At 37.1% G+C, this 115343-nt stretch carries 128 protein-coding genes, 7 pseudogenes and 1 riboswitch (1 of these 136 running past the window's edge); of the genes and pseudogenes, 14 read left to right on the top strand and 121 right to left on the bottom strand.

Annotated features, from left to right (window positions below; translation table 11 throughout):
* From EUBELI_RS10390 to EUBELI_RS14835, 34 genes and pseudogenes are all read right to left on the bottom strand, one after another.
* Nucleotides 1-525 (bottom strand): flavodoxin family protein, encoded by a 525-nt coding sequence (locus EUBELI_RS10390; RefSeq protein ID WP_008119059.1) that lies wholly within the window; start codon nucleotides 523-525, stop codon nucleotides 1-3.
* Between the two features lie 278 nt (nucleotides 526-803).
* Complete coding sequence (locus tag EUBELI_RS14450) at nucleotides 804-986, bottom strand: hypothetical protein (RefSeq protein ID WP_012740284.1); 183 nt, start codon at nucleotides 984-986, stop codon at nucleotides 804-806.
* 168 nt (nucleotides 987-1154) lie between these two features.
* Nucleotides 1155-1655 carry a hypothetical protein gene (locus EUBELI_RS10405; RefSeq protein WP_041688886.1) on the bottom strand — a complete coding sequence of 167 codons (501 nt, stop codon included), beginning with the start codon at nucleotides 1653-1655 and terminating at the stop codon, nucleotides 1155-1157.
* Nucleotides 1656-1694: 39 nt separating this feature from the next.
* Nucleotides 1695-1841: a hypothetical protein gene (locus tag EUBELI_RS14455; RefSeq protein WP_165437552.1), complete on the bottom strand. Its 147-nt coding sequence runs from the start codon at nucleotides 1839-1841 to the stop codon at nucleotides 1695-1697.
* 186 nt (nucleotides 1842-2027) lie between these two features.
* On the bottom strand, nucleotides 2028-2153 hold the full coding sequence (locus tag EUBELI_RS14180; protein ID WP_242827283.1) for a DUF4885 domain-containing protein: 126 nt from the start codon (nucleotides 2151-2153) through the stop codon (nucleotides 2028-2030).
* A gap of 43 nt (nucleotides 2154-2196) precedes the next feature.
* Nucleotides 2197-2784, bottom strand: coding sequence for a hypothetical protein (locus EUBELI_RS10415; RefSeq protein ID WP_041689011.1), 588 nt, complete (start codon nucleotides 2782-2784; stop codon nucleotides 2197-2199).
* Between the two features lie 126 nt (nucleotides 2785-2910).
* Nucleotides 2911-3165: a hypothetical protein gene (locus EUBELI_RS10420; RefSeq protein ID WP_012740289.1), complete on the bottom strand. Its 255-nt coding sequence runs from the start codon at nucleotides 3163-3165 to the stop codon at nucleotides 2911-2913.
* Between the two features lie 333 nt (nucleotides 3166-3498).
* A pseudogene (locus EUBELI_RS14710) lies at nucleotides 3499-3726 on the bottom strand (DUF6040 family protein); the annotation flags it as partial.
* A gap of 158 nt (nucleotides 3727-3884) precedes the next feature.
* A complete protein-coding gene (locus EUBELI_RS10430) occupies nucleotides 3885-4490 on the bottom strand; it encodes a TetR/AcrR family transcriptional regulator (protein ID WP_041688887.1) in 606 nt (201 codons plus the stop codon).
* A gap of 28 nt (nucleotides 4491-4518) precedes the next feature.
* Entirely contained in the window at nucleotides 4519-4872 is a 354-nt protein-coding gene (locus EUBELI_RS10435; RefSeq protein ID WP_012740292.1) for a hypothetical protein, read from the bottom strand.
* Between the two features lie 221 nt (nucleotides 4873-5093).
* Nucleotides 5094-5687 (bottom strand): sugar O-acetyltransferase, encoded by a 594-nt coding sequence (locus EUBELI_RS13990; RefSeq protein WP_081458334.1) that lies wholly within the window; start codon nucleotides 5685-5687, stop codon nucleotides 5094-5096.
* 77 nt (nucleotides 5688-5764) lie between these two features.
* Nucleotides 5765-6121 (bottom strand): DUF2200 domain-containing protein, encoded by a 357-nt coding sequence (locus EUBELI_RS10445; RefSeq protein WP_041688889.1) that lies wholly within the window; start codon nucleotides 6119-6121, stop codon nucleotides 5765-5767.
* 61 nt (nucleotides 6122-6182) lie between these two features.
* Nucleotides 6183-6329, bottom strand: a pseudogene (locus EUBELI_RS14990) (alpha/beta fold hydrolase); the annotation flags it as partial.
* Between the two features lie 65 nt (nucleotides 6330-6394).
* Nucleotides 6395-6985, bottom strand: a complete 591-nt coding sequence (locus EUBELI_RS10450; RefSeq protein WP_012740295.1) for a nitroreductase family protein — start codon at nucleotides 6983-6985, stop codon at nucleotides 6395-6397.
* A 319-nt stretch (nucleotides 6986-7304) separates the two neighbouring features.
* Complete coding sequence (locus EUBELI_RS10455) at nucleotides 7305-7673, bottom strand: GNAT family N-acetyltransferase (protein ID WP_012740296.1); 369 nt, start codon at nucleotides 7671-7673, stop codon at nucleotides 7305-7307.
* A 125-nt stretch (nucleotides 7674-7798) separates the two neighbouring features.
* The gene (locus EUBELI_RS10460; protein ID WP_228003397.1) at nucleotides 7799-8758 is read right to left on the bottom strand and encodes a hypothetical protein; all 960 of its coding nucleotides are present in this window, start codon (nucleotides 8756-8758) and stop codon (nucleotides 7799-7801) included.
* A gap of 116 nt (nucleotides 8759-8874) precedes the next feature.
* Nucleotides 8875-9390, bottom strand: a complete 516-nt coding sequence (locus EUBELI_RS10465) for a helix-turn-helix domain-containing protein (RefSeq protein ID WP_041688890.1) — start codon at nucleotides 9388-9390, stop codon at nucleotides 8875-8877.
* Nucleotides 9391-9530: 140 nt separating this feature from the next.
* A complete protein-coding gene (locus tag EUBELI_RS10470) occupies nucleotides 9531-9974 on the bottom strand; it encodes a GNAT family N-acetyltransferase (protein ID WP_012740299.1) in 444 nt (147 codons plus the stop codon).
* 36 nt (nucleotides 9975-10010) lie between these two features.
* Nucleotides 10011-10487 (bottom strand): pyridoxamine 5'-phosphate oxidase family protein, encoded by a 477-nt coding sequence (locus tag EUBELI_RS10475; RefSeq protein ID WP_012740300.1) that lies wholly within the window; start codon nucleotides 10485-10487, stop codon nucleotides 10011-10013.
* A 164-nt stretch (nucleotides 10488-10651) separates the two neighbouring features.
* The gene (locus EUBELI_RS10480) at nucleotides 10652-10942 is read right to left on the bottom strand and encodes a GNAT family acetyltransferase (RefSeq protein ID WP_012740301.1); all 291 of its coding nucleotides are present in this window, start codon (nucleotides 10940-10942) and stop codon (nucleotides 10652-10654) included.
* A gap of 357 nt (nucleotides 10943-11299) precedes the next feature.
* Complete coding sequence (locus tag EUBELI_RS10485; protein WP_012740303.1) at nucleotides 11300-11698, bottom strand: bacteriohemerythrin; 399 nt, start codon at nucleotides 11696-11698, stop codon at nucleotides 11300-11302.
* 113 nt (nucleotides 11699-11811) lie between these two features.
* On the bottom strand, nucleotides 11812-13050 hold the full coding sequence (locus EUBELI_RS10490) for an HD-GYP domain-containing protein (RefSeq protein ID WP_012740304.1): 1239 nt from the start codon (nucleotides 13048-13050) through the stop codon (nucleotides 11812-11814).
* The gene (locus EUBELI_RS10495) at nucleotides 13051-13206 is read right to left on the bottom strand and encodes a rubredoxin (protein ID WP_012740305.1); all 156 of its coding nucleotides are present in this window, start codon (nucleotides 13204-13206) and stop codon (nucleotides 13051-13053) included.
* A 90-nt stretch (nucleotides 13207-13296) separates the two neighbouring features.
* Nucleotides 13297-13533, bottom strand: a pseudogene (locus EUBELI_RS10500) (desulfoferrodoxin family protein); the annotation flags it as partial.
* Between the two features lie 6 nt (nucleotides 13534-13539).
* Nucleotides 13540-14490 (bottom strand): L-lactate dehydrogenase, encoded by a 951-nt coding sequence (locus EUBELI_RS10505; protein ID WP_012740307.1) that lies wholly within the window; start codon nucleotides 14488-14490, stop codon nucleotides 13540-13542.
* 66 nt (nucleotides 14491-14556) lie between these two features.
* Nucleotides 14557-14964: a Fur family transcriptional regulator gene (locus tag EUBELI_RS10510; RefSeq protein ID WP_012740308.1), complete on the bottom strand. Its 408-nt coding sequence runs from the start codon at nucleotides 14962-14964 to the stop codon at nucleotides 14557-14559.
* Between the two features lie 128 nt (nucleotides 14965-15092).
* On the bottom strand, nucleotides 15093-15842 hold the full coding sequence (yaaA, locus tag EUBELI_RS10515; RefSeq protein WP_012740309.1) for a peroxide stress protein YaaA: 750 nt from the start codon (nucleotides 15840-15842) through the stop codon (nucleotides 15093-15095).
* Nucleotides 15842-16297 (bottom strand): thioredoxin-dependent thiol peroxidase, encoded by a 456-nt coding sequence (bcp, locus tag EUBELI_RS10520; protein ID WP_012740310.1) that lies wholly within the window; start codon nucleotides 16295-16297, stop codon nucleotides 15842-15844. Before bcp ends, yaaA begins: the two co-directional genes overlap by 1 nt.
* Nucleotides 16263-16421 (bottom strand): peptide deformylase, encoded by a 159-nt coding sequence (locus EUBELI_RS14460; RefSeq protein WP_012740311.1) that lies wholly within the window; start codon nucleotides 16419-16421, stop codon nucleotides 16263-16265. The genes bcp and EUBELI_RS14460 overlap by 35 nt, the downstream gene beginning before the upstream one ends.
* A 73-nt stretch (nucleotides 16422-16494) precedes the next feature.
* A complete protein-coding gene (locus EUBELI_RS10525) occupies nucleotides 16495-17394 on the bottom strand; it encodes a sensor histidine kinase (protein WP_012740312.1) in 900 nt (299 codons plus the stop codon).
* A 3-nt stretch (nucleotides 17395-17397) separates the two neighbouring features.
* Nucleotides 17398-18252, bottom strand: a complete 855-nt coding sequence (locus tag EUBELI_RS10530; protein ID WP_228003400.1) for an ABC transporter permease — start codon at nucleotides 18250-18252, stop codon at nucleotides 17398-17400.
* Nucleotide 18253: 1 nt separating this feature from the next.
* Nucleotides 18254-19171, bottom strand: a complete 918-nt coding sequence (locus tag EUBELI_RS10535; protein ID WP_041688891.1) for an ABC transporter ATP-binding protein — start codon at nucleotides 19169-19171, stop codon at nucleotides 18254-18256.
* A gap of 84 nt (nucleotides 19172-19255) precedes the next feature.
* Nucleotides 19256-20008: a response regulator transcription factor gene (locus tag EUBELI_RS10540; protein ID WP_041688892.1), complete on the bottom strand. Its 753-nt coding sequence runs from the start codon at nucleotides 20006-20008 to the stop codon at nucleotides 19256-19258.
* A gap of 375 nt (nucleotides 20009-20383) precedes the next feature.
* Nucleotides 20384-20515 carry a hypothetical protein gene (locus EUBELI_RS14835; RefSeq protein ID WP_012740316.1) on the bottom strand — a complete coding sequence of 44 codons (132 nt, stop codon included), beginning with the start codon at nucleotides 20513-20515 and terminating at the stop codon, nucleotides 20384-20386.
* A 126-nt stretch (nucleotides 20516-20641) separates the two neighbouring features.
* On the opposite strand from EUBELI_RS14835, the gene EUBELI_RS10545 reads away from it, so the two are divergent.
* Together EUBELI_RS10545 and EUBELI_RS10550 are read left to right on the top strand one after the other, a co-directional pair.
* Nucleotides 20642-21181: a S24 family peptidase gene (locus EUBELI_RS10545; RefSeq protein WP_012740317.1), complete on the top strand. Its 540-nt coding sequence runs from the start codon at nucleotides 20642-20644 to the stop codon at nucleotides 21179-21181.
* Between the two features lie 86 nt (nucleotides 21182-21267).
* A complete protein-coding gene (locus EUBELI_RS10550; RefSeq protein ID WP_004611564.1) occupies nucleotides 21268-21468 on the top strand; it encodes a helix-turn-helix transcriptional regulator in 201 nt (66 codons plus the stop codon).
* A gap of 135 nt (nucleotides 21469-21603) precedes the next feature.
* Here the strand turns inward: EUBELI_RS10550 and EUBELI_RS14000 are convergent, their stop codons facing one another.
* From EUBELI_RS14000 to EUBELI_RS10565, 4 genes are all read right to left on the bottom strand, one after another.
* Nucleotides 21604-21789 (bottom strand): prolipoprotein diacylglyceryl transferase family protein, encoded by a 186-nt coding sequence (locus EUBELI_RS14000; RefSeq protein WP_349180463.1) that lies wholly within the window; start codon nucleotides 21787-21789, stop codon nucleotides 21604-21606.
* A 339-nt stretch (nucleotides 21790-22128) separates the two neighbouring features.
* Nucleotides 22129-22434 (bottom strand): hypothetical protein, encoded by a 306-nt coding sequence (locus EUBELI_RS10555; RefSeq protein WP_041688893.1) that lies wholly within the window; start codon nucleotides 22432-22434, stop codon nucleotides 22129-22131.
* 16 nt (nucleotides 22435-22450) lie between these two features.
* On the bottom strand, nucleotides 22451-23014 hold the full coding sequence (locus tag EUBELI_RS10560; RefSeq protein ID WP_012740321.1) for a chromate transporter: 564 nt from the start codon (nucleotides 23012-23014) through the stop codon (nucleotides 22451-22453).
* On the bottom strand, nucleotides 23011-23622 hold the full coding sequence (locus EUBELI_RS10565) for a chromate transporter (protein ID WP_012740322.1): 612 nt from the start codon (nucleotides 23620-23622) through the stop codon (nucleotides 23011-23013). The genes EUBELI_RS10560 and EUBELI_RS10565 overlap by 4 nt, the downstream gene beginning before the upstream one ends.
* A 92-nt stretch (nucleotides 23623-23714) precedes the next feature.
* Between EUBELI_RS10565 and EUBELI_RS10570 the strand changes: the two genes are divergently transcribed.
* Entirely contained in the window at nucleotides 23715-24617 is a 903-nt protein-coding gene (locus EUBELI_RS10570; protein ID WP_012740323.1) for a LysR family transcriptional regulator, read from the top strand.
* 46 nt (nucleotides 24618-24663) lie between these two features.
* Here EUBELI_RS10570 and EUBELI_RS14715 read toward each other — a convergent pair.
* Nucleotides 24664-24770, bottom strand: a pseudogene (locus EUBELI_RS14715) (DUF6061 family protein); the annotation flags it as partial.
* Nucleotides 24771-24778: 8 nt separating this feature from the next.
* Between EUBELI_RS14715 and EUBELI_RS13760 the strand changes: the two are divergent.
* On the top strand, nucleotides 24779-25192 hold the full coding sequence (locus tag EUBELI_RS13760) for a helix-turn-helix domain-containing protein (protein ID WP_228003401.1): 414 nt from the start codon (nucleotides 24779-24781) through the stop codon (nucleotides 25190-25192).
* Nucleotides 25193-25466: 274 nt separating this feature from the next.
* Here the strand turns inward: EUBELI_RS13760 and EUBELI_RS10580 are convergent, their stop codons facing one another.
* From EUBELI_RS10580 to EUBELI_RS14995, 3 genes are all read right to left on the bottom strand, one after another.
* Nucleotides 25467-26420, bottom strand: a complete 954-nt coding sequence (locus tag EUBELI_RS10580) for an alpha/beta hydrolase (RefSeq protein WP_012740325.1) — start codon at nucleotides 26418-26420, stop codon at nucleotides 25467-25469.
* Nucleotides 26421-26422: 2 nt separating this feature from the next.
* Nucleotides 26423-26818 carry a hypothetical protein gene (locus EUBELI_RS10585; protein WP_012740326.1) on the bottom strand — a complete coding sequence of 132 codons (396 nt, stop codon included), beginning with the start codon at nucleotides 26816-26818 and terminating at the stop codon, nucleotides 26423-26425.
* A 345-nt stretch (nucleotides 26819-27163) separates the two neighbouring features.
* Nucleotides 27164-27235, bottom strand: coding sequence for a hypothetical protein (locus EUBELI_RS14995; RefSeq protein WP_408606603.1), 72 nt, complete (start codon nucleotides 27233-27235; stop codon nucleotides 27164-27166).
* Nucleotides 27236-27296: 61 nt separating this feature from the next.
* On the opposite strand from EUBELI_RS14995, the pseudogene EUBELI_RS15010 reads away from it, so the two are divergent.
* A pseudogene (locus EUBELI_RS15010) lies at nucleotides 27297-27618 on the top strand (IS5/IS1182 family transposase); the annotation flags it as partial.
* 308 nt (nucleotides 27619-27926) lie between these two features.
* Here EUBELI_RS15010 and thiD read toward each other — a convergent pair.
* The 6 genes and pseudogenes from thiD to EUBELI_RS10620 all read right to left on the bottom strand — a co-directional run.
* Nucleotides 27927-28280, bottom strand: a pseudogene (thiD, locus tag EUBELI_RS10595) (bifunctional hydroxymethylpyrimidine kinase/phosphomethylpyrimidine kinase); the annotation flags it as partial.
* On the bottom strand, nucleotides 28265-28564 hold the full coding sequence (locus EUBELI_RS10600) for a response regulator (RefSeq protein ID WP_012740330.1): 300 nt from the start codon (nucleotides 28562-28564) through the stop codon (nucleotides 28265-28267). The pseudogene thiD and the gene EUBELI_RS10600, both read right to left, overlap by 16 nt.
* 38 nt (nucleotides 28565-28602) lie before the next feature.
* The gene (locus EUBELI_RS10605; RefSeq protein WP_012740331.1) at nucleotides 28603-30048 is read right to left on the bottom strand and encodes an aminoacyl-histidine dipeptidase; all 1446 of its coding nucleotides are present in this window, start codon (nucleotides 30046-30048) and stop codon (nucleotides 28603-28605) included.
* Between the two features lie 46 nt (nucleotides 30049-30094).
* Nucleotides 30095-30460, bottom strand: coding sequence for a PqqD family protein (locus EUBELI_RS10610; protein ID WP_012740332.1), 366 nt, complete (start codon nucleotides 30458-30460; stop codon nucleotides 30095-30097).
* Between the two features lie 82 nt (nucleotides 30461-30542).
* Nucleotides 30543-32450: an OPT family oligopeptide transporter gene (locus tag EUBELI_RS10615; protein WP_012740333.1), complete on the bottom strand. Its 1908-nt coding sequence runs from the start codon at nucleotides 32448-32450 to the stop codon at nucleotides 30543-30545.
* A gap of 258 nt (nucleotides 32451-32708) precedes the next feature.
* Nucleotides 32709-32975: a hypothetical protein gene (locus EUBELI_RS10620; protein WP_012740334.1), complete on the bottom strand. Its 267-nt coding sequence runs from the start codon at nucleotides 32973-32975 to the stop codon at nucleotides 32709-32711.
* 522 nt (nucleotides 32976-33497) lie between these two features.
* Here EUBELI_RS10620 and EUBELI_RS13765 point away from each other — a divergent pair.
* A complete protein-coding gene (locus EUBELI_RS13765; protein WP_049777986.1) occupies nucleotides 33498-33947 on the top strand; it encodes a helix-turn-helix domain-containing protein in 450 nt (149 codons plus the stop codon).
* A 434-nt stretch (nucleotides 33948-34381) separates the two neighbouring features.
* On the opposite strand, the gene pflB is transcribed toward EUBELI_RS13765, so the two are convergent.
* From pflB to EUBELI_RS10680, 12 genes and pseudogenes are all read right to left on the bottom strand, one after another.
* Nucleotides 34382-36640 carry a formate C-acetyltransferase gene (gene pflB / locus EUBELI_RS10630; RefSeq protein WP_012740336.1) on the bottom strand — a complete coding sequence of 753 codons (2259 nt, stop codon included), beginning with the start codon at nucleotides 36638-36640 and terminating at the stop codon, nucleotides 34382-34384.
* 307 nt (nucleotides 36641-36947) lie between these two features.
* The gene (gene trxA, locus EUBELI_RS10635; protein WP_012740337.1) at nucleotides 36948-37259 is read right to left on the bottom strand and encodes a thioredoxin; all 312 of its coding nucleotides are present in this window, start codon (nucleotides 37257-37259) and stop codon (nucleotides 36948-36950) included.
* 28 nt (nucleotides 37260-37287) lie between these two features.
* Nucleotides 37288-37668, bottom strand: a complete 381-nt coding sequence (locus EUBELI_RS10640) for a DUF3783 domain-containing protein (protein WP_012740338.1) — start codon at nucleotides 37666-37668, stop codon at nucleotides 37288-37290.
* Nucleotides 37668-38471, bottom strand: coding sequence for a putative ABC transporter permease (locus EUBELI_RS10645; RefSeq protein ID WP_041688896.1), 804 nt, complete (start codon nucleotides 38469-38471; stop codon nucleotides 37668-37670). Before EUBELI_RS10645 ends, EUBELI_RS10640 begins: the two co-directional genes overlap by 1 nt.
* A gap of 49 nt (nucleotides 38472-38520) precedes the next feature.
* On the bottom strand, nucleotides 38521-38874 hold the full coding sequence (locus EUBELI_RS10650) for a LytTR family DNA-binding domain-containing protein (RefSeq protein ID WP_041688897.1): 354 nt from the start codon (nucleotides 38872-38874) through the stop codon (nucleotides 38521-38523).
* A gap of 123 nt (nucleotides 38875-38997) precedes the next feature.
* Nucleotides 38998-40341 (bottom strand): dihydroorotase, encoded by a 1344-nt coding sequence (locus EUBELI_RS14725; protein ID WP_049777997.1) that lies wholly within the window; start codon nucleotides 40339-40341, stop codon nucleotides 38998-39000.
* A 33-nt stretch (nucleotides 40342-40374) separates the two neighbouring features.
* Nucleotides 40375-41184 (bottom strand): annotated as a pseudogene (locus EUBELI_RS14730) (zinc ribbon domain-containing protein); the annotation flags it as partial.
* Between the two features lie 52 nt (nucleotides 41185-41236).
* Entirely contained in the window at nucleotides 41237-42187 is a 951-nt protein-coding gene (locus EUBELI_RS10660; RefSeq protein ID WP_012740342.1) for a DUF3878 family protein, read from the bottom strand.
* Between the two features lie 36 nt (nucleotides 42188-42223).
* Nucleotides 42224-42985 (bottom strand): TIGR03915 family putative DNA repair protein, encoded by a 762-nt coding sequence (locus EUBELI_RS10665; protein WP_041689028.1) that lies wholly within the window; start codon nucleotides 42983-42985, stop codon nucleotides 42224-42226.
* 41 nt (nucleotides 42986-43026) lie between these two features.
* On the bottom strand, nucleotides 43027-44466 hold the full coding sequence (locus EUBELI_RS10670) for a putative DNA modification/repair radical SAM protein (RefSeq protein WP_041688898.1): 1440 nt from the start codon (nucleotides 44464-44466) through the stop codon (nucleotides 43027-43029).
* A gap of 102 nt (nucleotides 44467-44568) precedes the next feature.
* On the bottom strand, nucleotides 44569-44904 hold the full coding sequence (locus tag EUBELI_RS10675; protein ID WP_012740345.1) for a helix-turn-helix domain-containing protein: 336 nt from the start codon (nucleotides 44902-44904) through the stop codon (nucleotides 44569-44571).
* A 7-nt stretch (nucleotides 44905-44911) separates the two neighbouring features.
* Nucleotides 44912-45613, bottom strand: coding sequence for a helix-turn-helix domain-containing protein (locus tag EUBELI_RS10680; RefSeq protein ID WP_012740346.1), 702 nt, complete (start codon nucleotides 45611-45613; stop codon nucleotides 44912-44914).
* A 312-nt stretch (nucleotides 45614-45925) separates the two neighbouring features.
* Here EUBELI_RS10680 and EUBELI_RS14020 point away from each other — a divergent pair, with 312 nt between their 5' ends.
* Together EUBELI_RS14020 and EUBELI_RS10685 are read left to right on the top strand one after the other, a co-directional pair.
* Nucleotides 45926-46075: an AgrD family cyclic lactone autoinducer peptide gene (locus EUBELI_RS14020; protein WP_012740347.1), complete on the top strand. Its 150-nt coding sequence runs from the start codon at nucleotides 45926-45928 to the stop codon at nucleotides 46073-46075.
* Nucleotides 46075-46653 carry an accessory gene regulator B family protein gene (locus EUBELI_RS10685; RefSeq protein WP_012740348.1) on the top strand — a complete coding sequence of 193 codons (579 nt, stop codon included), beginning with the start codon at nucleotides 46075-46077 and terminating at the stop codon, nucleotides 46651-46653. The genes EUBELI_RS14020 and EUBELI_RS10685 overlap by 1 nt, the downstream gene beginning before the upstream one ends.
* Before the next feature lie 22 nt (nucleotides 46654-46675).
* Here EUBELI_RS10685 and EUBELI_RS10690 read toward each other — a convergent pair whose 3' ends face one another.
* From EUBELI_RS10690 to EUBELI_RS10725, 8 genes are all read right to left on the bottom strand, one after another.
* The gene (locus tag EUBELI_RS10690) at nucleotides 46676-47989 is read right to left on the bottom strand and encodes a sensor histidine kinase (protein ID WP_012740349.1); all 1314 of its coding nucleotides are present in this window, start codon (nucleotides 47987-47989) and stop codon (nucleotides 46676-46678) included.
* A gap of 3 nt (nucleotides 47990-47992) precedes the next feature.
* The gene (locus EUBELI_RS10695) at nucleotides 47993-48703 is read right to left on the bottom strand and encodes a LytR/AlgR family response regulator transcription factor (protein ID WP_012740350.1); all 711 of its coding nucleotides are present in this window, start codon (nucleotides 48701-48703) and stop codon (nucleotides 47993-47995) included.
* Between the two features lie 40 nt (nucleotides 48704-48743).
* Nucleotides 48744-50711, bottom strand: a complete 1968-nt coding sequence (locus EUBELI_RS10700) for a hypothetical protein (protein WP_012740351.1) — start codon at nucleotides 50709-50711, stop codon at nucleotides 48744-48746.
* 20 nt (nucleotides 50712-50731) lie between these two features.
* Entirely contained in the window at nucleotides 50732-51985 is a 1254-nt protein-coding gene (locus EUBELI_RS10705; RefSeq protein ID WP_012740352.1) for a hypothetical protein, read from the bottom strand.
* A gap of 8 nt (nucleotides 51986-51993) precedes the next feature.
* Complete coding sequence (locus EUBELI_RS10710; protein WP_012740353.1) at nucleotides 51994-52692, bottom strand: hypothetical protein; 699 nt, start codon at nucleotides 52690-52692, stop codon at nucleotides 51994-51996.
* A gap of 70 nt (nucleotides 52693-52762) precedes the next feature.
* A complete protein-coding gene (locus EUBELI_RS10715) occupies nucleotides 52763-53164 on the bottom strand; it encodes a hypothetical protein (RefSeq protein ID WP_012740354.1) in 402 nt (133 codons plus the stop codon).
* A gap of 339 nt (nucleotides 53165-53503) precedes the next feature.
* Entirely contained in the window at nucleotides 53504-55354 is a 1851-nt protein-coding gene (locus tag EUBELI_RS10720; RefSeq protein WP_012740355.1) for an ABC transporter ATP-binding protein, read from the bottom strand.
* Nucleotides 55355-55359: 5 nt separating this feature from the next.
* Nucleotides 55360-57666 (bottom strand): ABC transporter ATP-binding protein, encoded by a 2307-nt coding sequence (locus EUBELI_RS10725; protein WP_041688899.1) that lies wholly within the window; start codon nucleotides 57664-57666, stop codon nucleotides 55360-55362.
* Nucleotides 57667-57916: 250 nt separating this feature from the next.
* Here EUBELI_RS10725 and EUBELI_RS10730 point away from each other — a divergent pair, with 250 nt between their 5' ends.
* Nucleotides 57917-58555, top strand: coding sequence for an ECF transporter S component (locus EUBELI_RS10730; protein WP_012740357.1), 639 nt, complete (start codon nucleotides 57917-57919; stop codon nucleotides 58553-58555).
* Nucleotides 58556-58605: 50 nt separating this feature from the next.
* The gene (locus EUBELI_RS10735; RefSeq protein WP_012740358.1) at nucleotides 58606-59634 is read left to right on the top strand and encodes a P1 family peptidase; all 1029 of its coding nucleotides are present in this window, start codon (nucleotides 58606-58608) and stop codon (nucleotides 59632-59634) included.
* Nucleotides 59635-59715: 81 nt separating this feature from the next.
* Here EUBELI_RS10735 and EUBELI_RS10740 read toward each other — a convergent pair whose 3' ends face one another.
* The 6 genes from EUBELI_RS10740 to EUBELI_RS10765 all read right to left on the bottom strand — a co-directional run bounded on the left by EUBELI_RS10740 (nucleotide 59716) and on the right by EUBELI_RS10765 (nucleotide 65440).
* Nucleotides 59716-61170 carry a PTS transporter subunit EIIC gene (locus tag EUBELI_RS10740; RefSeq protein WP_041688900.1) on the bottom strand — a complete coding sequence of 485 codons (1455 nt, stop codon included), beginning with the start codon at nucleotides 61168-61170 and terminating at the stop codon, nucleotides 59716-59718.
* 71 nt (nucleotides 61171-61241) lie between these two features.
* A complete protein-coding gene (locus EUBELI_RS10745; RefSeq protein WP_012740360.1) occupies nucleotides 61242-61721 on the bottom strand; it encodes a PTS sugar transporter subunit IIA in 480 nt (159 codons plus the stop codon).
* Nucleotides 61715-62848 (bottom strand): N-acetylglucosamine-6-phosphate deacetylase, encoded by a 1134-nt coding sequence (nagA, locus tag EUBELI_RS10750; RefSeq protein WP_012740361.1) that lies wholly within the window; start codon nucleotides 62846-62848, stop codon nucleotides 61715-61717. The genes EUBELI_RS10745 and nagA overlap by 7 nt, the downstream gene beginning before the upstream one ends.
* Before the next feature lie 36 nt (nucleotides 62849-62884).
* Nucleotides 62885-63613 carry a glucosamine-6-phosphate deaminase gene (gene nagB, locus EUBELI_RS10755; RefSeq protein WP_012740362.1) on the bottom strand — a complete coding sequence of 243 codons (729 nt, stop codon included), beginning with the start codon at nucleotides 63611-63613 and terminating at the stop codon, nucleotides 62885-62887.
* Between the two features lie 296 nt (nucleotides 63614-63909).
* The gene (locus EUBELI_RS10760) at nucleotides 63910-64722 is read right to left on the bottom strand and encodes a prolipoprotein diacylglyceryl transferase (RefSeq protein WP_041688901.1); all 813 of its coding nucleotides are present in this window, start codon (nucleotides 64720-64722) and stop codon (nucleotides 63910-63912) included.
* A 37-nt stretch (nucleotides 64723-64759) separates the two neighbouring features.
* Nucleotides 64760-65440: a YkgJ family cysteine cluster protein gene (locus EUBELI_RS10765; protein WP_012740365.1), complete on the bottom strand. Its 681-nt coding sequence runs from the start codon at nucleotides 65438-65440 to the stop codon at nucleotides 64760-64762.
* Nucleotides 65441-65629: 189 nt separating this feature from the next.
* On the opposite strand from EUBELI_RS10765, the gene EUBELI_RS10770 reads away from it, so the two are divergent.
* A complete protein-coding gene (locus EUBELI_RS10770; RefSeq protein WP_012740366.1) occupies nucleotides 65630-66637 on the top strand; it encodes a sugar kinase in 1008 nt (335 codons plus the stop codon).
* 68 nt (nucleotides 66638-66705) lie between these two features.
* Here the strand turns inward: EUBELI_RS10770 and EUBELI_RS10775 are convergent, their stop codons facing one another.
* The 29 genes from EUBELI_RS10775 to EUBELI_RS10910 all read right to left on the bottom strand — a co-directional run bounded on the left by EUBELI_RS10775 (nucleotide 66706) and on the right by EUBELI_RS10910 (nucleotide 93446).
* Entirely contained in the window at nucleotides 66706-67962 is a 1257-nt protein-coding gene (locus EUBELI_RS10775) for a sensor histidine kinase (RefSeq protein WP_012740367.1), read from the bottom strand.
* Nucleotides 67962-68684, bottom strand: coding sequence for a LytR/AlgR family response regulator transcription factor (locus EUBELI_RS10780; protein ID WP_012740368.1), 723 nt, complete (start codon nucleotides 68682-68684; stop codon nucleotides 67962-67964). Before EUBELI_RS10780 ends, EUBELI_RS10775 begins: the two co-directional genes overlap by 1 nt.
* 4 nt (nucleotides 68685-68688) lie before the next feature.
* A complete protein-coding gene (locus EUBELI_RS10785) occupies nucleotides 68689-69252 on the bottom strand; it encodes an accessory gene regulator B family protein (RefSeq protein ID WP_012740369.1) in 564 nt (187 codons plus the stop codon).
* Between the two features lie 10 nt (nucleotides 69253-69262).
* The gene (locus EUBELI_RS10790; RefSeq protein ID WP_041688902.1) at nucleotides 69263-69904 is read right to left on the bottom strand and encodes an ATP-binding cassette domain-containing protein; all 642 of its coding nucleotides are present in this window, start codon (nucleotides 69902-69904) and stop codon (nucleotides 69263-69265) included.
* Between the two features lie 15 nt (nucleotides 69905-69919).
* Nucleotides 69920-70747: a hypothetical protein gene (locus EUBELI_RS10795; RefSeq protein WP_012740371.1), complete on the bottom strand. Its 828-nt coding sequence runs from the start codon at nucleotides 70745-70747 to the stop codon at nucleotides 69920-69922.
* Between the two features lie 6 nt (nucleotides 70748-70753).
* Entirely contained in the window at nucleotides 70754-71524 is a 771-nt protein-coding gene (locus EUBELI_RS10800; protein ID WP_012740372.1) for a hypothetical protein, read from the bottom strand.
* A gap of 16 nt (nucleotides 71525-71540) precedes the next feature.
* A complete protein-coding gene (locus EUBELI_RS10805; protein WP_012740373.1) occupies nucleotides 71541-72101 on the bottom strand; it encodes a hypothetical protein in 561 nt (186 codons plus the stop codon).
* Nucleotides 72102-72110: 9 nt separating this feature from the next.
* Complete coding sequence (locus tag EUBELI_RS10810) at nucleotides 72111-72926, bottom strand: ABC transporter permease (RefSeq protein ID WP_012740374.1); 816 nt, start codon at nucleotides 72924-72926, stop codon at nucleotides 72111-72113.
* The gene (locus EUBELI_RS10815; RefSeq protein ID WP_148231384.1) at nucleotides 72923-73615 is read right to left on the bottom strand and encodes a hypothetical protein; all 693 of its coding nucleotides are present in this window, start codon (nucleotides 73613-73615) and stop codon (nucleotides 72923-72925) included. The genes EUBELI_RS10810 and EUBELI_RS10815 overlap by 4 nt, the downstream gene beginning before the upstream one ends.
* A gap of 301 nt (nucleotides 73616-73916) precedes the next feature.
* Nucleotides 73917-74141, bottom strand: coding sequence for a cyclic lactone autoinducer peptide (locus EUBELI_RS10820; RefSeq protein ID WP_012740377.1), 225 nt, complete (start codon nucleotides 74139-74141; stop codon nucleotides 73917-73919).
* 273 nt (nucleotides 74142-74414) lie between these two features.
* The gene (locus tag EUBELI_RS10825; protein ID WP_012740378.1) at nucleotides 74415-75536 is read right to left on the bottom strand and encodes a 5-methyltetrahydropteroyltriglutamate--homocysteine S-methyltransferase; all 1122 of its coding nucleotides are present in this window, start codon (nucleotides 75534-75536) and stop codon (nucleotides 74415-74417) included.
* Between the two features lie 93 nt (nucleotides 75537-75629).
* Nucleotides 75630-76856, bottom strand: a complete 1227-nt coding sequence (locus EUBELI_RS10830) for an HD-GYP domain-containing protein (RefSeq protein ID WP_012740379.1) — start codon at nucleotides 76854-76856, stop codon at nucleotides 75630-75632.
* 591 nt (nucleotides 76857-77447) lie between these two features.
* Nucleotides 77448-78089, bottom strand: a complete 642-nt coding sequence (locus tag EUBELI_RS10835; protein ID WP_012740380.1) for an HAD family hydrolase — start codon at nucleotides 78087-78089, stop codon at nucleotides 77448-77450.
* A gap of 41 nt (nucleotides 78090-78130) precedes the next feature.
* On the bottom strand, nucleotides 78131-78733 hold the full coding sequence (locus tag EUBELI_RS10840) for an HD domain-containing protein (RefSeq protein WP_012740381.1): 603 nt from the start codon (nucleotides 78731-78733) through the stop codon (nucleotides 78131-78133).
* An 88-nt stretch (nucleotides 78734-78821) separates the two neighbouring features.
* Nucleotides 78822-79733, bottom strand: coding sequence for an AraC family transcriptional regulator (locus EUBELI_RS10845; RefSeq protein WP_012740382.1), 912 nt, complete (start codon nucleotides 79731-79733; stop codon nucleotides 78822-78824).
* Nucleotides 79734-79806: 73 nt separating this feature from the next.
* The gene (locus tag EUBELI_RS10850) at nucleotides 79807-80388 is read right to left on the bottom strand and encodes a cyclophilin-like fold protein (RefSeq protein ID WP_012740383.1); all 582 of its coding nucleotides are present in this window, start codon (nucleotides 80386-80388) and stop codon (nucleotides 79807-79809) included.
* A gap of 2 nt (nucleotides 80389-80390) precedes the next feature.
* Entirely contained in the window at nucleotides 80391-80723 is a 333-nt protein-coding gene (locus EUBELI_RS10855; RefSeq protein ID WP_012740384.1) for a flavodoxin family protein, read from the bottom strand.
* A gap of 18 nt (nucleotides 80724-80741) precedes the next feature.
* Nucleotides 80742-81137, bottom strand: a complete 396-nt coding sequence (locus tag EUBELI_RS10860) for an arsenate reductase/protein-tyrosine-phosphatase family protein (protein WP_012740385.1) — start codon at nucleotides 81135-81137, stop codon at nucleotides 80742-80744.
* Nucleotides 81130-81684 carry a DUF5714 domain-containing protein gene (locus EUBELI_RS10865; RefSeq protein WP_012740386.1) on the bottom strand — a complete coding sequence of 185 codons (555 nt, stop codon included), beginning with the start codon at nucleotides 81682-81684 and terminating at the stop codon, nucleotides 81130-81132. Before EUBELI_RS10865 ends, EUBELI_RS10860 begins: the two co-directional genes overlap by 8 nt.
* Before the next feature lie 42 nt (nucleotides 81685-81726).
* The gene (locus EUBELI_RS10870) at nucleotides 81727-81999 is read right to left on the bottom strand and encodes an ArsR/SmtB family transcription factor (protein WP_012740387.1); all 273 of its coding nucleotides are present in this window, start codon (nucleotides 81997-81999) and stop codon (nucleotides 81727-81729) included.
* Between the two features lie 166 nt (nucleotides 82000-82165).
* Nucleotides 82166-82492 (bottom strand): type II toxin-antitoxin system death-on-curing family toxin, encoded by a 327-nt coding sequence (locus EUBELI_RS14470; protein ID WP_012740388.1) that lies wholly within the window; start codon nucleotides 82490-82492, stop codon nucleotides 82166-82168.
* Between the two features lie 12 nt (nucleotides 82493-82504).
* A complete protein-coding gene (gene rhuM, locus EUBELI_RS14735; protein WP_012740389.1) occupies nucleotides 82505-82966 on the bottom strand; it encodes a RhuM family protein in 462 nt (153 codons plus the stop codon).
* Nucleotides 82967-83028: 62 nt separating this feature from the next.
* Entirely contained in the window at nucleotides 83029-83478 is a 450-nt protein-coding gene (locus tag EUBELI_RS10880; protein WP_012740390.1) for a flavodoxin family protein, read from the bottom strand.
* Between the two features lie 133 nt (nucleotides 83479-83611).
* The gene (locus EUBELI_RS10885; RefSeq protein WP_012740391.1) at nucleotides 83612-84574 is read right to left on the bottom strand and encodes a Gfo/Idh/MocA family protein; all 963 of its coding nucleotides are present in this window, start codon (nucleotides 84572-84574) and stop codon (nucleotides 83612-83614) included.
* A gap of 204 nt (nucleotides 84575-84778) precedes the next feature.
* Nucleotides 84779-85246: a 6,7-dimethyl-8-ribityllumazine synthase gene (ribH, locus tag EUBELI_RS10890; protein WP_022097602.1), complete on the bottom strand. Its 468-nt coding sequence runs from the start codon at nucleotides 85244-85246 to the stop codon at nucleotides 84779-84781.
* 32 nt (nucleotides 85247-85278) lie between these two features.
* On the bottom strand, nucleotides 85279-86481 hold the full coding sequence (locus EUBELI_RS10895; RefSeq protein WP_012740393.1) for a bifunctional 3,4-dihydroxy-2-butanone-4-phosphate synthase/GTP cyclohydrolase II: 1203 nt from the start codon (nucleotides 86479-86481) through the stop codon (nucleotides 85279-85281).
* A gap of 30 nt (nucleotides 86482-86511) precedes the next feature.
* Nucleotides 86512-87156, bottom strand: coding sequence for a riboflavin synthase (ribE, locus tag EUBELI_RS10900; protein ID WP_012740394.1), 645 nt, complete (start codon nucleotides 87154-87156; stop codon nucleotides 86512-86514).
* On the bottom strand, nucleotides 87156-88277 hold the full coding sequence (gene ribD, locus EUBELI_RS10905; protein WP_012740395.1) for a bifunctional diaminohydroxyphosphoribosylaminopyrimidine deaminase/5-amino-6-(5-phosphoribosylamino)uracil reductase RibD: 1122 nt from the start codon (nucleotides 88275-88277) through the stop codon (nucleotides 87156-87158). Before ribD ends, ribE begins: the two co-directional genes overlap by 1 nt.
* Nucleotides 88278-88998: 721 nt before the next feature.
* A riboswitch (FMN riboswitch) is annotated at nucleotides 88999-89123 on the bottom strand.
* Between the two features lie 150 nt (nucleotides 89124-89273).
* Nucleotides 89274-93446, bottom strand: coding sequence for a MucBP domain-containing protein (locus EUBELI_RS10910; RefSeq protein ID WP_012740397.1), 4173 nt, complete (start codon nucleotides 93444-93446; stop codon nucleotides 89274-89276).
* Between the two features lie 364 nt (nucleotides 93447-93810).
* Here EUBELI_RS10910 and EUBELI_RS10915 point away from each other — a divergent pair, with 364 nt between their 5' ends.
* Nucleotides 93811-94302, top strand: coding sequence for a DUF2798 domain-containing protein (locus tag EUBELI_RS10915; protein WP_012740398.1), 492 nt, complete (start codon nucleotides 93811-93813; stop codon nucleotides 94300-94302).
* A gap of 108 nt (nucleotides 94303-94410) precedes the next feature.
* On the top strand, nucleotides 94411-95625 hold the full coding sequence (pepT, locus tag EUBELI_RS10920; RefSeq protein WP_012740399.1) for a peptidase T: 1215 nt from the start codon (nucleotides 94411-94413) through the stop codon (nucleotides 95623-95625).
* 82 nt (nucleotides 95626-95707) lie between these two features.
* On the opposite strand, the gene EUBELI_RS10925 is transcribed toward pepT, so the two are convergent.
* The 13 genes from EUBELI_RS10925 to EUBELI_RS13770 all read right to left on the bottom strand — a co-directional run bounded on the left by EUBELI_RS10925 (nucleotide 95708) and on the right by EUBELI_RS13770 (nucleotide 110859).
* On the bottom strand, nucleotides 95708-97867 hold the full coding sequence (locus tag EUBELI_RS10925) for a metallopeptidase domain-containing protein (RefSeq protein WP_012740400.1): 2160 nt from the start codon (nucleotides 97865-97867) through the stop codon (nucleotides 95708-95710).
* Nucleotides 97868-97965: 98 nt separating this feature from the next.
* A complete protein-coding gene (locus EUBELI_RS10930; RefSeq protein ID WP_012740401.1) occupies nucleotides 97966-98916 on the bottom strand; it encodes a DNA/RNA non-specific endonuclease in 951 nt (316 codons plus the stop codon).
* Between the two features lie 10 nt (nucleotides 98917-98926).
* Nucleotides 98927-99334 (bottom strand): hypothetical protein, encoded by a 408-nt coding sequence (locus EUBELI_RS10935; RefSeq protein ID WP_012740402.1) that lies wholly within the window; start codon nucleotides 99332-99334, stop codon nucleotides 98927-98929.
* Nucleotides 99335-99964: 630 nt separating this feature from the next.
* A complete protein-coding gene (locus EUBELI_RS10945; protein ID WP_012740404.1) occupies nucleotides 99965-100762 on the bottom strand; it encodes a GTP pyrophosphokinase in 798 nt (265 codons plus the stop codon).
* Between the two features lie 27 nt (nucleotides 100763-100789).
* Complete coding sequence (gene thrH, locus EUBELI_RS10950; protein ID WP_012740405.1) at nucleotides 100790-101389, bottom strand: bifunctional phosphoserine phosphatase/homoserine phosphotransferase ThrH; 600 nt, start codon at nucleotides 101387-101389, stop codon at nucleotides 100790-100792.
* A 76-nt stretch (nucleotides 101390-101465) separates the two neighbouring features.
* Nucleotides 101466-102629, bottom strand: a complete 1164-nt coding sequence (locus EUBELI_RS10955) for a MalY/PatB family protein (protein ID WP_041689034.1) — start codon at nucleotides 102627-102629, stop codon at nucleotides 101466-101468.
* A 29-nt stretch (nucleotides 102630-102658) separates the two neighbouring features.
* Nucleotides 102659-103504 (bottom strand): DUF3737 family protein, encoded by an 846-nt coding sequence (locus EUBELI_RS10960; RefSeq protein WP_041689035.1) that lies wholly within the window; start codon nucleotides 103502-103504, stop codon nucleotides 102659-102661.
* A gap of 67 nt (nucleotides 103505-103571) precedes the next feature.
* Entirely contained in the window at nucleotides 103572-104012 is a 441-nt protein-coding gene (sufU, locus tag EUBELI_RS10965) for a Fe-S cluster assembly sulfur transfer protein SufU (RefSeq protein WP_012740408.1), read from the bottom strand.
* Complete coding sequence (locus EUBELI_RS10970) at nucleotides 104002-105231, bottom strand: aminotransferase class V-fold PLP-dependent enzyme (protein ID WP_012740409.1); 1230 nt, start codon at nucleotides 105229-105231, stop codon at nucleotides 104002-104004. The genes sufU and EUBELI_RS10970 overlap by 11 nt, the downstream gene beginning before the upstream one ends.
* Nucleotides 105231-106301, bottom strand: coding sequence for a SufB/SufD family protein (locus tag EUBELI_RS10975; protein ID WP_012740410.1), 1071 nt, complete (start codon nucleotides 106299-106301; stop codon nucleotides 105231-105233). The genes EUBELI_RS10970 and EUBELI_RS10975 overlap by 1 nt, the downstream gene beginning before the upstream one ends.
* 24 nt (nucleotides 106302-106325) lie before the next feature.
* Entirely contained in the window at nucleotides 106326-107732 is a 1407-nt protein-coding gene (sufB, locus tag EUBELI_RS10980; RefSeq protein ID WP_012740411.1) for a Fe-S cluster assembly protein SufB, read from the bottom strand.
* 20 nt (nucleotides 107733-107752) lie between these two features.
* On the bottom strand, nucleotides 107753-108493 hold the full coding sequence (sufC, locus tag EUBELI_RS10985; protein WP_012740412.1) for a Fe-S cluster assembly ATPase SufC: 741 nt from the start codon (nucleotides 108491-108493) through the stop codon (nucleotides 107753-107755).
* Between the two features lie 173 nt (nucleotides 108494-108666).
* Nucleotides 108667-110859 carry a putative bifunctional diguanylate cyclase/phosphodiesterase gene (locus EUBELI_RS13770; protein ID WP_012740413.1) on the bottom strand — a complete coding sequence of 731 codons (2193 nt, stop codon included), beginning with the start codon at nucleotides 110857-110859 and terminating at the stop codon, nucleotides 108667-108669.
* Between the two features lie 159 nt (nucleotides 110860-111018).
* On the opposite strand from EUBELI_RS13770, the gene glpK reads away from it, so the two are divergent.
* Nucleotides 111019-112509: a glycerol kinase GlpK gene (gene glpK / locus EUBELI_RS10995; protein ID WP_012740414.1), complete on the top strand. Its 1491-nt coding sequence runs from the start codon at nucleotides 111019-111021 to the stop codon at nucleotides 112507-112509.
* A 134-nt stretch (nucleotides 112510-112643) separates the two neighbouring features.
* On the opposite strand, the gene queF is transcribed toward glpK, so the two are convergent.
* From queF to queD, 5 genes are all read right to left on the bottom strand, one after another.
* A complete protein-coding gene (gene queF / locus EUBELI_RS11000; RefSeq protein ID WP_012740415.1) occupies nucleotides 112644-113126 on the bottom strand; it encodes a preQ(1) synthase in 483 nt (160 codons plus the stop codon).
* Between the two features lie 15 nt (nucleotides 113127-113141).
* Complete coding sequence (gene queC, locus EUBELI_RS11005; protein WP_012740416.1) at nucleotides 113142-113825, bottom strand: 7-cyano-7-deazaguanine synthase QueC; 684 nt, start codon at nucleotides 113823-113825, stop codon at nucleotides 113142-113144.
* Between the two features lie 12 nt (nucleotides 113826-113837).
* A complete protein-coding gene (gene folE / locus EUBELI_RS11010) occupies nucleotides 113838-114410 on the bottom strand; it encodes a GTP cyclohydrolase I FolE (protein WP_041689039.1) in 573 nt (190 codons plus the stop codon).
* An 87-nt stretch (nucleotides 114411-114497) separates the two neighbouring features.
* The gene (gene queE / locus EUBELI_RS11015) at nucleotides 114498-115163 is read right to left on the bottom strand and encodes a putative 7-carboxy-7-deazaguanine synthase QueE (RefSeq protein ID WP_012740418.1); all 666 of its coding nucleotides are present in this window, start codon (nucleotides 115161-115163) and stop codon (nucleotides 114498-114500) included.
* A gap of 15 nt (nucleotides 115164-115178) precedes the next feature.
* On the bottom strand, nucleotides 115179-115343 hold the end of the coding sequence (gene queD / locus EUBELI_RS11020; protein ID WP_012740419.1) for a 6-carboxytetrahydropterin synthase QueD. 255 nt of this gene lie beyond the right edge of the window; only the last 165 of its 420 coding nucleotides appear in the window; its start codon lies off the right edge, out of view; the stop codon is at nucleotides 115179-115181.

A 115343-nucleotide genomic window follows, 5' to 3' on the forward strand; every position in this document is an offset into this window, starting at 1 on the left:
TTATAAATTTTTTCCGATCCCCTCAAGTTCGTTCATGGAATCCTTGTTTTTTTCAAGTTCATCTCTGGCTGTTGCGTAATATGATTTTTTGAAAAGCATATCCCATGAAAGATATTTTGCCATACAGTCAAACTGCTTATCAATCAGCTCATACTGGATACTGTCTACGGGAGAACCGCCTACAACAATCGTGCCAACTTTTTTATTTTTTAACTGCAATCCACGGCAGTAGCACTTATCAATGATAAGTTTCAATTGTGCTGACATTCCCCACCAATAAACTGGTGTAGCAAAAAGAATCATATCTGCGGCAGCAATTTTATCAATTGTAGGATTTGTATCATCCTTATCGACGCATCCCTTAGAGCATTGACAAACACCACATCCCTTGCATGGTGCAATGTTGAGTTTGTCAGGTTCAATGATTTCAATTTCATTCTTTTCTGATGCTCCTTTTATAAATGCATTGATTGCTGTCAGCGTGTTTCCTTTTCTGGCACTTCCATTAATGATTACAATTTTCATGCGTGTATCCTCCAACTTCCAATTGTTTTAATTCTTCTCAGTTCCACCTTCTTGCCCTTCGGACAAGAAGTATCCCCCGCTCAAAGAGCTCGGTCAATTCCGATTTGTTAAACTATCTATACAATACCGTATCTCTTTGGCTAATACAATAATTGCATCCCTGATATATACTTGTGCCTGGTCCACTTCGTCCAGTACATTACCTGAAAAATCACAGTTGATCAGTGCTTCCCTTGTAATAACATTGTTGATTGCTTTTCTTGCGGTGGGATCACTGGTCATTCCTCCTTTTGTGGTAAAAAATAGCACCTTAACCATTTGGCTACCTTATTAAGAGCAGTCTCAACTAACTTTCTTGCTGAATCACTGATTTGTATATCATCTTCCTGAACCAAAGCATGGGAACCATTTTCTTTTTTCTCAATATTTCTGCTTGTCATATTGGGATTGTTAATATACATATTACTCTAAATCTTCATAGTATCCTCCTAATCTACTGGATCATAATTGTAATTTGCCTGTACCCCACTTACCCTTCCAATGTGAATGGTACTATAACTCATATGTTATCTCCTAAATAATTTTATATATGTCTCATCATTGTCATTTTCCGTTTCTGTTCCAGTCAATTATAACTTTTCCAGTCTTTCCAGAAACGCAACATAGAATTCTCTTTCTTTCATACAAGCCCTCTGAACTTCTATGCTTTTCGGAACATATTCCAGTGGATGGTCTAAATTATACAGAGCCTGTTTCGTTGCCTGAATTGCAGAATCTGTTGTGTTTCCCAAAATGTCGATGTTATCCACATCGCCCTCACCATTCATCTGCTTATTCAGCCTTTGTACCATCATCTGTGATATATGGCTCAACATTCCGTTTTTCTTTATTCCCAGACCATTCGCATTTACTTCCTTCGCTGCTTCCATCCATGCATCTTTTACATCCTGCGGAGCATTCGAACCAATCATATCAAATGCTTTTTCGTTAAAATCCGTATCTTCCATATATGGATTTATACTCTTATTTTCCTGTTTAGCACGTTCTGTACTAAATTGAGGAATATCTTTCTGTCTGCGCCTGTTTTCATACGGCACACCATTCATGGAATAGTTAGAACTAATCTGCATATATCAATCCCCCCTTTTTTTTGAATTGCATTATTATCATTAGGCTTTCGCTTCAAAAACTGGTCTTTTTTCCAGATAATCCGGTAGTTCTTTTAATTCAGAATTCATACCATTCTTTACGGCGTTATATTCCTTCCAGTAAATGGAATAGAATTCATTTTTTCTTGTAAGTTCTGCCTGAGTCATTTCATACCCCCAGCCGGCACCGGTATTTGACAATACATTGACACCTTGACTCTGAATTTGAACACCATAACCACCTGATGTTAAAAAAGTGAAATTTAATGTTCCGCCTCCAACAGCTTGAAGTTTTAATAAAAAATTTTATTCAACCACTTCTTAAAGCGGTTCATACTTTCTGTCATCCATTGGTCACACTCTGGCTTCAAACATACTTTGGCTAACACCTTTCATCCACATATTCTGTGCTGCTCCATATCCTTTTTCCTGCCCTATATCATACAATCCACTGCTGTCAAAGCCTATTTTCAATACCAAATCATTTTTTCTTCCAGCCATTCTTATTTTAATCGCACGCTCTTTACGCTTTCATATCAAAATTGCCTTGTGACATTATATTTTCATTCATACCACCAGTTCTTTGTTCACTGTTTAATACTTTTCTTGCATCACAAAAAGCCTCATAATATGTCAATTTTAACGCCGAATGTACCTGTGACTCTGCTTTTGTTTCCTTTTCTTGCCAGCCTACTCCCTCTGTATATGTCAGAACTTCTTCACCACATTCGTTATATACATGAGCTGCTGATCCTGTTCCCTCTCCCTGAAACTCTGCCTCATATGGTATCCCGAACAAAATACAGAGCCATTTTTTATCAGCTTTTTCAACTTCTTTCATTGCGGACATATTGCCGGAATTCATTGATTGATTAAATTTTCCAATTAAGGCTGCCCTGTTCGGTGCCACTTTGCTTACTTCCATCTTACGCAAATTCATAAACGCATTTCCCATATATACGTTGTCCTGTGCATCTTTTTTTGCCAGTTCAACAATTTTCTCTTTTAAGGAATCCGTTAATTTCCATTTGTTTTTTTCAGAAGATTTAGAAACTTTTTTATCCGAAGTGCCCCATAATTTTGCTGTACTATAATTATTTGATACCTCCATTTTATAGTAACTCCTTTCTTCATTATTCATAGTTCTTCCAACTATGCTACCTGTTGGATTTCTCTCAGCATCAATATGATATGTAACTTTATTTGCAAATGTTTTGCTTCCAATTCCAACAACCATTTAATCTGATGTCATTCTCTCCATGATGGAATTACGTGCCGAATCATTAAAATGAACATATTCGTCAATCATGTCTGAAAATTCTTTATCTCCTTTTGTGATACCCAATACATCCTTTCCAAATGTTGCTGTGATTTTTTCTTGTCCGCATACCTTTTTACCTTCTGCATTCTGTTGGCTATAACGCGGATATATACTATATAAATTTTTCTGTCGGTCATAGATGGAACCAATCTGATTATTTAAAATGTTCATAGCCCACTTTCATTCCTTGCTTTTTTATCGGATAAAATCACTTGTTTTCCCAGTTCCATGTCATCAAACGACCATATTACGCACACAAAGACCATATTTTCACAAGATGACCACTGCCTTAGTAGAAGCTCTGTATCTCAAACTCTTTGAAATACAATGCTTCCCTGCATTTTCTATATCGTCATATTGATATTATTTTATTACTTTACTATCCAGCACCTCTTTGAAGTGACTGTCTCTATCAAAAAAGAAGCCAGCAGTTTATTTACTCACTACTGACTTCCTATACTATTCATTTTATTTACTTCGCTGCGTCTCAGACAAGTTTTCATTTTAAACATAACCTCTGTTTTCCCGCCAGCCTTTTACATACCACCTAATTCCAACATATACCAGTTGCACGAATAATAAGAGAAATAGCATATTGATTGGCAAAACTGTCTTTATCCAAACTCCAAAGTAGATTGCTATTTCCATGCTTATAAGTGTTGCCAGTATGATAATCATATCCCAACAGCACTTCTTATATAACCCTGCAATGTTCTGTATGAAAGTTACGATTGGCAGGCAATGCCTAAATAAAACTTTCCCTTATTTCCCTTGCGATTATCTCATAAGGGCAAAAATAAGGGAAAATACATATCATTTCACTAATGAATTGGCTGGAAAGCCTGTAAAATAGGGAAAGTTAGAAAGATATTTCGGCAAACTGGAAGTTATCAAACAGCGTTCATTGTTTCGCTTTGTGGCATTTTTACACACTGCTGAATCACACCTGTAACATACGTAATGGAATCGGTGCAGTCGTTCTTGAGCCATTCTGAGATAATTGCCATCAGTCCCCGAATATAAAAGGCCATGATATAAGGTCGATCTTGCTGTAGTACACCGTAGCGGTCGAGAATCGGCGTAAACACATGACGGAACATCCTATCATAGCTTTTATCCATCCCCAACACCGCCGCATTTTCTGTTGCTGTGCGGAACAGTCTCTTGTTGTTTTTAATGTAGCTGAGGTAAGGTGTTAAATAATCCGGCGTAATTAGATATAATTCATCCCTCGGGCAATTCCGCAACTTTGCAGAAAAGGCATCTGAATCTTTCTCCATGTAAGCAAGAAATTGCTCATTTATACGACTGATACTCTCCGAGAGCAAGTCTGACATCGTTTCATAGTGCAGATAGAAGGTGGAACGATTGACCCCTGCTACTTCACAGATTTCTTTGACTGTAATATACTCAAAATCCTTTTTTGCCAGAAGTGTCAGAAAGGCTTCGTCCATTCTGGCTGCAGTAGCATAATATCTGCTTTCTGATTTATTCAATCATTATCACCTTCTTTCGTGTTGCTGTTTACTTCTCGCTGATTTCTTTTGCCAATTCCATGATTTCAAAAGCGTATTTCTGCTTGCCCTGAGCCAGCATTTTTTTGTAGATGGGGTAATTAACGCCCATACCCAGCAGCCCGATAATGCCGACAATCACGCCGAAAACAAACATAGCAACACTACCGTTGCCGATAACCTTCATGGAAAGGCACATCCCAACACCAGCCACCATCGCAGTGATAATACCAAATGTGTAAGTAAAAACAGTTGCGGGAAGCTTGGCTTTTGCATCCAGCTTGCGAAGAGCAATCACCTTGGAGGTGTCCTTTAGTGCATATTCGTTTGCGAGTTGTTCTGCATAGATTTTATCTGTATTCATGGCTTGTTGCCTCCTTCATTTGATGGTTTTATTCTACCAGCAAAGAACGGGCAACGGAACAACACTGATGGCAGTTTGTGTTGAGTTCAAGAATTGTGCAAATACCGAGTTGTCGGTTTCAGTATACCATGCCTTCTCCCCACAGAAAAGCATGGCGAAAAACAAAAATGTCCCCGGAGGGCTTGTGCGTATGTTTTTCCAGCGTTTCCAATCTGAATTTCTCAGAACAGAATATCCTCCGGCTTGAACTTATCTTTTTCGGTAATGGGGCGGATCACCTTGCAGGGCACCCCCGCAGCGATGACGCCGGCGGGAATGTCATGAGTGACGACGCTTCCCGCCCCGATAACCGAGCCTGCCCCGATGGTAACGCCGCCGCAGACGGTGGAATTTGCACCGATCCAGACGTTTTCCTCCAGCGTAATGGGTGCCGAGGTGCCAATGCCGTGGCTGCGCTGCTCCGGGTCGATGGCATGACCGGAGCAGGCAAGGCATACACCGGGGGCAATAAAGGCACCTGCTCCGATGTTTACCGGAGAGGTATCCAGAATGACGCAGTTATAATTGATGACCGCCAAGCCGTGGGTATGGATATTGAAGCCATAGTCACAGTGGAAATCTGGCTCAATGCCGGTCATGGGAGAGCAGGTGCCCAGCAGGGTCTGCAGGATACTGCGCCGCTTTTCCTGTTCGTTAGGAGCGGTGCGGTTGTACTCCCAGCACAGTTGCTTTGCACGGTTCTGTTCCTCCGTGGGGGTGTTTTCATAGCCGCTGACGTAGGCGGCAGGGCGTTTCATAATATCCAGAGCGTTCATCGTGTTTGTCCTTTCCATACAGTGTTTTTCAAGGATTATACCACATTCTCTGTCGGTGTGTAATAGGCTGCTTTTCCTCATTTGTTTGTCCGCTTGATCTTCTCCATCGCTTTGCCCTTAGCCAGCTCATCCACCAGCTTGTCCAAATAGCGGATCTCCTTCATCAGCGGTTCTTCGATGCTCTCCAGCTTTACGTTGCAGATGCCGCCCTTTATGAGCACCCGGTCCGGATTGAGCTGCGGAGCATCTCGAAAGAAATCTCCATACAGCGTTCCATTCTGCACCGCAGCATCAATTTGCGGAACGCTGTAACCAGTCAGCCACCCAATAATTTCATCTACTTCTGCCTGCGTCCGCCCCTTGCGGGCTGCCTTTTCCACCAGCATAGGATATATTTTTGCAAATGGCATGGCATATACTTTTTCAGTTTCCATTTCTGTCCCTCCCTCAGGTGCGTCTATGTGCAATGTATAACGCTTCCGGACAAAAAAGAATGTGTGCTGGCGCATCCCAGATGATAACATTATACCTGTTCTCAAAATACGGAATCTGCTTATCAAACGATCGATGATCCGCAGCCAATCCCGGCAGAAAAACAAGAGTAATTGTATCCGGGTTTGATACGCTTGCTCAATAGTGAATCGTTCCTCAACGAGTTTGACAACTCTTTTCTTTCATCGGGCTTTCCTCCACAAATTCCGATTTACCTATCTGTACTCAACGATTTCTTCGAATGATTTCCTCGGTCTTTTGTCCGGAGCTTCGTCGGCAAAGCCAACCGCAACAATTCCTGTCAACTGGCTGTCTGTTCCGATAAAATCCATCAGCTCATTATAGGCAAAACAAGTATTTGCAATCCACAAAGTACCTAATCCACACCCTGTTGCTGTCAGAATCATATTTTCAATCGCTGCACCTATGGACAGCGAATCACATATTTCAACAATTCGCTTTTCATTTTCAATGCTTGCAAATGGAGTATGCTGATTGGTATTAAGCACTGCTATAAGGCATGGGACCTCCTGCATGATTCTGACTGTATTCTCAGCATCCGGTATGGCAAATGCCCATTCCGGCATAAGCTCATGAGTCGCTTTTTCTGAATTTATACCATGACGCATGACATCAACCAGTTTATCTTTTTCTTCCCCCTGATATACAATAAATTTCCAAGGCTGCCTGTTTTTAGCAGATGGTGCAAGGGAAGCACTGTATATGATCTCTTCAATTAACTTTCTTTCGATCTCATCTGGCTTATATTTTCTTATACTTCTTCTATTCTCAATTTCTCGTATCATAGATTTCTCTCTCCCTTAGAGCCTTGCCCTCAAGGCTCATTTTCTCCTATGATTTCCAACCTATCCATCCCAACATGACATTTCATGTGCCGTTTCCTATTATCTGATGATTTTTAAGTGCTGAAGCATTCATTATTACACAATAGGATTCACTGGCAACGGTCTGTGCTTTGCAGTATAATAATCGCAATCAATAATTTCACTATGTTCTGTTACCTCTCTGTCTCTTCTTCGCATACGTATCTTCCATAACCGGAATTTATTTATTCCATATCATTACAAATTCTTTTTCTCCTGTGTTGTCATCTACACTTCCGGATTAAATGCAAAAGTTCTCCCGTAGATAAAATTTTATTGCTTTCTCATTTCTCTGATAGACCCTTAATTTTAATGTGGATTTAACTTCCTTTGCATGATTTAACAGTTGTTTTCCAATTCCTTTTGACTGCATTGTTTCTTTTACAAAAATCCCCTCAATATAATCATCATTCAATCCAATAAATCCATCTATCTGCCTTGCACAGTCCTCTTCTTGCACGTATATTTCTGCATGAGGAAGCATTTCTCTTACCATGTCAAAGTTAATCCGCCAGTAACCAGACGATATGAAATTATGTGCACGAATATTCGTATCAAGCCATATCTGCATTACTGCGTCTATATCATCTTCATTGTATTGTCTTATCAATTTCTATCTCCTTAATTACCTGTTTTTCAGTTTGATAAACTGAAATTTTCAAGCGAATAGTGTTTCACACTCTTCTACTTCGAGAATTAATTGCTTTTTCATATCCTGTCATAAAACTCGCTATATTAAACAATTCCACCGTGCTTATATTGCTGTTCCCGAAGCTTATCCAACGATTTTGCTCCATCCGGGCTATACAAATCCAATAATTCCAAAAAATTACCAGACTCCTTACACCCATGCAATATCATACGCATACTATCCGCATCTTTACCGAATAACATACCCAACAGACTCATATCATACTGATTTTGACTATCACTTAATACTCCCTGCTGATGTAAATCCTCCATAAAACCATAAGAACGAACCTCGGTACCTATTCGCATCGCCACATTATATAAATCCGGATCAACAGTATGAAGATGATTTAGGTAGCGTGTCTCAATATTTCTATTGGGCGTGCCGCTCATCATCCAATTTGCTATATCTTCCAAAGATGCACCTATGGCAGCATCATCAATCAAATGCATCTGCCATCTTCCGCTTTCAGTCTTTGTAAAGGTATATTTTCCATCTTCCGAATACAATGTATTTGACCATGAGTTTTTTGGAGCCGCCTGGTCTCTGACAAGCACTTCAAATGCATCCATTGCAACTCTGTCTGGGATACACTTTTTCTCATCTGTTGGTAATTCCATTTTCCCCAATGCTACTGCAGTTTGCACTAGTTCATAATCCGATATGTTTTCTCCATGATAAAAATAAGAATTTTGTTCTTTCAATTTATCAAATGATGCCGGTAGTTTTACTTCTGCCAACTGTTCTTTGGAAACCTCAGTCCAATCTTCTTTTTTCTTACTACCTGCGGTCTGCATCTGCACTCTCGGACCGTTTGTAATCTTTGTACCATATTTTGCGTTTACCATATGTTCTGTTATTGTCACATGTGCAAACTGAAATAAACTCCTTTGGTTTCTTGTATTTCCGTAACCTTCAACTTTCACAGCATATGGAAATGATGACTTCGTATTCAAAACAGAGTAAGTACCTGTATAAAATGTATTTGCCGCTTGTATTCTCATAATATAACCTCCAATCCAAACAGACGCCATCCTTAGCTCATAATATTTATCGACATTTATTCATTTTTCTTTACAGAATGGAACGAAACCTGGAATTTTACAGTCTATTAGACTTTTTATTTACAGTTGTATTTTCGTTTCATTTCTCGTCTCGCCTTAATCTTTCCTAAAAGCCCAGAAAGATACATTGCAAGGACTATTAACATACCACAATCTAACCCAAGACCTGCACCTGCTACTCTTTCATAGACACTTCCAGGTGTATCTAGTCCTGTAAATTCAATAATCACGAACGCAATCATTCCTATTATTGCAATAACCGTAAGTACAAATAACCTTCCTTTAATTTTTTGATTAATTGTCTCTGTATAATCAGATAATTTCAATACTGTTTCTTTTACTTCTTCATTCATATTCTCGCTTTTCCTTTCTCCATCAATGATTTCAGGTATACTAACATCATAAAAATCAGCCAATTGAGCCAACAAACTAATATCAGGCATATTAGAACCTGTTTCCCATCTAGAAACCGTTCGGCCTGAAACTTTTATCTTTTCGGCAAGCTGTTCCTGTGTAATATCCTTTTCTTTCCTAAGTTCTTTTAAGAAACTTCCAATCTTTTTCTGATCCATACTGTTTCCTCCTTTCATTGACAGAGTAATATTATTCTACTAAACATAACACGACAAAAAGCGAGAAAATGCCGTATTTACGCTATTGGACAAATCTGTCTAGTATTACTTATATTGGCTTTAGCCCCAAAAACTTGAAATTATATATGTCTTTGCAAATATACCATATCTATTAGCTGTACACCGCCCTCATAAATTGGGTGGTCATAATTGTCAGTAAAGAAATTGGGAATCTTGTGAAAACGAACAAATCCACATTTTTCATAAAATGGTATTGTCAGTGGGCTGTCACCTGTTCCAACCTGCAAAATAGAATATTCATCTGCATATTGGCTGGCAATAAAGTCAATTAATGTTTTCCCATATCCCATTCCTTGATTTTCTGGATTGACTGCAATATTCTTGATTTCAAGTATTCCGTTACCTTCATCAGTAACAACACATTCAGCTTTTACATTATCGTCTTCAAGCACATACATAGTACCTTTTTCAATATAACGGTCAATCATATTCTCTTGTTCATCAGCTAATAATAATAATGATATAAATTGTTTTTTATTTTCGTTTACTTCTCGAATTATCATATCGTTTACTCTCTCAAACAGGAAGTTGCCTGAATATTATTTTTCGTTGACGAGTTTGCCTGTCATGTGTTCTATTTTTATGGCAAACAACTGTGTCCGTGATGCAGAACGTTCCATTTCTTCCTCAATCTCATCTGTAGTTGGATAATATTTTGCTGCTAGCTTTCTCAGTCGATCCTCAAAGATATTATTTTCTGTTACCGGCTTCACCTTTCCAAACACAACAACGCTTGTCGGATTCCATTCCCAATGACCTTCTTTTTTGAATCCCTGATTCCAAACAGTCAAGCAAACCTTATCGCATCTGTTCACTGCATCAGCCTTATGTCCTTCTTTTGCTCCATGAAAATAAATGATGTTGTCTGCCTCGTCATAATAGAAATTAATTGGTATTGTATATGGGTATCCTTCATCACCGATTACCGAAAACGCTGCCCTCTTCTCCTCCTTCAACACCTTTTTACATTCTTCTGTTGTTATCTGCTGCTTAAATCTTCTCATTTCTCTGAACATGTCAATCTCTCCTTACTTTATTATATTTTGCTAGGCGTTTGCGAAACGCCAAAAGCCGCATAAATACGGCATTTTTTTGTTGTTAAAATAAAATATCTCCTCAAGGTTTATGGTAAAATAGAGTTGCGAAAAACTATAAACCAATCCACCAAAAGGAGATATACCTATATGATAACACATAAGCAGCTCACTTTGGCAGAAGTCTGCTTATCAAATTCTTCTGCGTCCTGCTCATCTACAAGATAGCCTTCCGGTGTTGCATACTCTCCAGTAATCTCATCAAGATAACAAGGTACAAGCTCTTTACACAGAAAGAATGATGCATCTTCTCCCCCTGGCAATCCATGATAACGGATACCATACTCGCTTGCCTGCCTGAATCCACTCTTCCCATAAAAATCAATATTTCCTTCAAAGCATAATGCACCACAGCCTAGCTCTGCTGCCTTCTCCAATGAATAATCAAGCAGGATTTTTCCATATCCTTTCCGTTTATATTCGTTTTTCTTCTAAACGGATTACTATATTATTTTTCATAATCTGATTCTCCTTCACTTCAACTCTTGAACCAAGCTTTTTATAGCTGATACAAATCCATCTTTTACCTTGTCGCTTTCTACTCTCCAAAGTCATAGTGAGCAGTTGGTTTATTACCAAAGATACATCCTCTTACTGCCAGCACAAAGTTTCGATTAGCAAGCACTTGATGCGTTTCCTCTATGTATGCATATTGTCAAGTGTATGTGTCATATTTTATATTCAAAATAAAAAAGGCTGCTACTCTCTAAAAAATAACAGCCTTTCTTACTATATCAGCCTTTTGGAATTTGACCATCGACATACAGAATGTGATTAACTAACCACTCTGTGAGATATTTTAAAATCCCCATAATCTGTTCATCTTGATCTTCTACCTCATCATTGTGATGTTCCATAAATTCATCAAGTTTATGTATAAATTCCTGATGTTGAACTTTCTGTGTAAATATCTTCTTATAATTAATAGATTCCATATACTGCTCTTCATCACTAAAGTGTTTTACTGTATAATTTCGGAGATTTTCTAATATTATATTAATCCTATCATATTTATCCGGTGTAAACTCATCATGAAGCAGTTCATATGCCTCATCTGCATATTTAAATAACTGCTTGTGTTCTTCGTCTATCATATCTATACCGATATAATATTCTGGTTTCATTTCATACATAAATCAATCCTACTTTCAGTTTATTTGTTTTATGAACCTGTTACCTGTTCAATACTATTCATAATAGGCAAATGCATTTCTCATGAATTTCCTATATTTTCTCGTTTTTAATGTTAGATTCCACCAAAACATTCCCTAATTTTCTTGGAAATATCAGAATCAACAAAACCTTTCTGCGCCATGTCATCGAGCATCTCACACGTTTTTTCGTGCGATAAACCTTTCTTATATGGTCTGTCCTCGGTTAATGCCTGATAAATATCAATACATGCCATAATACGTTCCGGTTCATTTAATTCATCCGCAGTTTTCCCAAAAGGATAGCCTTTTCCATTTAATTTTTCATGATGGAAAGCTGCCCAGTCTCGTATTTCTTCAAAATCATTAACCTCTGATAATATAAGGTATGTATAGCCAGCATGATTCTTCATTTTTGAAAATTCATCATCCGTAAGCTTATCCGGTTTTTCCAAAATTTCATTGCCTACTGCCATCTTCCCAATATCATGCAGTGCACCAGCCAGATACATTTTTTGCACATTAATAGAATCATATCCGATATATTGAGCAAAAAAAGCTGCTTTTTCAGCCACTCCTATAGAATGTCTGCTTGTAAAAGAAGATTTATAATCTACAATCATTGCAAAAAAATCTGCGACATTTTTACACGTTTTCCAATCAAAAACCTGTTTTTGTCTTGGGATAATCTCCCATAGCTTCGTTTCAAAAGAACCATCACTTAAACACATAAAAGATTCGGAATGTGTGAATGCATGAAGAAAAGCATTCACACATTCTGAATCAAATAATCCGTCCCTATTTTTTAAAAGGTACTGACATATAAAATTCCAACTGTTATTTCCTATAATATCAATGGTATCTGCAAGATGAATAATCCTTGCAAACAATGGAATTTCATTCCACTTTTTTTGAAAAGGACCAGTTCCATCGGCATGTTCATGATGATACAAAATCACATTTGACACATCTGTTTTAAATGGAATTTTAGTAATATTTTTTTCACCATAAATACAATGAAGATTTGTTTTTTTCTCGGATAAATCTTTTTTACAATTAATGACGGAATCCTTTTTCAGTTCTTCCGAAATATATTGTGTCAAAGCATTATCATGCAGTAAAGCACACATGGCTAAATCTTGTAATTCATCACCTTCAATTTTCCAATATTCAGCCATGCATATACTTATATAAGCCACTCTTTTTCCATGTTTGTTTTTGATATTTACCAACTCTGCTTCTATACAGTCCAAAGCATAAGAACAGGCTCCTGCAAGTCCGATGATATCTATACTTAGTTCTTCTTTCATTGTTATAATCCTATCATAATACATTTATGCTTCTGAGAACTGGTCTTTTCCAACAGAGCATAACGGACATTCAAAATCTTCTGGAATATCCTCCCACTTTGTACCAGGTGCAATACCACCTTCTGGATAGCCCTTCTCCTCATCGTATTCCCATCCGCAAACATCACATACGTATTTCATTCGTTGTTCCTCCTTGTAAATATATTAATACACAGCCTATATTACTGTTATATTTGTGTTGTTCTGTAATCTTAATATGTATAAATGCTTTTAGCATTTCCATAATCCATGCAGGTTACAATATGCATATACTTCTTCTACCTGTTCACCATCGCAAAGACAAAAATCTGCTACCGGCTCCTGCCCTGGATTTAACTGTTTTCTGTATATTCCCTGGTTTGTATTTAATGTAATCCACTCAATGAAATGCTCTTCAAGCATTGGATGTTTTGTCTCTCCAACCACGACATGAACATGACTGCCTTCCACTGTATATACTTCCATGTGTAAAATTTATAATTCAATTGTCTCTATAATCTTTTTCAAAGAATCTGCGGATTCTTTAAGCTTTAGCGCTTCCTCACCACTTAAATTAATAGGTATATCAGACTCAATACCATCTGCACCTACAATAGCTGGCATACTTAACGATACTCCGTCAATATCATATACTCCATGAATCATGTGTGATACAGGAAGTATTGATTTTTCATCTCTCATAATCACTTCGCAAATTCTTTTTACAGACATTGCAATTCCATAATATGTAGCGTGCTTTTTGTTTATAATCTCATAAGCACTGTTCTTGACTGCTGTAGCTATTTCTGCCGTGTTTTCCTTGTGCTTGTAATGTCCTCGCATTTCACACATTTCACTTAATGGAACACCAGATACATTGGCTGATGACCATACTACTACTTCGCTGTCTCCATGCTCACCTACTATAAATGCATGAACACTCCTGCTGTCCACAGATAAATGCTCACCAAGCTTATATCTTAATCTTGCACTATCTAACACAGTACCCGATCCAATAACCCTGTTTTCTGGAAGTCCTGATAACTTTATGGCTACCTGAGTCAGGATATCTACCGGATTCGCAACTACAAGCATGATACCTGCAAAATTTCTCTTTGCTATTTCAGGAATAATTGACTTAAATATTGCTACATTTTTATTTACGAGATCAAGCCTTGTCTCTCCCGGCTTCTGTCCCGCTCCGGCAGATATGACAACAATTGCAGCATCAGCCACATCATCATAATCTCCGGCATATATTTTCATCGGACTCGCAAATGGAATACCATGACTGATATCCATCGCTTCTCCTTCTGCCTTGTTCTTATCTGCATCGATAAGGACAATCTCTGTAAACAAGCCACTCTGCATCAGAGCAAATACCGATGCAGAACCAACAAAGCCACAGCCTATCATTACTGCTTTTTTTGAATTAATAACTTTCATCTTCGTAATAATCTCATCTCCTTAATCAATATAAACAGTCCATAACTCAACTTATACATTGCTTTCCTATCCATACTTTTCCTCCTTTATCTTCTCCCTGCATTTCGGGCAAATGCCTTTAAATGAAATATCATAATCCACAAATTCAATTCCATGAGTGTTATGAATTCTTTCCAGCAAATCCGGTATTTGATCCATATCCACATCAAAAACTTCACCGCACTTTATACATCTTACATGGTAATGATTTTTCAATGTAAAATCAAATCGGTTCGGTCCATCCGGAACTTCAACCTTTCTTAATGCACCTTCCTCTACCAATATATCAAGATTTCTATATACAGTTCCTTTTCCAATTGTTGGATATGCTTCTTTTATAAATTCATACACTTCATTTGCCGTAACGTGTCTTCTCATTTCGTATACAGTATTTCTTACAAGATCTTTTTGAATGGTATTTCTCCTACTTGTCATTAGTTCTCCTTATTAGGATTAGTTCTTAATAAAGATTGTATATCACTATCATCCTGTTGTCAATAAAAAATAGTAATAATTCTCATTATTATAAAAGATGCCAAACTGAGCATCTTTTACCTGAATAACTATTTCATTTTACGTTCAAATACATATTCTGAATCTGAAGATAAATCAGACCTAAACAAATATCCGAGTCTGTCAAATTTCTGAATCTCCGCCGGATTTTCAATATTATTTTCCGCTATGAATCTGACCATTTCACCACGAGCCATCTTGGCATAGGTACCTTTTGTTACCAATTTATCTCCGGATAACTCACAAAATACAATCGTAATATATCTGTCCTGTGGTGTCAGATACTTTTCTATACATTTTGAGTATTCTTTTGATGCAAGATTAATGATAATCCTACTGTCATCGATTACTGAGCGGTATAACAATTCTCCCCAGTACTCATACATATTTTTTGCATCTCCAATTCCAACCTTTGCCTGCATTTCAAGACGATAAGGAGTCACACCATCCATTGGTTTTAAAATGCCATAAAACGCAGACAAGATTCTTAAATGATTTTGCAAATACTCAAACTGCTGGATTTCAAACACAGATGGTGCCATATATTGAAATGCAATCCCTTCATATGCTAAAACAGCCGGAGTAAGCCTGTTATAAAGATTCATATTTTCCAATCTGTTAAAGTTCTGCTCTGCAATCTTGTCATTACATTTCCAGATAGCTTTCAGTTCTTCTTTTGATTTGCTTTTCATCCAGTTTAATACTTCTGCTGTCTTATCAATATAGACAGGCAATTCAAGCGGTGCTAAGTTATCGGTATCTACAATCATCTTTTTTGCAGGTGATAAAATAATCTTCATTATGCCAATTCCTTAAGCATATTTTCAGGATCATCTGCCGCCTTGACTTTATCATTTGCCTTTATAATGATTCCCTGCTCATCAATAAGATATGTAGTTCTTACTACACCCATAGATACTTTTCCATAATTTTTCTTTTCTTTCCAGACATCATATGCTTCAATAACTTTACGATCCGGGTCTGCTAATAGCGTAAATGCCAGTCCGTATTTTTCTTCAAATCTCTTGTGAGACGCTACAGAGTCCTTGCTTACTCCGAGAATAACAGCTCCCTTCTCAGTAAACTGTGGATAACGCTCAGAAAAGCCACATGCCTGCTTCGTACATCCTGGCGTATTATCCTTTGGATAAAAATATAAGATCACTTTTTTTCCTGCATAATCGCTTAATTTATGCATTTCTCCGTTCTGATCCGGCAATTCAAAGTCCGGTGCTTTTTTCCCTACTTCTAACATATTTTATTCCTCCATTTGCTTTTAATGTATCTAGCAGGTCTGTAACAACCTGCTTGTCTGCTTCTGTTGCATCTATTGATTTCTGAGCGAGAAATAATGGATCCCGCATAATTTTTCTTACCATGTCATTGTCCTTCTTTTAAAAATTGTACTACTCGTTCCATGATGTAATCCTCCTGGTTTTCAGCCTATGCATGTTATACCACAAGCAAAACTTTTATCTCAATAATGAAATCATTCCCCTGTATTCTTGCACTTATATCTCCATTCATACGCCCCACAAGCTCTTTTGCAATAGATAACCCCAGTCCGGTTGAGGCTCTGCCTCTTGCCACATCTGCTTTATAAAAACGCTCGAACACATGGCTTAAGTCAATATTTTCAGGATGTTCCGTATAATTACTAATTTTAAGCAAGGCGTGATTGTCCTCACGGGTAAGCTTGATACTTATATTCTTTTCCCCATGATCAAGACCATTTTTTATGACATTCTGTATAACTCTCCTTAAGCCCTGCTTATTACCTGATATATACAGCATTTCCTCAGTAATACTAATATCCGGGCAGATGCCCTGCTTCTTCCATTCATCATAATAAGAAAATACAGCTTCTTTTAATATTCTGTTCATACAACAATCCGTAAGCTCCAGCTTATATGAATCATTTTTCAGCTTAGTGAATGTAAAAAGCTCCTCCAGCATTTCATTAAGGCTGTTAAGCCTTTCTCTGATTATATCAAGATATCTCCTCTGGTCATCTATATTGTCACATTCCTCTATAAGCTGGAAATACCCATCCAGCGATGTAAGCGGTGTCCTTATATCGTGTGAAAGATTAGTATATGTATCTGCAATCAGCTCTTCTTTTTTTCTGTACTCATTTCTTTCTTTTTTACGCAGGTCAAGAAGCTCATTCAATTTATCTGAAAGCTCACCTATTCCCCCCATATCTATTTCACGTTGAATCAGCTTGTTACTATCGTGTTCCATAAGAAACGACAACTGGCGGCAGATGTCCTTAATCTGCCGCTGGTATTTCCACATAATAAATGCCTGTATAATAATTATTACTGCTAATATTCCAATAATAATCCTCATTCTCTAAATATCCCTTTTCTGAAAAATATAACTGCTTAATGACAGCATTATAATAATAAATATAGCTGCCACACACATTGAACTAACAACATCCTCCCTGCCTGCATTCATAGGAAGCATTGCCATCCTTCCAGTTACTGTATACCTATATACATTGAAATTATGAAGTCCACTTCTATTAACTACATAATCTATAAAGGCATACACAATACTCATTATATTCATGGTAAGACATACCGACAAGGTCATGCTTATGACATTATTCTTAATTATAACTGCTATCGCCATACATATTAACACAAATGCATAATGAAGCGTAAGTTCCGTTAAGAAATAAGGTATAATCTCCTTCCAGTTACCCCACATCACACATTTAAACGCAAGCATATTCGCTGCTGCCTGGAATACAAATATCCCTGCAAAGGTAATTGCTGTAAATAAGGCAAGCGCAACTGCCCTTGAAACAATAAGCATACCCCTTTGTGACACCTGTCCACCAATATTCTTAATATAACCGCTCTTAATATCTGCTGTTGCAAACATAACCGCAAATATTACAAGAAAAAGTGCATAAAATTTCCCCTGTGCATTAGAAAAGAAAACATCCATTACCGTAACCTTCTTCCCTGGCTCCGTAGGTAATTCCACACTCATACCAATATTGACATTATCTGTATTCTGCTGCGAAAGCTGTTCCTTGTTGCTGTCATCTGCCTGTTGTTGCTCCCATTCCTTATTAACTGCATCATAATCTATTTTTGAAAGAAATGAGGTAAGCAGTGCTGATGCCAGCAATATAATCCATATTACATACATACTCTTTGTACGAAACATTCTGTATACATCCATCTTTATCATATTAAGCACGATTGTCACCCCCTGTAAGCCTTAAGAAATAATTCTCAAGTTCTTCACTTGTAATAGATATTCCCTTAACTGGAATTCCCGCCTTTGCAAGCTCCATGTTCAGGCTGGCACTTTCTCCCAGTCTTTCAAATATATGAATATGTTCTTTATCTATAACCTGATAGCTGTTAAAGCCCATATCATCAAGCACAGGAATAGCCTGCTTAGGATTATCAAGTGTAAGCTCTATGCGCTCACTGCATTTTTTCATAAGCTCTTCTCTTGTAAGCTCCTGCACAAGGCATCCATTATGAATAATGCCATAATCTGTGGCAAGCTTTGATAATTCCTCCAGGATATGACTTGAAATACATATTGTCATACCTCGCTCCTTTGCAAGCTTCTGGATAGTTTCACGCACCTCCACTATTCCCTGCGGATCAAGTCCGTTAATCGGCTCATCAAGAATAAGCAGGTCAGGCTCACCTACAAGTGCAAGAGCAATTCCTAAGCGCTGCTTCATTCCAAGCGAATAATGCTTTGTTTTCTTTTCTCCAACAGTATCAAGGCCCACTGTTTTTAACAGCTCTTCTATATATCCTTTTTTCTTAATCCCCGTAAGCTTACATTTAATGTTCAAATTGTCATATGCCGACATATTGCCATAAAGTCCGGGAGCTTCTATAAGACACCCTACTCTTGAACGTACCTTTTGTAAGTCCTTTCCCTTATACCCAAACATTTCTATTTCGCCATAAGACGGTGTTGACAGTCCGCTAATCATCTTAAGACAGGTCGTTTTACCGGCTCCGTTTCTTCCAATAAAGCCATATATCGCACCCTTTTTAATGTGCATATTTACATCATCAACCGCCCTGTGTCTGCCATACTGCTTAGTCAGATTACTTGTCTGCAATAATAATTCACTCAAAGCTTTTTCCTCCTTTTCTTAACTGCTCTTATCATAAAAAATAAATCCTAATCAATCGCAAATAAATAGTAAAAAAAGAGTAAATTATTCATGCAGGCGATATCCAATCCCCCATATTGTTTCTATATATTCATCAGGTGTAACGGTTTTTATTTTCTTCCTGATATTGCTTATATGCACATCCAGGGTCTTTGTTTCACCCATATATGGCTCATCCCACGCATATTCGAATATATCCTCCTTGCTAAACACCTGCTTCGGGTTTTTAAGCAGCAATTCCAGTATTGCAAATTCCTGTTTTGTAATCTTAGGAAGCACCCTGCCACCGATACTTACCTCAAAGGTAGAGCGTATAAGCACCATATCCCTGAACTCAAGCCTTCCGCTACCTTGTCCTTCCTGTATACCAGCCTTTGTTATCACTTCCGTTTCTGCTTCTGTTTCTGCCTCTGCTTCACTTTTTGTTTCTGCCTCTATATGACGAAGCTGCACCTGAATACGTGCCAATACCTCTCTAATCTCAAATGGCTTTGTTATATAATCATCTGCTCCATCTGTCAGCACTCCGATTTTATCATCTATACTATCCTTTGCAGTCAGCACAATCACCGGAAGCCTTCCCTGTTTTCTTATCTCTTTTAAAACCTCTTCACCACTTGCACCAGGCAGCATTAAGTCAAGCAGTACAAGCGTATAAGCCTTTTCTTTTATATCTAGAAGCAGCTTTGCCTCTGTTCCTGAAAATGCCTGTTCGCATGTATAACCTGCCTTCCTAAGTACCTCACAAAGAAGGTTATTAATATTTATATCATCCTCTACAATTAGTATATTAGGCATAATTTTTACTCCTGTCCGATATTGTTTTATCACTGATTCCCTGTTTAATCTATATCATAATATTAACATAAATCATATTGTTTCATAGTTTCTACATTTCGATATTCATGCTTCTCATAATATCCTATCAGCTTACCTTCATCTCTGAGTGCTACCATGTAAACATCTTTATTCTGTTTCGCGTTTATTTTTCACATTATAACATCTATCAAATTGATCCGCACTAAAAAAGGACGCAGAATCTCTCCCACGTCCTCAAGACTATCTGGCTTTATCTTCTCTCACCTTCGATACTTCCTTTATTTCATATCTATACGATATAAATTAAGTCTCTCCTGTTTCGTATATCTCCTTAATATAAAAATGCTATTTTATTTAGCGTTTACTTTTCTTCTCCTTATATGGTTCTGACAAATCAAGAAACTCTAACATATACATATCCCTAAGAACACCTGTCATATCTTTACTTTCGATTGCAGATGTGGCTTTTCCATTAGATAAAAGCAACCTCTCATAATATCCACTATCAATCTATCTCACCAGTTCTTTTGCCTTATATTTTTCCTTTGACGCAAGTTTTAGATAAAATTCTTTTTCTTCATAGCTTTTTGTTTTAGAAATAATATTACTAATATGTATGAAGCATATTTTGGAATGAATCCTGCTGATCCTTTCTCCTCACTTACTGATGAAGGCAGGGAAAAGGCTATGGATTATATCAATCTGCTCCACGCATCCGGAATGTATGAAAAGCAAACTGCTAAAATAATTCCATTCCGAAGCATTGATATTTTTGAAAATGCAGTATCAGCTGGAACCGGCAACTTCCTTGTAGATGGACCAAAAGAGACTGTACGAATAGATGAATCTCTTCTACCAGAAGATACTACTTTCGGTGTATGCATTAGTGGTGACAGTATGGAACCTGAATTCCACGATGGTCAGATTGCATGGGTATTACAACAGGAATCTGTTGCTAATGGAGAAATCGGCATCTTCGCTCTAAACGGAGAAGCCTATATTAAGAAGTTAAAAGACGATAAAGACGGAATTTTCCTTATCTCACTCAATGAAAAGTATGCACCTATCAAGGTTGGAGAAAATGACCGCTTAGACATATTTGGAAAAGTTCTTGGAAAATCTGATGCTTCTGCTATCACAGGACATTGCTGATAAAATTGCAAGTCCTTTTTATCGGACACATTATTTTGCATAATGACAATAAGAAAATATCTATAGAACTGAAAGAAGGGATTTTTATGGCGGTTACCAATAATATCAGAGAAATCCGGGAGCAGCGTGGCATTTACCAGGATGACCTTGCCGCTGCTATCGGATACAGCACCAAAACTGTCGGCAGGATAGAGCGTGGGGACAGTACCCCATCTGCCGAATTTATGCTGCGAATATCAAAGTACTTTAATATGCTGGTGGAAGATGTATTCCATGTAGAGGATTGAGCTGAGCTGGGGAGAACCCCTAGCTCAGTCTCTATTATGGTGGTATTATTATAACTTAACAGTGCTACTTTGTATTTGAATATCGTTTGCTAATAAATTCTATCATAATGGAGGATGAAAAATACAGCGGTTTTATCAGCGGATGTATCTTCCTGAATACACATTTTTTGTTTTGTCACGGCGCACAAAAAATACATAAAGTAAGATACCACCGCAAATCAAGAATAACGAAAGCACTTGTGATACTCTGATTCCGGAAATAATATAAAGGCTGTCCGTACGCAGTCCTTCAATCAAAAATCTTCCAAGACCGCCAATCACTCCACCATAGATGGCAAGCCCGCCTTTCCATATTTTGAAGATGGTAAGAATATCACCATACTAGGCAATGCTCCATCCCTCTATGCCAAATAAATTTTCAATCAAATACTTGCTCATATCAACACCTTTTCTACACAACCAGAAATTCATTTTCTTGTTCTATATATCTGCAAAAGATAAATATACCGCAAATAATTTCCGGGACAAAACCGCAAATATCTTCCACAGCCCATCCTCCTGCAATACCCTTGTGCATAATACGAAGAACCTCCGAATTGTGGGCGTTTATCAAAGAATAATTCTGGCTATTGTGCATGGTCAAAAGATATTCTTCGCCGTTCACAACAATATTGGCATTCTGCAAATTGGCCAGCCCACCACATTGGGATCATCACCATCTGCATATCCGGGGCAAGCAGAACCGACTAACTGATTTTCGTTGTCGGTCAGTAAATATTCCCGATTTCTTACATCACCGGAACTTGCTTTTGATTCATCGAGATAACGGGCGTCCGCCGTCAAAAGCAGCTCACCTGCGATGCTGAGAATCTTTCTTTGCGGACCGAGCAACGCACTTTTTATTCTTACCAAGGCAAGCTGAGATTCATTTTTATAAAGGACTCCTGCCTTTATCGTATATTTCATAACTGCGCCTCCTCTCTTATACAAGTGAATACAGGATGATTCCTGCAAATCCCGAACCTGCCATAACCCAAAGCGGATTCGGTTTCCACTTTCTTAAAACAATAATGCCAATAACAAAAATAATCACAGCAATCAAGTCCAAAGATGCCAAATCATTCGGAAGCGTTCTCTGTCCGTAGAGTGCCATAATCAACAGTGAGATACCCGCTGATGCGATCATTGCAATGACCGCAGGGCGAAGTCCGGCAAGAATGCCCTGCACCATATTCAATCCACGGAACCGATAATAGATATAGGCAAGGGTCATTACGATAACACAGGATGGAAACACACAGCCAACCGTTGCGATGACAGCACCGGGAAGACCTGCGACTTGGATACCAACAAATGTTGCTGAGTTGATGGCTATAGGGCCGGGTGTCATTTCAGCGATGGTCATAATATCCGCAAATTGTGTCATTGTCAGCCAAGGATGAATATCCACCACTTGATTCTGAATCAAAGGCATGGCAGCATATCCACCACCAATGCTGAATAATCCAATTTGAAAAAAGCTCCAGAACAATTCAATGTATATCACTGTTTATCACCTACTTTCCGCATTTTTCCTTGATGCCACGTATCCGCTGCTCCGATCACGCCACAGACAAGAATAATGGCTATGATATTCACAGAGAAAAAGCGAACGGCTACAAAAGAACCAAGCATAACAATAACAGGCAATAGTCGTTTTTTCTGAAAAATGGTTTTTGCCATATTGATCACAACATCACAGATTACTGCCGCCACTCCGCAGAGCATTCCTGCCATTACCATATTTACAATGGCATTATCTCGAAATGCCTGATAAAACATGGAAATGATAGAAATAATCATCAATGGCGGCAATATAGTTCCCAATACCGTGAGCATTGCGCCGGAAAACCCCGCCACATGATAACCTACCAAAATGGAAGCATTAACTGCTATTGCGCCTGGAGAAGACTGTGCGATTGCTGTCAGATCCATCATCTCATCTTCTTCAATCCAACCAAGTTCCTCCACGAATTTTTTTCGCATCAACGGAATGATTACAAATCCACCGCCAAAAGTGCAAGCACTCAGTTCAAAAGTGGAGAAAAACAATTTTTTATATTTTTGCAAGCTATTCATTTCTAAAAATGCCGTCCTTTCTATGTTTATTAACATTATACCGCTTGATTTCTGATAACGGAAATAATATAATTTTACAGAAACGATAAGTATTTTTATATAAGGGGATTGTTATGACGATACGACACATGATAATATTTCGTACCGTATGCGAAAATGGATATAATTCCACCAAAGCAGCGGAAGTTTTACACATGACACAGCCAGCAGTCAGCCTTGCCATTAAGGAACTGGAGCAATATTACGGAGTACACCTGTTTGACAGAATCGGCAGACGATTGCAAATCACCGATGCAGGTCAGCATTTTCTTCAATATGCGATACATATATCCGACTTGTTTTCAGATATGGAAACAAGGTTACGTGATTGGGATTCTAAAGGAGTTCTCCGTATTGGTGCAAGCATCACCATCGGCTCGCAGTTTTTACCGAACTATGTAAAGGCATTCTCTGAACTCTGCCCAGAGCTTGATGTCAGAGTTACCGTTGAGCAATCAGAACGTCTGGAACAAAAAATTTTGGCAAATGAATTGGATTGTGCGTTGATCGAAGGTATTGCACATGATCCAAATATCGTTTCGGAAGCCTACATGGAAGATCATTTGAGTGTTATATGCGGTACGGATAAAGGCTGGACACAGGGGCAAGTTATATCCATAGAAGATTTTCAAAGACAGCGATTTCTCTTGCGAGAAAAAGGCAGTGGCACACGAGAGGTGTTTAACCGTGTAGTTGAACAGGCTGGCATCCACATTACACCAGTATGGGAAGCAATGAGCACAACAGCACTGGTCAATGCTGCAATCAATGGATTAGGAATTGCTGTATTACCGCATCGAATGATTCTTCCGGCTCTGCGACAAGGCTTGATTTGTACTGTCAAAGTAGAGGGGTTGAGTTTCAGCCGAAATTTCCATATAATTCATCATAAAGATAAGTTTTTAACAACTTCTGCCAAGCGATTTATTACTTTGTGCAGAGATTTTGAGACTGATTACCCCTTGCCTTGTTACAACGGACTATATGAATAAAAGATTAGAGCCGCAGTCCAATCACATGACTACGGCTCTTGCAATATTAGTATAAAGATTTATATTCAGTTACAGTTTTCAGATATGCTTCGGGATTGCCGTTCAGTATCAGCTCAGCGTATGCACCGGGTCATTGTAAATCAGATAATCTAGCTAGAACAATAAAAAAATATAGAAAGGCTCGAAAACTTACTATGGAGCAATTAAGTGAAAAAAGTGGAATAAATTTATCAACATTAAAGAAATATGAAACTGATAATAGAAATCCTAAACTAGAACAGCTTTCTAAAATTGCAGAAGCGTTAGAAGTAAGTGTATTTGAATTTTTAGACATAGAGGTAAAATCTGTAAACGATATTATATCTCTTGTTAATAAAATGAATATAGCTACTGATATTGATTGGGATATTGATAATGATAAAGTATGTATTTCTTTTAAGAATAAAGAAATCAATAATTGTTTAAAAGAATACGCTGTAGATTACAAAAAAGACAATATATTAATTGAAAAAACAGAAACTAATAATGAATCTACATTTACAAGACTTATGCTTATAAATGACAAGCTTAGATAAAAATAAATCATTGCAACAGTGACCAAATTCTCGTGCAAGTGCGGATATTAACTCGTTGCTCACATAAATACAAAAATAAAATCCTGGTTTCACTTCGTATAACTTGCCATCAACCTTAAGACTAACCGCACATAACGCTATGCATCCACGCTTAATACGTATGCCTTTTATCCTTTCAGCTGCCTGGACTGCCATATTTCCACCATACTTTCCATCACCAGCAACCGGCATGTTTAATATAATCTTATCTTTATCCTCGTATACTATATCCATCTTAACTAATAATTCCAATACTCTTAATCCACTTTGTAAAAAGTACTTTCCACTCACCAGTCTGTGCAAAATCATCACCACAGCCATAACCATGGCCACCTGTTCTGAATATATGAAGTTCAGCACTTACCCCGGCTTTTCTTGCTGCCATATAAAAGCCCACACTGTTCTCAGACAATGTTGTTCTGTCATCATCCGTTTCACATATAAATACTGGCGGCATATCCGGTCTTACAAGCTTATCCGGATTATACTTATGCAGTATCTTTGCCTTACCGTCACTGATTCTCTCAAGCACCTGTTCCTCAGACATATATCTTTTGCCTGCTTCAATACAATCGTCAATACTTATAACCGGATATGAACAAACAGCAAAATCTGGTCTTGCTGATAGTTTATCATATTCATCCTTATACTTATAATCCGCATACACATCACTTTCATACGCTGTTGATAATAACGCTGCCATAAAGCCTCCTGCTGAAAAGCCCATAACGCCTATCTTAGCTTCATCTATACCGAATTCCTGCGCCCTTCCTCTTATAACTCTCATTGCGCGCATAGCATCTATAAGTGGGACATCCTCTGCATTATCATGTTCATCTGATGGAAGTCTGCATTCAAGAACAAATGCAGCTATTCCCATACTATTAAGCCACTTTGCAACATCTTCACCTTCAAAGTTGTATACAAGGCGTCTGAACGCACCTCCTGGAATAATCAATACTGCCGGAATCCTTTGTCTGTCTGTACTGTTACCAATACCATCAGGTATATAAGGAACAATATCCGGATCTGTAATGTTCTGCACTATATGCTTTACTCTTCCATCAGGCATATCTTCAGTGTAATATTTTCTTGTAAGCTTAAGGTTCTGCGAACCCGGAGCCCCATGCTCAAACAGCCTTATCTTGTTTACTGGTGTCTTAAACACCTCATTCTGCGTATCTGTCATATCTACTCCTCCCTGCTCTCAAGAAACAAAAGCTTATTAGCCTGTATGCTCAGCTCATCATAATGCATAAGCATATCACTCTCATCATATTCTTCCGAAATCACTTTATAGCCTTCAAACCTTATAAGATTCTTGAAATATTCTTCCACATCTGCTGTCTGCTTAACAACAACCTCACTGAATGCCACTCCCTCTTCTGACTCCTGAAAATCTGGTCTGTAAAGAAGCTCACCGGTAATTATATTTTCTTTATCGGCTACAAATACAGCTTTGGCATAATATTTGTTACTGTCCGTTGTCGCAAGACGTATTCTTCTTGGTGGTGCCATCGTCTTATCATTCATGGCATTCGCTTTCCTGACTTCTTCTGAATCAAAATATTCCTTTTCAATTATCATATTTACCCTTCTTTCTGTCATATAAATCACTCATAGTTTTACAATATCCAAAACAGGACGATATATTTAAGATTCTTATGGATATATGTTCTAAACAGGCTTTTGTATCAGGGGAAACTATTTTTCCATTTTTTAGCTCCAAAATGGAATTTATTTTTTCGCTTTCTTTTCCCCAGTTTTGCATTAAATAAATTCATTTTCTTCTTTTCACCTTGCTTCTTTTTGAAAAATTATATTTCCTTTTTTATGAAGAATTTCGGAAAATTAGATTTGCGTGATACAAAGAAGTAATTATCTACCACTATGCTAACTCACATAGTGCTAAACGTCAATTATTTCTTACCATTATATTTCATCTGGTCTGACTTCTGTTGAATTAACTTCACGCACCATCTGCATCATATAATTTTTATTCATATCACCATTATCAGGAACTAATATAAGTTCGTGTATGCTGCTTGGTAAAACATATAGCCCTTTACAATTATTAAAGCCAGCTAATTATGAGATATCAAAAACAAGGAAATACAAGAATAATATTGGAAAGATAGAAAACATGGAATACGATAAAATATCCGATTTTTATACATGTAAGAATAACAGGAAACTTACAGTATCACATATAAGACACAATAAAACTAAAACAGGACATGCAGTTCAGAAGATACCTAAGCAAAGGGACTGCGAATGTACTCGCTTAAAGTACTCTTTTAGCAATTGCAAGAAACATAAATAAACTTCATAATAAGATTCAGAACGGGAAGACAGGAACACATTCATTTCCTTTAAAAAGTGCCTGAATTTAGAAATATCAAAATAAAAATTTTTAAAACCTATATAGGTTTATTAAAGTACGCCAATTTTTGGAACATCCCATTCATTTTAATAAATAGTAACTTATCACCAGTAAACAAGCAACTTAAAGCCACTTTTATCTGGTTCAGTTTTTTAAGCAGTTCGGTTCAGATAAAAAACCAAACTGTACTAGTTTACACCAATTTACATTAAGTATTAGTATATACATTTTTTGCCAAACCGCTTAAATACTGCATTCTAATTTCAAGCAATTATACTATTCGTATGATTACATTCTGTCGTGGAATGTTCTAGTAATAACTGTTGCAAGTGGTAATAATCTGCTCTTTAATATGCTGATAGCATCTTCACTTATAAGTCTTGCACCACTTGTCGCCACCATAACTGGATCAACAACTATATTTCCTGCTTTATACTCTGTAAGCTTATCTGCTATTACCTGAATCAGTTCACCTGAAGCAACCATTCCTGTCTTGACAGCATCCGGATATATATCTGTAAATATACCATCCAGCTGCTCTGCTAAAAACTTAGGAGATACCTCCATTATATCTGTTACACAAGTAGTGTTCTGTGCAGTCAGGGCTGTGATTGCACTCATCGCATATACACGATTAGCTGTCATTGTCTTTATATCTGCCTGTATTCCGGCACCTTTTTAGTCTTTATATAATCTATGAGCCCCGCCTGTTCAAGCTTTTTCCCATTATACGTAAATGTCTGGTCATTCAGGTTAAGTATACAGCCGTTATGTTCTATGATATTCGTACTCTCTGCAAATGAATATGTCCGTCTTAGCATTGCCTGCACCTTAGCTATAAGCACATTGATATCATCTGCTATTTTAACATCATATCCCCACTTTAATAACTGTTCACATACATTATCAGCTATAATCCTGTCATCCTCAACTATTAATATTTTATACATAGACTCACCCTGCTTCAATGTGCTTCATTATTGTATTATTATTTACAAGCTATTACGTTAAGTATATATTCATACATTCTCTTAGTTGAAGATATGCTTAAGTGTTCCTCAGTTGTATGAATATCAAAAATATCAGGTCCCATTGATATGCAGTCAAGTCCTTCTATTTTGCCTGCAAGTATACCACATTCAACACCTGCATGAATAGCCTCGATAGTTGGCTTTTTACCATACATCTGTTCAAATATCCTTACCATGTCATCACGCAGCTTAGAATCCTTCTTATATTCCCATGCTGGATATTCACCTGTAAATTCAGCATTTGCCCTGAATGCTTCACTAATGAATTTGATCTGGCTCTTAAGATTCTTTAAAGCAGCCCCTACAGAACTTCTAAGTGAGAATCTAAGACATATACCTGATTCATCTAGTGAAATCACACCAAGATTAAGCGAAGTTTCCACAAGATTATCTATATCCTGGCTCATTCTCATTATTCCGTTAGGTAATGCCTGTATAAGTGAAACTGCCCTTGTGCTATCTTCATATGTTACTGCCTCTGTGCTGCAACCCTCTGATATATCTACAACACACTTTAAGTCTGCATCAGATGTAGCAAACTCTTCTTTTATCTCTTTTGCTGCATTCTCAATAGCTGCTTTAACCTCTGCTGTCTTGTCTGCTGCTACAATAATCTCAGCCATACATTCTCTTGGAATAGCGTTATCCTTTCTTCCACCGTTAAACGCTGCAAGATATACATTATTGTCTGTGATAACATCCCTTAATATTCTTGACATAAGAACATTCGCATTACCTCTGCCTTTATCTATTTCAACACCTGAATGACCTCCTGTCAGTCCTGATAAAGTAATACTAAGCTTTGTTCCAGTAACCTTATTTTTATCAAGCTTTAGTGTAACTCTGCTACTGCAGCCACCTGCACAGCTTGCAAGCATGATTCCTTCTTCTTCACTATCCATATTAAGAAGCTTTTTGCCCTTTAACATAGATACATCTATGGAAGAAGCACCTTCCATGCCTACTTCCTCAGATACTGTACACACGAACTCAAGACGTGGATGTGCGATACTGTCGTCATCAAGTATTGCAAGTGCATAGGCAACAGCTATTCCATCATCACCACCAAGCGTTGTTCCCTTAGCAGATATGAAATCACCATTTACCTCAAGATCCAGTCCATCCTCATCCATATTCTTATCACAATCAGGTGTCTTCTCGCATACCATATCCATATGTCCCTGAAGTATTATAGGTGCTGCATCCTCATAACCCTTTGAGGCTTCCTTTATTATGATTACATTGTTAAGTGAATCCTGATAATATTCAAGCTTTCTTTCCTTAGCGAAATCAACAAGATAATTGCTGATTTTTTCTTCCTTATATGATGGATGTGGGATATTACATATATCCTCAAAAAAAGAAAATACATTTTTAGGTTCTAATTCAGATAATACTCTCATAACACTGTCTCCTTTAAAATATTTATAATCTACAAATTTATTTTATTCATTTGTTTATCTGCTTATTTATCTTGTTCATATATACAATAAACTGATTCTTATGAAGCAGCTTTATAAAATAACACAATCTCTCATACAGCGGCTCCGCTTTATCTCCAAAATGCTCTTTCACAAGCTGTCCTATATCATAAATACTTCTTACACCATCTATGCTATGCCATACAAATGTACCGAAATCATCTAGTTCGATGTAACTATATCTGGGCTTTCGTGCAATAAGCTGCGCTATTCTGTTAAAAATCCCCTTATTGTGTACTTTGACTTCTACATGACCTTTTTTGTTTTCCCTGCATTCGAACAACGAATTATGCTTTGGAACATAGTCTAAGTAATTATCCTTCTGCTTAGCCATAAATCAAGCCTTCTCCTTTAATCCTAGAAAATAAAAATCTGCCGGCAAAATAACCGGCAGACTCATTGTAACATATTATTTATTATTTTGTCTTCTTTTCTTTTTTGTTAATAAATGCTACTAATGTTGCAACAAGACATGCAAAGAATACAAGTCCTCCGATATTACCAAGATTAATAATCTTTGATATATTAATAGCATCGCCAAGAGTATCTGCACCAACAGGAATAATAGCGAATACCGCTAAAAGGATACCAACCAGTCCTTCACCGGCAATAAGACCTGATGAATAAAGTATTCCCTGATTAACCTTAGCCTTACGCTCTTCTTCTGTAATACCTTTCTTCTTATCAAAGTAAAGTCTTACAAGTCCACCAACCATAATAGGTGTACTTAAATAGATTGGAAGATAAAGTCCTACTGCAAATGGAAGCACAGGTATCTGAAGAATCTCAACTACTATTGCAATTGCAACTCCTGCAAATACAAGTGACCATGGAAGGCTGTTACCCATAACACCTTCAACAACCATCTTCATAAGAGTTGCCTGTGGTGCTGGTAATTCTGTTGAACCATAGCCCCATGCTGCATTAAGTAAATAAAGTACTCCACCAACTGTAATAGCTGATACAGCTACACCAATAAGTTCACCAGCCTGCTGCTTGTAAGGTGTTGCACCTACTATATAACCTGTCTTTAAATCCTGTGATGTATCTCCTGCTATAGCAGCAATTATACATATTACAGAACCAATACTTATAGCCGCAACCATACCCTTCATTCCAACAGTACCTGTTGCCTTAAGAATCGCTGATGAAATAAGAAGTGTCGCAATAGCCATACCTGATACAGGGTTATTGGAACTACCTACTAATCCAACCATACGAGATGATACTGTTGCAAAAAAGAAACCAAATATGATAATGATAATTGCACTAAGAAGATTTACAGGAATAGCTGGGATTAACCACATAATAATAGCAAGTACTCCGATTCCTAATACAACAAACATCATAGGAATATCCTTAGTTAATCTTGATTCTACTCCATCTGCCTTCTTACCATATCCCTTAAGTGCCTGCTTAAATGTCCTTACAATAAGTGGTAATGACTTAATCAAGCTTATAATACCACCAGCTGCAACTGCACCGGCTCCAATATAACGTACATAATTAGACCATATCTGTGATGGATTCATCTGTGAAACTGGAATAAGTGCTGGTCCAATGATATTATCTCCACCGAATAATGCGATTAATGGCATAATCATAAACCATGCAACAGAACCACCTGCAAGAAGGTATGATGATACCTTAGGTCCACATATATAACCAACTCCTAAAAGTGCAGGTAATACATCTGCACCTACTGCTGAACCCTTATATGGTTTAATTGTAAAATCAACCTCACTTGGGAACACCTTAAGTCCATCTGCTATAAACTTATAAACAGCAGCAATACCAAGACCTGCAAATACTGTGCCAGCCTTAGCACCACCTTCTTCACCTGCAACTAATACCTCAGCACATGCCTGTCCTTCTGGATAAGGTAACACACCATGCTCCTGGACTATCAATGCACTACGAAGTGGAATCATGAATAATACTCCAAGGAAACCACCGATTAATGCAATAAGCGCTATCTCAACTAAAGAAGGCATAACTGTACCTTCCTCCTGCGCCCACATAAATAATGCTGGAAGTGTAAATATAGCACCTGCTGCAACCGATTCACCAGCAGAGCCAATAGTCTGGACCATGTTATTCTCTAATATGGAATCTCTTCTTAATATAAAGCGGATAATTCCCATTGAGATAACCGCTGCTGGTATGGATGCAGAAACTGTCATACCAACTCTAAGTCCTAAATATGCGTTAGCACCGCCAAATAATATAGCTAATAAAGCACCTATAATAACAGATGTAACTGTTAACTCAGGCATAACCTTATCAGCTGGAATATAAGGCTTGAACTCTTTCTTTTCGTTCATACTCTTTCTCTCTTTCTTAATATTCTTATGCAAAAAACGTACATAATATAATATTATTAAAAAAATATGAAAATGTCAAATATCTTTCAGATGTAAATTGTAAACCGTAAATAGTAAACATAGCTTTATTCCTATGCAATTCCTGCAATCAGAACTTTGCAAATATATTAGTACTATTCTTAAGATTCTGGGCAACACTCTTGTTTTCTATCATTTTATTGCTGATATTGACTATATCCTCAACAAGATCCTGTGTGCTTATTCTTCAAATTTCACATCCTGAAGATTATCTCTTTGAGCTGTAATTCCATCTGCACACCACTCATAGGTATTTGTAAATATCTCTGGTGTATGAACCGTTTCAAAAAGATAAGTTCCATCTGCATTTCCATAATTGCCAAGAACTTCAAGTAGTTTCTGAATTCCTGCTCCAATACTCTCTCTATTTTCGGCTTTGTCAATTTCTTTTAAAATCCGCAGAATATCTCCTTCTCCTGCAAAGATATTGTAGTTCTGCCTATTCAATATCCTCTTTCCATAAATAGATGTTCATATCAAGGCTCATCGCATATCCCCTGTCTGTGGAGAATTTTGTCGAATGAAAAGAATCATCCTTGTACATCTGCAAAAATTCTCTTGTGGTTTATTATCCATCCGCTATAATAACTTACCTTGCCGCTAAGCACCTTCATCTCTCGATCCATCAATTCTCATCGCGAAGCACTGACTGATATCTGTCGGGTAATATACCGGATTTTTACCAGAAGATTAGTAATCTTCTTACAGTAGCTGAGTATTCAGTTGTATGCGGTGTTCTCATTAATACCGTACACATATCTTATTACTTATTCAAATTATTGTCGGTAACCTTTCATGCACTAAATACATAATTAGATAACCTTCCATGTCATATATGCGTATATAAAAGTTTCTTATTGTGAACTTCTGATTTTGTTATAATCATTTTTAAAATAACGTCAACAAAAAGTTCCTTTTTGTGCTCCATCGTGTTATTATTAGAATGAATCTATAATGAGGATAAATTATATGAATGATAATGAGAGTTCTAATCTAGCCAGAACTATAAGGAAATATAGGGAAGCCCGTAAAATGACTATGAAGCAATTAAGTATAAAAAGCGGCATTAAACTCTCAACTATAAAAAAATATGAAACTGATAACAGAAATCCTAAACTTGAACAGCTTGAAAAAATAGCTGCGGCTCTTGATGTGAGTGTTTTTGAATTTTTAGATATAGAAGTCAAATCTATAAGTGACATAATTTCACTGGTAAATAAAATGAACAATGCTACTGAAATTGAATGGGATATAGATAATGAAAAGGTAAGTATTTCATTTAAAAACGAGGATATAAACAATAGTCTCAAAGATTACGCCTTAGATTATAGATGTAAAGATATTAATATAGAAAATGAATCTTCTGATTCTGAAGCAACTTTAACCAGACTTATGCTTATTAACAACAGTCTAAAGTAATTACTAACTATTTATTTTCTATATAATTTCTTACAACAACATATATTTTAATTAAACTTGTCGCAAAATGTTAATTTGAATATATCATGTCTTCAAGCCAAATTTGATGTCGTGAAAATTTAACAGCTAATAAAAAAAATAAAGTGCAGATTCTAACTGAATCTGCACTCCTTTTTTGTTCAGATTATAAATGGTGCTTTTTATATCTTATTATATCTTGTTATAACTTAATATCGACTTTTCCCAGTTTTCATGCATCTTTGCAGACATTATAGCTGGTCCAGTTTTTTTCTCGATTTGGTCCAGATTTGGTCCAGTTTATAAATGAAAATATACTATTTTATGGTAATTTACATTAAACTGATTTTTCTTCAAATCTCTCAAACCCGCATAAACACTGTATTATAAAATCTGAAAAAACTCAAAAACAGCAATTACATTCTGTCGTGGAATGTTCTGCTGATAACATCCATCTGCTGTTCCTTTGTAAGGTCGATGAACTTAACAGCATATCCAGATACACGAATTGTGAAGTTAGCGTACTCTGGCTTTTCTGGATGCTCCATAGCATCAAGAAGCTTATCCTTACCAAATACGTTAACGTTAAGGTGATGAGCACCCTGATCGAAGTATCCGTCCATTACGTTAACAAGGTTGTTAACTCTCTCTGAATCATCATGTCCAAGAGCATCTGGGTTCATTGTCTGTGTATTAGAGATACCATCAAGAGCCCACTCATATGGAAGCTTTGTAAGAGAGTTAAGTGAAGCAAGAAGTCCGTTCTGCTCTGCACCGTAGCTTGGGTTTGCACCTGGAGCAAGTGGTGTACCAGCCTTACGTCCATCTGGCATGTTACCTGTAAACTTACCATATACTACATTAGATGTAATTGTAAGGATAGATGTTGTTGGCTCAGAATTTCTGTAAGTATGTCTCTTCTTAATCTTGTCAAGGAATGACTTAAGAAGCCATACAGCGATATCATCAGCTCTGTCATCATCATTACCATACTTAGGGAAGTCTCCCTCTGTCTTAAATGCCATAGCGATACCTGTCTCAGGATCTCTCTCTGATACAGTAACCTTAGCATACTTAATAGCTGAAAGTGAATCTACTACATGTGAGAATCCTGCAATACCTGTTGCAAATGTTCTCTTAACATCTGTATCGATAAGAGCCATCTCAGCAGCTTCATAGTAGTACTTATCATGCATATAATGGATAAGGTTAAGTACATTAACATAAAGATCTGCTAACCAATCCATCATCTTTTCAAACTTAGCAACAACTTCATCATATTCAAGAACATCTGAAGTAACTGGCTTATAAGCTGGTCCAACCTGAACCTTAGACTTCATATCTACACCACCATTGATAGCGTAAAGTAAGCACTTAGCAAGGTTAGCTCTAGCTCCGAAGAACTGCATTTCCTTACCTGTCTGTGTAGCAGATACACAACAGCAGATTGAATAATCATCTCCCCATGTTACCTTCATAACATCATCGTTCTCATACTGGATAGAAGATGTTGTAACTGAGATATGAGCAGCATACTTCTTGAAGTTCTCAGGAAGTCTTGATGAATATAATACTGTAAGGTTTGGTTCTGGTGAAGGTCCCATGTTCTCAAGAGTATGAAGGAATCTGTAATCGTTCTTAGTAACCATAGAACGTCCATCGATACCTGTACCACCAACCTCAAGAGTAGCCCATGTAGGATCTCCTGAGAATAATTCATTGTATGATGTAATTCTTGCGAACTTAACCATTCTGCACTTCATAACAAAATGATCGATAAGTTCCTGTGCCTCAGCCTCTGTAATCTTACCAGCTTCAAGATCCTTATTGATATAGATATCAAGGAATGTAGAAACACGACCTACTGACATAGCAGCACCGTTCTGTGTCTTGATAGCAGCAAGGTAACCAAAGTATAACCACTGAACAGCTTCCTTAGCTGTTGTAGCTGGCTCAGAAATATCATAGCCATATGCAGCAGCCATAGCCTTCATTCCCTTAAGAGCATTAATCTGATCTGTAAGCTCTTCTCTTAACTGGATAACATCGTTAGTCATAACTCCGCATCCACAGTTAGCCTTATCCTCTTCCTTGCACTTAATAAGATAATCAATACCATAAAGAGCAACTCTTCTGTAATCACCTACGATACGTCCACGACCATATGTGTCTGGAAGACCTGTGATGATATGAGATCTTCTTGCAGCTCTCATCTCTGGTGTATAGGCATCGAATACACCCTGGTTATGTGTCTTATGATATTCTGTGAAAACCTTGTGTAATTCAGGATCTGGTGTATAACCATAGTTCTCGCAAGATTCCTCAGCCATCTTAATACCACCATATGGCATAAATGCTCTCTTAAGTGGCTTATCTGTCTGAAGACCTACTACCTGCTCGAGATCCTTCATTGATTCATCTATATATCCTGGGCCATAAGCTGTAAGACCTGTAACTACCTTAGTTTCCATGTCTAAAACTCCGCCCTTAGCTCTCTCTTCCTTCTGAAGCTCCTGTAATTTTCCCCAAAGCTTATTAGTTGCTTCTGTTGGACCTGCAAGGAAACTCTCATCTCCATCATAAGGTGTGTAATTGTTCTGAATGAAATCTCTTACATTGATTTCTTCTTTCCAAAGTCTTCCCTTGAATCCAGCCCACTGTGTCTTCTCAACCATTTGAATTGATCCTCCTTAAATATAATATATTTCAATGTACATTTTAAGAAAAATGTATTTCTTTTTGTACACTGTATACAATCTTAGTCAAAATAAAAATTGCCATGCATTATAGGATACTTGTTGTTCCTATAAATATACATTGACAAATCCATAACAATTTGACCATGATTACTCTAACATGCTTCTGATAATAAATCAATAGGTTTAACAAGAGTATTTAATTTTGTACAATTTAAGGGGAATATCGTGAAATATTCCCCCTTTATAAATGCAGTATTCATCAGTACTTCAGGCTGTATTAATGTTATTTACCAATAAATTCCATTACCTGTCCTTCACTTATAAAACCAACACTCTTTGCCACACACTCACCACTCTTAAATAAAAGTAATGTAGGGATTGACATAATATTATATTTCTCTGCAACTGATGATTCCTCATCCACATTAATCTTTACAATCTGAACATCATCCACCTTAGCTGCAACCTGTTCAAGAACTGGTCCTAACATCTTGCATGGTCCGCACCAGTCTGCCCAGAAATCCACAAGAACCGGCTTATCCGCTTTAAGTACCTCATTATTGAATTCACTTGCTTTTACATGTTTGATTTCCATATCTTATCTCCTTTATCTTTAATAATTATTATTTCATATTTCTCCGCATATATTCAAATTTTTCTCTTCTCATCTCCACAAGCATCTGCTTAATATTCCACTTTCTATTAGTATCTGTCAATACTGCCTTAAATGATACATCAAAACTCTTCTGTCTCATTTCAAAAAGAAGCTTATCCATATGCTTATCTGTCACATCACAAAATACAATAAGACTCTCTTTATTTTCTTGTGGCTGATATCCCTCTGCATCTGATAATGATATGCCTCTTACATCATCTGCAATTTCTGCCAGAGTCCGGTCTGTATCCGACTCATTAATGAATCCACTTATAATTCTCATATTAGATGCTGCTTTAATGATATGCTGAGGGTTCTTAACATTATATAACAATATCTTTTCCAACATTAATTATCCTTCTTTGCCTTTCTGTTAGCAATAATTTCTTTGATTTCATTAATAGATTCTTTATGTACTCTCGAAACAGCATTAGGATTTCTCTTAATAATATTTGTAATATGACTGTATCTTCTATCAGCTCTCTCAGATAACTGTCTTCTTTCTTCAGCCACTGCTGCCATGAATTGTTCCTTTTTCTTATTAAATTCTTCTTCTGCAAATGTGGCCGTAATCTCCATTCTTCTGGCATACATCTGAAGCTGTTCATTCTCTTTCGTAAATTTTTCAAGTGTCGCCTTAAGGTCCATAGCCTCATTAATTGAAACAGCAAAATCTGCTGCCATGTATATTGCCAGAACTACTGCAATAATATCTGCTATTGTTCTTGGAATCATAAGTACTGTTGCTTCGATGGGCTTGTGTATTACACACACAAGCAAAATAGAGAATGCTCCCCATGCAAGTGATATAAAGAAACATATATGCCCTTTAAAATTAAGTGGAAGATTGCTGTAATCCCAGTATCTTACACCAAAAAGCTTCTCCATGCAGCAGCCTGTGCAGAATTCAAGTATTGTAGATGATACCATTCCAAACAGAAAAACTAATGGAACAATATCTTTCACTGCAATCGTACTAATCAATATTACAATTGCCCCCGAACCATATATTGGCAGGAATGGACCATGCAGGAAGCCTCTGTTTACCCACTTATGTTTCCTCACTGAAACATAACAGCATTCCCATATCCAACCTAAAAAACAATATATAAAGAAAAAAATAAGCCACTGTGATACAGTATAATATCTCATAAACAATCCTCACTTTCCATTTTGTAAGAACTATTAATATTTCCTGTCATTATTTAACAACATCAAAAAACTTATCCATAATAAAAGTTCTCCTACTTCTGCTAATTTCGATATAATTACCATCTGCAAATTTCACGCAATTATTCTTAATGTTTGTAACTTGATAAAAATTAACAACTACAGATTTATTAATATATTCAAAACCTTCATCGTAAAGCAGATTATATATTTCAGCCAGACTTCCATATATAGCTATGGCTTCAGAACTCCGGGAATACATCACTATTTTCCTTCCAGTTCTTTCAAAATAAATAATATCAGACACCTTTTCCTTACACACATGTCTCGATGAATGATACACAAAATAACTCTCCCCACATCGCTTGCATAATTTTATCTCCAAGTAAATATTCTCCTCTCACATATTATCAAAGCTTTTTATCAGCTCCATCTTAATTATATATGATATAAAAAATATTTCAATGGAATAATTCTGTATGTTCATACGCAATTAGGTCGAAAATTATTACGCCTGATAAATAATCTTTCCTGAGCATATAGTATAGTGTACTTTCCCAGGAAGCTCCCATCCTATAAACGGACTGTTACATGCCTTAGATGCAAAATCCTCTCTATTGACTGTCCACAAATCTTTCTCTCCAAAAATAACAATATCCGCTGATGCACCTTTTGTTATACTTCCAGGAACCATTCTATAAAACTCAGCAGGATTCTTACTCATAAGCTCAATAAGTTTCATTAATGATATATGTCCCGGTTCAACAAGCGATTTTATACCAAGTGCAAGTGATGTCTCTAATCCTGTTATTCCACTTGGTGCATTTTCTAATGGCTTTGCTTTTTCTTCTTCACTATGCGGAGCATGATCTGTTACTATCATATCAATCGTTCCATCTTTTATGCCTTCTATAATCTTTTCTCTGTCATTCTCTGTTCTTAGTGGAGGATTCATCCTTGCATTAGTTCCATACTTAAGTACAGCATCCTCAGTAAGTGTAAAGTGATGAGGAGTGGCTTCTGCATGTATATCAGCGCCCAGTTTCTTTGCAAGTCTTACCAGTTCTACAGAATTACCTGAACTGATATGCTGAATGCATACTGATGCTCCTGTATTTAATGCCAGCATACAATCTCTGGCAACCATAACATCCTCTGCCGTTGCAGAAGCTCCACCATAGCCAAGCTGATCAGATACCTTTCCCTGATTAACTCCCGGCCTTATTATAAATTCAGGGTCTTCTTCATGCAGACTTATTGGCAGATCCAGTTCTACAGCTTTCTTCATGGCTGTAACAAGAACATGTTCATCCATAATAGGAATACCATCATCTGTAAATCCTGCTGCTCCTGCATCTGCAAGTGCTTCCATATCTACAAGCTCTGTTCCATTAAGTTCCTTCGTAACAGTAGCTGTCTGCATAACATGAATTCCTGTTGTTTCACCTTTTTCCTGAATATACCTAAGAGTCTCTACATTATCTACAACTGGCTTTGTATTAGCCATACATACAACAGTTGTAAAACCTCCTCTGGCTGCTGCAGATGCACCTGTGATAATATCTTCCTTATAGGTAAAACCCGGATCCCTGAAATGCACATGAGTATCCACAAGACCTGGAGCTACAATCATGCCATCTGCATTAATAATCTTAATATTATCAGATTCTTCAGAATTGAAATCAGCTGCATTAATGTCATGACCGATTTCTTCAATAACATTATTCTTAATAAAAACATCAATAACCTCATCTGTTCCAGACACAGGATCAACAACACGGCCATTCTTAATGAGAATACTTGTATTCTGTATCTCTTTCTTCTCATCTGTTTCCTGTTTATCTTCTGGCATTTTATATTCATCCATCTTAATTCCACATCCTGCACAAAATACAGAATCAGGACTATTAACAAAACCACATGCTGGACATGTTTTATATTCAGTTTCAACAATTGATACATTAATATCATCTAAGTTGAGTCTGTTTCCGCAATTACTACAGAACACTGCATCTGCCAAAGCATTATATGTTCCACACACCGGACATGTTTTCCCTGCATTACCACTATTTATTGGCTGTACTGGTGTTATTACCGGCTCAGAATATGAAGCAGGATGCATCTGTGGCACATTTGGAATAATAACCTTTACTGAATCGGCATATTCCTTAAGAGTATCCCACGACATGCTGTCCGGATGCCTTAACATATCATTAAGTCGTTCAATATATGACACGTCTGTAGCAGATGGTGTCGTCATGTTGCTGACAACATCGCCCAAAAAAGTATTAAAAAAGTTGCCATTATTATATCCATATACCGGATAATACAAGTACATTGCCCTTCCTGTTCTTGATTCAACAAGTACAGTATCAAGTGAAACTAAAACATTGCCATACTCCATATTATATGCCGACATTCCTGATAATGCTTTAACACTGCTATCGATAAAATTATAAAATGTATTCTGATCTATCACTCTGTTTTTAAAAAAATCCTTCGCAGTCTCAAATCCAGCAGCACCATACTCTGCTGTAAATCCTTCTGAATTAGTAACTATATAAAAAGGCAGAAATCCCTCAACATTAACACTAGAAAGGTAGGCAGCCATATTCTGATTGAGTTGCTCACCATTAGAACTTCTGATTTGAACTTTAACCTGATTATTCTTTGATGTAACCTTTACTTTCCCCATAATAAACTCCTCTCTTTTCTTTAATTCAGATATAATAAAAGATATATATAAATCATTCGAAAGTCAATATCATTGTATGCCTGTTTACAAGACCATTTCTATATATAAGTAAATGTTCTTTATATGTAATTGAATCCTTTGAGTACATAAATGGTTCTTCTCTGTATAATATTCCCCTGAATCCTCTTTTTTCATACTCTTTCAGTTTGTTTTCCGCAACAAGGTGAATCCGTTTATGTTCCCTTCTTTCATCCTCTGAAAATGTTCTGTCATCATATATGGATGCTGCCTCTCTCAGCTCCTTAATTAAGGCATCTACAAAATTTGCATGTTTCTTGGTATGAAGCATCATATATATTAAAAAACTGTTATATCTCGATGTTTTCTTTCCGTAGTTTCTTATTGCCCTTGCCATAGAGCTGTCATTAACCTGCTGTGCAATACTTAAAAGATAATCAATGGTCTCCTGATACACACAATCCGGATAAGGTACATAATACCTGTCTGGAACAGACTTATATCTCTTAATTGGCGGAAAATCTGCCAGCTTCATAAGCTGCATTTCTTTCTCACTACAATATTCATCGCCAAGATATCTGTACTTATCTCTTATGTCTGCAAGCTGATATTCAAGCTGTCTTAGATACTCATAACCTTTAACCCAGAAATGTCCCATACATCCATAATTAAATAAATGAGTTCTTAACACCAGTTTCCTAAATCTGATTGTAAATATATTCTCTCCACCTTGATTAACAATCAGCATATATCCATCATCAAGCTTATCAATACTTGCAATCTGTTCCACATCAATATCGCAATAATTCCCGGTCATTGCAGAATCTCTGAATATAAGAAAACTCTCAACAGCATCATTCATAAGATACGCAACTGCTATATCCTTTTCACCATCTATATGAACAGGACAAAACACATTGAGTTCAAATATCTGCTCCAGCTTCACAAATGTATCATTTTCACTATTGTATATTTCATCAAACATATTCCTATAAAAACTAATCCTTTAATATACTGTGTATTAATGAAACTCCGTCACATGCTTCCGCATCCATAACGGCATAAGATTTCTCTGACACTTCTCATTATTTCTCTGTTTAATGGCAATAGCTTCAAAAAAAGCTTTCCACATATCCGTATACTCATCATTAACAGCTTCTGGACCAGACAAAGCCTCTATCTCATAATCCGTTAAATACCTGATATACATCTCACCATCTATAGGATGTATAACCGCTTTACTACGGTTATCATCAATTATAAGCCAGTTCTCTGACGGCATCCTGTCTGCAAAATGCTGTGCCACTTCGTATATCACATCACTCTTCGGTTCAAGATGACACACATATACCTTTCCATCAACAGAATTAAACCTTGCAAACTCCCTGAAATATCTTGCTTCATTAATAACTCTTCTGCGGATATCCTTAATTCTCATAACAGACGGTTCCGTCCGCATATAAGTAATTGCTGCACCTGCCTTGAATCCAATTACTAGAAATCTGTATGCAGCATCCAGTGCATCCTGTTCTGACGAAAGGCATGCATAATATACGCATGCATAAGCTTCATTAGAAATCTTCTGCTTTATAGAACGGACAACCTTATTATATTCATCCTCATTGAAATCTACATGAATATATTCATCAAATAAAGACGGCTGTTCATTTCCACACCTCTCAAGTCTAACACATCCGTGTCCTACTTTCAAAGCCTTCTCCCATGCCTGGTATATGCAGCACATCATATCTTCGAATCTGTCTTCACAAACAAATATATACATACCACAGCCTCCACTCATAATAATTATGTGCATTAATTCTTCTAAAACAATGATAATTGCTGATATTGCTGGTTCTGATGCTTTATCTCCCAATTCTCCTTTTGGTTGTCACCCATAAGACATGCTGTTATATAATTCTCGTTTATTGGAATTTTATACATCATCTTTCCATTACATGTAATAAAATAATGTGCTCTCTTAAGTACTACTCCCATCTTCTTTAATGTATCAAAGTCCAGCCTTGCATACTTTCTTGTCTGCACAATTCTCTTGGCAGACTTAGGACCAACTCCCGGAATCCGCAACAACATATCATATGATGCGGTCTGTATCTCAACCGGAAATTGTCCCAGATGCCTTACTGCCCAGTCACACTTCGGATCCAGATATTCGTTAAAATTCGGTCTGTTTTCAGATAAAAGCTCATCAGCCTGGAATCCATAATACCTTAAAAGCCAGTCTGCCTGATAAAGTCTGTGTTCCCTAAGAAGAGGAATCTCTGCATCCAATTCTGGTAATGCTGAATCCTCATTAAGTGGTATATATGCCGAATAAAAAACTCTCTTTAAATCATAATTCTGATAAAGATGCTGGGTAGTCCTTATAAGTGTAAGATCTGTCTCTGGCGTAGCTCCTATTATCATCTGAGTGCTCTGGCCTGCAGGCGCAAAAGCCCTGTTCATCCCTGTATTTCCAGAAACAGCTGGCAAAGATAACCCGGTTCCCGATTCAAGTGCTGTCCTGTTCTTTCCTGATAATGAACCATATCTGCTATTGTTCGCCGAATTAAATATACTTCCTGTAAGATATTTATTAATACTGCTTCTTTCCATTCTGGCATCCTTGCCCACAGACAGCCTGTTAGCCGCTATAGTGCCTGTTATCTTTTCCATCGGTTCAAGGATATTCTTAAAATTCTTGTTCGGTGCAAGCTTAGAAAGACTATCTGATGTCGGCAGTTCAAGATTCACGCTTACCCTGTCAGCAAGATAACCCGCCTTTGATAATAATTCATCTGGCGCCCCAGGAATTGCTTTCACATGAATATATCCATTAAATCTATACTTGGTTCTTAAAAGCAGCAAAGTCTCACATATCTTCTCCATCGTATAGGACGGATTCTTAAGTACCCCAGAACTTAAAAATAATCCTTCAATATAGTTTCTTTTATAAAATTCAATAACAAGCTGACATAATTCATCCGGTTCAAAAGATGCTCTTGGAACATCATTGGAGCACCTGTTCACACAGTACTTACAATCATATACGCAATGATTAGTAAACAAAACCTTAAGAAGAGAAATACATCTGCCATCAGCACCAAAACTATGACACACGCCGCATGCCTCACTGTTTCCAAGGAATCCTTTCCTGCCTTTCCTGTCTACTCCACTTGATGTACATGCAACATCATATTTAGCTGCATCAGCCAGAATCTCCAGCTTCTCCTTTGTTGTTAAATTACATTTTATTTCGAACATGTGTTCATTATAAAACATTTGTTCGAAAAGTCAATATCTAATCGTAAAATATACAAAAAACCCTTTACCAGAATTCTCCAGTAAAGGGCTTATTTCTATACATTATGCATACATTCCTGTCTTTTTTATTACAAATGCGTCAACTATTCTTTTTATCGCTTCCAACTCTTCCGTATTGCACATTTTAAGTTCATCTATCAAATCACTGCTTGCTTTGTTGCCTCTCATATGACCTAAAATCAGATAATCAGGCGTAACATTTAGAATACAGCATATATCAGTAAGCAAAGGTAGACTGCAATTAATTCTTCCTGCTTCAACATTAGATAAAAATGCCTGTGAAACACCTAACTGCTTTGCCATATCAATCTGCTTAATATGCATTTCTTTTCTTCTCTGTTTAAGTCTCGGTCCAATATTAACTATCTGTTTCTCCATAACTTCCTCACACGAACTGTTTAAGATTATCTATAAACTTTATAATCAAATCCTGTTCCCTGATTTCCATACTGTCATATATGTTATCAAGCATTTCTATTCTTACATCATATAAATCAAGATACATTGTTGGCAGATATCCATATAACTCATACAATCTTATAAGAACCATTGCATCAGGATATTCTTTGTTATTCTCAATCTTGCTGTATTTATATCTTGAAATTCCTAAATCTTCAGAAATCATCAGTTGGTCAGTTATGCCGTTAATATCCCTGACACATTTAAGCATAGAGCCTGTATTTTTTGATGATATATTATCAAATGCTTTAAGAATTCTGATATTTTTCAGAACATTTTCTGTAAAATCATCCAAATGCTGTTCACACAGATATAACATATATTCAGTTACAACACCTTTAACATATTCTATTTCTGAAGTATTATTAAATGTAGCAACTTTCCCCTTTAAAATCTGACAATTTACATCTCTTTCAACATTAACCAATAATTTGTCGATATCCATTCCTATATTGTTTATTTTCTTTAAATCAGTTCCAGTAATCATTGTACGGCCTGTTTCTTTATTTGCATATTCATCTCTGGTCATATCCAATTCAGACGCCATCCTCACCTGATCATAATCCAATAACTTTCTAGATATCTTCAATCTTTCACAAAATGCTCTATAACTATCTGTATACTCCATAGCAACCCCTATACATTAGTATGATTACTATTAAATTTTAGTATACGCGCGGGTTGCACATGTATAATGTATATTGCGAATTTAATTATTAATAATGTGTATATATAATCTTTGATATTTATTGTATATCAGTTATTGTTCTTAATTAGTATTTTTATATATAATAATATTCCTATATATTATAAAATATTACATAATTTTATCGTAAAATACATTTAAGACATCAAAATATACAGATGCGACAAATACCATTTAATATTTGAAAATATAGAATATAATTAAGTATATCAATTATCAAGGAGGTTTTTGCATATGAAAAAGGTTATTAAATCTACATTAAGCAAGGGTGTAACAGCAGTTCTTAACCGCACACTTACATCAAGTGCTAATGAATCTTCAAGCTTGGTTTTCAGCCAGCCTGTAGAGCCAGCAGAATTAAAGAAATTCAAGAAGGTTAGATAATGCTTGAGAAATTTTCTAGAAAAATTGCTGTATGGTTAATTAAATCAGGCATACTGGAGAATGATAACTCTGAGTTATACGGATATGCAATTCAATATTTATTATTGATTATTATTCCGACTATTAACTTTTTAGCATACTGTATAGCCACCCACAATAATATAATCGGACTTATTATATTATTTTCATTTCTGCTCATCCGGAAATATAGTGGTGGATATCATTGTAAATCATCTACAGTATGTCTGATTTTTTCAACCATAGTTTTAATAGCTATGGTTTTTTACGCTAATTTAATGAATTTTTCTCCAGTAATTATTATAACAATTATATTATGTGAACTGGAATTAATAATAAAAGGGCCTATAATATCTATTAATCATGATATTTCTGATAAAGAGCGTATTATTTATCGAAAATATTTATATGTAATCTTAGCCGTATATGACATTATAATGGCATTATTCATATATTTTAATAAGATTCATCTAGCTTGCAGTATAGCAATTGTTATTATAACCTGTTCGCTTGCACATATGATATGCATGATTGGAAAAAACAAGGAGGTGTATTATTAATTTAATATACCTCCGCTTTTATTCATTCTTCTTTTTCTATCAAAAGTATTATTGATATACTAAATTCTCGGCTATTCTCATCGTAATTTTCAACATGACTTCCATTGTACTTATCAACAACATTATAAATACTTTTCATTCCGTATCCATGAGAATTTTTATCATCCAATTTTGATGTCACATAATTATTATTTATCTTTTCAGGTTTTATATCACAGGAATTTGTTGTTTTTATAATCAACAAACTGCCATTCCTTTTAGTTATAAGCTCTATATAGGGTTTTTCTGTAGCAATGCATTTACATGACGCTTCATATGCATTCGATAACATGTTACCAAATAATGCAACAATATCTGTTTGCGATAAATATTCCACAGTATCAGGTCTAATATCTACAAGCATATTAATACCATTATCACTACATTTATTCATGTATTGACTGAGAAGCCCATTTAATACATTACTTTTAGAAAATTTCGTCTTTATTCCTATACTATAATCTTCTATTATCTCTAAAATATATTGTTTTATATTTTCATCCGTTCCCATATCAAGCATAGCATTAAGGTGTGCCTTTATATCATGTCTTAAAATTTCAAATTTTTCGTTTTTTTCATGCTCCAATTTATAATATTCAGCATCTGCCCTTTCCTTTGCCAGCTCTAACTTAATTCTTTGATTTTCTGCATTTCTCTCATTAATCTTAATATTAACCAACAATATAAGTATGTCTGATATAACCAATACAATCATGCTTATAATCATCCATATTGTTTCCCGCTTCTCTAAATTCCACTTCATGCCAATAGAATAAAATGTCATACAGACAATAAGTGATGAAACTAATATTAATAACAGCAATGCCATAGATATATCTATACTTTCAGACATTTTAACAAAACTTTTCTTTTTTATTATTATAATTATCTGCGCAAATAAAAAATATAGTATTTTGCATAAACATAAAACAGTTAAAATAATCAGTGTGTTCTGGCTTTTAACATTCTCAATTCCAACAATATATTGTGTCATAAATAAGACCATTACTTCTGCCAGTGAAATTAATGAATTAAATAAAACAGCCCAGAAAACCGCAGCCTTTTTATTCACCTTATACAATACTGCAATTAATAATATATACACTATATTATTAACCGTCATTGATATTGCCATATTGTTAGAAAGAAACACCATAAACATTATGGCATGACCAATCATTATAATTAATCCTGTTACCCATTTTTTATAACGATGCTCGTACATCTGAGACATGCTCATCCATAAAATTACAGCTTCTATAATATGAGCAAACGCATAGCTTAAAACAATCCCCATCCCCTACTCCTGTCCTGCAAGGTATAGAAGCAATTTTTGTTTAAACTCACTTTTCCTGTCGCGTGATAACGGAATCTCCTGCTCTATTCCTTTAAGCCTTATGTTATTATTTGAAAATTGTTCAACTTTCTTAATATTTACTATAATAGATTTATTTACCAGAAAAAACATATCATCATCCAGAAGCTTTTTCCAATAAGCTAAACTCTCTAAAGTTAAATACTCCTGTTTTTCAGTATACACACATCTTTTCCTTGCAATTGATTCAATATATATTATATCGTCCTGTTCTATAATCACATTGTTTTTGGATTCCTTAATCACAATCTTCTTACTTTGTTTCTTATAGCACAGCTCAACTGCTTTCCGCAACCCTCTGCTTATTACATTCTTATCAAGCGGTTTATTAATATACCGAAACACACCTTCATCCATAGCATCATCTAGATAACCCATATAAGATGTAATAATGAAAACAACAATACCCTTATTATTTTTTCTTAAAATTTTGCTGGCTTCTATACCATTAATGCCCTCCATCTCAACATCAAGAAAAGCTATATCTATAATGTCAGATTCTCTGGCGGCTGCTTCTCCACTAAAATATTCATATATCTTATAATCAGCAATTTTTCTGTCTCTGAAAAAATCCTGCACATATTCCTTCATCCGCTCAACACAGATTTTATCATCATCACATATTAATATATTCATAAGCTTCTCCTCGTAATTTACGACTTAGGAATATTATACATTATTTTCTTTTGTGCATCCATAGTGCAGATACCAATATACTGACATTCATTACAACATAAGAAATAACAATCCATTTCGCATAATGAATAAAAATATACTGGCGGATATTCAGATTAATGAGTAAATTTTTAAATATATTAATTTTATAGATTCCTTTTCCAATTTTCTCATATATAAAAGAAAGACTTAAAACTGGTGCATTAATATATGGCATTCCATATAAACTCTTAATTATCATAAATTGTATAATGCATGTGATAAGCGTAAAACATCCTGTAAATATAACCATTGCCAGATATTTTCTCAACCACCTTTTCTTTCTTCCATATGCAGATGAATTCAAAATATACTCCATACCAGTTTTTTGTTCCAGCATAATATTTTCAACTGTAATTATCACTACAACAATAATAGATACTATAAATATTATGAATTCCCTTAACCTTGCACTCTCACCTATAAGCTGCTCATAATTTCTGTCAGATATAATCCATGCTTTCCTGCCGTACACACTATATATATTATCAGCATTTGCCAATTTCTGACTATACTCCAAGCATGCCGCTGCCTCTTTCAATACATATTGATATTCCCCATACGCATGCATATATTCAGATTCCCACTCAGGATATGTTTCCTTCATACTCTCCTGTGCTTTCAACTCATCAAGCTTATTTTTCATTTCCCTGACAGCTTCCTGCTTTTCTTCAACATAGCTGCGTATATAACTGCTATCATATCCTCCATGTTCAATATACATTTTGTCCATTACTATCTGTGCGTCATTATAATGCATGACATTATTTCTTGAAAAATAACATGTAACAAATATAACCGTAACAATAAGCCACAATCCATATCCTGAAAATATCAGTTTATGCAATTCTTTACAGATCTGTGGCATTTTCTTAAGAACATGCTGATACGCTTCATTAATTTTTCCTGTTATCTTATCAATAATTGTTCGTTTTCCATACGGCTTCATGATTATGCATCTGTAATATGCCATACACATTAATAAAACCGTCGTAATAGTAGTTACAAACAATGTTACCGAAGCTGCTGAAAACACATAATATCTGAACCCCCAATTTATATAAGTTCTTATCATGTCATTAATCTGCAGCAGATTAATAATATTTATAAAATGAAACACATTATATCTGCTTTGAATCGAAATATTTCTATATAGAATAATCTCTACTCCTATAAACAATCCCAGACATAATAACGCATTATTTCTCTGTCTGAATGCCACAAATACAGACCAGATTATAAGTCCAAGCATGATAATCACAATACTCGATATAATTATCAAAATAATAACATACTCAATCTTACTTACCGGATATGTAAATTTACTGAATTGTTTAATATTCTGAATAGCATTTCCAATATCTCCTGCCCCACCATATATTAACAATGCAAGTATAAATGTTGTAACTGCCATAGATACTACCGATATGAATCCGCCAATTATAATTGCAAATATACTGGAAACTGCTATATATTCCCTGCCTTTTGCAGTACTGCAGTTAATAGCCCACATTCCGTTATCTCTGTATCTGAACAATTCATATATTATGCCAAGCATGAATACAAATGCTATATAAAATGAGTAATGATATTCTGTAAATGCACTAACAGCCCGGCTCTCATCAACCGAAACATTTACATTACTTATTCTTTCAAAATCCTCTGATGTTTTTATTATGTTACTGTATGCAAATGTACCCTCCTCCGCAAAAATAGAAAATTTCTGTAACTCCTCTGCTTTATTTATTATAGCAGTGACATATCCATTATAACCTGATATATATTCCTCCTGACTTTTTAATGTCCTTTCAGATATATCATTTTTACTCAACGGAATATTTTTATAGGCAAATAAACATAAATTAACCAATATACATAATATTAATAACAACCATCTTTTATAAGAAAATACCCTCTTTAATTCTGCCATATAGCTTCCTCATTTACATCCTATTTTTTGAAAGGATTAAATAAAAATATAGTATCATCATATACACTTTCCCATTGAGCGGCATGCTCTATATCCTTTTTATCTATGTAAAGATATCCGCTAAAGTATTCAGCGCGTTCATCTTTTTTCGGTACACTTCCCCATGCAAACATGCATCTTTCATCACCATAATATATATTATTTATTGTATCATCACATTCTATCTCATTGATTTTATTTCCATCCGAATCAATAATAATAATTCTGTATTCTCTTTTTTCTACTGTTCTTGTCATATTTTGAAATGTTATATTATCCATGTATATATGCTTCCCATCATATGACATACTGCAACGATCATATAAAGAATCCGATTTCATCACAAGCTTCATAACCTGTTCTTTAGCATCAGCATAATAAAGCCCTTCACCTACAACATAATAAGCAAATATATTCTTTTCCGGTATAAAACAATAATCTGATATGTCATCCTCGGCTACTAGTTTTATCTCTTTAGTGTTATAATCATATGAATATAATGCTTTTGTTTTAGATCTCATAGATCTCTTTTCAAGCTGTTCCTGTACCGCAAAGTATAATTTATCCCCATAGCTTTTCACTAACCCAATTGATATATTATTGCCTGTAACCTCATATATGTTTTCTGAACTTCCATCCTTTAATGACATTTTCTTAATTGCTTCAGTGAATTCTCCTTCCATGCCATAATGAGCACATAGATAATAAGCATATACATAATCCCCATGAAATACTAAATGTGTTGAAGAATCCTGATCACTAGGAAATATTTCTCCAATATTTTCTACATTATTTCCTGACTTATCCATCCTTGTAAGCACAGACATACCATTCTGTATCTGCATATAATATAAATATCCTTCATGATAATATATATTAGATACTACATAGCTCTGTTTCATCATATTGGCATTACATGTGCTGTTATCATGTGCACAGTCCGGCTTACCACACACTGGTACTACCTCTTTTGTCGCATAATCAAAATACATAAGATAAGTCATGTCAGGTGTTATAAAATAATAACCATCCTCCGCAGCTGTAAAATCATGTAAAAAATTCGCTTTCCAGTAGCTCTGGGAATCGTCCAACTCATATCCGCTTCCTAAAGAACCATAATCAGGCTGTGCTGAATGCTTTGATACCTTATGTGTTCCGAAATACACAGCAATTACTGCCAATATAGCTAATAGTATTCCTGCCGGTATTATTAATTTCTTTGCAACTCTATTCATAAAACCTCCTATTTTAATTTCACTCTGAACATTGTTTCATCATTTAAGCATGTGCTGGATCCAGACTTGAATATAAAATAATCTGTTTTTTCGCTCCCATCCTTATATATAACCTTTTCCTCTATAACCACGGATTCTAGTTCTTCTAATAATGCAGTTATTTGTGCATTGGGTTCTGTATAATATTCACTTCCAAACTTAAATTTAAGCGGTACATTACAATATATATACATTTTCACATTTCTCTGTTTTTCAGGATTAATTTCAACCCATCTGCTTGTATACCGCAGCTTATTTCTTTTTTCACTTTCCAAAAAGGTGTAACTTCTTGTATCGGCAATTGTAACAGCAGCATTCGCTGCTCTTAAATATATCTTTTCTGCATTCTCTTCATTATATATATCCGTCAGACTGAAAATATACGCTATTGTTCTTCTCATACGATCTGCGTCATTCTCTTTATCATACGACCAATGTGAAAACACATCCGTCATATATACTTCTTTTGATTCTTCGTCTATCTCAACTTTAGGATATCTTACTTCTATTTCTGGATATATTTCTCTTATATAGTTTTCCCCATCAACCTTAGTTTTCTTTATTACTGGATATTCTTTTTTACTAAACACACATATCAATGTAATTATTGCGGTCGCTATACATATAAATATAGCTACAGCAAGTATAAAAATCTTTTTCTTTTTCATAATATCCCCTTTACATTACTCAAATAGCAAAGCTTTATTATAAATAATAAAGCTTTGCTATCTTAAAAAATTATCTATAAACTACATAATCTTCTCTTACAGCATCATCCATAGCATCAATTAATACATATCCTGCATTTTTTCCTATACTAACATTAGAATATCTATATCCTGATGCATATGTTGTCTGTGCTTCTCCTCCACTGTACCATAATTTGGTCATATCATCATCATAAGTTCCATATCCCAAAACAGTTAAATCCGCCGTTTCACTAGTTGAAACATATGCTCCAAATGCATCATAGATTCCATTATCTCTATTAGGATCTATATATGCACCACCACTATAATGACACGAACCTGCATAGCCATCGAAATCATGTGAACTAGCGAATGCAATTATACTATTAGCCACTACCAATACACTTACAATTCCTGCAACAACCAATCTTTTAATGCTTTTCTTAACCATAATTTAACCTCCATTGTACATTTACCTTTTGTTACATTATTAAATTATTCATTCTCCTTTCTTATAATTCGTCAGGCAACCTTCTCAGCATTATTCCTATGTATCACATTCAGTTTCCTTGTAATAAACTATATCATTAGACTAAAAAAATTCAATGCACTATGTCTCAAATGTCGTTTTTTATGTCTCAACTGTATATTTTATGACATTTAATATCAAATTATTTTACTAAATTGATTACATTCTAATCACTTTATAGCATTCCCATAAACAAAAAAGAACTCCTTCACACCAGCTCAATCAAGGTGTAACGGAGTTCCCATTCTGTATATATTAATTCTAAGAAGCCTGCTCAAACTGCGAATTATAAAGGTCAGCATAGAAACCGTTCTTGGCGAGAAGCTCATCATGAGTTCCCTGCTCAACGATATCACCATCCTTCATAACAAGTATCACGTCAGCATCTTTGATGGTTGAAAGTCTGTGTGCAATAATAAAGCTTGTTCTACCCTTCATCAGATTATCCATAGCCTTCTGGATTCGCTCCTCTGTTCTTGTATCAACAGAAGATGTTGCTTCATCAAGAATAAGGATTGGATTATCTGCAAGGATTGCTCTTGCAATTGTAAGAAGCTGCTTCTGTCCCTGTGAGACATTGCTTGCGTCCTCGTTAAGCTCACAATCATAACCGCCCGGAAGAGTCTCAATAAAGTGATGGGCGTTAGCAGCCTTGGCTGCTGCAATAACTTCCTCATCAGTTGCATCAAGCTTTCCGTATCTGATATTCTCCATAATTGTACCCTTATAGAGCCATGTATCCTGAAGAACCATTCCAAATGCGTCTCTTAATTCTCTTCTGTTGAAATCCTTAACATTATGTCCATCAACAAGAATAGCTCCATCATTAACATCATAGAATCTCATAAGCAGTTTAACAATAGTGGTCTTACCTGCACCTGTCGGTCCAACGATAGCAACCTTCTGTCCAGGCTTAACATTTACACTGAAATTCTTGATGATAGTCTGGTTCTCATTGTATCCGAATCTTACATGCTCGAAATCAACCTCGCCCTTAATTCCTTCTGTAGAAACAGGATTCTTAACAGTCTGGTCTTCCTCTTCTTCATCAAGAAATTCAAATACTCTCTCAGAAGCTGCTACCATAGACTGTACCTGATTGATAACCTGAGCAATCTGCTGGATTGGCTGTGTGAAATTCTTTACATACTGGATAAATGCCTGAATATCACCGATTGTTATAACATTTTTAATAGCAAGAAGACCGCCGGTTAATGCAACACATGCGTAACCTAAGTTACCTACAAACATCATGATTGGATGCATCATTCCTGAAAGGAACTGTGACTTCCATGCTGAACCATAAAGGACATCATTAGTCTTGTTAAATGAATCAACCATATCCTTTTCTTTGTTAAATGATTTAACAATCATATGTCCGCCATAAGTTTCCTCAATCTGTCCGTTAATATGTCCAAGATACTCCTGCTGTGTTTTGAAATATCCCTGTGACTTCTTAACAACGAAAGAAACAAGTCCGACTGATATTGGCAGGATTATAACCGCTATAAGTGTCATAAGCGGTGAAATGCTTAACATCATAACAAGAACACCAATCATAGTAGTTAAAGATGTAATGATTGTTGTAATACTCTGGTTAAGTCCCATTCCAAGTGTATCAACATCGTTAGTAATTCTTGATAACACCTCACCATATGTCCTGCTCTCGAAATACTTCATAGGCATACGGTTAATCTTCTCGCTGATTTCTTTTCTTAATCTATAGCAGACCTTCTGTGTAATGCCTGTCATTATCCAGCCCTGTACAAAGTTAAATACTGCACTTGCGGCATACAGACAAAGCACGAATATAAGAATTGTTCCAATCTTTCCAAAGTCAATTCCGCCAGTTCCACCGATTTTCTTTACAAGACCTTCTGACAGAGCTGTAGTTGCCTTACCAAGAACCTTTGGACCTACAACAGAAAATACTGTTGAGCATACAGCCATAACTGCAACAAATATTATCGCAATCTTATAGCTTCCAATATATCTTATAAGCTTTCCTATTGATCCTTTGAAATCCTTGGCTTTCTCAACAGGTGCCATTCCTCTTCCCGGAGGTCCCATTCTTCTTTTCGGTGGCATTTTGATATTTTTATTATCTTCCATACTGACTAGGCCTCCTTTCCAAGCTCTTTAGCAGAAAGCTGTGAACTTGCAATCTGCTGATATGTCTCACATGTCTTCATAAGTTCTTCATGCGTTCCCTTGCCAACAATCTTACCATCATCCATAACAAGAATCTGATCTGCATGAAGGATTGTGCTGATTCGCTGAGCTACAATAATAACAGTGGCATCAGACACATTTGCAGCAAGCTCCTTACGAAGAATTGCGTCAGTTTTTAAATCAAGTGCTGAAAAGCTGTCATCAAATATAAACACTCTTGGGTGCTTTGCTATTGCTCTGGCAATAGAAAGTCTCTGCTTCTGACCGCCTGAAACATTAGTACCGCCCTGTGCTATAGGACTGTCATACTTCTCAGCCTTATTATCAATGAACTCAGTTGCCTGTGCAATCTGTGCTGCCTTAACGACATCTTCATCGCTTGCATCAGGATTACCGAATCTTAAATTACTTGCAATAGTACCAGAGAAAAGCATTCCCTTCTGAGGCACGTAACCAAGCTCACTTCTTAAGTCATGCATAGAGATATTTCTTATATCATGACCATCAATAGTAATGCTTCCTCCTGTAACATCATACAATCTTGGAATAAGATTAACGAGCGTTGACTTTCCACAGCCCGTACTTCCTATAATTGCTGTAGTCTTACCCGGCTCTGCTTTAAATGTAATATCCTCAAGTGCGTTCGCTTTAGCACCCGGATACATGAAATTTACATGATTAAACTCAACTACACCCTTTGCAGACTCAATTGTCTCAGGATTCTCAGAGTCTTCTATTGAAGAATGTGTATTAATAACTTCATCTATACGGTCAGCTGCAACCATCGCTCTTGGAAGCATTACAGACATCATTGTAAGCATAAGGAATGACATAACTATGAGCATCGAATATGTTATAAATGCAGTCATAGAACCTACCTGCATAACTCCGGCATCAATTCTGTGTGCGGCAACCCACACGATAAGAACTGACAAACCATTCATGATAAACATCATGCTTGGCATCATGAATGTCATTGTTCTGTTAGTAAAGAGCATTGTCTTAGTAAGCTTCTTATTAGCTTCATCAAATCTTTCCTCTTCCTTCTTCTCTCTTCCAAAGGCTCTTATTACAGAAAGACCTGTAAGAATCTCTCTGGATACAAGATTGACATTATCTACCAGCTTCTGCATAAGCTTGAACTTAGGCATCGCAATTACCATAAGAAGCATTACAAATGCAATGATAACCGCAACAGCCATAACTATAACCCAGCCCATGCCGGCTCCCGTTCCAACAACCTTTATAATTCCTCCAACACCAAGAATTGGTGCATACAGAATCATTCTCAGCATAATAACCGTAACCATCTGAACCTGCTGTACATCATTAGTTGTTCTTGTGATAAGTGATGCTGTAGAGAATTTGTCCATCTCAGCATTAGAGAATCCCATGACATTAGAATACAGTTTTCCTCTCATATCTCTTGCAACGCCTGCACCAACTCTTGATGCAAGGAAGCCTATACATACAGAAGTAACCGCCATAAGAAGTGCCATGGCAACCATCTTAAGACCAGCTGCCCACAGATACTTAGTCTGGATAGAATCCATGTCCATTCCTGCCTTGGCATCCATGCTCTTTGCATAAGCAACGCCCATAGACGAAACAAGAGTCTTTCCCATGGTATCAATAGTCTTCTGGAATTCGCTTCGCATAGAAAGGATATCGTCTTTACTCATAGCCCCTGCACTATACATTGCCTTCACTATCTGTCTCATATCCACACATATAGTTTCAACCTCATTACCATCCGAATCTTCCATCATCTGTGTAAATGTAGTTAGTTCAACGCCCATAGACTTTCCAATATCTTCTACTGAAACATTGGACAGCTGCTCCTCACTTACATGCATCTGCTCTGCCATACGGCTCTTGAATGCACTTTCAGTCACTGAAGACATCTGGTTGTTAATTATAAGTGCTGTAAAAAGTGTGTCGTCTAAATCAGTCTTATTCTTAGAACCTTTGACACTTAATTCATAGACATTATCATCTTCATTATAAGAATACGACTGTTCCCACAGCTGTGCTTCTTCCTCTGTCATAAAAAGCTTCGCAGTGTCAAATTCTTCCTTAGTAATCTTTTCTGGCACAGTATGCTCTATGCCTCCATTCTGTATACCTGTATCAATGATATCTGAAGTATACGCAGGAAGCGACAAGTCACACACTGCCTGAACAATAAGCAGTGCAAATACCAGCACTATCGACTTCCAGTATGGCAGCACATTTTTAATAATTCTGCTCATAAACACTCTCCCATCTTTATTGATAAATATTTTCAAAAAATCTGCTTTCAATAATAAATAAGCGTTTCTTATATTAACACCGATTTTCATAATAGTAAATTAATGTCAAATGTATTTTTATAAATAATTTATAAAGAATGTTTGAATAATAACAATATATATGTTATTATACGCGCGAACGTCATCCGTTTTTCGGAGATGTATCTTAACAAGCCGGAAGGGCTGCATACCTTTCCGCAAAGGAGACAATATGAATACTATCAATGCAACTCGAACTTCTGCAACGAAGTTCAACACTAAGTACATGGTGGAGCTGGCACTTATGGTTGCGGTCATACTCGTTATGTCACTGACCCCATTAGGCTACATCCGTACCCCTGGACTTTCTATCACCCTTTTAACTGTTCCTGTAGCTGTAGGTGCTATCATCTTAGGACCTGTCGGCGGTTTAATCTGTGGTCTGACATTCGGACTCACAAGCTTTTATCAGTGCTTCGTTGGAGGCGCAATGGGAACTGTTCTTCTCGGAATTAATCCATTTGGTACATTTGTAACAACAGTAGTAACAAGAACTCTTGAAGGCTTCCTTACAGGACTTATATTCAAGGGACTTCACAGTATTAATGGAGTTAAGAAATTTTCTTATTATATAGCAAGTCTCTGCTGTCCTTTACTTAATACTTTATTATTCATGAGTTCACTTGTTCTCTTCTTCTATAATACAGATTATGTACAGGCCTTCGTTACTGCACTCGGAGCTAAGAACCCACTTATATTCGTAGTATTATTTGTTGGTGTTCAGGGACTTATTGAGGCAGGAATCTGCTTTATTGTTGCTAGTGTGGTTTCCCGTGCATTATATGCTGCACTTAAGCTTAACCAGAATTAGTCAGTCACTTTGATTGAATAAATCGGACATTAATCAACGGAGGATTAGTTTTGTTTACAGAGATTTCAGTTAATGATATTAATGATTTTAGATTAGGTCATGCTTCCAATAAGGAAGCTGGCACTGGTGTAACTGTTATATATTTTCCAGACGGAGCTACAGCAGGCTGTGACATTAGCGGTGGCGGTCCGGCATCAAGAGAAACACCTCTTACTATGCCTATGACTGCTGACAATCCGATTAATGCCATCGTGCTGTCAGGCGGTTCAGCATACGGTCTTGCCGCATCTGACGGAGTTATGACATGTCTTGAAGAACATGGTATAGGATATAACACAGGCGTTTCACTTGTTCCGCTTGTATGCCAGTCATGCATATTTGATCTTGGATATGGAAGCTCTAAAGTACGCCCAGACAGTACTATGGGATATGAGGCCTGCATTAAGGCACTTATGAAGGCCGGTGTTGTCAATACTGATGCTTCCACCGCTGCCAATTCGGATAGCAACGACCCCGTTCAGGGCTGTATCGGTGCCGGAACAGGTGCGACTGTCGGCAAGATTATGGGAATGAAGCAGGCTGAAAAGTCAGGACTTGGAATATATTCAGTGAAGACAGGCACATTTACAATGACAGCAATTGTTGTTGTAAATGCACTTGGAGATATATCAGATTATGAAACCGGTAAAAAGCTTGCCGGACTTAAGAACGCTGACAGAACCGAGTATGTAAGCTGTGAAGAAGCACTTTATCAGTTCATGGCACCTCGCGATATGTTCACAGGCAACACAACAATCGGTGCAGTTATAACCAACGCTGCATTTAACAAGGCTGAACTTAACAAAATTGCATCTATGGCAAGAAATGCGTATGCACGCTGCATTAATCCAGTCGGCACAATGGCAGATGGCGATACAATCTATGCTGCAAGTACTGCAAAACGAGACGGCAGCGAAGCTGTACATGTTGATATCAACTTTGCAGGAACACTTGCTGCCCGCGTTATGTCCGCTGCAATTAAGAATGCTGTAATGAATTCTAAGATATCTGATGAAGAATTTTTAAGCATGGTAAAGTAACACATGAAATAATCCCCGATAAGCTGCTGTTCTGACAGTCTTACCGGGGATTTTTATATTATCTTTATTTTAACATTTTAATTATTCACAAAGCTTAGAAAATGCATCCGCAACAAACTGTACCTTAGTTCCTATAATAACCTGTACAGATGTCTTTCCAGGTTTCATAACACCAGCAACACCAGCTGATTTAATAACCTTATCATTAACAAGTGTAATATCCTTTACTTCAAGTCTCAGTCTTGTAATACAATTATCTATGCTTGCAATATTCTCTTTTCCACCACAGCCTTCAAGAATTGTCTTTGCAATTGCTGTATAATCGTCACTTGCAAGTTCAACTTTCTTTTCTGCTTCTATATCATCATCTTCTCTGCCAGGAGTCTTTAAATCCCATTTCTTAATGGCAAATAAGAATACGAAATAGAATACGAAGAATGCTGCTATACCAAGAGGAATTATCAACCATGTCTTCTGTGCTGCCGGAAGAGATGATGAGAATAACAGGTCAGTAGCACCTGCTGAGAAACTAAATCCTGCTCTGAAGCCTAATGCAACTGTAATCATTGTAAATATACCATAAAGAAGTGCATAGATAACATAGAGTCCAGGAGCAAGGAACATGAAACCAAATTCAAATGGTTCTGTAACACCACAGATAAATGCACATAATGCTGCAGAAGCAACAAGTCCTATAGCTACTTTTTTCTTAGCTGGCTTTGCACATTTAATCATAGCTAAAGCTGCACCAGGAACACCAAACATCATACATGGGAAGAAGCCTGACATATACATTCCAAGACTCCATGAAACATCACTTGATGTTTGTCCTGCCCAGAAGTGCTGTAAATCTCCAAGTCCGATAGTATCAAACCAGAATACGTTGTTCAACGCATGATGTAATCCGGTAGGAATTAACAATCTGTTCAAGAATGCATAGATACCTGCACCAACAATATCAAGCTTTACAATTGCCTTACCAACGCTTACTAATGCGCCGAACAGTAATGGCCATACAAATAATAACACAACAGATACAAGAATTGATACTACTCCTGAAACAATTGCTACGCATCGTTTTCCACTAAAGAAAGATAACCAGTTTGGTAATTTTGTATCTTTAAACTTGTTATAACACATAGCACCGATTATACCAGCAAGAATACCAATAAATGGATTCTCAATCTTGTTAAATGCAAGAGTTTTAGTTGCACTGTCTGCTATAGAAGGTATAATTACTGTAACAAACTTTGTAGAAAGAAGTGTTGTCATCATAAGCCACGAAGCAAGTGCCGCAATTCCTCCGGTACCATCATTTTTATCTGACATACCTACACCGACACCAATTACAAAAAGGATTGCCATGTTATCAATTAAAGCTCCACCAGCTTTTACAAGAAACAGACCAATCATATTAGCTGCACCCTGCATAGTTTCTGGACACAGCATATAACCGATACCCATAAGGATGCCACATATAGGCAGTACTGCCACAGGAAGCATTAACGCTTTTCCCAGTTTTTGAAGAAATTTCATACTTTTCTCCTCCTTTAAATCATTATTAATCGGGGTTATCCCAATCACGCGCATTGTGAAATCCTGAGTAATTATGATATTTTCAGAACTTCATCATCAATAGATACCTCACCCTCCTTTATCAGATTAATTTTATTATAATCGTCGGTATTGCATATAAGGACTGGTGTAATCGTATCCAATCCTGCCGACTTTATTTTTTCAAGATCAGCCTCTAAAAGTAAATCACCCTTTTTTACCTGCTGACCACCTGAAACATGTGAAATAAATGGTTCTCCCTTGAGCGTTACCGTATCCAGCCCAATATGTATAAGTAATTCCGTTCCCTGACTGGTTGTCATCGTCACAGCATGAAGAGTATCAAACACCATTGATATCTCACCATCTGCCGGAGCATATATCTTTCCTTCTGAAGGAATTACTGCAAATCCATCTCCAAGAACTTTTTCTGAAAATGTTGGATCTGAAACTTCAGTAATTGGCACCACTTTTCCTTTACACGGAGAATAAATAACATTATCCTTTGACTTTCCTTTGAAAAAACCTAGCATATTATCTCCTTTCCATCAATATATACCCTCTTAATATTCAATTCCTCATCAATAAGCACGAAATCCGCTTGTTTTCCTACAGAAATACTTCCGACTTTATCATATATACCAATTTCCTTTGCCGGATTCTCTGTTGCACACATAACAGCTGTTTCTAATGAAATCCCTGCTTTTTTAACGACATATCGAAGACAATCCATTAAATTAGTTGCTGAACCGGCAATTGTTCCATCATGTAATGTTGCCAGATTACCTTTTACCACTACAGGCTGTCCTCCAAGAGTATATTCGCCATCCTCTAATCCTGTTGCTCTCATGCTGTCACTGATTAGTATTATGCGTCCCGCACCCAACATAGCAAATGTTGCCCGTATTACTGATGGATGAATATGAACTCCATCACATATCAGTTCTGCATGACATTGATATGAATCTCTTATTGCACCTATAACACCAGGCTTTCTATGATTCATAGGGGGCATTGCATTGTATAAATGTGTTGCATGAGTTGCACCATGTTGAATTGCCTCCATCGCAGTATCATAATCTGCTGCTGTATGAGCAATCGACACCACAACATTATCTTTTACTTTATCTATGAAATTCATCGCACCCGGCTCTTCTGGTGCAATATCAACAATCTTTATTAAATCATGTGCAGCTTTCTGGAGTTCACAGAAATACTCATAATTACAATGCATAATATTCTCTGCTGCCTGTGCACCCTTTTTTTGTGGACTTATAAAAGGTCCCTCCATATTAATTCCTACCAGATGGGCTCCACCATTATATAAATACTCTCCGGCATTCTTCATAACTTCAACAAGTTCTTCCTTAGCTATCGTCATGGTTGCCGGACATATACTCGTCACTCCGACAGAAGCCTCATACCGCGAAATTATATCAAGTGCCTCTTTAGTTCCATCACACATATCTGCGCCTTTGCATCCATGAAAATGAATGTCAACAAGTCCTGGAATCATCTTAAGTCCTGTAGCATCTACAACTTCATCGCCAACATAATTATGTACATCCAGCACTTTGGTGAATGTACCGTTATCTACAACGACATCTCCCTTAACAAATACATTGTCCTGTGTATAAACATCAGCATTCTTTATAATCATATGTTCTCAACCTTCTATCCACCAAGTTAATAAGCTTTAGTAAATCTTACTAAGAGCTGCTTCATCTGCTACCAGTGTTACATCATTATGCAGCTGCAAAACTGATGCAGGAACATATGGTGTAATATGTCCAAAAAAGGCTTCTTTCACAATCTGTGCTTTATCTTCCCCACTTGCAACAACCAGAATCTTCTTTGCCTGCATTATTGTCTTGATTCCCATTGTGTATGCCTGTCTTGGAACGTCTTCTGCTGATTCAAAAAATCTCTTGTTAGCTTCTATTGTAGATTCTGTTAAATCAACACAATGAACCTGTTTTTCAAATGAATCTGATGGTTCATTAAATCCTATGTGTCCATTATGGCCTATTCCTAGAAGTTGTAAATCAATACCTCCAAGAGACTTAATCAGTTCAGAATATCTGTTACATTCTTTTTCCGAATCCTGCTCCATTCCATTAGGAATATGAGTATTCTCAACTGATATATTCACATTATCAAATAAATTCTTATGCATAAAATAATAATAACTCTGATCATTGTCCTGACTGAGTCCCTTATACTCATCAAGATTAACAGTCTTAACTGCTGAAAAATCCAAGTCACCTTTTTTATACCATTCTACTAACTGCTTATATAACCCAACTGGCGTTGAACCAGTCGCAAGTCCAAGTACACATTCTGGCTTCATAATAATCTGTGCTGATATAATATTAGCTGCCTTTCTACTCATATCAGCATAATCTTTTGCTTTGTATATTTTCATCACTTATCACTCCATTTCACATATTCTACCATCTCAGATTCTAATAATAAACATTCCCCAGATATACAAATATTTATTATATTAACTAAAATGTACTGATTTTCATATATTAAATTGTCGTTCGCTTTATTATGTTTACATATTAACAATTTTTTAACAATATGTCCAGCATTATTTGTCACATTTTAATAAAATATGTATTTTTATTAAAACATTGCAGATAAAAAAGGCAATAAAAAAGACTAACCAGCCAGTGTAATTTATAATACAACGCTGATTAGTCCATATTAGTATTTCTATCTGTCCGCATTTTTCAACTTATGATTAACAGCCATCGCAACCACACCAAGTAACACAATGAAAAGAGAGATAAACTGCGATGTAGAGAATATTCCGACCTCACCTCTGTAATCGTTTCTTAAGAACTCAATTGCAAATCTTCCAAGTCCGTAAGTTATGCAATATAAGAATCCAATATTACCTGCTGCCATATGCTTTCCGGTAGTTTCCTTACCGTCAGCCTTGCGCTTCATAACAGCAGTATAAGAAAACTTAGCTGCTATTATCATAAGAAACGCCATATTAAGAAAATCTGCCCCCGATGATATAAGCTGTGTAGGAATCAGTTTAACTCCTGATGGTGCAAGTGAACCAGCCGGGAAAACAACTCCCCAGGCTGCGTCTGTCTGTCTTCCGTAACAGCAGCCTGCAAGGAAGCAGCCGATTCGTCCAAAGCCCTGTGCCAACGCAATCTCAGGCATTAACAGATCAAAGTACTCAAGGAATGATAACTTCTTAATCTTTACATATATAAGGTTACACAGCACACCTGCAATAAGTCCGCCATAGACAACGAATCCCGATGAGCCAAGCACGCACATAGGATCTTTTATAAAATCCTTAAAGCTCACTATTATATACAACAGCTTTGCTCCAAGAAATCCTGAAATTCCCGCAATTATCGCAATATCAATAAGAGCCTCTTCTTTCATCCCCATCTTCTTAGCCCTGTACTCACCAACAAGCAGTGCCAGCACAAAACCTATACCAATCATCAATCCATAACCATGAATTACGAACTTTCCTATATGAAATAAATCTGTCTTCATAAAATCAATCTTCCTTTCTGTCACCTGTGAACCAATCCTACATCAGTCCCAGCTTTTCCTTAGCCATCGCAAGTCTTCTGTCAAATTCTGCATAAAATGCCTTATCATCAGCGCATCCGGCATATGTCGTCATATAGAACACTCTTAGGTTAAATGTATTAAGAATCTTCACATTATTCTCTGAAAGTCCCGGCAGCGCCGCCTGAAGCAGCTTCACATACTCATGCCATCTGACAATATAAGAATCATACTCCGCAAGTCCCTCAATGCCAAGCCATTTTTTCAGTTTAATCTTCGAAAGATTATCCTTATTACACTCGCCCTTCTGCACAATATATTTAAAATGTGTCTCATCCTCCCAGTATCTTCCAAGTGGGAACATTCTGCATATTCCCGGTCTTATCGTATGTATATTGCACAGATTATCTTCACGAAGAAAAGCACATCTTCCGTCTGATTTCTGCATTTTTAAATTAGGCATAATAATACCATCCACAACATTTAACTCAAGCTCGTTCATCGTAAGCTGTTCAAATGTTTTCCCTAATCCGGTTGTGAGCTTGTAACAGTCATATGGGTCAATCACAATCGTACTTCCCATATTCTGGCAGCATACAGTCTGACAGCCCTTACACGAGTTAGTATCAACGCGCACAAGGTCATTCTCAGTATACAGCTTACCATCCGATATATCTTCTAATGAAACATTTCTTAACATTATTCAATCCTTTCAAATGTGTACAAAAGATTATAAATCTTCACGCACATATTTACTTCACATGTAACTATAGTAAAAAATATGTATCAAATCAAGAACATTTTACTCCCATTTTTCGCCAGAATGTGCTAAAATACATTCTTGTATATTTATTTTAGGAAATCTGATATTGAGAAAGGATTAAGAAAAATGAAAGATAAGATTGTTACATTTGGTGAAATTATGCTTCGTCTCTCTCCTGAGAACAACGCAAGATTTACTCAGTGCAATGCATTTGAGGCTGTTTATGGAGGTGGAGAAGCCAATACTGCTGTGTCCCTTGCTAACTTTGATGTTGATGCTAATTATGTAACAAAGCTTCCAAAACATATAATCGGACAGGCTGCAATCAACTCACTCCGTCAGTACGGCGTAGGCGTAGACCATATCGTGCGTGGCGGCGACCAGATTGGTATCTACTTCCTTGAGAAGAAGACAAGCCAGCGTCCAACTAACGTTATCTATAACAGAGCAGGTTCTGCATTTGCGCTTGCTACTGCTGATGACTTTAATTGGGACGAAATATTTGACGGTGCAACATGGTTCCATTTTTCAGGAATCACACCTGCAATCTCTGATGAGATGACTAATATCTGTATCACAGCCTGCCAGAAGGCTAAGGAAAAAGGCATGACTGTAAGCTGTGACTTAAACTACAGAAGCAAGCTCTGGTCAAGCGAAAAGGCATGTGAGGCAATGTCTCGTATATGCCAGTATGTTGATGTATGTATCGCTAACGAAGATGACGCTATCGGTATCTTCTCTATGAATCCTGCCGATGCTAATGGCGAGGAGAAAAATGCTTACATTGCCAAGGAACTTATGAAGAAATTCCCATTCAAGATGGTTGCTTCAGTATGGAGAACAGAAACTTCTATCACAACATTTAAGCTCCAGTCAATGATTTACACAGAAGGCAAGGCTTACTACAGCAAGGAATTCTTCATGCACATTCTTGACTACATCGGTGCCGGAGATGCTTACTGCGCTGGTCTTATCTACAGCCTTATCAACAACTTTGACCCTCAGAAGGCAGTTGAATTCTCTAACGCTGCAAGCTGCTTAAAGCACACTGTAAGTGGAGATTACAACTTAGTTACAGTTGACGAAGTTATGAAGCTCGCTTTCTCTGACGCTGGTAACGAAGTTCAGAGATAATTTTATTATTCATATAAAAAACTTAAAGGCAGTTAATCTCTCATATAAGGATTAACTGCCTTTTAAAATTATAAATATAACAATACTACTACCTTGAATCTGTTCGACTCATGCTCTGTCATCATATATCCACTGTATTTTTCTGTTATCTTCTTCACATTAGAAAGACCAAAGCCATGTCCCTGACCTTTATGACTTATAAATCTTTCTCCATCTTTATTAACATTACCTGCAAATGTATTAACAACTTCTATTCTTAGCAGACCTTCTATGTATTCTAACACAGCTTCTATCTGTAATTCTTGTCCTGCTTCTCCACTCACATTTTCCATTGCATTATCAAGAAGATTTCCTAAAATTACATTCATATCAAAGCTACTGATTTCAAGGTCTGTAGGAATTTTCAATATAACAGAAAAGTTAACATTATTCATTTCCTGCTTAATTTTCTGAGCATAATAATTAAGTATGCCATCAAATACTGAATTCCCTGTCGAAGCAACTTTCTCTATATTATCCATGCTGTCAGACATTTCATCAAGATATCTTATAATATCAGTATCCGTATTCTTGTCAGCAAGCGAATATATTTCTCTTATGTGATGCTTCATATCATGCCGTAAAGCTTGTACCTGCCTGTCCTGTTCCACATTAGCCCTGAGTTCTGATTCATATATTGCAATCTGCTCTCTTAGCAGAACATTATCTTGCATAAAAATATATCTATCCAGCATCGATGTGTAAAAATAATATAGTATAAGATTTACCGCTATCATAACTATAATAACTGTTAATGCTGTCACTCTTGAAATTTCATTATCATTAAGCAGCACATATGCAACACATATACTCATGAGAACAATCAATAATAAAAACGCCCATTGTCCTGAGAATTCTTCCCTATTTCTCTTCCTGTATATATTTCTCAATATGACTACAAATGCATAAAACATTACCACTGACAGGAATGAACTAAACAATACATAATTACTGCTGCTAGGTGCCTCCATCAATGCAAATCCGGCAAGCATATCCATCGCGCAGCTCACCCCAAAGCACATCACGGTATGCAAAATTTTCTTTTTCAGAGTGCCTTCATGTACTGCGGCAATAATAAACATTCCTATAATAGTAGATATAATATTTATCAGGCTATTATGAAATCCAAGATAACAGCCTGTAGTAATAATATATGAGACTGCACCTGCAATAACCTTCTTATACAAATGCACTTTTTCAAAAAATATCTGAAAATACTCTATTATTAATATTACCCTTACCAATTCCATAACAACAGATATTAATATATCCTGTATTGAATCCATTACTTTCCTCCATATATTCTGAACTGTGCCATATTCCTACTGAATGTCTCCCTGTATGCCTTACTGATATTAATATTTTCACCATTACTCATAACAATATATTCTATATGAAATTCACTTACATGATTAATATTGACAATATATGACTTACCAACCGGTACAAAAAAAGCAGGTAAATCATTAATAATATCTGATAATTTACCTACATATTCATCCATTCCATCTGATTTAATTATCTGCACATGCTTTCTGTCACTTTGAAAATAACATATATCATTAAACCGAATTCCTATCTGATCACCTCTCTTTTTAAAGAAAAACATGTCCGAATTTTTCATATACATATCCATTAAATCGTCAAGAATTTTATATAGTCTGTCCTTGTTAAACGGTTTTTCAAGGAATTCATATGGATGAATTTTAAATAGCTGCATAGCATAATCGATTGCAGATGACATATAAATAATATTCATATATTTATCTTTTATATGTTCTCTTATATATACTCCAGCTTCAATCCCATCAATGCCTGGCATTCTAATATCTAGAAATAAAATATCTATATCAACTTTATTCTTCAGTTCCTTTATAAATGTATCTGAGGAATCCCATATATATATCTGACATTTGTAATTATGCCATCTCATATAATCATGTATTGCCATCTCAAGCCAAGAACATGTTGACATTTCATCATCACATATTCCAATCCGGTACTCCATAAGGTTATCTCCGTTCGTCTATTTTATTACTAATATAACCCATAATACATAAAATGGCAACCAATTCTACAGAGTTAAATATCACAAACGAATAGTCGTACCTATGTGCAACCATTAATATAGTAAATATTAACATATCTATAAGTAACATCATTCTGGTTCTGTTTTTAAAATGCATTTTGGCAGCAGTATCCAATGGATTATTTCTATTTTCCACTGGTGCTAATAATATAATAATAAATGCACTTATAAACATTCCTAATATTTGCCACATTGTCCAAATATTAACATATTTAAGAAGAAGCAATTCTAAAGCATATATAACAGTAGACATTACCGCACATGATATTCTACTCCGGGTATGATATCCTCCTGCATATTGTCTCAACGGCATAAGTGTAACCAGAAATATCATTGCACGCCAAAAACACCCTGCAAATATTGCAAGCATAACTGCAACAATTATCTCAATAATTACTGTTTTTAACATATCAAGTCCAAACACTATAACAGATTCTTCTATATCATTTTTACTATTGTTATTTTTTATAAATTCCAGTGTTTTCATTTGCCTTCATTCACGCTTTCTCTTTGGCAACAATCCTGCCCTCGTAAATCTCAATTATCTCATCAGACAGCATTTCAAGTTCTTCCTTATCATGACAGGCAATTATTATAAGTGCTCCTCTCTTTTTCTGCTCCTCAAGTATCTCATGAACCTGCTTTGCTCCTGCTTCATCAAGCGCATTTATTGGCTCATCAAGTATAATAATGTCTGGATTCTCCATATAGGCTGCAGCAATTCCTAGTTTCTGCTTCATTCCCAGTGAATATTTCCTGTATGTTCTTTTATCGTCAGGATCAAGTCCTACCTGACGGATTACTTTCTTTATATGTTCATCATCAACACGGTTCTGGATTGATGCAAGAACCTTAAGATTCTTAAATCCCGTATAATTACCTATGAATGCCGGATTCTCAATCAGCACTCCAACACTTTCCGGAAATGTCATATCCTTTCCAAGAATCTTTCCATCTATCTCAACAGTTCCTTCTGTCGCAGATATAAGACCGCATATAACTCTCATAAGCATTGTTTTTCCTGAGCCATTCTTTCCTTTAAATCCATACACTCTGCCACTTGTAAGTTCAAGATTAATATTATCAAGTACCTTTGCTTTCTTTATAACCTTTGACACATTTGTAAGCTTTATTACCATAACTACATCCTCCAATCACAATATATCTTTTTTGCAGAAACGGATTCCACCTGACACAACCCCAGTTATTCCCGTCACAATTCCTGCCGCAATACTTTTCCATACATCCAGTCCATCCTGTAAACAAAGGCTGCTTCTTAATATCATGCTCCAGTTTCCCCAAAGCAACACACTGTTTGAAAATACTGACATTGCATCTATTGATAGTACAACTGCCAGACCTATTACTGGCGATAAGTATTGTGATATTGCTGCCTGAAATAAGGTTATTCCAATTGACACCAGTATAGGAACTGTAAATATATATATAATCATACCATCTTCAACTATATATGTATTATTAAGTTCCAAAACCATACTTAATAAATCCATATGTAACTCCCCACTTAACCGATAATTAATTAACGCAACTACAGCACTCACAACAAACAATAGTGTATATACCCCAATAACTAAACATATCATACTTAAGCATTTACTCAACCACCATGCCAATTTGCTTTTAGTTCTTAATATTATAGCTTTACCGATACCATTTTGGTCATACTGTATATAATCAAGCGTCACTAATCCACATAAAAACTGAATTGACATCCATGGAAATGGTATCTTTATATCTTTTATTTTTTCAGGAATAACATGCTCACATCCAGATAACATGTAAAATACATTATCAAGAAAATTCATATTTCCCGCTTCCGGAATTTTTTTATTAATTGAATCTGCTATATTGGTGGGAATCAGCATAAGTAATGTAATCATTATGAGAACTATAATATATCTGTATCTTTGCTGATATATTGCTCTTTTTATATCCTGACTAAATATTTTTATAAAATTCATACCCAGTTACCTCTTCCCCAAATATTCCCTAAAACCTGACATATATACTCCAATCAAAAATAATATTGCATCAGCAAAAAAAGCTATCAGTACTTTTAGTATACAATCCTCCATACTATAGAAATTGACAAATTCTAATTCAAATAATCCGCAGCTTCCCATATATGCTATAAAATCCAGTCCGCATATAATAATCCCAATAAGAATTGCTACTCTCGTGCTTCCAGTTATATAATTAAACAATAGTGAAATATTTATTGTTATATTTGTAATAAATGTTTTTATCACCACAATAAACAAATACATCTGAAACTGGGTAACTGCCATCTGAAAAGGCCATTTATTATGTATAACCATTCTGTAATACATGCTTCCTTCAAGCATCCATTTATCATATGTTCCAAAATAAGCTATACCAGAACCTATGGAAGCTACATATATCAACAAGACACATTCTAATGAATACAACAATCCTCCAATACTCTGGTAAATCCATATTCTTCGCTTGCTGCCATATCTTATAACCACATTCTGATTATTATCTCTAAGTGCCAATCTTATATAAAATATAACGCTTATCAGTTCCAGCATCGGAAACACAAACCGTCCCATAAGCACAAATATTGCATCTTTTGCACAGCCCCCTACAATATATTTGGTATTATATCTTGCAAAAAATGGAAGACACATTGCTATAGCCGTTAATACTATAATAATTTTGTAGATTAAAGCTTTTTTGCTTTCATTTCTATAAATGTAATATCTTAAAAATTTCATATACCCTCTTATATATCTAATTAATCTGCGTATAAACTATTGGATTCTGACTCCATATCATAAAATAATTCCAGTTATCCGCATTATCATATTCATATTCTGGAATCTGGACTTTTGCAATATTAAAAGGAAATATCATATCATATTCTTTACCATCTTCATAATTTCCCTTTGCCGGATTTGCATCTTTAATAAAAGCTGAAAGATATGAATCTATCTGATTATCCCATGCATTATCAGCATACAATATAAAATCTGTCCACCACTCCTTATTCATCAGTTCTCTCTCTGTTATCCTTAACGTTATGTATACCAGAACAACCTTTCCATCTATCTGTAAAGTTTTTTTATATTCTTCCAACTGTTCTGGATCTGTCACATAATCATTTAACTGTTCCATATCAAGGACTTCATATCTGTTAAATTTTACAGCATATCCTTCTGCCTCATACCATTCATCAGATGAGAGCTGTGTAGCTCTCATAATTTTACTGTATTTAATATTGACAATACTAATAACACATATAAACATAAAAATAATACAGCCCGCTAAGATATATATTCCTCTTTTTTTCATTCTATCCCCCTAAAGTTCATCTGTCTTTCTCCTACGAATAAAATATGAACAAATTATTGTTATCAGAAGAGCTGCTATTTCCATCAAAAACATAGGAACCGAATCACCTGTCAGCTGTATAAGATATGAACAGGCAAGCATAGGATTCTTTGCTCCAACCAGCGGCATAACTACTTCTTCAAAAAAATATAACGTAAATGCTGATACAATAACCATAACTCCATTACCTAATAAATATGCAAAAGTATATGATAAGCAGCCTATTATGCTGAATAAAACAGATTCACTAATCATAATTAACACAGACACCAATAACGGTAATTTATAAAACAGACTTCCTAATATACAGTTAGCACCTGCCACATATTGCAATCCAGGAAATGGTTCACCTGCCGGTAAGAGTGTGGCCGTTATCAGAAAGGAGATTAACAAGGTGTACATTACCACACTAAATCCTACAATAAACTGTGTTACAAGCTTACTGAAAAAATACTTTTTCTTATCTGTCCTGACAATTATATTATAAATATATCTGGAATCCACATCCGAATATATGCTCATAGAATATGGAATACATATAATCAGTGGAAATATAAAATGCAGTAATTTTGATGCTGTACTAAAGTTATTTAGCTCCATCCACTGATTATATAAATTAGGTACCGGATATCCCCATGTATTAGCATAAACCTCCATTGCTATCCTTGTTGGAACTACAATTTTAAAAATATCATACAAAACAATGACTGAACATACCAAAAGGGTTATGTACATCCATTTATTCTTAAAAGCCCTATTCAACTCAATTTTTAATAATACTTTCATTCAATCACTCCGTCTGTTTCTATTAAAAAATATGGCATTTTGACAGCCTTGCTTTCGCCCATTGCACATGCCTGTACTGCAATGTTATTATTCTGAAGGATATCTTCCTTGACACAATAGCATGTTGTTATAACTGCCTCTTCATCTTTTTTTAGACTAATACTCCCTTTTACTGCTGTTGTATTTTCAATCACATGTCCCCTTGGCTCACATTTGCCTACAAATCCATTATCATCATAAACACCAAGCATAAAATTCTGTGGAGAAAAATAACTTTCTTCTTCCGAATCACGCATGTTAATAACCAAATATTTTACAGTTACATAATATGTGTCATCTATAAAACTTCCACTGGCATCTTTCTGTTCTTCCTCTTTATAAAAATCAATATCTATTCCCTCTGGTTTTGCCTTCGAAATACTATATTCAATATATCTATATTTATAATGTGACTTAAATGTCTTAAATTCCCTATAATAATCCCCTTCATCTCCCGGATTAAGCAGTATCATCTTATCTATGGAATAAGCCTCATATGTATATTGCTCATTCGTTTTAGATTCGTTTATTCCGTTCAAAGGATCCTCTTTTGAACTGTTGAATAGTTTTATTCTTCCCAGCTTAACTGCAAAAATAACCGCAATTAAAATAACAACAACTGTTGCTACTGATACCACTTTATTTTTCATATCACTATAAATCATCAGGCAGACATTATTCTGCCTGATGTCCTCTCTATTTAATATCCACCATAATTATCTGGGCTCCATGCAAAATATGTTTCCATATAATACTGTGAACCCGGTTCTACTTTCACAGCAGCATAATTATATCCACTTTCTTTAACATAATTCTTGAGATACTGAGTTTTTCCAGGGCTCACGCCATATGTAAATAATTGAAAATCCTCATAGTAATTTCTACTACCGTCTCTATCGCTTGCCACCAATGTGAAATTAGTATCACCACCATATGAAGAGCTGATATTCCTTACATATCCGGAAGAATAATCAGCCTTATATCTCCCATCCGTATAATCTTCTGTCCTACCATTGTAATCTTCAAGTGTTGCTGTATAATATGTATCTTTACTTCTGCACTCATCTTTGGCTGGTAAGTAATAATCGGGCATGCAACATTTGCATAGTGCACTGCCACCTTGACTGACAGCTTCTGTAACTTACCTGCCATCACCTGCTTAACATCTTTTGTCATAGTGGTTTCCTCCTTCCAAGTAATTTATTTGTATGTTCATAATACCTATTTTTTATTCTTTTTCCCAATAACGGTATAATTTGTCGGGTTAGCGCCATAATTGGATTGTTTTTCATATATAATAATTTTTTATTTATAACTATCAAAATATGTCATATTTTAAAATTTATCCGTTATAACTTATAAAAAAAGATTGAAGACCATACCCACACCTGTGTACATCTCCAATCCTTTTTATTTAATCCTATTATATACGAATCATTTCTCCAGAAATTATCCCCACACTTCTTCTGCAATTTCTTTCACAAGCTTTAACTTAGCCCACTGTTCTTCCTCAGTAAGCTTATTTCCAATCTCGCATGAAGCAAATCCACACTGTGGGCTTAAATACAGTCTGTCAAGCGGAACATATTTTGCTGCCTCATGAATTCTGTTAATAACAAGTTCCTTGTTTTCAAGCGCTGGTGTCTTAGTTGTAACAAGTCCAAGAACAACCTTCTTGTCCCCGGATACCTTCGCTAGTGGTGCAAATCCGCCTGAACGCTCATCATCATATTCAAGATAATATGCATTAACATTTTCCTCACCAAAAAGCAGATCAGCAACGCTGTCGTATGCACCTGAGCTGAAGAATGTTGAATGATAGTTACCTCTGCACACATGTGTGTTGATAAGAAGGTCTTCTGGTGCTGCAGCTACAACCTCGTTGTTTAACTTAAGCATAAGCTTCTTGTACTCTTCAAGAGCCTCACCGCTTCTGCCTGTAAGCGCAACAGCAAGCTTTGGATTAACCATTCCGCCCCATACGCAGTCATCAAACTGGAGATTTCTACAGCCTGCTGCATATATTTCAGCAACAAATTCATTGTAAGCCTTAATTACATCTTCTGCAAATGCTTCCTCTGTTCCATAGTATGCAAGTGTATCTGCTAAAAGCTCTGCGCCTGTAAAATATGCATAGAACTGTCCCGGTGAAGGAATTGTCTGCTTCGCAACAGTGTTCTCGTCCTCTAATGCCTTAACGAACTTAAAATGTTCAACAAACGGATGGTTCTTTACTGATATTTTCCCAACCATATATGTATCATCAATCATTGCTGCTTCTGCGTCAAATGTTGTATTACCATCAACTGTCTTTCTATGCTCAACGCCATTGAAGCCCCACATGAAATCAAGATGCCATGTAGACCTTCTGAACTCTCCATCAGTAATAACATGATAACCAAGTTCCTTAACCTTTGCTACAAGCTCTCTTATGCAGTCGTCTTCAACTGCTATAAGCTCTGCCTTGTTAATCTTTCCGCTCTCATAATCAGCTCTTGCCTTCTTTAATCTCTCTGGTCTTAAAAAGCTTCCCACATAATCATATCTGAAAGGTGTATGTAATTTACTCATATGTATCCTCCTGTTATAAATCAATTGTGAGGATAATTGTATCAGATGTGATTTGATATTTATAATACATTTTAATTGTGGTTAGCCATAGTTTTAAGCTATGATTCGTGCTGTGCCAAAACACTTATCAACATCTGCAGCAATATCCGCATCAATCCAGCCTTTATCAGCCATATCAGTAAGAATAGCACATGCTTTTTCATGCGACATGCCATTTTTGTAAGGACGGCTCTCAGTTAATGCCTGATAAATGTCTACACATGCCATCATTCTCTCCTGAGTATTCAGCTCTGACGCTGTTTTTCCAAAAGGATAGCCTGTGCCATCAAGCCTCTCATGGTGAAATGCCGCCCAATCACGAATCTCTTCAAAGTCCTCAATTCCTGATAATATGTAATACGAATATGCAGCGTGGTGCTTCATGTCCTGAAACTCCTCGTCTGTCAACTTTCCTGGTTTTTCCAGAATTTCATTGCCTATAGCCACTTTGCCAATGTCATGCAATGCCCCTGCAAGATACATTTTTTCAACAGTTTCTTCATCAAAGCCCATGTATCGTGCAAGTTTTTCAGCACAATCAGCAACACCAATTGAATGAGTACTTGTAAATGGAGATTTGTAATCAACTATGTTTGCAAAGAAATTAGCAACCGCCTTTATCTGTCCCAAGCTTAATTCCTGCATTATTCTTGGAACTTTATCCCACAGCATTTTATCCAGATTATCATCGTCAATCATAAGAAAATCCTGCTCTGAAAATGCTTTGTAAAATGCTTTTACACATTCCTTATCAAACATTGTGCCTTCTGTCTTTTGAAAAAAATGCTGTACTTTTTCCCATGTCTCTGCTGTTAGCCGCCTGCTTATGCAGGCTATATCCAAAAGGTCGCACAAATGAATTATCCTTGCAAACAGAGGAACTTCCGTCCATTTCTTTCCAAAAGGCCCGCTGCCATCAGCATTTTCATGATGATACAAAATAACGTCGGTCACATTGGTATGGAACGGAAGGCTCTGGATATTCCTTTCACCTAAAGAACAGTGCGCTCCTAGCTGCTGTATCTTATTAGTAACAGTAATCTGGGAAATATCATTATGAAGTTCTTCCTGAATATACTGTGTTAATGCATTATCATGAAGCAGCGCACACACCGCCAGATCCTGCAGGCTCTCGCCCGCAACGCCCATCTTGCCGGCTATGCTCACACTCATGTAAGCGACTCTTTTTGCATGATTATTAGTTACATGAACAAGCTCTGCCTCCACACAATCCAGTGCGTAGGAACAGGCTGCCATCAATCCCAAAACATCTAACTTCATAACATTTTCCTGCTTTCTGACTATTTATAATTTCCTGAAACCTCCAGATAGATTCCCCCGGAAATTCAGGTCCTCTTATCGGACCATTCGATTGTATCTCCTTATATTCTCTTACTTCTACCGCTGTTGGTATTTTCTTTGCCATACATTTTCTCTCTGATTTTGTATATTATGTCTTTTAAATTCACTTTAAAATTCTTTTGAATCCATTTCATATGGAGCTTTGATAAAACAATTATATCATAATACCTATCAATAGTCGCATTTTTAAAAGACTTATAGGATAAAAACAGCGTATAACTATAATGATAGTCGAAAACAAACCTATAAATTGGAAATATTAATATACTTTATAGGAATTTTCATTAAAAATATCATGTAACATAAGAAAAAAAGTGAAAATATGCCTATAAAGGAATTATTATTTTTTAATTAATAGGAAATCACAAGAATCTCAATATGATATTCTCATATAAACTTGAATTGAGATTTCACCTATTCTAAGGGAACAAGGGTGCAGGAAATCCGGTGGGTGTCCGCTTTGCACCGACCGTAACAAATCAACTGCCAGAGTCATTTTCGCCCGGTCTTTCATCGCCAATACAATTTCTCTGAAGTGATAGCAGATAACAAATCGGCAGGTCTTTCTAAAAAATAATCTGCTTTTATGTGCTTATTATGACTGCCCCATACTGCCAAAGCAAAATCAATTCCTGCATTTTCCGCACATTTACTGTCATATTTGCTGTCTCCGATATAAAGCACTTTACTATGGTCTGCTTTTGATAATTCCACATATTTCAAAATCGGTGCGGCATTAGGTTTATGTTCCTGTGTATCATCTGCACATATGATTGTTTTGAAATAATGACTGATACCAAATGGACAAAAATCATGTGCAAATTCTTTCCTTGTCTTTGATGTGACAATCCCCATTTCATAATCCAGACTAAGAAGATTTTTCAACAATTCAATGATTCCGTCAAATACCTTAATGGTATTTGTATAGTTACGCATATTTTTATCCCATAATTCTATTGCATAGGAAGTGTCTTTTATCTCAAGTTTTTTCAAAGCGTCTGTTCCTGTAATCCCTAACGCAAATCTTAGTTCAGAGCATGGTATCTCTCTCCCGGACAATCCCTTTATAGTTTCCTGTAAAGAATGTAATACAGCATATTCCGTATCAATCAGAGTACCATCAATATCAAAAATAATATGCTTATACTTCATGCTGCCACCTTTCCCTGTCTGTATCAAAATAATGTATCACCCTAACGAAAACTGTTTTCCACAATACCAGGAAGCAGAGAATAGATAGAACAGCCAATCTGATTTTCAAATTGTTCTTTAATCTCTAAAATCCTTTTCCATCTGTCTATTGTCGCCGGGTGAACACCGTACCGTATTGTCACATCTACAAATCTCTTTTCCAAAAGACAGAACCCCGTTGGCATAGCCAATGCGTCACATAACTGTACAAGACGATCATAATCATCATATATCGCATTTGCAACAAATTCTTTCATAAACAGGTAATCCTCATAACTGACATCAAACTCACCTATAGATGTGTCAATATCCTGTATCATAAATGCGTGTGATATACATATCTGTGCAACTTTTTCCCATCCGCGTTCCATACAGTACCGATAGCCGTCTATCAGATGCCTTTCCGAACTCACTCCGGCATAACGTCCAATATCATGTAACAACCCGAAAATATATGCCTGTTCAGAAGATAAATCTTTACAGTGTGATGCGATGTTTTTACAGGCTTCGGCTACAAACCGGGAATGGTCTGCCCATGCTCCTGGATTGGATTCTGACGCTTCCTTTAATGCCAGTTCTGCGGTCTGAATATTCAGTTTTTCCACCTTGCACTCACCTCCTGTAAATTATATATTTTCTTTATAGGTCTCATTATAATGCAGAAATCACAGAAAAAATATTTCTTTTCTGCAATTATTTATCACTATTCTGCCATTTTTTTCGATATTCTATAGGTGAACAATGTGCGTATTCCCTAAAAACCTTTCCAAAATAACTGCTGCTCCCTAAACCGCACTCATGACTGATAACGGTAACAGGTTCCTGCCCCTTTGCCAGCATCTGACAGGCAATTTGTAAACGGTAAGTTGTTATATACTCTACGGGTGTCATGTGCAGACAGTCATGGAACACTCTGTAACATTCCCTTTCGCTTAAATATGCTGCCGCAGCAAGTTCCGAAATAGATAATTTTTCTCTGTAATGTTCATGAATGTATATCATCATCAGCTTTATTTTATCGTTGCTTTTGTTATGTTCCCCTTTCTTTTCGCGCATAGAACGAGAAAGTTCAAAAAGCATAAGCCATATTTCCGTTAGAGCTTCCCGTAGTTTTATTTCATATCCAAATTCATCACTGGATATACGAAATGAAGCAGCAAGCAGTTTCAAAATCCTTTCTTCTTCTGCATTGCCTGGAAAAAGCGGAATTACCTCAATCTGCGGGACTGTTATAATAGGTGTAATATATTTTTGTTCAATCCTGCTTCCCTGTTCTCCGGCAAGTAATGAAACGTCGAAAATATGAAGTAGCTGTATATTCTTTTCTTTCTGCGATATTGCTTTTGTCATATGGAGTACATTGGAATTTATCATGCCGCCGCTTCCAGCCGGAAACAATATTTTTCCTCCTGACGTATCATATTCAATGCTGCCGCTTTCCATATAAAAAAGTTCCACTGTCCTGTGCCAGTGCCACGGTACATAACCCCCTATATACTTGTCAAGTTCTGCCCTCGTAGCGATATAGGGAAAATCTTTTTCAAAACCGGGAAGCAATTCTTCCCTGCTTCCAGTATAAAATTCAATGCTATGGATATTTTTCATGTCTGTTCACCTGCACATCTAGGAGTTTCTATCTGCTTTATGGATTAAATATACTGGAATAGTTCGGTAATTGTCAATCAATCAAAACAGTTTGATCTGGAAGATTATAAAATGATGTTGCTATTTTCAAAGTGATATCCCCATTTGACAAAAGTTCTGTCACATCATCTTCTGGAATATTCATTTTCCCCAGTCTGGTATATGCCCATGAATTGGATCCATAAAACACTACTATTTTGTCTCCACTGTATAGAACTATATCTCCGCTATGAGTAGTTATCTGCTCATCATTTTTTGTATAACTTTTTCCCAGAGAACCAACCTGCTCATTGTCGCTATACATAGACATCTGCACTACGACATCTCCTTTGCGAGCTTCTTCCATGAGTTCTTGTACAGTCTGATTATCTTCCCATATAACTGGGATTTCAGTATCATTAAAATATAACTTCATATATTCTTTCTCATCATCAATCGCCGATTTGTCTGTAATTTCTGTTTTCTCTAATTCTCCAGCTGAAATTTGAGATTCAGTACTATTGTCTATTATTCCTTCGGATATATCATTTTCAGACGAAACACTTCTTTTTTCTCTACATCCTGCAAGCCCAGTTAAAACTAACACACAAAGACTCAGTAATAGTACTCTTTTCATACTTATAATTCCTTTCCAAGTTCATATGCTTTCTTCATCGCATCCACATGATCAGCAGCTGTATTTGCAGCATCAATTCCACCGCCACCAACCATGCCTTTCAAGGAAGCCTTTTCAAAACAGTCTACCCAGCCTTGCAGACCATTGTAGGCTTTTTCAAATGTACTTTCATCATTCTCAGCGGCAGTTGCAATCATATAAATATCTCTGAATGAATAATCTGTCGAATATAAAGGATTCAATCTATCAAGAAGTGTTTTCATCTGGCCGCACATCTCATAGTAATAAATTGGTGTTGCATAGACAATGACCTCCGCAGCCTTTACCTTTGCCATAATTTTGTATTCTGTTCACTATGTTAATTCTTCTTTCAGTTTTATAATATACTCTTCAATCTTTTTAATTGTAGTTATAAATTCATCATCACTCTTTCCCGTTGGATCTTCAAGCCCCCAATTATCATCAAATGCTCTTCCAATAAATGGGCATCCTACATTACATCCCATAGAAATAGCAATATCAGGTTTTGGAATATCTGAAATTAGTTTAGAATACTGAGTCTGCTCCATATCAATGCCATACATATCTTTCATAATGCGCACTGCATCCTGATTAATTGATGGTTTTGTTTCTGTTCCAGCGGAATAACTTTCAAATACATCTGATGCCAAATATTTTCCGAGAGCCTCCGCAATCTGACTTCTACATGAATTATGAACACATATAAATGCTATTTTCTTTTTACTCATAATATGGACACCTTTCCCTTATACACTGTTCATTCCTCTTAGAATACTCACACCGCATATGTTCATATTCCAAAACAACATCATAATTACTATTTATATAATCGACACCATTCTTAAACGCAATCATTGCATCTCTTTTGCAACATCTTGGACCATTTATCTTTCCTAATTCCCCAATTGCCTTTGAAGTAAACTGCATATGATTTCCCCATGTACCATCTGTTGATAGTGGACCTGTCCCATCAATAATTGATAATGCTGCCCCCATTGAAGTAATTGCACCACATATTCCCCATAATCCACACATTGCCCCAGGCATTCTCAGACCTTCTGACATTAGTTTTTCAAGAGCATTTTCAATATCAATGTTTCCTCCAGCATTTTTATATGCTACAAGCAAACTTGCTCCATCTAATATATGATGTTCAGGACCATGCATACTAACATATTCTTTCTGTGCAATTTTCTTAAAAATTTGAATTGGATTCGTTCCTTTTTCTAATTTAATATCTTTAATTATAAGTTCTGCTTTATCCTGTATCGTCATTGTAATCTCCTTAAATTTATTTCAGCAAACTTTTTCCCTGCATTAAACACAGGTAAGGCATTCTATAAAATGCTTGTAATTCATCAGTGTTTCACAGTTCAAAGAATAATGATGCCATTTTCCTTCTTTTCGATCATTCACAAGACCACATGCTGTAAGTATTTTCATATGATGTGATAGTGTAGGCTGTGTAATTTCAAACTTTTCTAATATCTTACAGCCACATTTCTCGCCATCGGACAGTATCTGAACTATCTCCAACCTGTTTGTATCTCCAAGTGCTTTGCAAATCAATGCAACTTTTTCAGCATTCATAATTATTCACCTCACATAGATGTTTGTCTATGTTATATCATATACATAGATATATGTCAATGTATTGATACTCAAAAAGGCTACACATTACTGCATAGCCTAATTTCTATTATCTTTACAAATTTCTATTTACCAATTTCATTAAATAATAAAATTCACGAACTAACTACATTGTCAAAAAATTCATTACAAGATTCACCATTATATCTTTTTCTTCCGGTATTGACTCTGCAATCATAAGCGTAATCGCAACCAATGCTCCATCACTGATTATCTTACTATCATCTCTATACAAGGCATTATTCCGAGCAAGAAATTCCAAAAATAAAGATGCTGCAATTCGCTTACATCCATCTGCATATGGATGATCCTTAATCATAAAATATAATAAATTAGCAGCCTTTTCCTCTAATGACGGATATACGTCTCCACCAAACACACTCTGATAAACTGCTGCCAAAATACCCTCAACTTTACCATTTTCTTTCTCCACACCAAATACATCCTATTTAAATGAATCCTCCATGTGTGAAACCATTTTTTTACATTCCTCATATGTTATTTTATATATAGGTCTGTTTCCCACAAGTTTTTTAAGAGATTGATGATCATATTGGTCCAAAAGCATTAATGCATCTGTATACGAGGTAACAGCCTTTAAAATTTCTGACTCTTCAACCTCCAATGTGCACGCAAGCATCTTTGTTTGAATATCAACGGTTCTTTCAAGCGCTTGCAATCGTTTTCCATTAATAGCATAGCCTTGAATCACATATTGCTTTAACACAGAATTAGCCCATCTACGAAATGCGATGCCGCGTTTTGAATTAACACGATATCCCACAGATAATATCATATCAAGATTATATATCTTGGGTTTTCTTCCTCCAGAACTTTTGTCGTAAAAACCGACAGAAGTCCCATCTAATTCTCCTGAAGAAAGAATATTGGAAATATGCTCACTCACTGTAGCATGTTTAACATCAAATAATTAATCGCATCTTCAACAGTCATACATGTAACACACTCCTACAAATTCCGGTTTTTACACAACCCTTTAAAAAAAGCCTTTGCATTATCCAGATCATTCTTATCCGGATGTCCTTTTGATATACCTCCTATAAGCTTGAATGGTCCAAATGTGTCATATCCCTTACAAGAAAATTCTCCCACAATTCTTCCCTGCTTTTCTTTTATAATTCCCTTTATTGAATCAAATACCGGCTTTCCTCCATAAGTGCATATAAGAAAAACATCCATATCCTCTGGAAGATTTACTTCAGCAAAGTTGATTACGGCCTGGTGCATCTTACCAAAATAAATACCAGAAGCAAATCCTATGAGATCATACCCTGATAAATCCTTTTCAGTAATCTTAGCTGCATCAATAATATCAACCCCATATTCATCTGCTATGACATCAACAATTTTCTTGGTATTATTGTGATGAACCGATGCATATATAATAACTGTTTTCATATCTGCTTCACTCCATTATTTCACTACTTTTCATGCTTAATTCACATTTATATACTACTATATCACATACTCAAACATTCTAAACTGCCTGTTTCCAACTACCTCGTAAAATATGTTTTCAGTACTTACATATTTAACTCCAGCTCATACGGATATCATACATCATCCGTGTAAGTGCAATACTGTCTTTAGCTGTATATACATCACTGCTGCAATATCCAAGTTTTACGCATCTGCTTACTTCCCTGATTTCATATTCAAAGCCATTTATATCAACCGGACACTCGATTGTTTCCGGTTCTTTTCCTTCCACCTCAAGTATCATAGTCTCAGCGTGTTGGAAATCTGGTAAAAATATACTTCCCTTTGTTCCCTCAATTTTGGCATTACGTTTTAATTCCTGCCCAATTGTCTGGACTGATTCTGCAGTACATCCATCATTATATGTCATGTTGAGGCAGCTGTAATCATCTGTTCCATACTCATTAATATGTACTTTTTGAGTTTCTACATTCTGCGGCTCATCCCCTGTAACAATGCGCAGAAATCCCAGATTGTAAATTCCTATATCCAACAAAGCACCTCCACCAAGTGCAGGGTTAAATTTACGCTCTTTTCTGGCACCTGTTGCAACAAACCCATACTGACATGAAATATGTTTTATTTCTCCAATTACTCCTTGCTGTAAGATACTGCGTAAACGATCATACAATGGAAGAAACCATATCCAGAGTCCCTCCATGATAAAAAGATGCCTATCCCTTGCCAGCCTGTACAGTTCCTGTGCCTGTTTATCATTTATCGTAAACGGCTTTTCGCACAATACATGCTTTCCATGTTCAAGACATAACCTGCAATTCTCATAATGCAAAGTATTTGGTGTTGCTACATAAACAGCCTCAACATCCTGATCTTTAACCAGTGCTTCATACGAATCATAATATCTTGGGATATTATGCTCATTAGCAAAGGCTTTTGCACTTTCAATGTTACGTGAACCAACTGCTACTAACTGTTCATTTTCTTTACTCATCTGATTTATGGTTGATGCAAATTTTTTTGCAATATTACCTGTAGCCAAAATTCCCCACTTCATCTTATCTCTCCCATCGATTCTATAAATTTATATGTAATATATCCTCATTTAACAATTATTAAAGGACACAAATCTATTATACCTTATATCATCATCTTCGCATATCCATTTTATATCATATTTTATAATACAAAAGGTCAGACCCGCCAAGCCCAATGGTTACTGACGAATCTGACCTTTTACAATTACTAAAAATTTTATATATTATCCTTCAATCTCTTTAATAAGATTAACCATCTCAATAGCACCTTCAGCGCACTCAAATCCCTTATTGCCTGCCTTTGTTCCGGCACGCTCAATTGCCTGCTCGATTGTATCTGTAGTAAGCACTCCAAACATAACAGGAATATCACTTGCTAAAGAAACATTTGCAATGCCTTTGGAAACCTCGCTGCACACATAATCGTAGTGGCTTGTAGCACCTCTTATAACTGCACCAAGACATATAACTGCGTCATACTTTCCGCTTTTTGCCATCTTTGAAGCTATCAATGGTATCTCAAATGCACCCGGTACCCATGCAAGGTCAATATTTTCCTCTGAAACATCATGTCTTACAAGTCCGTCCTTAGCTCCTGCAACAAGCTTAGACACAATAAATTCATTAAATCTTGCTGCTACAATACCTACCTTAATTCCACTGTCAACTAACTTACCTTCTAAAACTCTCATCATCAATTCCTCCTTATAAATATTTCATTTTTTTACACCACATTTAAAATGTGTCCCATCTTTGTCTGCTTTGTCTTAAGATAGAACCTGTCAAAGCTGGTCGCATCTATCTCAATAGGCACTCTCTCACTGATTTCGATTCCAAAATCTGCAAGCTGGTATACCTTATCGGGATTGTTCGTAAGAAGCCTTAAGCTCTTAGCACCTAAGTCTTTCAATATCTGTGCTCCTATGTAGTACTCGCGCGCGTCTCCCGGCAGACCAAGCGCCAGATTAGCCTCAAGTGTATCCATTCCCTGATCCTGAAGTGCGTATGCCTTAAGCTTGTTGACAAGCCCGATTCCTCTGCCCTCCTGTCTCATATAAAGAAGCACACCCCTGCCTTCATTGTTAATCTGTGTCATTGCTGACGCTAACTGCTGACCGCAGTCACATTTCATTGAGCCAAATGCGTCTCCAGTCAGGCACTCTGAATGTACCCTGCACAAAAGATTGCTGCCATCACCAATGTCGCCCTTTACCAATGCAACATGATGCTCACCATTTAACTTATTGACATAACAGTGTGCTGTGAATTCCCCGTATTTTGTAGGCATTCTTGTAACTGCCACACACTCAACCAGGTTGTCATGTCTCTTTCTGTATTCCTGAATCGCTTTAATTGTTATGAATTTGAGATTGAATTTTTCGGACATTTCTATGAGGTCTTCTTTTCTCATCATTGTTCCGTCCTCTTTCATTATCTCACAGCACAGACCGCACTCCTTAAGTCCTGCTATTCTCATAAGGTCTACTGTTGCCTCTGTATGTCCGTTTCTTTCAAGAACTCCATTAGGCTTTGAACGTAGTGGAAACATATGTCCCGGTCTTCTGAAATCCTCAGGCTTTGCCTCATCTGACACACATGCTCTTGCAGTAAAGCCTCTCTCCTCTGCCGATATTCCTGTTGTCGTCTTAACATGGTCTATTGACACTGTAAATGCAGTTTCATGGTTATCAGTATTGTCAGCAACCATCTGTGTAAGTCCCAGCTTTCTGCACAAATCTCCACTCATAGGCATGCATATAAGTCCTTTTCCATATGTCGCCATGAAATTCACATTTTCAGTAGTTGCAAATTCAGCGGCACATATCAGGTCTCCCTCATTCTCTCTGCTTTCATCATCTGAGACAAGTATCAGCTTTCCATCCTGTAAATCCTTAACTGCCTCTTCTACTGTGTTATACTCAAACATTTTCTTTTACCTTCCTTTCCCTTTGATATTTTAAAATCCATTCTTTAGCAGGAACTCTTTCGTTATCCCGCTTTTCGGCTTTTCCTTTTCAAATGTGATGAATTTCTCTATGTACTTACCGACAATATCATTTTCAAGATTAACTACATCACCAGCTTTCCTAAGTGACAGCGTTGTCGCACCTGCCGTATGTGGTATTATTGATACTGAAAAGCTCTGGCTGTCCGTCTTGGCAACCGTAAGACTTATTCCATCTATGGCAACTGAACCTTTTTCAACAATATATTTTAATATTCCGATGTCTGTCTTAATCTGATACCATATCGCGTTATCATCCCTGGTTATCGCTGCAACTTTTCCTGTTCCATCAATATGTCCTGAAACTATGTGCCCTCCGAACCTTCCATCTGCTGCCATTGCCCTTTCAAGATTAACAGCACTGCCACTCACCAGCTTGCCAAGTGATGAGCGGTTCAGCGTCTCATGCATTACATCCGCAGTAAATGTATTATCATATATCCCTGTCACTGTAAGGCACACACCATTGACAGCAATGCTGTCTCCTATATGTGTTCCCTTAAGGACTTTTTCTGCCTGTATTGTAAGAATTGCTGATGCCGTTCCTTTTTTTACATTATTTACATGTCCGATTTCTTCAATAATTCCTGTAAACATTACAACTCTCCTTCAATCAGAATATCGTCACCAAGAAGACGAACGGTTTTGTTTCTCAACCGATATGCTTCATCTACATTTGCAATACCCTGCCCTTCAACTGCTGTCTTACTGTCTACCCCGCCAAATATCTTAGGTGCAATGTAAGTCTGAACCCGGTTCACAATTCCAGCCTGCAATGCCGAAAAGTTAAGTGTTCCGCCTCCCTCTAGAATCACGCTGTCGATACCTTTTTCTCCAAGTATGTTCATAAGCTCTTTAAGATCAACGTGCTGCTCTGATTCTTTTGTAATTATCACTTCACAGCCTGCATTTTCATATAAAGATTTCCTGTCGCTGTCGGTACTACATGTAGCAATTATTGTTGGTATCTGCCCTGCACTTTTTACAATTCTGCTGTCAAGCGGAGTTCTCAATCTGCTGTCGCATATGATTCGCACAGGATTGTGTGGGTTGCTTATGGCTGTACTTCTGCAGTCAAGCATTGGATTATCAGCAATCACAGTGCCAACCCCAACCATAATTGCCGCATATCTGTGACGGTCTGCATGCACATTTTCTCTTGCCTGCTCACCTGTAATCCACTTGGAAAGTCCCTTATATGTGGCAATTTTTCCATCAAGTGTCTGTGCTGTTTTCATCACAACATATGGCTCTTTATTCCTTATGTAATGAAAGAATACATAATTCATCGCAAGACATTCTTCATTGCATACACAACCTTCGACTTTAATCCCGTGTTCTTCCAGATATTTAACACCTTTTCCACTTACCAGGGGATTAGGATCCATCGAACCTATCACAACCCTGCTTATTCCTGCCTGCACAAGTGCTTCAGTGCAAGGCGGCTGTTTCCCATGATGGCAGCACGGCTCAAGTGTCACATATATGGTTGCTCCACTGGTATCCTCCATACATCTTGAAAGTGCGTCTCTTTCCGCATGAAGCTCACCATATTTCCTATGCCAGCCTTCACCTATGATTCTGTCATCCTTTACAATAACAGCTCCAACCAGCGGATTAGGATTAACCCAGCCTGTTCCATTCTTTGCCAGTTCAATTGCCCGCCTCATGTAGAATTCATCTTGTTTTGAAAAATTGTTATTTATTTCCTGCTGCATATCTACACCTTCTTTCTGTTCCTTCCTGTCCTGCTTTTCTCTATTCTGCTTTTTTCTGTCCTGATTTCCTCTATCCCTATTTGCCTTGTCTGCTGCATCTTAATTTCATTCTTAATGTGCTTGTTGCTTCCCTGATTTTACCGGCTCAAAGTCGTGATACCTATAAGTAGTCGCATTTTCAATGGTTTAGTATGTCTTTTTTTATACTGTCGATAATGTCAAACGCATTTTTACAACTAAAAGACCTATAAATTCATTGTTTATGGCTCATTTAGTAGGTAAATCTATAAGTTATCTTTGGTTTTCCCCAAAAATAAACCTACCAAATTCTTAAAAACCTTGTATTAATAGGTTTTTGCCGAATTTACCTGCTGCCCTGCTGCTCTGAATTGCTATAATATGCCGCCAGATTGCTATGAATTGAATCGATGTAATATGCTGCCCGCCACAATTGCCAGTTCCAGCATTTCAGACCAGACTCCGCCTCAACAATACATACACTCCAGTACAACCAAAATCCAGACCAGACATAAAAAAAGCTTCCAAAGCAGTTTCATCTCACCACTTCAGAAGCCTTACGCCAAAATCCCGAATTTCTATAATCAAATTCTTACTCTGACAATCAAAAAAGCTCTGAGATAATAAATCATCTCAGAGCCAGTATCCACATTCAAGCCAGCCATTCATTCTAATATGATTACATTATGAATAACCAACTTTAATATCACTTCTTTCATCCAGACTTTACTGTCGGCTTCGGAATTACACCGAATCATGCTCTGGCTTACGCCTCGGCTCGTGGGCTTTACCACCGGTAGGGAATCACACCCTGCCCTGAAGTTCCATATGTATTAAATTATTTATAGTATACACCTGATTTTTAAAAAATCAAGTACTTGACACATTTATTAATATAAGGAAATGAATAAAACCAAAACATGTAAAAACCGGAACCTCGCACCCACACAGTAAGCGAAATTCCGGTCTCCTTAAATATTAATTTTCTGGCTTTTTACCTTTAACCGTTAATCCTGCTGCCGCCCCTCCTATTATAAACATAAGAAGCCATGCAAATACACGTTTATTATCTCCTGTATCAGGCGTCTGTTCTTTTACTGTCTCTGTCTTACCGCCTTTACCCGTATCGTCCGATGATGTTGTATCTGTAATCTTTGCAACCACAGTCTGTGATTTTTCAATTTCTACAAGCCCATCCTGCCTGATGTAATATCTGTCACAATCTTTACAATACCAGTATTCAATATTTCCTTCATCTGTTCTGGTAGCCGCCTTTGCCGCTACTGACTTCAAGCCTTCATGTATACTCATATTGTAAGTGCCATATTCTTCACTGCAGATTGTACACACCGCTTTCTTCACACATGTTGCACTTCCGCCTGCATGTTTACACTGATAATCACAAACCGTGCATACACCGTTTTTCCAACCATGTGCTTCACTTGTCGATACTTCCTTATCACAGCAATCATATGCCTGCTTATGAGTTTTTTCTGTCTGTACCCATACTACCTTTCCACTGTGATTTGCCATATCTTTATCTGTATACTCCCTGCCGCAGGTTTCGCAAACCGCACCCTTTGTACATGTTGCTTCTCCGCCGCTGTGTACGCATGCATAACCACATATTTCACAAGCACCGTCTTTCCAGTTATGATTTTCTTGTGCTATCGTCACTTTACCACAGCAATCATATTTCTTTTCATGTGTTGTTGCTGTCTGTGTCCACTTTTCTGTTCCTGTATGATTGTCTGCATTTATTTCTCCATATTCACTATGGCAGATATTGCAAACCGCTTTCTGCGTGCAGGTTGCTTTTCCGCCTGTATGAATACAATCGTATCCACATACCGTGCAGTGTCCATTCTCCCAGACATGATTTGCTATATTAGTTACCTCTGCACCACAACAGTCATATTTTTTCTGATGAGTTTTTTCTGTCTGTACCCATACCTGATTTCCACTGTGGTTTGCCATATCTTTATCTGTATACTCCTTGCCGCAGGTTTCGCAAACCGCACCTTTGGTACATGTTGCTTCTCCTCCGCTGTGTACACATACATAACCACATGTTTCACAAACACCATCTTTCCACTTATGATTTTCTTGTTCTATCGTCACTTTACCGCAGCAATCATATCTCTTTTCATGTGTTGTTGCTGTCTGTGTCCACTTTTCTGTTCCTGTATGATTGTCTGCATTTATTTCTCCATATTCACTATGGCAGATATTGCAAACCGCTTTCTGCGTGCAGGTTGCTTTTCCGCCTGTATGAATACAATCGTATCCACATACCGTGCAGTGTCCATTCTCCCAGATATGATCTGCTATATTAGTTACCTCTTCACCACAACAGTCATATTTTTTCTGATGAGTTTTTTCTGTCTGTACCCACACCTGTTCTCCACTGTGGTTTGCAGGATTTAAAGTACCATATTCAGCATTACACTCCGTGCAGACGGCTCTCTTTTTACATGTTGCCGCTCCGCCTACACAGCTTTCTGTTTCTTCTATAGTACAGCCTGCCGTTGTACATTTGTGGGTATGTGTGCCGTTACCATTTGACTTCCATTCACCATATATATGTTCTGACTTTGCTGCTGTAACAATCTCACCACATTCACAAATTACAGGTGTTGTACAATCACCATCATCTGTACCACTATGTTTTGTCTTTGTTGTTGTTACCGTACAGCCGTCATTCTCACACACTTTCCAATGATAAGTATCGTCTTTTGTCCATGTGTCGCTGAACTTATGATTTGCCTGTGCTAGAAATATTTTCCCACAGACAGAGCATATTGATTCTTTCGTACAGTCGCTGTTATCAATTGTATGATTCGCATTTACGGTAACAGACAGATAAATGCTGTATCCTTCATTATCCGTCAATGTTATTGTCTGTGTGCCATCTGCTGCAGATACAGTATAAATACCGTCCACATCAGATGTAAGCGTTTTATTTCCTGCCATTACCTGTGTATAATCGGAAGAAGTTACTTTAAACTGTGCCTTCTCGCAGTATACTCCATTATTTTTAATACCGTCTACCACTGTATCCGGATTAATCGCATTATAATAATATGTAACTGTCTGTGTTTCTGATGTATACACACCCTTTTCATCGCCTGTCTTGCTTAAAAAAGTATATCCTGATGGAATCTTAATATTTTCAGGTACCGCATAATTCGTTCCCGATGTACCCTGAAGTGTAATCGATTCACGTAACTTCTGCTCACTGTCTTTTATCACATAATTAACAATTACTTTTCCTTTGCCTGATGTTACAGCCACATCATCAAAGCTTTCCTTATCTACAAGAATCATTGTAGTATACGCAGATACAGTTATAACGGAGCCTGCGACTTCACCAAGTGATACAACTCCCGCACTTTCGCCATTTGCAATAACAACCCAGTCCGTAGCAGCTCTTCCTTGAACAGGAATTGTAATTTCTTTTGACACATCTGACTCATTATTTAATACTGCCATAGTATTCCACTCGTCGTCTTTTGTACCTGCAAGCACATAAGCTTCAGAATTTTTTATTGTCTGGCTTTTCGCAAGCGGTGAAAATGCCTTTCGTATCTCCATAAGTCCTCTGTAATATGAGACTACATCTGCGTACTCTGCTGAATCCTTCCATTCAACGTAACTGCTGTCTGCAAGAGTTGTTCCCTCAACGCTGTTACACATTTCTTCTCCGCCATCCATAAACAAAGTTCCCGGCTTAGCATATTTCATTGCTGCTTTCTGCTTGTATATTTTTACGGCTTTTTCGTTTCTTTCGCCATAAGTGCCACCTGTGCTGCCGATTATTTCATCATAAAAGGAAGTTTTATTCTGTCTTTCTTCCTTTGTATAATTATCTCCCCATATAACCAGATTGGCATCTTCCTTTGCCAATGATGTCTTTATCTCATCCAGCCATTTATATACATACGAAGAACCTTTGTACTTCACATTGACACAGTCAATCAAATCCAGTGAAAATCCATCAACATGATATTCCTCAGCCCAATATTTCATGGAATTAACCATATAACTACGATACATCTTCCGCTCTGTGGCAAGCTCATTGTCATATCCCGTATTTGTTGTATACCTTGTACCGTTAGTATTCAATCTGTAATAAAACCACGGAACCGACTTTTCAAGAGGATTTTCCTCTGAGGCATGCGTATACGGCATCTCCATCACAACAGAAAATCCCGCACTGTGAAGTGCCTGAATCATCTCTTTACATTCTTTTATAACAGTCTTGCTGTCTGACGGATTGGAAGCATAGCTTGCCTCAGGTACATTATAATTTAAAATCTCATACTCACTGTCGCCATCAAAATCCGCAAACGGTGCAAGCTGTACTGTCGTAACGCCAAGTTCCTTCAGATAATCAATGCCAGATACAAGTTCTCCCGCACTGTTTACTTTTGCACCCTTTTCCGTAAAAGCACTGTACTTTCCGCCTGCAGTCATGCCCGATGCGGTATCTGACGAGAAATCCTTGACACTTATTTTATAAACAGTATTTGCTTTTGTCGAATCAACATACACATGTCTGTCGCTGTCCCAACCCTCAGGAGATACTGAAGATGTATCTGTTATATACGAACGCTTTCCGTCTTTGCTTACCGCAACCGAATATGGGTCCTGAATTTTATATTTTGTTGTTCTGTCGCTGCCAATATGGGTAATATCTGTTGTGGTAATCGTATAGTCATAATACAATCCGCCCCAATCACCAATAAGTGTTATAATCCAGAGGCCATTCCATTCCCCATTTACAAGCATTTTCTCTAATGCATAAGTTCCTATATCACGTGCATTGCTGTCATTATCATCACCTGTTGCATAAATATTAACTTTTACATATGTTGCCGCAGGTGCCCATAACAAAAATTCAGTTGACTGCTTTGTATATGTCGCTCCAAGCTGCCTGCCCTTACGTGTATGCCCCCAATCATCAACATATGTTCCATCATAAAAATATTTATTATCAATATCTTCTGCCACTTTATTAATATAGCTGTTAGGAATCGTAGCTATCTTTTTACTGTTATCTGCCGCAAACCCGGTAACGGCACTGCTTGAAAATACCATTCCGATTGACAATACCACCGCAGTAATCTTTTTTAAGTTTAAATACTTCATAAACTCTCCCTCCTTTTATTGTACTCAATGTATCTATGCAATACCATAAAGCATTACAAAAATACATTCTATCTTAGTGGTATTATACAATAAAAGGCATCAAAAAAAATGTCATTTACATGAAATGACATTTTTTCGACACGAACGATATTAAAATGAATGTTTATTCTTCACTTTTTAATCACAATTTATTTATAAAGTTCTGGACTCAATTTTTAAAAAATCAAGTACTTGACATATTTATTAATTTTATGATACTATACCACGGCACAATTAAATATGGTTATATTGGAAACGACACATCCCCCGGATGATAACGAACAACACATGTTTTGCTTAAGTTATTATTAAGGAGGATTTTTTTATGCCAAAAAACAAGTTTCAGGATGTTATTTTCACAATTATTATGGCAACAATTATGGTCTATGGCATGGTCGTATACAATGTTGCCCTTAACACAGGTACTGTGAATGGTACTACTTTCTTAGCTGCAACGCATGAGCTCCCAATCATGGTTCCAATTGCATTCGTGCTCGAGTTCTTCGTTGTAGGAAAGATAGCTAAAATGCTTGCTTTCACTGTTATGCGTCCAACTGACAGACCACAGTTCATCACATATGCAATATCAATATGTATCTGCTGCATTATGTGTCCGATTATGAGTCTTGTAGCTACATTCCTTTTCAAAGAGCCATCCTTTGGCATGTGGGTTAAAACATGGGCAATGAACTTTCCTATGGCAATCTGCTATCAGATGTTCTATTGCGGACCACTTGTAAGACTTATATTCAGGGCAATATTTGTCAGAAAAAATGCTGAAGTCCCAGAAAACATGTGCGCTGTAGATACAGAATAATATTAACTATCAGGCAGGAGATTTTCTCCTGCTTTTTTATATATTACGGATATTCAGATAGAAAATGTGTTATTATATGAATATCAATCCAAAGAATGGAGAATTATCATGAAAGCCTATAAACGATTATTAAAATATGTCACTTTCCGTACACCAAGTGACGAAAACAGTGAAACAACTCCCTCATCTGCATGCCAGTTTGAGTTAGCCAGATTTGTAAAAAATGAGATGGAAGGATTGAATTTATCGGATATTGTACTTGACGATATGTGTTACCTGTATGGTAAGCTTCCGGCAACCAAAGGTTATGAAAATGCACCTGCTATCGGATTTATTGCACATATGGATACCGTGTCCGATTATTGCAATCACGATATTACACCTGTTATAACAGAGAATTTCAATGGTGAATCACTTACACTTCCTGCCGGGATAACTCTGTCTGTGCATGATTTTCCTCATCTTGGCACTCTTAAGGAACGCACACTTATCACATCAGACGGAAGCACTATACTTGGTGCTGATGACAAAGCAGGTATTGCTGAAATCCTGACTATGATAGAACATTTGCAGAAAAATGATATACCTCATGGAACAATATGCGTGGCATTCACACCTGATGAAGAAATCGGCAGGGGAGCTGAACATTTTAACATAGAACAGTTCGGTGCCAAATACGCCTACACAATTGACGGCGACACAGAAGGCGAGATTCAGTACGAAAACTTCAATGCATGCAAAGCTGATTTTCATATTAAAGGCTTCAATGTACACCCAGGTTCTGCCAAAGACACCATGATTAATGCCAGTCTTGTTGCAATGGAGATTAACAATGCACTTCCTGCTATGGAAACCCCTCGCGGCACAGAAGATTACGAGGGCTTCTACCATCTTGTCAGCATGTCTGGCGATGTCAGTGAGGCTTCGCTTAATTATATAGTAAGAGACCATAATAAGAATTTATTTGAAGCAAAGAAAAATACTCTGCGATTAATCGAAAAGAATATGAATGAAAAATGGGGCAAGGGAACTGTTACGCTCACCATTAAAGATCAGTATAAGAATATGTCCGAAATCATTGCGGGCTGCATGAATCTTATTGATAATGCAAAGAAAGCCTGTGAACTGGCTGATATAACACCGCTTATTCTTCCTATCCGAGGGGGAACAGACGGCTGTCAGTTAAGCTTCAAAGGACTTCCATGCCCTAACCTTGGAACTGGAGGACACGCATACCACGGTCCTTATGAACATATTACTGTTGAAGGCATGGATATGACCGTTGCTATGCTTGTTAAATTGGTTGGAACATTTACTGAATAATAACTATATTTTATAACACAAAACAGGAGTTAAGCTATTGACCTACTCCTGTTTTGTATTATCAGTTGCTATTCAGTTTTTATTACTTTCGTTTTGAAACAACATACATAACTGCTGCTGCAATACATCCAGCTAACGCAATAATTGCTATTACAAGCCATAATTTCCCATGATTTCTGTCCCCAGTGTTAATTGATGATGCATTTGTTTCATTTTCATCAAATGTATACTGGCTTATTGTTTCTGATTCTATCTGACTGATGGTCTCTGTTTCAGATTCTTTAATACTCTCTGTCTCCAGTTCTGTTCCTTTAATACTCTCTGTCTCTGTTTCTGTCTCTTTAATGCTCTCTGTCTCCGGTTCTTTAACAGTAAAATGTGCACTCGCTGTTCCACTCGATGAAGCAATACCTATAACATGCTCACCCGTCGATAATTTTTTTATTAAATCTGGATTAAGTGTTACAATAATACTTCCTGCTTTTACCGTATAATCCTTGTCTTTTACAAGCTCTCTGCCATCAAGTTCTACTTTTACGAAATCTGAAAATGCTGCATTAGACTTAAATGTAATTGCCTTATCGGAATTCTTATCAATTATACATTTATCACCAGCAATTATTTCTGGTGCCAGTTTCGATGTAACAACACTATCTTTGTCTATCTGCTTTGATGCATTTGAATCTGCAAAGTATTTTAAACATAAAGAGCAGTAATAATATTCAATATTACCTTCCTGAGTCACTGTAGCTGCTTTAGCTTCTACATGCTGTAACTTATGATTATCCTTATTTAATCCACCATATTCCTTATGACACACTTCACACACTGCACGATTGACGCATGTTGCCACTCCACCACTATGAATATGCTCTGGAATGCCACCCTTTATTTCAAATGTGAGTATATTATTCTCGATTGAATTGACACTGATATAAATATCTCCGTAAATCCATATATCTTCACCTATTCCTAATGCTGCATCTGCCTTTGTGTTATACTGTCCACCAAGAACTTCATAATTCCATTTAGGTGATGAAAAATACATATTACTTGGAAACTTAGTGTCACTGTCTATAAGATAACATACCAGCCCTGATTTTAATGGAATTTTATCCACTCTGTTTCCATTAATCTTGAACATATGCTTATATTGAGAATCATATTTGTTACCATTATCCTCAAAATTTCTGTACTCAAGATACAATGTCTTACCCTTTTCCGGAATATCCATCTTATATCCTGTAATATTATCCGTACCTGAAGTTCCTAATGCTTTTAGACTATATTCTCCTTCGGACAAAATCGTCTTAATATCATTCTCATCAGCCCAGCCTAATACTTCTTTCTCCTTAAGAGACATAAACTGTGGAACTGGAGATATATGCTTTGCCATAACTGACATGAAATACACTGGTGACGCATTCTTTGAGTTATATAAATCCTTCAGCCCCATAATATGTCCCATTTCATGTACTGCTGTTGCAATTGATACAAATACCCGGTCATCCTCATCCTTAAATAAATATCCGTTAGTATCACCATCAGGCTTACAATACGAATTGGTTATCTGGACATATTTGTAACTATTAATAGTTTTTTTGCCGGTATTAACAGAAATATTATTAACATAATCTGTATAATTCCACAATGGTGATGACCAGCTTACTGATATATTACCTGACTCATTATTCTTATAAATAATTGTAATTGAATCAATTGCACCATTGTTATCTTTATCAAGCACACCATAGTCATAGTATACAGTATCATTATAATCAGATATTTTATTACCAGATGATATGGCATTATTAACAGCTTCTGACCACTCCTGCCTAAGCTCATACATTCTGCTTGCACGCTCCGAAGCATCTTTATAACCAATAGTATTAATATCGCTGTACTCTGCATAATACCCACGAGGATGTGAAAGTACAATTGAGCCGCCATTATCATATAGATATACACTTCTCATTCTTAATTTGTTATCTGATACACATCTGTAATAATCGCCTACACTATATGAACCTGCATTATATGAATTATCTGTTATTTTTCTAACAGAACTGCCTTCATATACATCATTTATAAATTCAGTTTCACCTGCAAATCTGGCAAATACCACTAAATTAGTAAAATTACTGTCGTCATCATCTGCCTGTATCCTGTCTTTATCACCTGTTAATAACAAAATTGACAGAAAAACAGTGCAAAATAACAGTATTAGTTTGATTTTTCTCATAAAAATTCCTTTCCATGTATAAACAAGCTAACTATTATATTGTCCGGTTTCTCTGTCAGAATCTTACCATATTATTAAATTTAATTCAAATAACTATTTTACGGCTTGCAAACTCCACAAGCTTCATATCCCATATCAATAATCTCCTGCCTGCTTCCTGTATAAATCTTTTTATTGGAAGCATCCATGCTCTTTGCACTGTTGCAGGATTCCTTATGGAACTTCTTAGTATTCGTATTAAGTACATATGTCTGCACATTTGCTTCTGCTGCAGTTGTTGACTTTGAAGCATCTGCAACTATTGAATCGTCCTGATGGCTGTCACCTGTTGCATAATCAATAGCAATTCCCGGCTGTGCATTAAAACAATACACATTGAAAAGAATTCCATCACCATTATCCTCAACTGACTTAGCCTCCATCTGCACACCGCTGGCAACAAGATTATCGCCAGAAAATACAGGTGTTACGCGGTACAGAACATGATTATTAGTTTCCTTTATGTAATCCGCCACCATATTTTCAAAAGGCAGCATACCATCAACATTAAGATATCTTGTTCCTGTAATCAGATTCTTTTCATTGGCATTCTCACCAGTAAGCTGATAACCTATAAGATGGCACCTGTTATACAGATATTTACCATCAACACTATCGTATTTTGCTGTCTGCCATCCCGTAGGTTTTACTTCACCAATTGCACCACGTTTCTCAGTAGGCATAATGTCTTTACCTATATTAGCAAATGCAGTAGTACATCTTCCAAGTTCATCCAGTTCTCCGTAACTCTCAAATGATATAGTCGTGAAGTCAGCATCATTAAATGCTGGGTTATTATCATTAATTACAACATACGGTTCACCCTGATATACTAAAGATGCCATATCATCTGCAACAGCCGTACTCTGAACCTCAGCACTCCCCACAGTACCAGCCTGATTATCCTTCTTAGAAGAGCATCCGCTTAACCCAAATCCGCTTCCTACAATAAAGAACACCAGTAAAAATGCGGTTACTCTCCTTATCACTTCTAACCTTATATTACGCATGTATTTTTCCTTATTTCTTTCTTACATATCTTTCTTCAGTAATTTTCTCATGAGAATTACCCTCAAAATCAGTAGAACCCTCCAGCTTAAAATCATTAAGCATGTCCTTAGGAAACTTCACATCAGAAGGATACTTCCTGTTCCACTTATACAGATAAACCTCATCCACCATATCCTCATAAGAAACAATCTCAGAGTCCTCAACAAAACAGAAATCATCCCTTCCGGCAAAACCAAACTCCTGATTAACCTCAAGATTCTCATAATCACAAAAAAGCTGCTTGCTATATAAAGAAAGCCATAACTTCCCGCCATCAAGCATCTTAATAATATGCTCATTAAGAACACTGTCCTTAGAAACTCGTCTGTTATTAAACATAATTCCATAATCATCATCAACAATAGATATAACCTTCATAATATCCTCCTTTTTTTGTGTCTGGTAAGTGGTAGCTTGTGCAGATAGGGAATCTGCGTAGAGGTGGGCGTGTCGTTAAGACACTGCTTGGATTTTGTCCGTGTTGTCGACACCGTCCGCAACCGGCGCCCACTCGCCCTCCATGGCTCGGTGAGCGCCTTTTTCGCACATCGTGTGCGAAAATTGCTGCACATCACACAAAATCCGAGCAGTCTCTAAACTCCACTTAAACCTCCACTCCGATTCCCTATCCGCACAAGCCACACCACCCCACCACCAAAAAACTCCCGTCAGTTTGTCAACCACCCTACAACATAGAACCCCCGCCCACCACAACAGCAAGGGAGCAAAGCGACCTATGCAGCCTATTTCACCTCTCCACAACAGCGAGGGAGCAAAGCGACCAACGCAAGTAGGTAAAAACTCCCCGGGGTGGTGGGCTGGGTGTGGTTGTATGGTTTAATTGGAAACCGTGTGAAGACGCCGGTACTTAGTGCGTGGGGAGAGCCGCCGAAAGGCGGCAAATCCCCACAAACTTAGTACCCGCTGCGTCTTCGCCCGAGCGGGAGCGCGTTTTCAATTAAACCATACAGCCATCCCCAGCCCCCTCTCCGGGGAGCCATTTCTTACCTACTTCTTAAAGGGAAACCTCCCCGATTCCAGCCTCTTCTTAAGCATAACCCCACCTATCGTCTGAGGCTGCTTAGCCGGACTATTTTCAGCTTCTCTTTCCTCCGCTTCTGCAATTCTGCGGCGAATCTCTTCCATCTTGTTATCCATTGCAGCAATCTGATCTGCACATGAAGACAATTCTGCAGCCAGCTGTTCTGCTTCAGAATCTGGAATATTCTTCTTATAACGAACCTTATGCTCCACGCTCGCCCAGAAATCCATGGCAATTGTACGGAACTGAACCTCAACCTTCATCATCTTCTTTTCATTCTGAAGGAATATCGGTATCTCAATTATAAGGTGAAGACTTCTGTAACCGCTTGGCTTAGGATTCTTGATATAATCCTTTCTCTCGACAAGCACTACATCGTCCTGCTTTAACAGACAGTCAGCAAGCATATAGATATCTTCTGGGAAAGAACATATTACCCTTACTCCTGCAATATCTCTTATACCTTCCTCAATGCCTTCCATTGTTATAGGAATATTTTTCTTCTTCGCCTTCTTAAATATGCCATCCATAGACTTAATTCTGCTCTTGATACTCTCAATAGGATTTCTGTCATACTGTAATGAGAACTCCTCATTAAGCACCTTGAACTTAGTCTCAACCTCCATAATGGCGCATCTGTAATAAGCCATCAGTGTGTTAAACGGCATAATATTTTCTTTTAATAACTCAATCATTTCATCAGAAAGGAGATTCTCTTTAATGAATCTTTCCTGTTCCTGCTTGAGTATCTCTTCTAATAACATAGTAACCCCTTTTACCTTTGATGCATCTTAAAGTGCCTTCTTAATAGCAGCTAAAAGCTCATCATATGTATCAAATGCCTCTAATTCAGGATTATCAGCCTTAATCTGCTCTGTACTCTTAAAGAGGAAGCCTGCCTTGCTTGCCTTAATCATTCCTAAGTCATTGTGGCTGTCTCCTGATGCAATAGTATCATAACCAATAGACTGTAAAGCCTTAACTGTTGTAAGCTTTGACTGCTCACAACGCATCTTGAAACCTGTAATCTCACCATTGTCAGCGACCTCAAGTGAATTACAGAAAATAGTTGGCCAGCCCAGCTTCTTCATAAGCGGAGTAGCAAACTGTGTAAATGTATCTGAAATAATGATAACCTGTGTTATACTTCTTAATTCATCAAGGAATTCCTTTGCTCCCGGAATTGGGTCAATCTTAGCAATAGTATCCTGAATTTCTTTAAGTCCAAGACCATGCTCCTTAAGAATACCAAGTCTCCAGTTCATAAGCTTATCATAATCTGGTTCGTCTCTTGTTGTTCTCTTAAGCTCTGGGATTCCGCTTGCCTCTGCAAATGCAATCCATATCTCTGGTACAAGAACGCCCTCAAGGTCTAAACATACAATATTCATATCATTATCTCCTCGCTTATTATTCTTAGATACACTCGTATCTCATGTGTTATTTCACTTATATTATTGTAACCCACTACCTGTCAAAACTCAATATGCCATTTCTAAGTCTTTCAAGCCCATCCATTAAAGTTGTCTTAGGACATGCAACATTCAGTCTTAAGAAATGTTTTCCATCTCCGCCAAAGCCTTCTCCCGCTGACAGGAAAAGTCCTGTATTCTTTCTTATATATGCCGCAAGCCTTGTTGAATTGTCTGTGATATCAGACACATCAAGCCAACAAAGATAAGTTGCATGTGATTCCACCATTGACACTCTCGGAATATTGTCTTTTATGAACTTTTCGGTAATCTGTTTATTCTCGTAGATATATTCTCTTAACTGCTCAAGCCATTCCTCACCCTTTGTAAATGCAGCTATAGCCGCATCAACTGCGAAAACATTTGGCTCAGCTACCTCATCGGTATTGATTGCACGCCAAACCTTGTGACGGAGTCGCTCATCCGGCACACATATTGCTGCTGTCTGTAAGCCTGCCATGTTAAATGTTTTCGTAGGTGCTATGCATGTTACAGATATATTCTTACACACCTCCGAAACACTTGCAAATGGCACATAATCAATGCCCGGGTCTGTAAGCTCGCAGTGAATCTCATCAGATATAACAACGACTCCATACTTGTAAGCAAGCTCTCCGATACGTGCAAGTTCTTCCTTTCTCCATACATTTCCACCCGGATTCTGTGGGTTGCACAGAATAAGAAGTGTTGTCTGTGGGTTCTTGAGCTTAACTTCAAGGTCTTCAAAATCTATTACATACCTGCCATTCTCATATGCAAGCTGGCTCTGTAACACATTTCTGCCATTATTAAGAATACTGTTAAAGAAAATGTTGTATACAGGTGTCATGATTACAACATTCTCTGCTGGTGTCGTAAGCTTTCTTACAGAGCTTGATATTGCAGGTATAACGCCTGTTACGAACATAAGCCAGTCGTCTTCCATCCTGAAATTGTGGCGTCTTTCCCACCAGCCTGTGTATGCGTCATACCAGTCCTTTGATATCTCAGTATAACCGTATACACCGAGGTCTGCCTTTGCCTTAATAGCCTCAGTTATCTCAGGTGCTGTCTTAAAATCCATGTCAGCAACCCACATAGGAAGCTCATTCTCTGCCACGTTCCATTTTAAAGAATCCGTATTACGGCGGTTCACTACTGTATCAAAATCATATTTCATTCTCGGATTTCCCTTCTTAATTCTACTTATTAATTCCTGCATACTATCTTAGTAAGCGAAGGATCAACCTTATCCTTCTCAATTATAAGCTTATCTATACTGTCTGCTGTTATCGTTCCGGAAGTTGGATTTAACACGCTGTCAACCCTGCTTGTGATATCAGCATCTACAGTTGAATACTCGAAAGCAAGTGTTGTATTAATAAGCTTGCAGTTCTTCATAACAAGATTATCAATGTAACACAATCCCTGAAGGCTCTCTATTGTACAGTTAATAAACGTAAGATTCTTTGAATTCCAGCCAAGGTACTCACCTGAAATGTATGAATCATACACTGTTATATTTTCAGCATTCCAGAAAGCATCCTTGCTCATAAGTCTTGAATTTCTTATCTCAAGATTCTTACTTCCGTCAAATGGATAATTGCCAACAAGCTTAAGACCATCAATCTTCATATCGTTGCTGTTCATTGCAAAATAATTACCCTTTGCCACTACATTTGTCATAGTAACATTATCACAGCTCCAGAGAGTTTCCTCTGCATTGACAAATTCCACATTCTTAAGACCTAGTCTGTTACATCTTCTGAAATTCTTAGGTGCTTCAATAATTGTATCCTCAACATTAATATCGTTAGTGTACCATACTCCTGCTCTTCCCATCTCAAAGAAATAACAGTCCTTTACATTGACATTGTTGCAGTACCAGAGTGGATATTTCCACTTAAAGCTGCTGTTTACAAGCTCTATATTACTGCTCTCCTTTAATGGAGACTCACCATCATCAAATATAGAATCTTCAATACGAAGGTCTTTGCTTGCAAAAAGAGCACGTTCTCCTGTAAGAAGCTGCTGCTTAACTAATTTCTTTTCCATATTTACTCCATTCTTATCTACAAACATTAAAACCCAATCACCATATTATAAGTGATTGGGTTACATTCTAAACATTCTTAAGGTTCTCTACCATCTCTTCCATTGTGTGCCAGCCAAGTACTGCACATTTAACTCTTGCTGGCATATGAGAGATATCTCTTAATGCTCCGGCTTCATCAAGCTCATCAATCTCTTCCTCAGTTGCCTCATCCTTAATCATCTTAAGGAAAAGTTCTGAAAGATGTACAGCCTCATCAATAGGCTTTCCAATGATAAGCTCAAGCATTATATCTGCTGATGCCTGCGATATTGCGCAACCATCTCCTGTAAATGCCCCATCAACAATAGTTTTCTTAGCATCATCAAACTTAAGCTTTAAGATAATGTCGTCTCCACAGCTTGGATTAACACCCTCAAGCTCTAAGTCTGCATTGTCTATATCATGCTTATGATATGGATGCATGTTATGATCCGTAAGAACCTCATTATAAAAAGTTTTAGTCTCCATATCCCATAAGCCCCCTGATCTTAGATAGTTCTTCTATAAAATGCTGTACTTCTTCTTCTGTATTATAGAAAGCAAAGCTTGCTCTCGTTGTTGAATTAACCTTAAGGAAATCCATTAATGGCTGTGCACAGTGATGTCCTGCTCTTACTGCAATATGCTGTGAATCAAGTATAGAAGCAACATCATGTGGGTGTACTCCGTCAATTGTAAATGTGACTATACCCTCATGGTCTTCTGCCTTCGAAGAACCTATTAAGTTGACTCCCTTCATGTCATTAATGGCATCAACAGCAATCTTAGTAAGCTTTCGCTCCTGTGCCATAATTGTGTCAAATCCAACATTGTTAATATAATCAATTGCCGCATGAAGTCCGACTGCACCGCCAGTATTAACAGTTCCTGCCTCAAACTTATGTGGAACCTCTGCATATTTAACTCTGTCCCAGTGAACAATCTCAATCATCTCACCACCGCTTAAGAATGGTGGCATCTTGTCAAGAATATCTTTCTTGCCATATAATGCTCCTATTCCCATAGGTGCTAACATCTTATGTCCAGAAAATACAAGGAAGTCAACATCAAGGTCTGTTACATTAACCGGCATATGAGGAACACTCTGTGCTCCGTCAGCCACAATAACCGCACCATGTGCATGTGCAACCTCTGCAATATGCTTTATATCATTAACTCTTCCTAATACATTAGAAACCTGGGTAACTGCTACAAGCCTAGTCTTATCTGTGATAACCTCTAAAGACTTGTCTGTAATCTCTCCATTCTCATCAGGTGTAAGCTGCTTTAATACCGCTCCACATTTTTCTGCAACCTGCTTCCATGGAAGGAAATTGCTGTGGTGTTCCATAACACTAACAACAATCTCATCACCCTCTTTAATGAAATTCATTCCATAACTGTATGCAATTAAGTTAAGACTCTCTGTAGCATTTCTTGTAAATACTATCTGGCTTGCATCTTTAGCACCAATAAACTGAGCTACTGCCTTTCTTGCATTCTCATAACTTTCTGTAGCAATCTCACTTAATTCGTATACACCTCTGAACGGATTGGCGTTCATCTCCTGATAATACTTATTAACTGCATCAAGAACAGCCTGTGGCTTCTGTGTAGTCGCTGCATTATCAAGATATGCAATATTGCTTCCCGAAATAAGTGGGAAATCTTTTCTTATAGACTCAATCGTCTTACTTAACTCACTCATTAATAAACCTCTTTAATGTAGTCATGTATCTCGTTCCTGATACCATCATCAGGGATTTTGCCGCATACAGCTAAAAGCTTAGCTGCTGCCAGCATATTATAACATTCTTGTGCCGGTATTCCTCTTGATTCAAGATAGAATAAAAGCTCCTCATCAGGCTTTCCTATAGTTGCACCGTGATTACCGACAACATCTTCTTCTGCACATAGAATAATAGGAATAGTCTGGTTGACACATTTTTCATCAATAAGAAGAACTTCTTCCTTCTCATTACCAACAGAACCTGCTGAACCCTTAATGAAATCAATAGTTCCTCTGAACAGCTTAAATGCTGTATCTCTCAATGCACCTGCCGCATTGATTGCACATTCTGTCTTCTTGCCGATATGTCTTACGCAGTAGTTCATATCAAGTCTTTCTTTACCTGCTGCAACATATCCAATCTCTGCAGACATAGAGCTTCCATCACCTGCAAGCTTAATCTCACAGCCTTCGTATCTGTTCTTTCCGCTTAAATAAAGCTGCACAAGTTCAATTCTTGCACCATCTTCACAGTAACCACCGATATCATTAATAAATGTTGTCTCACTGCCTACCCTCTGAATCTGGATAAGACGGATAACCGAATCCTTGGCGGCATATAATCTTGTCTGTACTGCTGCGAAGCCTTCTCCATCTTTATCTCCATTAAAATCCATGTAAACATCAATGCTGGCATTCTCTTTAGTTTCAATACCAACAACATTGATGTCTGCATTACTCTTTCCATAATTGAAGTCGAGTCTTACAAAACCTGCATTCTTCTTATCTGTTATATAATATACAGGTTCAGTCTGTGACTTCTTAGCTGCCTCTGTAATCTCCTGACCACATCCACCAATGATATTGTCAAGCTCACCATTGTTAAGCTTTCCATCATCAATGAGACTTACATCATTAACAGAAGCATTTAACTCACCTGTACGGTTAATTACAACCTCTCCAACCTTGCTCTGGTTCATATGAAGATGATTCCATGTCTTGGCTGGGATACGGTTTATTATCATGTCCTTTTCTTCGATACCTATCATATCATATTCCTCACTCTGATTAACTTAACCAATGCTGCCCTTCATCTCAAGCTTAATAAGATTATTCATCTCCATTGCATACTCAAGCGGAAGCTCCTTAGATACATTATCAGCAAATCCTGAAACAATCATTGCTCTCGCATCATCTTCCGGAATTCCTCTTGACATAAGATAAAATACAGCATCATCACTGATTCGTCCAATTGTTGCCTCATGTCCTACATCCGCATCATTAACACGGATATCCATAGCCGGAATTGTATCAGATCTTGAAATATCATCTATCATAAGTGACTGACATGAAACTGATGATTTACTCTTCTTAGCCTTGGTAGTCATTGTTACCGCACTTCTGAAAGTACTGATTCCGCCACCCTTAGATATTGACTTAGTACTTACAACTGATGTTGTAGCTGGTGCGTTATGAACTACCTTCATACCTGTATCAAGGTTCTGTCCTGCTCCTGCAAATGTAATTCCTGTGAATTCACAGCTTGAGCGTTCTCCATTAAGGATACTCATAGGATACAGATATGATACATGCGAACCAAATGAGCCTGAAACCCATTCAATCTTACCACCTTCAGCAACAGTTGCTCTCTTAGTGTTAAGATTATACATATTCTTGCTCCAGTTCTCAATTGTTGAGTAACGAAGCTTTGCATTCTTAGCCACAAAAAGCTCAACCGCACCTGCATGAAGATTGGCAACATTATATTTAGGTGCTGAACATCCTTCAATAAAGTGAAGACTTGCACCCTCATCAACAATAATAAGTGTATGCTCAAACTGACCTGCTCCTGCAGCATTAAGTCTGAAATATGACTGCAGAGGAATCTCAAGATTAACTCCCTTTGGTACATACACAAATGAACCACCAGACCATACAGCTCCGTGAAGTGCTGCGAACTTATGATCCTGTGGTGTAATAAGCTTCATAAAATGCTCGTGTACCATATCTGCATATTCACCTGTAAGTGCACTTTCCATATCAGTGTATACAACACCCTGATCAGCAACCTCCTTACGGACATTATGGTATACAAGCTCTGAGTCGTACTGTGCTCCAACTCCGGCTAATGACTCTCTCTCCGCCTTAGGAATACCTAATCTGTCAAATGTATCCTTAATCTCTTCTGGTACATCCTTCCAGTCACCCTTCATATTCGTATTGGCACGAACATAAGTAGCAATATTATCCATATTGAGTCCATCAATAGACGGACCCCAGTCAGGCACCTGCATATTATTATATATCTCTAATGACTTAAGTCTGAACTCTCTCATCCAAGCAGGATCATGCTTCTCTTCTGATATCTTCTCAACGATTTCTGGAGTAAGTCCCTGCTTTATTCTATAAGAATCGTTCTCTTCGTTCTTAATATCATAAACACTTCTGTTTATGTCATCTACAAATGTCTTTTCTTCCATTACAAGCCTCCGAGCCTTAATTACTTGATGAATCTTTCGAAACCATTCTCATTGATATCATCAATCATAGCACTGTCGCCTGTTGCAACAACATTACCATTGACAAGAACATGAGTATAATCCACCTTAAGTGCCTCTAAGATACGGGTGCTGTGAGTGATAATAAGAAGTGCTCCGTTCTGAGTCTTCTGATATTCTTCAACACCTAGCGATACTGTCTTAACAGCATCTACATCAAGTCCTGAGTCAGTCTCATCAAGAATAGCAAGAGAAGGCTCAAGCATAAGAAGCTGTAATATCTCAGCTTTCTTCTTCTCACCACCTGAGAAACCAACATTAAGGTCTCTGTCCATATATGATGGATCCATCTGAAGGAATTCCATCTTCTCCTGAAGGAGCTTCTTGAACTTGAAGTATGTCATCTTCTTTCCACGCTGCTCCATAGAACTTCTTATAAAATTACCAAGTGTGATACCAGGAACCTCAATAGGATTCTGGAAAGACAGAAAAAGACCTGCCTGTGATCTCTCAGCAACATTCTTAGAAAGTAAATCTTCTCCGTTAAATGTAACCTTACCACCTAATATCTCATATCTTGGGTTACCCATGAGAGCATAACCAAGAGTAGACTTACCTGCTCCGTTAGGTCCCATAAGTACATGAGTCTCTCCCTTATTAAGAGAAAGATCAACCCCATGAAGTATTTCTTTATCTTCAACACCAACCTTAAGCTGGCTCACATTTAATATTTCCTGTGCCATAATGCCTCCTTAGCTGTACATTCTTTTAGCAACACACATAATATCATTGAAAGAAAAGGTTGTAAAGTTATTCATAATAACAATTGTTACTATTGTTTAACATAGTTACTTCTCTTTTGCGGCTTGAACCCACAATTCCATCTCCCGTTTCTTTGCATCATTAATATTGCTTACTATTTCCCTTGCGAATATATCATCTGTTTCTTTTTCTCTATTTCGGAAACCATCGTATCTTCATATATATATCTTACCTCCCTGAGATAATATATAAATACAGGTATCTCATCACTGTAATCCTTGCTCTTTGACACAACCAACTCCATCCACTTATACTCACCATCAAGAAGCCGTCTGAATATCAATCTCAATGATTTTTTATTGTTTCTGAAATGCTCAAGCACCCTGTCTGGATTGGCAAAATCTCTATATGTCCCGGCATCCTCAGGGTGAACTACTCCCATATCAATATATTTGTCAATATATTCCTTAATACTGCCTGATAATCCGGCATCTCTTATTATGTCCTCCTGGGTTGACTTTATAGGTTCATATCTGTCATGCAGAAAATCAGCCCTGAGTATCTTAATAAATGTATTATATATAATATCCATTGCATCTTCTCTTGCACCTGCCTGATAATCAGCTTCTTTCCATGTGAAAAGCACTCTCCTGTTATCCTCAGAATAATTTGTTGGCTTAGTAACCTCAAATACATACCATTTATATGTTCCATCCATATTATATCTTATCTGGTATGTTCCTCTTTCTTTCCCCTCATCAAGCTGTTTCTTAATTCTGCCAAGATTAATAGCTTCCTTGTAAAGTGAAACATCATCCGGGTGGATAACACCATACTTAATATATCTGTCTGCATATTCTGCAATAGTCTTAGGTCTTGGTGTCATAACATAATCAGGCTCATCTGTCCTTCTTATAAAGTGATATGCTCCCGTATCAAGATCAACATCTGCAATCTTCCAGAAGTAATCAGTTATCTCCTTAAGATAAGACTTATCATTCTTTCTTGTTTTTAAAATAATAAGCTTATCAGCTACGTTGTCCTTATCATCAACAAGCTTCTCATAATCACTTATAGGCATAGGTCTGTAATAATAGTATCCCTGTGCATATTCACAGCCCAGGATTTCAAGCAGCTTAAGCTGTTCATCAGTCTCAATACCCTCAGCAATAGCCGGAATATCGAGCTGTCTTGCCATATCAAGAACTGCAGTTATAATGCTTACACCTTTATCATTATTTTCCGGATTAAGGTCTAGAAATTTCATATCCAGTTTCAGAACATCTGCATCAATATCCTTAAGCATGTTAAGTGATGAATATCCGCTTCCAAAATCATCAATAAGAATCTTAAAGCCCGCATTCTTAAATGCCTTCTCCGTATCCTTAATTACCGAGCCATTCTCCACATATGCACTCTCTGTAATCTCTATTTCAATATACTCTGTTGAAATATTATATTTTTCAATCATGCCTTTAAGTATTCTTACAACATCCATAGAGTATATATCTGCTCTCGAAACATTTATTGATATTGGCAGTACTGTTCTTCCCTCATCAAGCCATCTTCTTATAGTCTGACATACTTTATCCCATATATACACATCAAGTTTATTTATGAATCCATTCTTTTCAAGCAGCGGTATAAACTGTCCTGGTGAAATAAATCCTTTCTCAGGACTTATCCATCTCACAAGTGCCTCAGAACCAATAATCTTACCTGTCTGTAATATACATTTGGGTTGAAGATAAAATGTAAATTCTCCATTATCCATTGCACTGCATATCTCTGGCATAAGCTTTGCTTCTGCTTCCTGTTCCCTTGCCATACTCTCATCATACCAGAAGATATCCTTATCAGGGCGCTGTTTTGCTATCTCTAGCGCACCATACGCATAGTCACACATCTCACCTGTAGTTATATCCTTATCTGCAGTCTTATATGCACCATAATATGCCCTTGTAATATCATGCCCCCTGTATCCGTTAACAATACCTGATATTCTTTTTCTGATTAGATTAATCACATCATCGTTCTCTTCAAATATAACACAGAAATTATCTCCACCCATATATCCGGAAATTGTTCCATACCCGGCATCTATACTCTTAAGAGCTTCTCCAATCTCTATAAGAAGCTCATCACCAGTTTCACGACCATACCACTTATTAATAAGGTGAAAATTCTCTATATCTATCGCCAGTATGCAATATGTTTTGTTATCAAAAAGTACTGTTTTATCAGCTATTCTCCAGAAAGTTCTTCTTAATGGAAGATTCGTAGCCAGATCGTAATTATATCTATCAGGATTGATTCTTAACTTATTATACCTGCTCATGTCTACCATAGCTGCCTCCTTTGTACCCTCAATATCTTATAAGCCCACGTCGCCCAAAATACCTTTTCCATTTTATCATTAATACATTGATAAAACAATAATTTAAATATAAAATAACTATCAACTAGATATGTTTATAAAAAATCATATAATTAAGGAGACTTTACCATGGCAAAATACATAATGGCTCTTGATGCCGGAACAACAAGCAACCGCTGTATTCTTTTCAACAGAAGTGGCGAGATGTGCAGTGTTGCACAGAAAGAATTCACACAATATTTCCCAAAACCTGGGTGGGTAGAACATGATGCAGATGAAATCTGGTCAACGATTCTGGAAGTTGCCAGACAGGCTCTTGCAAATGTAGGTGCTAACGCGTCAGATATTGCCTCAATAGGAATAACCAACCAGCGTGAAACAACAGTTGTATGGGACAGATATTCTGGTGAGCCTGTATACAATGCTATTGTATGGCAGTGCAGAAGGACTTCAGAATACGCAGATTCTCTTAAAGAGAAAGGGCTTACAGAAACAATCCGTAACAAAACCGGTCTTGTTATTGATGCGTATTTTTCTGGAACCAAGTTAAAATGGATTCTTGATAATGTTAAAGGTGTCCGTGAGCGTGCCGAAAAAGGAGATCTGCTTTTTGGAACAATTGAAACATGGTTAATCTGGAAGCTTACTAAAGGTCAGGTTCATGCCACAGATTATTCCAATGCATCAAGAACGATGCTTTTCAACATTAATACACTTGAATGGGACGAAGACATCTTAAAAGAGCTTGATATTCCAAAATGCATGCTTCCAAAGGCAGTCCCATCAAGCAGCATATTTGGTGAGACCTCCGCTGAATTCTTCGGCTGTCCTATCCCAATCGGAGGTGCTGCCGGCGACCAGCAGGCTGCACTTTTCGGACAGACCTGTTTTGACGCAGGAGAAGCCAAGAATACATATGGAACAGGCTGCTTCCTTCTTATGAATACTGGAGAAAAGCCTATTTTTTCAAAGAACGGTCTTGTTACTACTATTGCATGGGGACTTGACGGTAAAGTCACATATGCACTTGAAGGCTCGATATATGTAGCCGGAGCTGCCATCCAATGGCTTCGTGACGAAATGCATTTTATTGATTCTTCACAGGATTCGGAATATATGGCAAGAAAAGTTCCTGATACCAACGGATGCTACGTTGTTCCCGCATTTACAGGACTTGGTGCACCATACTGGGACCAGTACGCAAGAGGTACTATCTTAGGAATAACCCGTGGTGTCAACAAATACCACATTATACGTGCCACACTTGAATCAATCGCTTATCAGGTAAACGATGTTCTTACTGCAATGAAAGCAGATTCAGGCATAGAACTTTCTTCTCTTAAGGTCGATGGTGGTGCAAGTGCTAACAATCTTCTTATGCAGATGCAGGCTGATATATCCGGTGCTCCTGTAAACAGGCCTGTATGTGTTGAAACAACTGCCATGGGTGCGGCTTACCTTGCCGGACTCTCAGTTGGTTACTGGAAAAGTACCGATGACATAAGAAAGAACTGGTCTGTAGACAGAACATTTGACCCTGAAATCACTCAGAATGAGCGTGATTCCAAGGTCAGAATGTGGAAAAAAGCTGTCTCTTATTCATTTAACTGGGATAAATAATTCCGTTGGATGATTCTTCTGACACGTAAAAGCGATATTGTGTGAAGTAAATTCATACAATATCGCTTAATCTTTTATTACCTTACAACACTCTTCTGGTTTTTGTGCATTGCACGAAATTTAGTAATGTTATTTTACCTATTATCCACCTTCTCTGGATACATATCATGATTTGCCATACGGTTGAATGCCACATCTTCCCACTTAGTTCCTGGCTTTCCATAATTACAGTATGGATCAATGGAAATTCCACCACGTGGTGTGAATTTGCCCCACACTTCAATATACTTTGGCTCCATCAGCGTAATCAAATCCTTCATAATCACGTTCACGCAGTCCTCGTGAAAATCCCCATGATTACGGAATGAAAACAGGTACAGCTTTAAGCTCTTGCTTTCCACCATTCTCTCGCCTGGGACATACGAAATAATAATGTTTGCGAAATCAGGCTGCCCTGTAATTGGACAGAGACTTGTGAATTCCGGGCAGTTAAACTTCACGAAATAATCATTTTCTGGATGTTTGTTTACAAATGTTTCAAGCAGGCCAGGGTTGTAATCTGTCTCGTAATTATTCTGCTGGTTGCCTAATAATGTTAAATTCTCTTTTTCTCTCATAGCTTTCTCCAATTTTTATTTTATTGCAGGGTCACTTACCCCATTTGCTGCAAATGCAGCCGCTCTGTCGATACAGGTTCCACATTTGCCGCAAGGCACATCCTTTCCTTCATAGCAGGACCATGTAAGCTCGTATGGTGCGTTAAGCTCTAAGCCCATCTTCACCACCTCCGCCTTAGTCATATTCACAAATGGCGCCTCCACCTTTAACTGATGTCCTGAGCCCTCAAAAATCGCCTGATTCATAGCATCATTAAACATCGGTGAACAGTCTGGATAGGCAAAACCGGCTGAATCATCTGCATGTGCGCCATAAAGAATCACGCTACAGTCCTTGCTTAGTGCAATGCTTGCCGCCGATGAAAGAAACAGTCCATTTCGAAATGGCACATAGGTGCTTACAGGCTTTTCGCCCTCCGTCTTTTCAATCTGCCTGGCATAGCTCTCCTCTGGAATTTCCTCTGTAGACTGCTGCAATAAAGAGCAGTTGCTATATTGAAAGATCTTACTCAGATCCAAGAATAACTGCTCCACTCCGTAAAATGCAGAAACAGCCTTTGCCGCCTGAATTTCTTTATCGTGCTTCTGTCCATAAGAAACTGACAGAGCAATTACATTGTCCTTTCCATATCGGCTCACTGCCAATGCCAGTGCCGTAGTGGAATCCACGCCACCGCTTGATAATACTAATGCTTTCATAACTCATCTCTCCTATCTTAGATACATTTGTAATGCTGCATCGTCCTTAAAGCTTCCTCTTAACTCTACAGTCATTGTTCTCGTGTTGTTTTTCTTAATTCCTCTTGCCGACACACAGCTGTGATATCCTTCAAGCACCACCGCAACATCCTCGCTTCCTGTTATCTCTGCCATAATGTCCGCAATATCCTGACCGATTCTTTCCTGTAACTGCAGTCTTCTTCCAACCATATCGCATATTCTTGCAATCTTTGATAAGCCTATAACCTTCCCATTAGGAATGTACGCAACTGTCGCCTTCATATCATACATAAGTGCCATATGGTGCTCGCAGTAAGAAAACAGGTCGATGTCCTTCATAACTACAACCTTAGAAGTATCAAGCTCCTCAATTTCATCCTCAAATGTCTTATCAAACATCTGCGCAATTTCATGATTGGAGTAATTCATCCCAAGAAAGACCTCCTCGTACATCTTCGCAACTCGCTTTGGTGTATCCTTTAAGCCCTCTCTCTCCGGGTCGTCGCCCAATGCAACAAGAATCCCTCTAATATGCTCCTCAATCGCTTTCGTATCTATCATCATAATCTCCATTCTTGCTTCACCCCGCAAACTTTGGGCTGAAAGCACAAATTTGCACGTGAAAAATCTTTGATATAAGGATTTTTCACATTATACGCCCCTTTCCTCTGGGTTCCAGATTACCTTGTGCATCTGAATCTGAAGACGCACATCATTCATCCTTTTACTTGTCATGAAATTCACGATTTCCACTGGCTCAATTGAACCAAACACTGAACTTATGAATACCTGGCATCTTTCTGTCAGATGAAATTTTTCAATTATTTTCTCTGCACATTCCAAATCATTAATGCTGCCCGAAACGAACTTGACTGTGTCCTGCTTTCTTAGAACTTCCATATTGGAGAGAAGCATTTTCTCCTCACAGCCGCTGGATGGCAGCTTGTAATCCATAGTAAGGCTAAGTTTTTCTTTTGAAAATGCATTGGCAAGGGGAGCAATATCAACCGCTCCATTAGTTTCAATCTCTACTCGAATGTCCGATTTGTTCAATAATTTTTCTACCAGACTCCTGATATCCTTCTGTAATAAAGGCTCTCCCCCTGTCAGCGTCACATTTTTAATGCCTGTCTCACTGACATATTCACAAATCTCATCTGGTGACAGCTCCTCATAATCACAAGCTGGCTCATTGGCCCACTTTGTATCACAGTAGGAGCAATTTAGGTTACAACCCTTGAATCTGATAAACACCGCCAATTCTCCGGTTCTTCTTCCTTCTCCATTGATACTTATAAATTTCTCAACAACTTTCATATTAGTTTCTTTCCTTTATTCTTCGTATGCTGCTACATTATTAGGTGTCTCGTATACTTCCACTCTGTGGATTGGAAAGCCTTTTGCACTCATCAGCTCATAGAAATATTTTGAAAAATGCTCCGCAGTAGGTCTGAAGCCAACTTCAATCATACGAAACTCCTCCGCCTGTAATGCAGC

This window comes from [Eubacterium] eligens ATCC 27750, assembly GCF_000146185.1.
Taxonomy (GTDB): domain Bacteria; phylum Bacillota; class Clostridia; order Lachnospirales; family Lachnospiraceae; genus Lachnospira; species Lachnospira eligens.

What these genes read in the sequence shown, in the direction of transcription:
- EUBELI_RS10390 (WP_008119059.1), bottom strand. Translation starts at nt 525, where the DNA reads ATGAAAATTGTAATCATTAATGGAAGTGCCAGAAAAGGAAACACGCTG.
- EUBELI_RS14450 (WP_012740284.1), bottom strand. Translation starts at nt 986, where the DNA reads ATGTATATTAACAATCCCAATATGACAAGCAGAAATATTGAGAAAAAA.
- EUBELI_RS10405 (WP_041688886.1), bottom strand. Translation starts at nt 1,655, where the DNA reads ATGCAGATTAGTTCTAACTATTCCATGAATGGTGTGCCGTATGAAAAC.
- EUBELI_RS14455 (WP_165437552.1), bottom strand. Translation starts at nt 1,841, where the DNA reads ATGACTCAGGCAGAACTTACAAGAAAAAATGAATTCTATTCCATTTAC.
- EUBELI_RS10415 (WP_041689011.1), bottom strand. Translation starts at nt 2,784, where the DNA reads ATGGAGGTATCAAATAATTATAGTACAGCAAAATTATGGGGCACTTCG.
- EUBELI_RS10420 (WP_012740289.1), bottom strand. Translation starts at nt 3,165, where the DNA reads ATGAACATTTTAAATAATCAGATTGGTTCCATCTATGACCGACAGAAA.
- EUBELI_RS10435 (WP_012740292.1), bottom strand. Translation starts at nt 4,872, where the DNA reads ATGAATACAGATAAAATCTATGCAGAACAACTCGCAAACGAATATGCA.
- EUBELI_RS13990 (WP_081458334.1), bottom strand. Translation starts at nt 5,687, where the DNA reads ATGAACGCTCTGGATATTATGAAACGCCCTGCCGCCTACGTCAGCGGC.
- EUBELI_RS10445 (WP_041688889.1), bottom strand. Translation starts at nt 6,121, where the DNA reads ATGGAAACTGAAAAAGTATATGCCATGCCATTTGCAAAAATATATCCT.
- EUBELI_RS10450 (WP_012740295.1), bottom strand. Translation starts at nt 6,985, where the DNA reads ATGATACGAGAAATTGAGAATAGAAGAAGTATAAGAAAATATAAGCCA.
- EUBELI_RS10460 (WP_228003397.1), bottom strand. Translation starts at nt 8,758, where the DNA reads ATGAGAATACAAGCGGCAAATACATTTTATACAGGTACTTACTCTGTT.
- EUBELI_RS10465 (WP_041688890.1), bottom strand. Translation starts at nt 9,390, where the DNA reads ATGGATCAGAAAAAGATTGGAAGTTTCTTAAAAGAACTTAGGAAAGAA.
- EUBELI_RS10470 (WP_012740299.1), bottom strand. Translation starts at nt 9,974, where the DNA reads ATGATAATTCGAGAAGTAAACGAAAATAAAAAACAATTTATATCATTA.
- EUBELI_RS10475 (WP_012740300.1), bottom strand. Translation starts at nt 10,487, where the DNA reads ATGTTCAGAGAAATGAGAAGATTTAAGCAGCAGATAACAACAGAAGAA.
- EUBELI_RS10485 (WP_012740303.1), bottom strand. Translation starts at nt 11,698, where the DNA reads ATGTATGAAATGAAACCAGAATATTATATCGGTATAGATATGATAGAC.
- EUBELI_RS10490 (WP_012740304.1), bottom strand. Translation starts at nt 13,050, where the DNA reads ATGTATTATGATAGGATTATAACAATGAAAGAAGAACTAAGTATAGAT.
- EUBELI_RS10495 (WP_012740305.1), bottom strand. Translation starts at nt 13,206, where the DNA reads ATGAAATACGTATGTGATGTTTGCGGATGGGAATACGATGAGGAGAAG.
- EUBELI_RS10505 (WP_012740307.1), bottom strand. Translation starts at nt 14,490, where the DNA reads ATGAAAGTTATTAATTCAAAAAAAGCAGTAATGATAGGCTGTGGCTTT.
- EUBELI_RS10510 (WP_012740308.1), bottom strand. Translation starts at nt 14,964, where the DNA reads ATGACAAGTAGGAGAAATACCATTCAAAAAGATCTTGTAAGAAATACT.
- yaaA (WP_012740309.1), bottom strand. Translation starts at nt 15,842, where the DNA reads ATGAAGATTATTTTATCACCTGCAAAAAAGATGATTGTAGATACCGAT.
- bcp (WP_012740310.1), bottom strand. Translation starts at nt 16,297, where the DNA reads ATGTTAGAAGTAGGGAAAAAAGCACCGGACTTTGAATTGCCGGATCAG.
- EUBELI_RS14460 (WP_012740311.1), bottom strand. Translation starts at nt 16,421, where the DNA reads ATGGTAAGAAAAATTATGCGGGATCCATTATTTCTCGCTCAGAAATCA.
- EUBELI_RS10525 (WP_012740312.1), bottom strand. Translation starts at nt 17,394, where the DNA reads ATGAGGATTATTATTGGAATATTAGCAGTAATAATTATTATACAGGCA.
- EUBELI_RS10530 (WP_228003400.1), bottom strand. Translation starts at nt 18,252, where the DNA reads ATGATAAAGATGGATGTATACAGAATGTTTCGTACAAAGAGTATGTAT.
- EUBELI_RS10540 (WP_041688892.1), bottom strand. Translation starts at nt 20,008, where the DNA reads ATGCCTAATATACTAATTGTAGAGGATGATATAAATATTAATAACCTT.
- EUBELI_RS10545 (WP_012740317.1), top strand. Translation starts at nt 20,642, where the DNA reads ATGTATGAAGCATATTTTGGAATGAATCCTGCTGATCCTTTCTCCTCA.
- EUBELI_RS10550 (WP_004611564.1), top strand. Translation starts at nt 21,268, where the DNA reads ATGGCGGTTACCAATAATATCAGAGAAATCCGGGAGCAGCGTGGCATT.
- EUBELI_RS10555 (WP_041688893.1), bottom strand. Translation starts at nt 22,434, where the DNA reads ATGAAATATACGATAAAGGCAGGAGTCCTTTATAAAAATGAATCTCAG.
- EUBELI_RS10565 (WP_012740322.1), bottom strand. Translation starts at nt 23,622, where the DNA reads ATGTTAATAAACATAGAAAGGACGGCATTTTTAGAAATGAATAGCTTG.
- EUBELI_RS10570 (WP_012740323.1), top strand. Translation starts at nt 23,715, where the DNA reads ATGATAATATTTCGTACCGTATGCGAAAATGGATATAATTCCACCAAA.
- EUBELI_RS10580 (WP_012740325.1), bottom strand. Translation starts at nt 26,420, where the DNA reads ATGACAGATACGCAGAATGAGGTGTTTAAGACACCAGTAAACAAGATA.
- EUBELI_RS10585 (WP_012740326.1), bottom strand. Translation starts at nt 26,818, where the DNA reads ATGATAATTGAAAAGGAATATTTTGATTCAGAAGAAGTCAGGAAAGCG.
- EUBELI_RS10600 (WP_012740330.1), bottom strand. Translation starts at nt 28,564, where the DNA reads ATGTATAAAATATTAATAGTTGAGGATGACAGGATTATAGCTGATAAT.
- EUBELI_RS10605 (WP_012740331.1), bottom strand. Translation starts at nt 30,048, where the DNA reads ATGAGAGTATTATCTGAATTAGAACCTAAAAATGTATTTTCTTTTTTT.
- EUBELI_RS10610 (WP_012740332.1), bottom strand. Translation starts at nt 30,460, where the DNA reads ATGGCTAAGCAGAAGGATAATTACTTAGACTATGTTCCAAAGCATAAT.
- EUBELI_RS10615 (WP_012740333.1), bottom strand. Translation starts at nt 32,450, where the DNA reads ATGAACGAAAAGAAAGAGTTCAAGCCTTATATTCCAGCTGATAAGGTT.
- EUBELI_RS13765 (WP_049777986.1), top strand. Translation starts at nt 33,498, where the DNA reads ATGAATGATAATGAGAGTTCTAATCTAGCCAGAACTATAAGGAAATAT.
- pflB (WP_012740336.1), bottom strand. Translation starts at nt 36,640, where the DNA reads ATGGTTGAGAAGACACAGTGGGCTGGATTCAAGGGAAGACTTTGGAAA.
- trxA (WP_012740337.1), bottom strand. Translation starts at nt 37,259, where the DNA reads ATGGAAATCAAACATGTAAAAGCAAGTGAATTCAATAATGAGGTACTT.
- EUBELI_RS10640 (WP_012740338.1), bottom strand. Translation starts at nt 37,668, where the DNA reads ATGTTGGAAAAGATATTGTTATATAATGTTAAGAACCCTCAGCATATC.
- EUBELI_RS10645 (WP_041688896.1), bottom strand. Translation starts at nt 38,471, where the DNA reads ATGAGATATTATACTGTATCACAGTGGCTTATTTTTTTCTTTATATAT.
- EUBELI_RS14725 (WP_049777997.1), bottom strand. Translation starts at nt 40,341, where the DNA reads ATGCCAGAAGATAAACAGGAAACAGATGAGAAGAAAGAGATACAGAAT.
- EUBELI_RS10660 (WP_012740342.1), bottom strand. Translation starts at nt 42,187, where the DNA reads ATGTTTGATGAAATATACAATAGTGAAAATGATACATTTGTGAAGCTG.
- EUBELI_RS10665 (WP_041689028.1), bottom strand. Translation starts at nt 42,985, where the DNA reads ATGTATATATTTGTTTGTGAAGACAGATTCGAAGATATGATGTGCTGC.
- EUBELI_RS10670 (WP_041688898.1), bottom strand. Translation starts at nt 44,466, where the DNA reads ATGTTCGAAATAAAATGTAATTTAACAACAAAGGAGAAGCTGGAGATT.
- EUBELI_RS10675 (WP_012740345.1), bottom strand. Translation starts at nt 44,904, where the DNA reads ATGGAGAAACAGATAGTTAATATTGGACCGAGACTTAAACAGAGAAGA.
- EUBELI_RS10680 (WP_012740346.1), bottom strand. Translation starts at nt 45,613, where the DNA reads ATGGAGTATACAGATAGTTATAGAGCATTTTGTGAAAGATTGAAGATA.
- EUBELI_RS14020 (WP_012740347.1), top strand. Translation starts at nt 45,926, where the DNA reads ATGAAAAAGGTTATTAAATCTACATTAAGCAAGGGTGTAACAGCAGTT.
- EUBELI_RS10685 (WP_012740348.1), top strand. Translation starts at nt 46,075, where the DNA reads ATGCTTGAGAAATTTTCTAGAAAAATTGCTGTATGGTTAATTAAATCA.
- EUBELI_RS10690 (WP_012740349.1), bottom strand. Translation starts at nt 47,989, where the DNA reads ATGGGGATTGTTTTAAGCTATGCGTTTGCTCATATTATAGAAGCTGTA.
- EUBELI_RS10695 (WP_012740350.1), bottom strand. Translation starts at nt 48,703, where the DNA reads ATGAATATATTAATATGTGATGATGATAAAATCTGTGTTGAGCGGATG.
- EUBELI_RS10700 (WP_012740351.1), bottom strand. Translation starts at nt 50,711, where the DNA reads ATGGCAGAATTAAAGAGGGTATTTTCTTATAAAAGATGGTTGTTATTA.
- EUBELI_RS10705 (WP_012740352.1), bottom strand. Translation starts at nt 51,985, where the DNA reads ATGAATAGAGTTGCAAAGAAATTAATAATACCGGCAGGAATACTATTA.
- EUBELI_RS10710 (WP_012740353.1), bottom strand. Translation starts at nt 52,692, where the DNA reads ATGAAAAAGAAAAAGATTTTTATACTTGCTGTAGCTATATTTATATGT.
- EUBELI_RS10715 (WP_012740354.1), bottom strand. Translation starts at nt 53,164, where the DNA reads ATGGTTAAGAAAAGCATTAAAAGATTGGTTGTTGCAGGAATTGTAAGT.
- EUBELI_RS10720 (WP_012740355.1), bottom strand. Translation starts at nt 55,354, where the DNA reads ATGGAAGATAATAAAAATATCAAAATGCCACCGAAAAGAAGAATGGGA.
- EUBELI_RS10725 (WP_041688899.1), bottom strand. Translation starts at nt 57,666, where the DNA reads ATGAGCAGAATTATTAAAAATGTGCTGCCATACTGGAAGTCGATAGTG.
- EUBELI_RS10730 (WP_012740357.1), top strand. Translation starts at nt 57,917, where the DNA reads ATGAATACTATCAATGCAACTCGAACTTCTGCAACGAAGTTCAACACT.
- EUBELI_RS10740 (WP_041688900.1), bottom strand. Translation starts at nt 61,170, where the DNA reads ATGAAATTTCTTCAAAAACTGGGAAAAGCGTTAATGCTTCCTGTGGCA.
- EUBELI_RS10745 (WP_012740360.1), bottom strand. Translation starts at nt 61,721, where the DNA reads ATGCTAGGTTTTTTCAAAGGAAAGTCAAAGGATAATGTTATTTATTCT.
- nagA (WP_012740361.1), bottom strand. Translation starts at nt 62,848, where the DNA reads ATGATTATAAAGAATGCTGATGTTTATACACAGGACAATGTATTTGTT.
- nagB (WP_012740362.1), bottom strand. Translation starts at nt 63,613, where the DNA reads ATGAAAATATACAAAGCAAAAGATTATGCTGATATGAGTAGAAAGGCA.
- EUBELI_RS10760 (WP_041688901.1), bottom strand. Translation starts at nt 64,722, where the DNA reads ATGAAGACAGATTTATTTCATATAGGAAAGTTCGTAATTCATGGTTAT.
- EUBELI_RS10765 (WP_012740365.1), bottom strand. Translation starts at nt 65,440, where the DNA reads ATGTTAAGAAATGTTTCATTAGAAGATATATCGGATGGTAAGCTGTAT.
- EUBELI_RS10770 (WP_012740366.1), top strand. Translation starts at nt 65,630, where the DNA reads ATGAAAGATAAGATTGTTACATTTGGTGAAATTATGCTTCGTCTCTCT.
- EUBELI_RS10775 (WP_012740367.1), bottom strand. Translation starts at nt 67,962, where the DNA reads ATGGATTCAATACAGGATATATTAATATCTGTTGTTATGGAATTGGTA.
- EUBELI_RS10780 (WP_012740368.1), bottom strand. Translation starts at nt 68,684, where the DNA reads ATGGAGTACCGGATTGGAATATGTGATGATGAAATGTCAACATGTTCT.
- EUBELI_RS10785 (WP_012740369.1), bottom strand. Translation starts at nt 69,252, where the DNA reads ATGAAAACACTGGAATTTATAAAAAATAACAATAGTAAAAATGATATA.
- EUBELI_RS10790 (WP_041688902.1), bottom strand. Translation starts at nt 69,904, where the DNA reads ATGGTAATAAAGCTTACAAATGTGTCAAAGGTTATAAAGAAAGCAAAG.
- EUBELI_RS10795 (WP_012740371.1), bottom strand. Translation starts at nt 70,747, where the DNA reads ATGAATTTTATAAAAATATTTAGTCAGGATATAAAAAGAGCAATATAT.
- EUBELI_RS10800 (WP_012740372.1), bottom strand. Translation starts at nt 71,524, where the DNA reads ATGAAATTTTTAAGATATTACATTTATAGAAATGAAAGCAAAAAAGCT.
- EUBELI_RS10805 (WP_012740373.1), bottom strand. Translation starts at nt 72,101, where the DNA reads ATGAAAAAAAGAGGAATATATATCTTAGCGGGCTGTATTATTTTTATG.
- EUBELI_RS10810 (WP_012740374.1), bottom strand. Translation starts at nt 72,926, where the DNA reads ATGAAAGTATTATTAAAAATTGAGTTGAATAGGGCTTTTAAGAATAAA.
- EUBELI_RS10815 (WP_148231384.1), bottom strand. Translation starts at nt 73,615, where the DNA reads ATGAAAAATAAAGTGGTATCAGTAGCAACAGTTGTTGTTATTTTAATT.
- EUBELI_RS10820 (WP_012740377.1), bottom strand. Translation starts at nt 74,141, where the DNA reads ATGACAAAAGATGTTAAGCAGGTGATGGCAGGTAAGTTACAGAAGCTG.
- EUBELI_RS10825 (WP_012740378.1), bottom strand. Translation starts at nt 75,536, where the DNA reads ATGAGTAAATTACATACACCTTTCAGATATGATTATGTGGGAAGCTTT.
- EUBELI_RS10830 (WP_012740379.1), bottom strand. Translation starts at nt 76,856, where the DNA reads ATGAAGTTAGATGTTTTGGGATTGATGGCAGCCTGTTCCTACGCACTG.
- EUBELI_RS10835 (WP_012740380.1), bottom strand. Translation starts at nt 78,089, where the DNA reads ATGAAGTATAAGCATATTATTTTTGATATTGATGGTACTCTGATTGAT.
- EUBELI_RS10845 (WP_012740382.1), bottom strand. Translation starts at nt 79,733, where the DNA reads ATGAAAAATATCCATAGCATTGAATTTTATACTGGAAGCAGGGAAGAA.
- EUBELI_RS10850 (WP_012740383.1), bottom strand. Translation starts at nt 80,388, where the DNA reads ATGAAAAGAGTACTATTACTGAGTCTTTGTGTGTTAGTTTTAACTGGG.
- EUBELI_RS10855 (WP_012740384.1), bottom strand. Translation starts at nt 80,723, where the DNA reads ATGGCAAAGGTAAAGGCTGCGGAGGTCATTGTCTATGCAACACCAATT.
- EUBELI_RS10860 (WP_012740385.1), bottom strand. Translation starts at nt 81,137, where the DNA reads ATGAGTAAAAAGAAAATAGCATTTATATGTGTTCATAATTCATGTAGA.
- EUBELI_RS10865 (WP_012740386.1), bottom strand. Translation starts at nt 81,684, where the DNA reads ATGACGATACAGGATAAAGCAGAACTTATAATTAAAGATATTAAATTA.
- EUBELI_RS10870 (WP_012740387.1), bottom strand. Translation starts at nt 81,999, where the DNA reads ATGAATGCTGAAAAAGTTGCATTGATTTGCAAAGCACTTGGAGATACA.
- EUBELI_RS10880 (WP_012740390.1), bottom strand. Translation starts at nt 83,478, where the DNA reads ATGAAAACAGTTATTATATATGCATCGGTTCATCACAATAATACCAAG.
- EUBELI_RS10885 (WP_012740391.1), bottom strand. Translation starts at nt 84,574, where the DNA reads ATGAAGTGGGGAATTTTGGCTACAGGTAATATTGCAAAAAAATTTGCA.
- ribH (WP_022097602.1), bottom strand. Translation starts at nt 85,246, where the DNA reads ATGAGAGTTTTAGAAGGTAAGTTAGTTGACAGTGGAATTAAGGTAGGT.
- EUBELI_RS10895 (WP_012740393.1), bottom strand. Translation starts at nt 86,481, where the DNA reads ATGTTTGAGTATAACACAGTAGAAGAGGCAGTTAAGGATTTACAGGAT.
- ribE (WP_012740394.1), bottom strand. Translation starts at nt 87,156, where the DNA reads ATGTTTACAGGAATTATTGAAGAAATCGGACATGTAAATAATGTAAAA.
- ribD (WP_012740395.1), bottom strand. Translation starts at nt 88,277, where the DNA reads ATGCAGCAGGAAATAAATAACAATTTTTCAAAACAAGATGAATTCTAC.
- EUBELI_RS10910 (WP_012740397.1), bottom strand. Translation starts at nt 93,446, where the DNA reads ATGAAGTATTTAAACTTAAAAAAGATTACTGCGGTGGTATTGTCAATC.
- EUBELI_RS10915 (WP_012740398.1), top strand. Translation starts at nt 93,811, where the DNA reads ATGCCAAAAAACAAGTTTCAGGATGTTATTTTCACAATTATTATGGCA.
- pepT (WP_012740399.1), top strand. Translation starts at nt 94,411, where the DNA reads ATGAAAGCCTATAAACGATTATTAAAATATGTCACTTTCCGTACACCA.
- EUBELI_RS10925 (WP_012740400.1), bottom strand. Translation starts at nt 97,867, where the DNA reads ATGAGAAAAATCAAACTAATACTGTTATTTTGCACTGTTTTTCTGTCA.
- EUBELI_RS10930 (WP_012740401.1), bottom strand. Translation starts at nt 98,916, where the DNA reads ATGCGTAATATAAGGTTAGAAGTGATAAGGAGAGTAACCGCATTTTTA.
- EUBELI_RS10935 (WP_012740402.1), bottom strand. Translation starts at nt 99,334, where the DNA reads ATGAAGGTTATATCTATTGTTGATGATGATTATGGAATTATGTTTAAT.
- EUBELI_RS10945 (WP_012740404.1), bottom strand. Translation starts at nt 100,762, where the DNA reads ATGTTATTAGAAGAGATACTCAAGCAGGAACAGGAAAGATTCATTAAA.
- thrH (WP_012740405.1), bottom strand. Translation starts at nt 101,389, where the DNA reads ATGAATATTGTATGTTTAGACCTTGAGGGCGTTCTTGTACCAGAGATA.
- EUBELI_RS10955 (WP_041689034.1), bottom strand. Translation starts at nt 102,629, where the DNA reads ATGAAATATGATTTTGATACAGTAGTGAACCGCCGTAATACGGATTCT.
- EUBELI_RS10960 (WP_041689035.1), bottom strand. Translation starts at nt 103,504, where the DNA reads ATGGAAAAGAAATTAGTTAAGCAGCAGCTTCTTACAGGAGAACGTGCT.
- sufU (WP_012740408.1), bottom strand. Translation starts at nt 104,012, where the DNA reads ATGGAGACTAAAACTTTTTATAATGAGGTTCTTACGGATCATAACATG.
- EUBELI_RS10970 (WP_012740409.1), bottom strand. Translation starts at nt 105,231, where the DNA reads ATGAGTGAGTTAAGTAAGACGATTGAGTCTATAAGAAAAGATTTCCCA.
- EUBELI_RS10975 (WP_012740410.1), bottom strand. Translation starts at nt 106,301, where the DNA reads ATGATAGGTATCGAAGAAAAGGACATGATAATAAACCGTATCCCAGCC.
- sufB (WP_012740411.1), bottom strand. Translation starts at nt 107,732, where the DNA reads ATGGAAGAAAAGACATTTGTAGATGACATAAACAGAAGTGTTTATGAT.
- sufC (WP_012740412.1), bottom strand. Translation starts at nt 108,493, where the DNA reads ATGGCACAGGAAATATTAAATGTGAGCCAGCTTAAGGTTGGTGTTGAA.
- EUBELI_RS13770 (WP_012740413.1), bottom strand. Translation starts at nt 110,859, where the DNA reads ATGGTAGACATGAGCAGGTATAATAAGTTAAGAATCAATCCTGATAGA.
- glpK (WP_012740414.1), top strand. Translation starts at nt 111,019, where the DNA reads ATGGCAAAATACATAATGGCTCTTGATGCCGGAACAACAAGCAACCGC.
- queF (WP_012740415.1), bottom strand. Translation starts at nt 113,126, where the DNA reads ATGAGAGAAAAAGAGAATTTAACATTATTAGGCAACCAGCAGAATAAT.
- queC (WP_012740416.1), bottom strand. Translation starts at nt 113,825, where the DNA reads ATGAAAGCATTAGTATTATCAAGCGGTGGCGTGGATTCCACTACGGCA.
- folE (WP_041689039.1), bottom strand. Translation starts at nt 114,410, where the DNA reads ATGATGATAGATACGAAAGCGATTGAGGAGCATATTAGAGGGATTCTT.
- queE (WP_012740418.1), bottom strand. Translation starts at nt 115,163, where the DNA reads ATGAAAGTTGTTGAGAAATTTATAAGTATCAATGGAGAAGGAAGAAGA.